Origin of the sequence: Streptomyces sp. CA-179760, from assembly GCF_050937045.1 — a bacterium.
In the GTDB taxonomy this organism is placed as follows: domain Bacteria; phylum Actinomycetota; class Actinomycetes; order Streptomycetales; family Streptomycetaceae; genus Streptomyces.
This window is the reverse complement of record NZ_JBNJLZ010000001.1, coordinates 681605-796947: the sequence shown is the minus strand read 5'-3', so window position 1 is coordinate 796947 and position 115343 is coordinate 681605. Positions and strand designations below refer to the sequence as shown.

General features: G+C 69.7%; 59 protein-coding genes and 9 pseudogenes (2 of these 68 running past the window's edge). 47 read left to right on the top strand and 21 right to left on the bottom strand.

Translation table 11 applies throughout. The annotated features are described in order from the left end of the window. The 3 genes from ACQEV8_RS03390 to ACQEV8_RS03380 all read left to right on the top strand — a co-directional run. Nucleotides 1-434: the 3' portion of a hypothetical protein gene (locus ACQEV8_RS03390; protein WP_432957211.1), read on the top strand. Its footprint begins 28 nt before the window's first position; 434 of the gene's 462 nt are visible here — the last part of the coding sequence; its start codon lies beyond the left edge, outside the window; it ends in the stop codon at nt 432-434. Nucleotides 435-643: 209 nt separating this feature from the next. Beyond that, the gene (locus ACQEV8_RS03385) at nt 644-1237 is read left to right on the top strand and encodes a DUF5597 domain-containing protein (RefSeq protein WP_432957209.1); all 594 of its coding nucleotides are present in this window, start codon (nt 644-646) and stop codon (nt 1235-1237) included. A 12-nt stretch (nt 1238-1249) separates the two neighbouring features. Beyond that, nucleotides 1250-1405, top strand: a complete 156-nt coding sequence (locus ACQEV8_RS03380; RefSeq protein WP_432957207.1) for a hypothetical protein — start codon at nt 1250-1252, stop codon at nt 1403-1405. A gap of 485 nt (nt 1406-1890) precedes the next feature. On the opposite strand, the gene ACQEV8_RS03375 is transcribed toward ACQEV8_RS03380, so the two are convergent. Further along, entirely contained in the window at nt 1891-2106 is a 216-nt protein-coding gene (locus tag ACQEV8_RS03375; RefSeq protein ID WP_432957206.1) for a hypothetical protein, read from the bottom strand. Nucleotides 2107-2262: 156 nt separating this feature from the next. Here ACQEV8_RS03375 and ACQEV8_RS03370 point away from each other — a divergent pair. Continuing rightward, a pseudogene (locus ACQEV8_RS03370) lies at nt 2263-2708 on the top strand (transposase family protein); the annotation flags it as partial. A gap of 125 nt (nt 2709-2833) precedes the next feature. Continuing rightward, the gene (locus ACQEV8_RS03365) at nt 2834-3106 is read left to right on the top strand and encodes a hypothetical protein (RefSeq protein WP_432957204.1); all 273 of its coding nucleotides are present in this window, start codon (nt 2834-2836) and stop codon (nt 3104-3106) included. Between the two features lie 34 nt (nt 3107-3140). Here the strand turns inward: ACQEV8_RS03365 and ACQEV8_RS03360 are convergent. Then, nucleotides 3141-3481, bottom strand: a pseudogene (locus ACQEV8_RS03360) (metallophosphoesterase); the annotation flags it as partial. 237 nt (nt 3482-3718) lie between these two features. On the opposite strand from ACQEV8_RS03360, the gene ACQEV8_RS03355 reads away from it, so the two are divergent. Continuing rightward, the gene (locus ACQEV8_RS03355; RefSeq protein ID WP_432957202.1) at nt 3719-3997 is read left to right on the top strand and encodes an alcohol dehydrogenase catalytic domain-containing protein; all 279 of its coding nucleotides are present in this window, start codon (nt 3719-3721) and stop codon (nt 3995-3997) included. 96 nt (nt 3998-4093) lie between these two features. Here ACQEV8_RS03355 and ACQEV8_RS03350 read toward each other — a convergent pair whose 3' ends face one another. Continuing rightward, nucleotides 4094-4861 carry a glucose 1-dehydrogenase gene (locus ACQEV8_RS03350; protein WP_432957200.1) on the bottom strand — a complete coding sequence of 256 codons (768 nt, stop codon included), beginning with the start codon at nt 4859-4861 and terminating at the stop codon, nt 4094-4096. A 237-nt stretch (nt 4862-5098) separates the two neighbouring features. Beyond that, complete coding sequence (locus ACQEV8_RS03345) at nt 5099-5503, bottom strand: hypothetical protein (RefSeq protein ID WP_432957198.1); 405 nt, start codon at nt 5501-5503, stop codon at nt 5099-5101. 119 nt (nt 5504-5622) lie between these two features. Here ACQEV8_RS03345 and ACQEV8_RS03340 point away from each other — a divergent pair. Next, nucleotides 5623-6386, top strand: a protein-coding gene (locus tag ACQEV8_RS03340) for an IS5 family transposase (protein WP_432972395.1) whose coding sequence is annotated in 2 segments (ribosomal slippage) — nt 5623-5898 and nt 5901-6386 — 762 coding nt in all. Because the reading frame shifts where the segments join, the coding sequence is not laid out codon by codon here. Nucleotides 6387-6661: 275 nt separating this feature from the next. On the opposite strand, the gene ACQEV8_RS03335 is transcribed toward ACQEV8_RS03340, so the two are convergent. Continuing rightward, nucleotides 6662-7396, bottom strand: coding sequence for a helix-turn-helix transcriptional regulator (locus ACQEV8_RS03335; protein WP_432972392.1), 735 nt, complete (start codon nt 7394-7396; stop codon nt 6662-6664). On the opposite strand from ACQEV8_RS03335, the gene ACQEV8_RS03330 reads away from it, so the two are divergent. The 9 genes from ACQEV8_RS03330 (at nt 7283) to ACQEV8_RS03290 (ending at nt 14088) form a co-directional block, all read left to right on the top strand. Then, the gene (locus ACQEV8_RS03330) at nt 7283-7558 is read left to right on the top strand and encodes a hypothetical protein (RefSeq protein ID WP_432957196.1); all 276 of its coding nucleotides are present in this window, start codon (nt 7283-7285) and stop codon (nt 7556-7558) included. The genes ACQEV8_RS03335 and ACQEV8_RS03330 overlap by 114 nt on opposite strands. Before the next feature lie 145 nt (nt 7559-7703). After that, nucleotides 7704-9101: an MFS transporter gene (locus ACQEV8_RS03325; protein ID WP_432957194.1), complete on the top strand. Its 1398-nt coding sequence runs from the start codon at nt 7704-7706 to the stop codon at nt 9099-9101. A 70-nt stretch (nt 9102-9171) separates the two neighbouring features. Next, nucleotides 9172-9939 carry a glucose 1-dehydrogenase gene (locus ACQEV8_RS03320; protein ID WP_432972389.1) on the top strand — a complete coding sequence of 256 codons (768 nt, stop codon included), beginning with the start codon at nt 9172-9174 and terminating at the stop codon, nt 9937-9939. 85 nt (nt 9940-10024) lie between these two features. After that, nucleotides 10025-10249 carry a carboxymuconolactone decarboxylase family protein gene (locus ACQEV8_RS03315; protein WP_432957192.1) on the top strand — a complete coding sequence of 75 codons (225 nt, stop codon included), beginning with the start codon at nt 10025-10027 and terminating at the stop codon, nt 10247-10249. A gap of 70 nt (nt 10250-10319) precedes the next feature. After that, a complete protein-coding gene (locus ACQEV8_RS03310) occupies nt 10320-10760 on the top strand; it encodes a (R)-mandelonitrile lyase (protein WP_432957191.1) in 441 nt (146 codons plus the stop codon). A 44-nt stretch (nt 10761-10804) separates the two neighbouring features. After that, nucleotides 10805-11821 carry a zinc-dependent alcohol dehydrogenase family protein gene (locus ACQEV8_RS03305; RefSeq protein ID WP_432957190.1) on the top strand — a complete coding sequence of 339 codons (1017 nt, stop codon included), beginning with the start codon at nt 10805-10807 and terminating at the stop codon, nt 11819-11821. Nucleotides 11822-12148: 327 nt separating this feature from the next. After that, nucleotides 12149-12415, top strand: a complete 267-nt coding sequence (locus tag ACQEV8_RS03300; RefSeq protein WP_432957189.1) for a hypothetical protein — start codon at nt 12149-12151, stop codon at nt 12413-12415. Between the two features lie 325 nt (nt 12416-12740). After that, nucleotides 12741-13598: a helix-turn-helix domain-containing protein gene (locus ACQEV8_RS03295; RefSeq protein WP_432957187.1), complete on the top strand. Its 858-nt coding sequence runs from the start codon at nt 12741-12743 to the stop codon at nt 13596-13598. Nucleotides 13599-13710: 112 nt separating this feature from the next. Continuing rightward, the gene (locus ACQEV8_RS03290; RefSeq protein WP_432957186.1) at nt 13711-14088 is read left to right on the top strand and encodes a DUF2255 family protein; all 378 of its coding nucleotides are present in this window, start codon (nt 13711-13713) and stop codon (nt 14086-14088) included. Between the two features lie 23 nt (nt 14089-14111). On the opposite strand, the gene ACQEV8_RS03285 is transcribed toward ACQEV8_RS03290, so the two are convergent. The 5 genes and pseudogenes from ACQEV8_RS03285 to ACQEV8_RS03265 all read right to left on the bottom strand — a co-directional run bounded on the left by ACQEV8_RS03285 (nt 14112) and on the right by ACQEV8_RS03265 (nt 19118). Then, nucleotides 14112-14255, bottom strand: a complete 144-nt coding sequence (locus ACQEV8_RS03285) for a hypothetical protein (protein ID WP_432973412.1) — start codon at nt 14253-14255, stop codon at nt 14112-14114. 9 nt (nt 14256-14264) lie between these two features. Then, nucleotides 14265-15178: pseudogene (locus ACQEV8_RS03280) on the bottom strand (XdhC family protein); the annotation flags it as partial. 136 nt (nt 15179-15314) lie between these two features. After that, nucleotides 15315-17510 (bottom strand): xanthine dehydrogenase family protein molybdopterin-binding subunit, encoded by a 2196-nt coding sequence (locus ACQEV8_RS03275; RefSeq protein ID WP_432957185.1) that lies wholly within the window; start codon nt 17508-17510, stop codon nt 15315-15317. After that, nucleotides 17507-18486, bottom strand: a pseudogene (locus ACQEV8_RS03270) (FAD binding domain-containing protein). The gene ACQEV8_RS03275 and the pseudogene ACQEV8_RS03270 overlap by 4 nt, the downstream one beginning before the upstream one ends. A 14-nt stretch (nt 18487-18500) precedes the next feature. Then, nucleotides 18501-19118, bottom strand: coding sequence for a (2Fe-2S)-binding protein (locus ACQEV8_RS03265; protein ID WP_432957183.1), 618 nt, complete (start codon nt 19116-19118; stop codon nt 18501-18503). Nucleotides 19119-19497: 379 nt separating this feature from the next. On the opposite strand from ACQEV8_RS03265, the gene ACQEV8_RS03260 reads away from it, so the two are divergent. Further along, nucleotides 19498-20079, top strand: a complete 582-nt coding sequence (locus ACQEV8_RS03260; protein ID WP_432957182.1) for a (R)-mandelonitrile lyase — start codon at nt 19498-19500, stop codon at nt 20077-20079. After that, nucleotides 20076-20861: a carboxymuconolactone decarboxylase family protein gene (locus ACQEV8_RS03255; RefSeq protein ID WP_432957180.1), complete on the top strand. Its 786-nt coding sequence runs from the start codon at nt 20076-20078 to the stop codon at nt 20859-20861. Before ACQEV8_RS03260 ends, ACQEV8_RS03255 begins: the two co-directional genes overlap by 4 nt. Nucleotides 20862-20983: 122 nt before the next feature. Here ACQEV8_RS03255 and ACQEV8_RS03250 read toward each other — a convergent pair whose 3' ends face one another. The 5 genes from ACQEV8_RS03250 to ACQEV8_RS03230 all read right to left on the bottom strand — a co-directional run bounded on the left by ACQEV8_RS03250 (nt 20984) and on the right by ACQEV8_RS03230 (nt 26397). Beyond that, nucleotides 20984-23401, bottom strand: coding sequence for a beta-glucosidase family protein (locus ACQEV8_RS03250; protein ID WP_432957178.1), 2418 nt, complete (start codon nt 23399-23401; stop codon nt 20984-20986). Between the two features lie 215 nt (nt 23402-23616). Further along, nucleotides 23617-24099: a DUF6644 family protein gene (locus tag ACQEV8_RS03245; RefSeq protein ID WP_432957176.1), complete on the bottom strand. Its 483-nt coding sequence runs from the start codon at nt 24097-24099 to the stop codon at nt 23617-23619. A 3-nt stretch (nt 24100-24102) separates the two neighbouring features. Continuing rightward, on the bottom strand, nt 24103-24732 hold the full coding sequence (locus ACQEV8_RS03240) for a DUF6152 family protein (RefSeq protein ID WP_432957174.1): 630 nt from the start codon (nt 24730-24732) through the stop codon (nt 24103-24105). 479 nt (nt 24733-25211) lie between these two features. Then, entirely contained in the window at nt 25212-25766 is a 555-nt protein-coding gene (locus ACQEV8_RS03235; protein ID WP_432957173.1) for a hypothetical protein, read from the bottom strand. Further along, the gene (locus tag ACQEV8_RS03230) at nt 25756-26397 is read right to left on the bottom strand and encodes a hypothetical protein (RefSeq protein ID WP_432957171.1); all 642 of its coding nucleotides are present in this window, start codon (nt 26395-26397) and stop codon (nt 25756-25758) included. Before ACQEV8_RS03230 ends, ACQEV8_RS03235 begins: the two co-directional genes overlap by 11 nt. A gap of 124 nt (nt 26398-26521) precedes the next feature. Between ACQEV8_RS03230 and ACQEV8_RS03225 the strand changes: the two genes are divergently transcribed. The 14 genes and pseudogenes from ACQEV8_RS03225 (at nt 26522) to ACQEV8_RS03160 (ending at nt 41300) form a co-directional block, all read left to right on the top strand. Continuing rightward, nucleotides 26522-26875 carry a DUF317 domain-containing protein gene (locus tag ACQEV8_RS03225; RefSeq protein WP_432957169.1) on the top strand — a complete coding sequence of 118 codons (354 nt, stop codon included), beginning with the start codon at nt 26522-26524 and terminating at the stop codon, nt 26873-26875. Nucleotides 26876-26978: 103 nt separating this feature from the next. After that, on the top strand, nt 26979-27269 hold the full coding sequence (locus tag ACQEV8_RS03220; protein ID WP_432957167.1) for a hypothetical protein: 291 nt from the start codon (nt 26979-26981) through the stop codon (nt 27267-27269). A 15-nt stretch (nt 27270-27284) separates the two neighbouring features. Beyond that, nucleotides 27285-28094, top strand: coding sequence for a DUF317 domain-containing protein (locus tag ACQEV8_RS03215; RefSeq protein WP_432957165.1), 810 nt, complete (start codon nt 27285-27287; stop codon nt 28092-28094). A gap of 327 nt (nt 28095-28421) precedes the next feature. Next, nucleotides 28422-28856 (top strand): annotated as a pseudogene (locus tag ACQEV8_RS03210) (integrase); the annotation flags it as partial. 249 nt (nt 28857-29105) lie between these two features. Then, entirely contained in the window at nt 29106-29927 is an 822-nt protein-coding gene (locus tag ACQEV8_RS03205; RefSeq protein ID WP_432973409.1) for a hypothetical protein, read from the top strand. Further along, complete coding sequence (locus ACQEV8_RS03200; RefSeq protein ID WP_432957163.1) at nt 29878-31515, top strand: hypothetical protein; 1638 nt, start codon at nt 29878-29880, stop codon at nt 31513-31515. Before ACQEV8_RS03205 ends, ACQEV8_RS03200 begins: the two co-directional genes overlap by 50 nt. Next, nucleotides 31512-33656, top strand: a complete 2145-nt coding sequence (locus ACQEV8_RS03195; protein ID WP_432957161.1) for an integrase — start codon at nt 31512-31514, stop codon at nt 33654-33656. The genes ACQEV8_RS03200 and ACQEV8_RS03195 overlap by 4 nt, the downstream gene beginning before the upstream one ends. Continuing rightward, a complete protein-coding gene (locus tag ACQEV8_RS03190) occupies nt 33653-34057 on the top strand; it encodes a hypothetical protein (protein WP_432957159.1) in 405 nt (134 codons plus the stop codon). Before ACQEV8_RS03195 ends, ACQEV8_RS03190 begins: the two co-directional genes overlap by 4 nt. 214 nt (nt 34058-34271) lie before the next feature. Next, nucleotides 34272-35627, top strand: coding sequence for a hypothetical protein (locus ACQEV8_RS03185; protein ID WP_432957157.1), 1356 nt, complete (start codon nt 34272-34274; stop codon nt 35625-35627). Then, nucleotides 35624-37099, top strand: coding sequence for a hypothetical protein (locus ACQEV8_RS03180; protein WP_432957156.1), 1476 nt, complete (start codon nt 35624-35626; stop codon nt 37097-37099). Before ACQEV8_RS03185 ends, ACQEV8_RS03180 begins: the two co-directional genes overlap by 4 nt. A 457-nt stretch (nt 37100-37556) precedes the next feature. After that, nucleotides 37557-38186 (top strand): class I SAM-dependent methyltransferase, encoded by a 630-nt coding sequence (locus tag ACQEV8_RS03175; RefSeq protein ID WP_432957154.1) that lies wholly within the window; start codon nt 37557-37559, stop codon nt 38184-38186. A gap of 461 nt (nt 38187-38647) precedes the next feature. Then, nucleotides 38648-38848 (top strand): annotated as a pseudogene (locus tag ACQEV8_RS03170) (hypothetical protein); the annotation flags it as partial. 312 nt (nt 38849-39160) lie between these two features. Further along, nucleotides 39161-39853, top strand: coding sequence for a response regulator transcription factor (locus ACQEV8_RS03165; protein WP_432972386.1), 693 nt, complete (start codon nt 39161-39163; stop codon nt 39851-39853). Beyond that, a pseudogene (locus ACQEV8_RS03160) lies at nt 39850-41300 on the top strand (HAMP domain-containing sensor histidine kinase). Before ACQEV8_RS03165 ends, ACQEV8_RS03160 begins: the two are co-directional and overlap by 4 nt. Nucleotides 41301-41505: 205 nt before the next feature. Here the strand turns inward: ACQEV8_RS03160 and ACQEV8_RS03155 are convergent. From ACQEV8_RS03155 to dpgD, 6 genes are all read right to left on the bottom strand, one after another. Next, entirely contained in the window at nt 41506-43656 is a 2151-nt protein-coding gene (locus ACQEV8_RS03155; protein WP_432957152.1) for an MMPL family transporter, read from the bottom strand. 86 nt (nt 43657-43742) lie between these two features. Next, entirely contained in the window at nt 43743-44192 is a 450-nt protein-coding gene (locus ACQEV8_RS03150) for a hypothetical protein (RefSeq protein ID WP_432957150.1), read from the bottom strand. A 1259-nt stretch (nt 44193-45451) separates the two neighbouring features. Next, the gene (locus tag ACQEV8_RS03145) at nt 45452-45994 is read right to left on the bottom strand and encodes a GNAT family N-acetyltransferase (RefSeq protein WP_432957148.1); all 543 of its coding nucleotides are present in this window, start codon (nt 45992-45994) and stop codon (nt 45452-45454) included. 44 nt (nt 45995-46038) lie between these two features. Next, nucleotides 46039-46428: a cold-shock protein gene (locus ACQEV8_RS03140; protein WP_432957146.1), complete on the bottom strand. Its 390-nt coding sequence runs from the start codon at nt 46426-46428 to the stop codon at nt 46039-46041. A gap of 122 nt (nt 46429-46550) precedes the next feature. Further along, entirely contained in the window at nt 46551-48659 is a 2109-nt protein-coding gene (locus ACQEV8_RS03135) for an ArnT family glycosyltransferase (protein WP_432957144.1), read from the bottom strand. Nucleotides 48660-48766: 107 nt separating this feature from the next. Further along, a complete protein-coding gene (gene dpgD, locus ACQEV8_RS03130; protein ID WP_432957142.1) occupies nt 48767-49486 on the bottom strand; it encodes an enoyl-CoA-hydratase DpgD in 720 nt (239 codons plus the stop codon). Nucleotides 49487-49747: 261 nt separating this feature from the next. Between dpgD and ACQEV8_RS03125 the strand changes: the two genes are divergently transcribed. From ACQEV8_RS03125 to ACQEV8_RS03055, 15 genes and pseudogenes are all read left to right on the top strand, one after another. After that, nucleotides 49748-50788 (top strand): ornithine cyclodeaminase family protein, encoded by a 1041-nt coding sequence (locus ACQEV8_RS03125; protein ID WP_432957140.1) that lies wholly within the window; start codon nt 49748-49750, stop codon nt 50786-50788. Nucleotides 50789-51048: 260 nt separating this feature from the next. Then, entirely contained in the window at nt 51049-52050 is a 1002-nt protein-coding gene (gntD, locus tag ACQEV8_RS03120; RefSeq protein WP_432957138.1) for a guanitoxin biosynthesis L-enduracididine beta-hydroxylase GntD, read from the top strand. 1 nt (nt 52051) lies between these two features. Beyond that, on the top strand, nt 52052-53167 hold the full coding sequence (vioD, locus tag ACQEV8_RS03115; protein ID WP_432957136.1) for a capreomycidine synthase: 1116 nt from the start codon (nt 52052-52054) through the stop codon (nt 53165-53167). Between the two features lie 114 nt (nt 53168-53281). Beyond that, nucleotides 53282-54538 carry a sensor histidine kinase gene (locus ACQEV8_RS03110; protein ID WP_432957134.1) on the top strand — a complete coding sequence of 419 codons (1257 nt, stop codon included), beginning with the start codon at nt 53282-53284 and terminating at the stop codon, nt 54536-54538. Beyond that, nucleotides 54535-55242 (top strand): response regulator transcription factor, encoded by a 708-nt coding sequence (locus ACQEV8_RS03105; RefSeq protein ID WP_432957132.1) that lies wholly within the window; start codon nt 54535-54537, stop codon nt 55240-55242. The genes ACQEV8_RS03110 and ACQEV8_RS03105 overlap by 4 nt, the downstream gene beginning before the upstream one ends. Nucleotides 55243-55515: 273 nt before the next feature. Then, nucleotides 55516-57477 carry an ABC transporter ATP-binding protein gene (locus ACQEV8_RS03100; protein ID WP_432957130.1) on the top strand — a complete coding sequence of 654 codons (1962 nt, stop codon included), beginning with the start codon at nt 55516-55518 and terminating at the stop codon, nt 57475-57477. Nucleotides 57478-57567: 90 nt separating this feature from the next. Then, a complete protein-coding gene (locus ACQEV8_RS03095; RefSeq protein ID WP_432957128.1) occupies nt 57568-57789 on the top strand; it encodes an MbtH family protein in 222 nt (73 codons plus the stop codon). A gap of 14 nt (nt 57790-57803) precedes the next feature. Continuing rightward, nucleotides 57804-58601, top strand: a complete 798-nt coding sequence (locus ACQEV8_RS03090) for an alpha/beta fold hydrolase (RefSeq protein ID WP_432957126.1) — start codon at nt 57804-57806, stop codon at nt 58599-58601. A gap of 22 nt (nt 58602-58623) precedes the next feature. Continuing rightward, a complete protein-coding gene (locus ACQEV8_RS03085; RefSeq protein ID WP_432957124.1) occupies nt 58624-78549 on the top strand; it encodes a non-ribosomal peptide synthase/polyketide synthase in 19926 nt (6641 codons plus the stop codon). Then, the gene (locus tag ACQEV8_RS03080; RefSeq protein WP_432957122.1) at nt 78549-80681 is read left to right on the top strand and encodes a condensation domain-containing protein; all 2133 of its coding nucleotides are present in this window, start codon (nt 78549-78551) and stop codon (nt 80679-80681) included. Before ACQEV8_RS03085 ends, ACQEV8_RS03080 begins: the two co-directional genes overlap by 1 nt. After that, nucleotides 80651-85033, top strand: coding sequence for an amino acid adenylation domain-containing protein (locus tag ACQEV8_RS03075; RefSeq protein WP_432957120.1), 4383 nt, complete (start codon nt 80651-80653; stop codon nt 85031-85033). Before ACQEV8_RS03080 ends, ACQEV8_RS03075 begins: the two co-directional genes overlap by 31 nt. Further along, a pseudogene (locus ACQEV8_RS03070) lies at nt 85034-99202 on the top strand (amino acid adenylation domain-containing protein); the annotation flags it as partial. Between the two features lie 113 nt (nt 99203-99315). After that, nucleotides 99316-109839 carry an amino acid adenylation domain-containing protein gene (locus ACQEV8_RS03065; protein ID WP_432957118.1) on the top strand — a complete coding sequence of 3508 codons (10524 nt, stop codon included), beginning with the start codon at nt 99316-99318 and terminating at the stop codon, nt 109837-109839. Beyond that, nucleotides 109836-110609, top strand: coding sequence for an FkbM family methyltransferase (locus ACQEV8_RS03060; RefSeq protein ID WP_432957116.1), 774 nt, complete (start codon nt 109836-109838; stop codon nt 110607-110609). The genes ACQEV8_RS03065 and ACQEV8_RS03060 overlap by 4 nt, the downstream gene beginning before the upstream one ends. A gap of 252 nt (nt 110610-110861) precedes the next feature. After that, nucleotides 110862-115343, top strand: a pseudogene (locus ACQEV8_RS03055) (amino acid adenylation domain-containing protein); its annotated part runs 1641 nt beyond the window's last position; the annotation flags it as partial.

Genomic DNA, 115343 nt, shown 5'->3' with positions numbered 1-115343 from the left:
ACGACGAGCACGGCGAGCTGTACGACAACCTCAGTCCCTTCTCCGCGGACAACCGCGACGCCGACGCCACCGCGTTCGCCGCCTTCATGAAGCACCTGGCACGCGTGGACGGCCGCGAGAAGACCGTGATCATGGTGCAGGTGGAGAACGAGGTCGGTCTCCTCGGCGCCGCACGCTCCCACGGAGCGGACGCGACAGCCGCCTGGGAGGCCCCCGTGCCGCCCGCCCTGGTGGAGGCGTTGCGCGCCGAGGCCTTTCCGTACGTCAGCGCACCCGCCGAGTCGCCCGCCCCGACGTGGGACAGTCTGAAGGTGGACGCCGACCGCACGGCGGAGCTGTTCATGGCCTGGCACTACGCGGCCTACATCGAGCACGTGGCCGCCGCGGGCCGGGAGCACCACGACGGTCCCGCTGTTCGTCAACGCGTGGCTTGACTCCATCATCCCGGACGCCTCGGGGTCCGAGGACGCCGCCTTCGCCGGCGGCCAGGTGCCTGGCGTCTTCCCCAGCGGGGGACCGCTCCCGCACGTCAGCACGGCCTGGAGCTGGCCGCACCCTCGATCGCCTTCCTCGCGCCGGACGTGTACTTCGGCGACTTCGAGATCCCCTTCAAGAGCTACGCCGACCCAACACCACCTTGTTTGTGCCCGAGACGCGGGCGGACAGCCACGGCATCTCATACAGCTTCCTGGCCATCGGCACGTACGGCGCCATCGGCACCGCACCGTTCGGTGCCGACTCCCTCACCGATGAGGACACCGCCGAACTGCGCCGCACCTATGCCCAGCTCGGGGCGCTGGACAAGGACATCCTCCTCGCGCAGACGCAGGACCGGCTGCGCGGCTTCCGGGTGGCGGGGACCGAGGAGGAGACGCTCACCCTCGGCAGCCATCGATTCCTGGTCAAAAGGCACACGGAACGAGGCCACGGCAAGGACCACGGCTACGGGCTCCTGCTGCAGAGCGACGAGCACACCTACATCGCCGTCGGCCACAACTACACGCTGACCCTCCTGCCCCGCGACGGTCGGCCGGGCGCCGTGCTGCAGGCGGACGAACTCGCGATCACGAACGGCGGGCTCGTGCCCCGCAGGAGGAGACTCAACGGCGACGAGACCGGCGTCGGCACCCACATCAGGATCGCGGCCGACCCGGCCCGCATACACGGCTTCATGCCCGCCAGTGGCAACCCGTCCGGCGTGGTGCGCTTCTCGGTGCACTCCCTGATGGGGCAATGAAAATCCGTCTGCGTGGCTGAACTTGTTGCCGTCGTGGTCAGCGACGACACCAGGCCCCGGCACGTAGACACTCTCGAACTCGGTGCGGAGCGGTGCTCCGCGCCCACCGGCCACCGCCCGAACGAGTTGCCGTCACCGATGAGTTCGACCTTGTCGGCGGCGCTGTAGATCTCGCCGGTGGCCGGCTTGCCCCCCCAGTGCCACGCTGCGCACGGCCGGCTGGCAGGGCTGGCTGTCCAGCGAGTAGGAGGGCCGCCGCGAGCCCTACCGGGGCCGCGACCAGGTCCGCCGCCTGCACGCCCTGCTCCGGACCCTGAGCGCGGACCTCGACTGACGACCGGGGCCGGACACCTCTTCTTCCTGGATGTCGGCGCCAGCGAAGACCCGGGGGTCTACCCAGCCGTCGACGCGCAGCGGCGGCACCTGGGGCGGCGTCCACACCGGCTGACCTGCGTTGGGCAGGGCGGCCATGATCTCGTCCCACACCCGCAGTTTCGCCCGTTTGCGGGCCAGTGCTGGCGCTCCCCGGGGCCACCCGCTGCTGCGTCCTGGTGTCTCGCCGGCCTCCGGCGGTACCCCGTGGCCTCTGGGGCGTCCCGGGGCCCTCGTGCCGCCGGGTCGCTCTCGTGCCCTCGGAGATACCGTCCCGGGCCTCAGTACTGCCGATAGCCCAAGGCGCGCACCGACTCCGGCGAGGGCTCCATCAATTCGATGCAGTCAGTGCGCCACATCAGCACCTGAGTGGAGCCGATGCCGTACCAGCCCTGGCCGCCGATGACGACCGTCAGCCGGGGGTCTTCGGCAACCCACCATTCGAATCGGGCCCGGTACTTGTCGGAGATGCCGTAGGGGGCCGACGTCAGGGCCACAGGCTGCCCGTCGAGGACCCAGCCGATCCCGTGCTCCAGCCACTCATGGTCGGTTGCACCGCTGCCGAACGCGGTGCAACGGTCATGGAGCCGCAGAACCTCCAGGAGGACGACGAATTGGGACTCGTCGGGTGCTGATCAACAGGGTGCCCAGCTCTCTGTGAGTGCGACCGCGTCTGCGACAGCCGGGCGGACTACTCGGCCAAGCACCGCCGACACGAAGTGAATGCCCAAGTCGTCACCGACCAGGCCGGCGACATGCTGTGGATCTCGCCCCCGCTGCCGGGCCGCACCCACGACCTGACCGCGGCCCGCCCCCACCGCATCATCCAGATCTGCGAACGCAGAGCGTTCCCGTCCTCGCCGACCGCGCCTACACCGGCGCCGGTCCCTGGGTCACGACCGGCCTGAAACGGCCACCCGGCGGAGAACTCACCGCCACCCAGCGGACCGTCAACCGCGCACTCGCCCGGGCCCGGGCCCTCGTCGAGCGCGGCATGGCGCGGCTGAAGTCCTGGCAGATCATTCGCAGATCCCGCATCAGCCCCAACCGCATGACCGTCATCGCCAAAGCAGTCCTCGCCCTGGAGAAGCAACGCTGAAAACGCTCACTGCAGGGAGCTATCCAGGGAGGAATTCATCCCCCCCTTGCTCGACTGTTGTAGCCACGCCCCTCAGATACTCTGAGCCTTCGAATCAGGCCGGGCAGGCCGCGAGCGTCTACGGAGTGGAAAACCAGACGCCACCTGGAAATGGATCCGACCAGACGCCTCCGGTGAGTGAAGGCCCTCAGGGGGCCTCGGAAGGTGACGATATCGGAAGGTTTGCCATCGGGGTGGTCCTTCTGACGTCAATGTTCATGACCCTGTTGGCTGAGCTTGCGCTCGCCATCGTCGGTGCAGGGCTAAAGGTAACGGCTATGGCTGGCGTGATCGCGTTCGGCGGTACCTTCGGTCTCGGCTGCCTTGTTATCAAATGGCTGGGGCGTCGTGTGTTTTAGCGAGAATGCTCTCGCGGACGTAGCGCGTCCGGCCTCAGGCCTGCTTCGAAGCGAGTTCGATGACGGTGATGTCGAACGGGGCTGCCACGCGGACGGGTGGGCCCCAGGCTCCGGCGCCGCGGCTGACGTACAGCTGGGTGTCGCTGTAGCGCTCGAGGCCCTCGACGGTCGGGTTGGCGAGTTCGGTGATGTAGTTGACAGGCCAGAGTTGGCCGCCGTGGGTGTGGCCGAAGAACTGGAGGTCCACACCCGCAGCGGGGCGTCGTCGATGACGATGGGCTGGTGGGCTAGGAGGACGGAGGCGCCACCGGGCCAAGGTGCATGTCGCTGACGACGGCGATCCGGTAACCGTACGCGGAGCGAGGGGGGTTGACCAGCGGGACGGTGAGCCGCTTGACCCTCGGTCCGCTGAGCATGCTACGAGGGCCGTAGACGACGGTACTTCCGTGACGTCGTCCCGGCACCGGACGGCTCGTTGTGGGTGCTCACCAACAACACCGACGGCCGCGGCGAGCCGGGCCCGGACGACGACCGGGTACTGAGCGTCCGTTTCGACGACTAACTCGGCAACGAACCGGCGCCCGTACCAGGCCTCTTCATGAAAGGAACTCCATGTCACTCGCACATGCCTACGTCGCCACTTCCGCGACAGGACCGCTCGTTCCCGGAACGGTCGAGCGGCGCCAGGTCGGCCCGAAAGACGTGCTCATCGACATCGCATGGGCGGGCATCTGCCACTCCGACATTCACACCGTCCGCGGGGACTGGGGGGAAGTCCCGTATCCGCTGACCGTCGGGTACGAGATCGCCGGGGTCGTCAGGGAGGTCGGCTCCGAGGTCACCCGTCACGTCTGTCGGCGAGTCCTCGGCGTTCGCGCCGTGGAGTGGTGACTGGAGCAGGCGGTGTATCCGCTCGTGGTCGGGCAGGAGGATGCCTGAACTGTCATCACGGAGAGTGGGTCCGAGCAGCTGGTTCCTGCCGGAACTTCAGACGGTTTGGCCGCCGTCGACGACAAGGGCGGTGCCGGTGGTGAAGGCGCCACCGTCGGAGCACAGCCACAGGACGGCGGAGGCGATCTCCTCGGGCTTACCGAGGCGGCCGATGGGCTCGTCGGCGATGAGTCCTTCGCGGCCTCCGGGGCGGGTGTCGCCGAAGCGGCGGATCATCTCGGTGTCGATGATGCCGGGACAGACGGCGTTGATACGGACGTTGTCGGCGGCGTAGTCGAGCGCGGCGGACTTGGTCAGGCCGATGACGCCGTGCTTGGCGGCCGCGTAGGCGGCTTGGCCCTGGAAGCCCTTGACGCCGGCTCCGGAGGAGACGTTGACGATGGCGCCGCCGCCCTGTCGGACCATGTGGGGGATCTGGGCTTTCATGCAGAGGAAGGCGCCGGTGAGGCTGACGCCGACGACGCTGTCCCATTCGTCCTTGGAGATGTCGGTAGTGGGCTTGACGGGTTGTTCGATTCCGGCGTTGTTGAAGACGGCGTCGAGGCGGCCGAAGGCTTCGACGGTCTTGTCCACGGCTGCCTGTACGTCCTGTTCGTTGGTGACGTCGCAGGTAAGGGTTAGTGCGTGGCCTCCGTCGGCGTCGATGACGCGGGCGGTTTCATTGAGGCTGTCTGCGGAGAGATCGACCAAAGCCACTTGCGCGCCGGCGCGGGCGAAGGCGACGGCGGTGGCGCGCCCGATGCCACCGCCTGCGCCGGTGACGAAGGCCACTTTGCCGTTGTAACCCTCGGGGATCGCGTTCATGTCTTCAGTCCTTCCTTAGCGGTTGCTGCCGGGCTTGGAACGTGGAACGACGTGATCTGCGGGGTGGTCGTCGGTGTGAGCCGGGCCTGTTCTTCTGTCACGCGGGGCGCGCGGTCCGCTGCGGACCTGTTACGGGTGCCGTGCGCCGAGTCGGTCGAAACCAGAGAGAGAATCGAACCTGTGTACCTATATGGGTCGGCGGTGGCGTCCTGTCCCGATCTGAGTGTCGGGGCGTCGTCAGTCGAGTAAAACGCCGGTGTGGCTCTCCAGGGCTTGAAGCACGTGGGCCTGGAACCCTTCGTCCCGCGCTGCAGGGGGCGGTGTCTGAGTCTTCAGGTGATACCAGTAACCGCCGGTTCCAGGGGTCACGTCGGAATGGGTGGCGAGCCACGCTTGTGTCTGTGAGCCGGCGGGCAGGTCGTCCGGCGCTGCGGACCCGCCCATACGAGTGGGAACCCACCCGGGATCGACCGCATGGCTCGAGACCCCTTCCCAGCGTGACGCGAGTGCTAGCGCGAGGCTGGTGACCCACAGTTTGGTGTCGTCGTAGGAACCGGTGCCGTCGGTCAACCGGCGCAGGTCGGTGGAGCCGGTTCGGTGCATTGAGCTGCTGAGGTAGATGAGTCTTGCGGGTTTGGCCATTGGAGCTCGTAACACGATCTTGTTGAGGTGCGCTGGTTGGGCGTGACCGGTCTGTTGGTTCGGCCGTTTGTGATGCTGTGAGTACTCGGCCGTGGATCGTGGATGACGACTTGTGGGCGATGATCGAACCGTTGTTGCCGCCCTGGCCGGAGCGGTCACCAGGCCCGCGGCCGGTGGCGGATCGGCTCTGTCTCCAGGGCATCCTCTACGTCCTCTACAACGACATAGCCTGGCAACTCCTGCCGCTGGAGCTGGGGTTCGGCTCGGGACAGACCTGCTGGCGCCGCCTGGAGCGGTGGCAGCAGGCAGGAGTCTTCGACCAGCTGCACCGCATCCTGCTCGCGGAGCTGAACGCGGCCGGCCAACTCGACTGGTCGCGGGCCTGCGTGGACGGCTCCCATGTCCGCGCGAAAAAGGGGGTGCCGACACCGGTCCGTCGCCGGTCGACCGACGCAAGACGGGCAGCAAACACCATCTGATCTGCGACGGACGTGGCACTCCGCTCAAGGTCATCACGACTGCGGCGAACGTCAACGATGTCACCCAAACCCTCGCCCTGGTCGACGGCATCCCACCTGTCGCCGGCCGCCCCGGCCCTCCTCGCAAGCGTCCAGAAGCCCTGCTCGGAGACAAGGGCTACGACTCCAACCCGAACCGCGAAGAGCTCCGCAATCGGCGGATCCTGCCTGTCATCTCCCGCAAGGGCGCCCCGAACATCAAGGGCATGGGCAAACTCCGTTACGTCGTGGAGCAGACCTTCGCCCTGCTCCACCACTTCAAACGACTCGCCGTCCGCTGGGAACGCCGCACCGAACTCCACGATGCCTTCGTCTCCCTCGCCTGCAGTCTGATCTGCTGGCGACGCCTCAAGAAGGCCCGCTAATGATCGTGTTACGAGCTCTTACAGGCCGCCCCCTTCACGGGACTTGTCCTGCCGAACTCGGACATGCGGGCTTGACAGTCAACGCAGTCGTCGCAGGTCAGGAACTTTCGACCGGACTAAGTTGGTGTGGGATCTCGGGTCTCGTGGCATCGGTGTCTGCCTTGACCTGCAGTTACTCGATCTGTCTCACCGTGGCCGCAGGGCTTGTGTCTCACGGATGGGGCCACATCCTCTCGAGGACTGGCCGCCCAGGCGGTGAGCGTGGGGCTGCGGGATCAGACAGGCCGTTCGGCGGCGGGAGGGGATGGGGTAGTTGCCGCGGCGTGTGCTTGCAAGCGCCCCAGAACGTCCGCAGATGTGGCAGGGAGGGTGTAGGTGACGATGGTCAGGCCGGGGTCGGCGGGGATTTCGAGGGCGTCGTAGTCGAGGTCGAGGTCGCCGATGGCGGGGTGGTGGAAGCGTTGTTGTCCGCTGCGGTAGTACTCGACCTCGTGGGCGTCCCAGCGCAGGGCGAACTCGGTACTGTGGGTGGCGAGTTCGTCGATGAGGTCGGCGAGGTCTGTGTTGCCCGGTGTGCGGGCGGCTTCGGTGCGCAGGCTGCCAACGGCGTTGTGGGCGATGCCGCCCCAGTCGCGGTAGAAGCGGCGGGCTCGTGGGTCGAGGAAGACGAAGCGGGCCAGGTTCGGTGGCTGGTCTTCGGTGTCGAGTGCCTCTTCGTACAGTGCGCGGGCGAGCTGGTTGGTGGCGAGGACGTCGAGGTGGGCATTGCGGACGAACGCGGCGGCGCCGGTCATGGCGTCGAGGATCTGCTGGAGGCTGTCGCGCACGTGTGAGACGCCGCCGTCGCGGTCGGGGGCGCGGTGCGGGGCGTTGGCGGCGCGGATGAGGGCGGCCAGGTGGGCGCGTTCGACGTCGTCGAGTTGGAGGGCCCGGGCGAGGCTGTCGAGGATTTCCTCGGAGACGCTGCCGACGTTGCCGCGCTCCAGGCGGGTGTAGTACTCGACGCTGATCGCGGCGAGCTGGGCTACCTCGGAGCGGCGCAGGCCGCTGACCTGGCGTCGTCCGCCGAAGTCGGGCAGGCCGGCCTGCTGGGGGTGAGGCGGGCCCGGCGGCTGGTGAGGAAGTGGCGGATGTCTTCGCGAACGGTGTCGGCTGGCACGTCCTCAGCGTAGGACACGGGACGGTCGGGAGGGGTACTGGCAGGACCCCTCCAGAGAAGGACTCCCAGGTCAGAGGGGGCGAGTGGTTCTGTGGATGAGTGACCGGCCCTGTCGGGCCGGCACCTTTCCTCTTTTCTCGGAAGGACCTCTGACCGTCATGCCTCTCACTGCTTCGCTGCGCAGGTCGTCGCAGGCGGGCTCGCCCGGATCGGACCGGCACGCCACGGCGACGCTGGCCGCTGCTGTCCTCGGCTTCTTCATGATCACCCTGGACGCGACGATCGTGAACGTCGCCCTGCCCTCGATCCATGACGCGCTGGGCGGCGGCATCACCGGCCTGGAGTGGGTGGTCGACGCCTACACGCTGATGTTCGCGGCGCTGCTGCTGTCCGCCGGATCGCTCTCCGACCGGATCGGGGCGCGCCGCGCATTCGGTGCCGGTCTTGGCCTGTTCATCGTCGCCTCCCTTGCGTGCGGGATCGCCCCCACGCTGCCTGTGCTCATCGCCGCTCGTGTGGTGCAGGGCATCGGCGCAGCGGTGGCCATGCCGACGTCGATGGCGCTGGTGCGCCAGGCGTTCCCGGACCCGTCCCGCCGCGGGCGCGCGGTGGGCGTGTGGGCGATGGGCGGGGCCGTGGCCGCCGCCGCGGGCCCGGTGCTCGGCGGTGTGCTGAGCCTGGCCTCCTGGCGGATGATCTTCTGGATCAACCTGCCCGTCGGCCTCCTCACCCTTGCCCTGCTGTCCCGGACCCCGCACTCGCCGACCCGGTCGGCCCCGTTCGACTGGATCGGGCAGATCACCGCGATCCTCGCCATGGGCGGCCTGACCTTCGGGGCGATCGAGGCGGGCGAGGCGGGCCTGACCGCACCCCAGGTGCTGATCTCGCTCGCCGTCGCGGTCCTCGCACTGGCCGCGTTCGTCTTCGCGCAGGCCAAGGTGGCGCACCCGATGGTGCCGCTCACCCTGTTCCGCTCCCGGACGGTGGTCGTCGCGACCGGCATCGGCTTCGCGTTCATGGTCGGCTTCTACGGACTGCCGTTTGTGTTCTCCCTCGACTTCCAGCAGCAGCACGGCCTGTCCGCGCTCGGCGCCGGCGTCGCGTTCCTGCCGATGATGCTGCTCAGCGCCTTCCTGACGCCGTTCTCCGCCCGGATCGCCGAACGCACCGGCCCGAAGGTGCCCATCATCGCCGGCCTGGTGCTGATGGCGGCCGGATCCCTCGCACTGGCGCTGGTGCCCGCCTCAGCGCCGGTGTGGGTGACCGCGCTGCTGCTGATCCCGATCGGCATGGCGGGACCGCTGGTCATGCCCCCGACCACCGCCCTGCTCCTGGAGCACGTTCCGGCCGAGCAGACCGGCACCGCCAGCGGCGTGTTCAACACCAGCCGCCAGATCGGCGGCGCCCTGGCCGTCGCCGTCTTCGGCGCCCTGATCTCCGGTACGGCCGGCTTCCAGCACGGCTTGGTCATCAGCCTGGTCCTGGTCGCCGCCATCGCCCTGGTCGCAGCCCTGGCCACGACCCGTGTGGGGGCGCTCCGCCACGCCGACGCGTGAGCAGCAGCCGCTGACCGAGCACCGCCATCTGCCATCACCGCACAAACAACGAAGCCTGTGGCGAAGGAGTATTTCGATGAGTGAGACGTTCACGGACAAGGTGGCGCTGGTGACCGGCGCCGGAGCAGGAATGGGCCTGGCTACCGCCCGCGCCTTCGCTGCCGAGGGCGCCGCCGTGGTCCTGGCCGACACCAACGAAGATGCCATCCGCCGAGCCGCTGACGACCTGTCCGCACAGGGCCACCGGGCCCTGGCGGTCGTGTGCGACGTGGCCGTGGAGAGCGAGGTCGCCGACCTCGTCACGCAGACCGTCGACACCTTCGGCCGCCTGGACGCCGCCTACAACAACGCCGGCGTCCAGACCCCCAACGTGGAGACCGCCGACGCCGACGGCGCCGAGTTCGACCGCGTGCAGGCCATCAATCTGCGCGGCGTGTGGAACTGCATGAAGTACGAACTGCGGCAGATGCGCGCACAGGGCAGCGGCGCGATCATCAACTGCGCCTCCATCGGCGGCCTGATCGGCATCGCCGGCCTGGCCTCCTACCACGCCTCCAAGCACGGGGTCCTCGGCATGACCAAGAGCGCCGCGCTGGAGTACGCCGCCCGCGGCGTCCGCATCAACGCCGTGTGCCCCGGCATCATCGCCACCCCCATGGTCGAGCGCATGACCACCACCGACCCCGAGGCCATGGACGCCCTGCTGGCCCAGCAGCCCATCGGCCGCCTCGGCCGCCCCGAGGAAGTCGCCGAGGCCGTCCTGTGGCTGGCCAGCGACAAGTCCAGCTTCGTCATCGGCCACGCCCTGGCCGTCGACGGCGGCTACACCATCCAGTAACGCCCTGCCCCGGCAGGGCCGACCGCAAGAGAGCACCCTGTCCCGCCCCGAGCAGCCCTCCGGCGCCGCCCGCATGTACGGCGACTTGGCCCCACAGCTCGTGCACTTCACCGACGACGCCCTCTTCGGCGAGGTGTGGAAACGCCCCGGCCTCAGTCTCCGTGACCGCTCGCTGATCACTGTGGCGAGCCTGGTCACCAGCGGCAGCACCGAACAGCTGCGCCACTACCTGGGCCGAGCCAAGGACAACGGCGCCACCGAGGCCGAGCTGATCGAGGCCATCACCCACCTGGCCTTCTACACCGGCTGACCCCGCGCCATGTCCGCGATGGCCGTCGCCAAGGACCTTTTCCAGGGCTGACCGCCCCCCGATACACACGATGACCCCGGCCGTGCAGCGGCGCGGCCCCATGCAAGGAGCGATCTCATGGAACTGCTCGAGCGTCCCGCCTCCCGGAAGCTGCCGGAGGCCAACCGGTGACGCCTGGGCCGATGCCATCTACCGCGGCGCCAAACCGTCCCGGGCACGGGCGAACGCCGTGCACTTCGCCCCCGGCGCCCGCACCGCCTGGCACTCCCACGGCATCGGCCAGACCCTCTACATCGTCGAGGGCATCGCCCTGATCCGGTCCCGCGGCGGTAAGGTCCTCGAGGCCCACCCCGGCCAGGTCATCTGGACCCTGCCGGACGAGGAGCACTGGCACGGCGCCGCCCCCGATCACTTCATGACCCACATCGCGCTGTGGGAAGGCGACGACGTCACCTGGCTCGACCACGTCACCGACGCCGAATACGCCGGCCCCCGCACCCGCGACCTGTGAACCGCCCCTCCCACTTCCTCCCCACGTCAGCAAAGGGAACCGCCATGCGTGGAGCCGTCCTCCACCGTCCCGGCGACGTCCGCGTGGAAGAGCGCGACGCCCCGACGATCCTCAAGCCCACCGACGCCGTGATCCGCACCTTCGCCACCTGCGTGTGCGGCTCCGATCTGTGGGACTACCGCGGCATCAACCCCGCCAAGGACCCCGCGCCCATCGGGCACGAGTACGTCGGCATCGTCGAAGAAGTCGGCGACCAGGTCACGACCGTCCGGGCGGGCCAGTTCGTCGTCGGTTCCTTCTTCGCCAGCGACGGCACGTGCCCCAACTGCGTCAACGGCTACCCGAGCAACTGCCTGAACCGGGAGTTCGTCGGCGGCTGCCAGGCCGAGTACGTCCGCATCCCGTGGGCGGACGGCACCCTGGTGGCCACCTCCGAACTGCCCACCGAAGCACAGGTGCCCGACCTGCTGGCCTGCTCCGACGTGATGGGCACCGGCTGGTGGGCCGCCGTCGCCGCCGGCGTGCAAAAGGGCGACACCGTCGCCGTCGTCGGCGACGGAGCCGTCGGCCTCTGCGCCGTCCTGGCCGCCCGCGAACTCGGCGCCGAACGCATCATCGCCATGTCCCGCCACGAACCCCGCCAGCAGATCGCCCGCGCGTTCGGGGCCACCGACATCGTGGCCGAGCGCGGCGACGAGGGAGTGACCCGGATCAAGGACCTGACCGGCGGCATCGGCGCCGACCGCGTCCTGGAATGCGTCGGCACGCAGCAGTCCACCCAGCAGGCCCTCAGCTCCACCCGCCCCGGCGGCGGTGTCGGCATCGCCGGCGTTCCCCACGGTGTCCGGATCGACGGTGCCGCACTGTTCTACCCCCACGTCGCCGTCCAGGGCGGCCCGGCGCCCGTACGCCGCTTCCTGCCGAACCTCATCGACCGCGTCATGACCGGCCGCATCAACCCCGGCCGCGTCTTCGACCTGGCCCTGCCCCTCGACCGCGCCGCCGAGGGCTACCAGGCCATGGATGAGCGCCGCGCCATCAAGGTCCTGCTGCGTCCTTGACCCGACCTCACCGCGGCGCTTGTGGGGTGGAGCCGGGCCCCGGCCAGTGCCACCCCACAAGCCCGTCCGCGCCACCCCTCACCACCCGGCGGCCAATCAAGCCCCGATACAAGGAGCGAACAGATGAAGACGACGCGCGTCGCATCGCGCTCCGCCACCCTGGCGGCCGTGGCGCCGTTGATCGCAACCTTGGTGTCCTGCAGGTCCCATACCTCAACCGACGCAGACGCGGTCCCCAGCGGCAGGTCCTCTCCTTCGAGGACGGCATCCGCTCCCGCCACCGGGGAGGCGGGCAGAGGAATCGACAGGCCCATCACCGAACGGGACGTGGGCGGCGTGTGGAACAACCACCGGGACACCGAACTCCATCAGCAGATCCGTTTCACCCGCGACCACGAATGGCACGAGGACCAGCACGGCACCCGGAACATCTACCACGGGACGTGGGAGATCACCGGGAAGCGGACGGTCCTGCTGCACGACTGGGACGAGGAGATCCGCTTCTCCCCGGACAACTACAACGAGTTCACCGTGGTCTCCTTCGACCACGTCCTCACCAAGGACAAGGACGCCGACCCGGCTGCGGCCCGGTAGATCCGCAGCGTGTCCGACGCCTCCCCGACGGTGACCATGAACAAGTCAAAGAACCTTCAGCCGATGGCAAAAATGCCAGCTTATGAGAAGTCGTCGCGACGGGGGAGGTCCTGCCAGTACCCCGCCCGACAGGCTCTCCCCAGCGTTCGCCGCTCCCTGTTGCATAGCTGTGAGCACACCGTGAGCGCGCGGCACGACTCGGAGGCGAGAGCGTGCAGAGGCCGCTCGCCCTGTGAACGAAAGGCACTGGACAGATGGCACTCTCCGGCAGCACAACCGGGCAACGCGTACCCCGGCGTACACGGCGTACCAAGGGCGGCCTGTGATGCTGAGGGGACGCGGCAGGGAACTCGGCGCCTTCCTCAGGGCCCGGCGCAACGAGTTGCGCCCCGAAGCGGTGGGCCTCACGGTCTGGGACGAGCCGCGCCGCGTGCCGGGACTGCGGCGCGAAGAAGTCGCGGAGCTGGCCGCCATCAGCACGGACTACTACACCCGCATCGAGCAGGCACGCATCGCCGTCACCCCCAGTGTCCTTGCCGCCGTGGCGTCCGCGCTGCGACTGGACGACGCCCAGCGCCACTACGTCTTCGGCCTGCTCGGCCAGCACAGCCGCCAGGAGAGGCGGGCCCGGGCGCAGAGCGTGCAGCCCCAGCTGCAGCAGCTGCTGGACGGCCTGACCACCATCCCGGCACTCGTGCTCGGGCGCTACATGGACGTACTGGCCTGGAATCAGCTCGCGGCGCTCCTGGTCACCGACTTCGCGAGGATTCCGCAGCGCGAACGCAACTGGGTGCGGCTGATCTTCCTCGACCCGCGGATGCGGGAGGTCCACGCCGACTGGGAGGACGTGGCGCAACAGGCGGTGGCCCAGCTGCGCATGGAAGCGTCGGCGAACGTCGGCAGTGCACGCCTGCAGGCCCTGGTCGGTGAACTCGCCGAGCGTGATGCGGCGTTCCGGGCATGGTGGTCGTCGTACCAGGTGGCGATAGAGGTCCGCGGCACCACCATCGAGCACCCGGTGGTGGGAACCCTGCAACTGGAGAGCAGCACCCTGGCCAGCACGGTAGATCCCGACCAGCGGCTGGTCACCTGGACCGCCCCGCCGGGCAGCGGCGCCGACCGCCGGCTGCAGGAGCTCTCACAGCTGCCGGCCGAGGCCGCATGGACTGCCGTCGCCGTCTGACCGCGCCGGCCTGCCGCCCAGGGGGCGCAGCCCGACGCGCAGCGTCCACGGCACCGCTTCACTGAACATACGGGGCCCTTGTGCGCTCCGAGACCCCGGGAGGAATACGAAGGTGACTGGCTGGAGCCCCCAGGAGCTGTCGCGCATCGGCGACGCCGAGGAACTGGAGATCGCGCCGCTGCACGCAGACGGCTCGCACCGGCGCCCGACGCCGATCTGGGTCGTCCGGATCGGCGACGACCTGTACGTCCGGGCCCACCGGGGCCGGCGAGGGGTCTGGTTCAGCGCCACACAAGAACAGCACCAGGGGCACATCTCCTCGGGTGGGGTGAGCAGGGACGTGGCGTTCGTCGACGAGCCGGATGCGGCACGCAATGATGAGATCGACGCTGCCTACCGCAGCAAGTACGGCCGCTACGGGGCCCGTTACGTGGACCCGATGGTCGCCGATGCCGCGCGGGCGGCCACCTTGAAGCTCATCCCGCAGTAGCGCCACGCCGCAGGGAGCCCCGGTCAGGACGTGGGCGCGGCGGACAGGGCGCGCGGGTGGATCGGACCGCTGGTGTCCGCGAGCGGTGTGCCCGGACGACCGCGGGTGCGGGCAAGGATCTCGGCTGTGATCGAGATGGCCGTCTCCTGCGGGGTCGCAGCTCCCACGTCCAGACCGATCGGCGAGTTCAGCCGCTTCAGGGCGTCGGAGCTGACGCCTTCGGCGCGCAGCAGTTCCGGGCGGCGTTCATGGGTACGGCGTGAACCCATGGCCCCGATGTATCCGACATCCCGCTGCAGGACGTCGCGCAGCAGCGGATGTCGAACTTGGTGTCGTGCGTCAGCACGCAGACGGCCGTGCGTTCGTCGGTGGCCGTGGCGGCGAGGAAGCGGTGCGGCCAGTCGGTGACCACGCGGTGGGCGTGCGGGAAGCGGTCTTTCGTGGCGAAGACGGGGCGGACATCGCACTCGGTGACGCGGTAGCCCAGGAAGCGGCCGCCCTGGCTGAGGGCGTCGGCGAATTCCACTGCTCCGAAGATCAGCATGTCCGGTGCGGGGCGGCGGGTGTGCACCAGGGCACTGACGGACGCGCAGCCGGGCCTGGCCGGGCTGCGCACAAGGGTGCTGACACCGCCCCGCTGGGCGGCTGCGGCGGGCGCTGCCAGGCGGGCAGGAACAGGAACGGGCGGGCAGGGGAGGGGAGTTCCGGGCTCGAGCAGCGGCAGAACCCGGCCCGCCATATGCGGGTCGGCGGCTTCGATGATCTGCACGAGAGTGACGGGCTGTTCGTCGACTGCGGAGGCCAGGGCGATGGCCAGATGTTCCTGGTCGTCCGGGTGGATGCGCTGCACGTACACGGTGATGCTGCCGCCGCACATCAGTCCCGCGGCCCAGGCGTCGTCGTCGGAGGAGTCGAAGCGGGCGTGCTCGGGTGTGCCGTTCTCGGCCAGCGGGCGCCGGCACAGGTCATGGACGGCGGCGTCCACGCAGCCGCCGGAGATGCTGCCCGCCACCTGGCCGTCGGCGTCGACGGCCATGGAGGTTCCCACGGGCAGCGGGGTGCTGCCGGTGGTGGTGGTGACGGTGGCCACGGCGAAGGGGCGGCGCTTACGGCACCAGTGGGCGAGGGCGGCGGCGATGTTCAGCACGTCGGGCTCATCTCGTGCGTGGGGCCTTCCGCCGCCCCGGCTTCGGGGCGCGGCCAAGGCGGCGGGAGGCGGTCAGGGGTTACAGGAGTGCGTCGAGGGTGATGGGCAGTTGCCGGATGCGGCGTCCGGTGGCGTTGAAGACGGCATTGGCGATGGCGGGGGCGACCCCGACGTGCACGACTTCTCCCAGGCCCTTGACGCCGATGGGGTCGGCGACGGTGTCGCTGCCGTCGAGGAAGATCGCTTGCAGGTCGCCGATGTCGGCGTTGACGGGGACGAGGTAGTCGGCGAGGTTGGCGTTGGTGATGCGGCCGTCGCGGTGGTCGGTGACGGAGTGTTCGAGCAGGGCGGTGCCGATGCCGCCGATCATGCCGCCGATGGCCTGGCTGTCGGCGAGGGTGGGGCTGATGATGCGGCCGGCGTCGTACACGCCGAGCAGGCGCCGCACCCGCACCAGGCCGAGGCGGGCGTCGACGGCGACTTCGGCGAAGGTGGCGGCGTAGGCGTACATGGAGTGCCGTTTGGCGCCGGTGGGCGGGGCGAAGGTGCCCGTGGTCTCCAGGTGGGTGCGCCGGTTGCGTTCCATCAGCTGCTGGTAGGTCTCGCCGCGGGCGGGCCTGTCGGTCAGGTGCAGGCGCCCGGAGCGTACGACGACCTGCTTCGGGGCGGCGTTATGGAGCGGGGAGTCGGGGTCGCCCACGGCGAGGTCGATGGCGGTGCGGCGGACGGTGTCGCAGCCGGCCTGGACGGCGGATCCGACGCTGGCCATGGTCTGGGAGCCGCCGTGCGGTGGGGTGGGCGGCATGGTGGAGTCGCCGATGCGGGTGGTGATGCGCTTGAGCGGCAGTCCGAGGGCGTCGGCGGCGACCTGGGACAGGGAGGTGTAGGTGCCCGGCCCCATGTCGCTGGCTGCGGCCTCGACGCGGGCGGTGCCGTCGGCGTCGAGCCGGATGTGGGCCTGGGCCTTGTTGCGCAGCGTGTCGTAGGCGCCGGCGGCCATGCCCATGCCGATCAGCCAGTTGCCCTCGCGGCGCGAGCCCGGCTTCGTGCTGCGCCGCTGCCAGCCGAACTCCTTTGCGCCGGTGGTGTAGCAGTCGGCGAGCCGCCGGGTGGAGAACGGCAGGTCATTGGACTGGTCGGCGTCGGGTTCGTTGCGGCGTCGCAGTTCGAGGGGGTCGATGCCGAGCTCGTGGGCGAGGTCGTCGACGCCGGATTCGAGGGCGAACGCAGCGGTGGCGTAGCCGGGGCCGCGCATGTAGAGCGGGGTGCTCACGTCGAGCGGCACCTTGCGGTAGCTCTGGCGCACGTGCGGGGTGGTGTAGAGCATCTGGCCGCTGCTGAGTACGGCTTCGGTGAAGTCCTCGTAGCGGGAGGTCTCGGCCAGGACGCTGTGGTCGGCGGCGAGCAGGCGGCCGCGGCGGGTGGCGCCCAGCTGCAGCCGGTAGCGGTAGGCGGGCCGGTAGCCGGTGTCGAAGGCCATCTGCTTGCGGGTGAGGACGACCTTGACCGGCCGCTTCACGGCGCGGGCGGCCACAGCGGCGATCACCACGTGCGGCCAGGCGCGCAGTGCACTGCCGAAGCCGCCCCCGACGAACGGGGAGATGACGTGGACCTGGTCGAGTTCGAGGCCGAAGACGGCGGCGAGCTCGGTCTGGGCGCCCACCACCCACTGCGTCTTGTCCCGCACGGTCAGCTCGTCGCCCTTCCAGGACGCGATCGTGGCGTGCGGCTCCATCGGATGGTGGTGATTGCGGGCCAGCTGGTAGGTGGCCTCGATCCGCACCGGCGCGTCGGCGAGCGCGTCGGCGGCGTTGCCCCGCTCATACGTCGTGGCCTTGGCCGGCTTGGCCCGCTCCAGGTCGGTTTCGGTGGACCGGTCGTCGTAGGAGACCCGCGCCAGGCGGGCGGCGTGCTGGGCCTGCTCCAGGGTGGTGGCCACGGCGACGGCCACGGGCTGTCCGTGGAAATGGACGGTGTCGTCCTGGAAGGCGCGCAGGCGGCGGCCGCCGGACGGGTTGTTGCTGCTCTCGTTGTCCCGGTAGGGCAGGCGGGGCGCGTTGAGATGGCTGATGACGGTCAGCACTCCGTCCAGGGCGAGCGCCGCATCGGTGTCGATGCCGGTGATGCGGCCTCGGCCCACGGTCGCGTCGACGATGACCGCGTGCACCACGCCGTCGACGTCGTGTTCGGCGCTGTAGGTGGCGGTGCCGGTGACTTTCGCGCGGCCCTCCACGCGGGAGACGCGGGCGCCGACGGCGGCGGACGGCTGGCTCACAGCGAATCTCCGATCTCGGTCAGCTGCCGCTCCACGGTGCGGGTGAGCAGCGGCAGTTTGAAGCGGTTGTGCTCGAGCGGGCGGGCGCCGCGGGTGGCGTGCTGGGCGGCCTGGGACCACAGCTTGGGGTGGGGGCGCTGCCCGATCAGGGCGTTCTCGACGGCCTCGAGTCGCCAGGGCACGGTGCCCACACCGCCCGCGGTGACGCGGGCGGTGGTGATCCGCCCGCCGGTGGTGTGCAGGGCGACGGCCGCCGAGGTCAGGGCGAACTCGTAGCTCTGCCGGTCGCGGACCTTGAGATAGCCGGACGCCAGCCCCTCGGGGTGCTCGGGCACGTCCACCCGCGTGATGAGCTCTCCCGGCTTAAGCGCATGCTCGAGGTGCGGCGTGCTGCCGGGCTTGAGCATCAACCCGGCCAGCGGCAGGCGGCGTTCCCCGGCCGGCCCGCGCAGCTGGACCGCGGCGTCGAGCGCGACGAGGGCGACCGCCAGGTCGGAGGGGTGCGTCGCCACACAGGATGCGGACGTCCCCAAGATGGCGTGCATGCGGTTGGCGCCGCTGCGGGCGGCACAGCCCGATCCGGGACGGCGCTTGTTGCAGCCGGCACTGACGTCCCGGAAATAGGAGCAGCGGGTGCGCTGCAGCAGGTTCCCGCCGATCGTGGCCATGTTGCGCAGCTGTGCGGAGGCGCTGGCCTGAAGCGCCTGACTGATCACCGGATAGCGGCCGCGCACTGCCCGGTGCGCGGCCGCCTCGGTCATGGTGACCAGGGACCCGATGCGCAGGACGCCGGCGTCGGCGGCATGGATCTGCTTCAGGGGCAGTGTGCTGATGTCGACGACGGCGTCGGGACGTTCCACGGTTTCGCGCATCAGGTCGACCAGGGTGGTGCCGCCGGCGATGTACCGGGCGCCCTTGGCCGCGGCGGCCACGGCCTCGGGAAGCTGCTCGCGGAGCGGTAGGTGAAGGGATACATGCAGTGGTCCTCGTTCAGGAGTGGCGGGCGGCCTGCTCGACCGCGCGGACGATCTTCGGGTAGCAGCCGCAGCGGCAGATGTTGCCGCTCATCGCCTCGCGGATGTCGTCGGCGGACGTGGCCCGGCCCTCCCTCAGACACCCCAGACCGGACATGATCTGTCCTGGAGTGCAGTAGCCGCACTGGAAGGCGTCCTGGTCGATGAACGCTTGCTGCAGCGGATGCAGCCGCTCGCCATCGGCGACCCCCTCGATGGTCGTGACCTCGCGTCCATCGACGCGGACGGCCAGCGTGAGACAGCCGTTGACGCGCCGACCGTCGACCAGGACGGTGCACGCGCCGCACGCTCCCGCGTCGCACCCCTTCTTGGTGCCGGTCAACTGCAGGTGCTCGCGCAGCAGATCCAGAAGAGACGTCCGGTTGTCCACCGTGAGCGTGTGCTGCGTGCCGTTGACGGTCACCGCCACCTCCGTGGTGGGGGCCTGCTCGCCGGCCTGCGCCGTGCCGGCACTCAGCTGGGGGAGGCCAGCCACGGTCAGTGCGCCGCCGACGGCCGCGCTGGTGGCCAGCACCGTGCGCCGTGTCGGGCGGCGCCGGACGGTGTCGGGTGGGGTGGCGGGCTCGGAGCTCATGGAATCTCCCATGGACAAGACGTCGGGGTGCCCGGGCGCGGGGCACGAAGCAAGGTGACAGGCGTGGACGCGACGGCGCGTCGGGCATCAAGGCGGGCTGCCGCGCGTCGGCGCAGCCTCGTGCAGCATGTCTGCTGCCGTGGGCGACTCTGCCCGAACGCGCCAGAGGCAGACAGGGAGAGTTTCTCCCTGGGAGAACCTCTCCCTTACGGGCCCCCGAGGACGCTGACAGCGTGTCAGGCACCGTCTGGCAGCTGCGGCTTGCGGCCCGCCAGGCACGCCACAGGCGGCGGCTTGTTGTCGACTCCGGCCCCGGCCGGGACGACCGTGCGAGCACGCCGCCCGGCTCCCCGAAACCCAGCAGAGAATGGACGCATCGATGGTCAAGACGTTCCGGCGAACCGGGGCGGCGGTGCTCGCCAGTGCCGCGGGCTCCGCCATGCTGCTCACCGGTTGTTCCACGGAATCCGACTCCGAGCCGACGTCGCGCGGCGCCGCCACGCGATCCGTGACGGCCGATCCCGTGGGTGCGGCCTCAAGTCCGGGGATCGTCGTGTCACGGGACGCGGACCGCGAGATCACGGAGGGGGCCGCGGACAACTTCACCGGCACGGTGTCGATCCAGCCGCAGTACCGCGGCGACGACAACGCCGAGCGCATCTCCGACGTACGGTTCGAGCCAGGCGCCCGGACCGCCTGGCACACCCACCCCGCCGGCCAGCGACTGATCGTCACCGAGGGCACCGGCTGGGTGCAGGAGTGGGGCAAGAAGCGCATCACCGTCCGCGAGGGGGATGTCGTCTGGTTCGCGCCGGGCGTCAAGCACTGGCACGGCGCGACCGTCGGCAGCGCGATGGCCCATCTCGCCGTCACCTACGCCGTGGACGGGGCCACCGCGGACTGGATGGAGCACGTCAACGACGACCAGTACCTGGGCCGGAAGCAAGGGGGCCGGGCGTGACCAAGTCCAGGACACTCGCGCTCGTAGGAACGCTCGCCGCGGGCACCCTGCTGGTGGGCTACACCGCTCAGGCCCAGCCAGGCTCGGATGCCGCTCCACCCTCGCGCGCGCAGCAGATCGAGTCCGTCTCGCCGGCGCTGGCCAAGTACGACGAAGAGCGCGTGCAGAACCTCTGGAACGACGACAGCCTCTCGCGCCGCGACCGCGGGCTGATCACCCTCGCGGTGCTCATCTCCAGCGGCCAGACCTCGGAGCTCGGCCGCTACACGGACCGCGCCCTGGACGACGGGCTGACCGCCGCGGAGATTTCGGAGACGGTCACCCAGCTTGCCCTCTACTCCGGCTGGCAGAACGCCAAGGCTGCCATGCCGGCGATCTCCAAGGTGTTCGCCGTGCACAGGATCAAGGCCGACCAACTGCCCGAGCGTGACCCGAAACTGCTTCCGCAGGACCAAGAGGCCGAACAGGCCCGTGAAAAGCGCGTCCAGGAGCAGTACGGCAGCGTGTCCCAGGGCGTCGTGGACGACACCGACGACGTGCTCTTCGACGACCTGTGGCTGCGCCCGGACCTCAAACCGCGCGATCGCAGCCTGGTCACCGTCGTCGCCCTCATCGCGACTGGCCAGAGCGGCCAGATCGCCGTACACCTCAACAAGGCGATGGACGCCGGGCTCACAGACGACCAGGTCGACGCGATGCTGCACCATGCCGCCTACTTCACCGGCTGGCCGAAGGTGTTCACGGCCATGCCGGCGATCCGAGACGTCCTGAAGTCCCGCTGACCCGGACGGCGGCGCAGCGCTCGAGCAGAGCGCGCAGAGCCGATACGGCCCCGGGTGGTGGCGAAGGCGGAAACCTTCCCCACCACCCGGGGCCCAGTGCGTTGCACCCACGCGCCTACCGGTCAGCGCAGGTCGACGCGGGAGTGCAGGGGCAGCTGCGTGGCCGAGGAGCCGGCCCATACGGTGCGGGCACCGCGGCTGGTGTCCCACTGGTGCGTGCTGGCATTCCAGTGCCGCAGGCTGTCCTGGTCGACATGGATGCGGACCGTGCGCTGCTGGCCCGGCTTGAGCGTCACCTTGGTGTAGCCCGCCAGCGCCTTGGACGGCTGCTGGCCCGGCCACGAGGAGTCAGGGCCGAGATAGACCTGCGGCGTGTCCGATCCGATGCGCTCGCCGGTGTTGCTGACGCGCAGCGTCACGTCCAGCCCCTTCCTGGCGGGCTGCACGGTCAGGTGGCTATAGGCGAACGACGTGTAGGACAGGCCGTACCCGAAGGGGAACAGCGGCCGTGTGCCGGTCTTGTCGTACCAGCGATAGCCGACATCGACCCCCTCGCGGTAGCTGACCACACCGTCGCGCCCGGGGTAGGCGGAAGAGTCGCCCGCGACCGGGTGTGCTCTTCGGAGGGTCGGGAAGGTCTGGGTGAGCCGCCCGCTGGGACTGACCTGCCCGTACAGCAGCCGTGCGGTGGCCCGCCCTCCCATGCCGCCGGGGTAGTACATGTTCAGCACGGCCTTCACACGGTTCAGCCATGGCATGGTGACGGCCGAGCCGGTGTTGAGCACGACAACGGTGTTGGGGTTGGCGCGGGTGACCGCGTCGATCAGCTTGTCCTGCTCGAAGGGCAGAGACAGGCTCGTGCGGTCGAAGCCCTCGGTGCCCTCGTCGAAGGCGAACACGACTGCCGTCTTCGCCTTGCGGGCCGCCTCGACCGCCTTGGCGCGGTCGGCTGCGACGGCTTCCGGCGTAACCCACGACATCTGCACATGGTCGGTCGAACGGATGGCGCGCAGCTGCAGCTTGACCTCGTGGGTGCCGGGCTTGAGCTGCAGGGCGCCGCGCGCGGCCTTGTTGCGGGAGCCGCGCAGGACGTCGGTTCCGTCGATGGTGAGCAGCGACACCGACTGCGGGGCACTGACGTTGAACGTGTACAGGCCGCCCGTCTTGACGGTCAGCTTGGAGGTGAAGGTCTTCTCCTCGCCGTAGCCGAGGTCGATGCCGTCGGCGGGGAACGCCGGATCGAGGGCGCCTTCGGGAATCCGGGTGCCGGTCAGGTCGAGGCCCGGCTGGTAGGCGACGGCCCCGGTGGCCCGCTTGCGGATCTCGTCGAGCGGGGCGGTGACGGTGTTCGGGTTGACCTCGGAGCTGCCCCCTCCGCCGATCACCGGCTTCTGGGCCGGCTGACCGATCACGGCGAGGCTGCCCGAGCGGGCGTTCAGCGGCAGCGTGTCGTGCTCGTTCTTCAACAGCACCGCACCCTGCTCGGCGACCCGTTGAGCGATCCGGTCGCCCATGTTCCCGGCCGGCTTCGGCCGCTCGGGCAGCGTGCATCCCGCTTGCGGCCCGTCGGGAGTGGCACAGGCCAGCAGGCCGTAGTGGTTCATCTGCGTGAGGATGCGGGTGACGGACGCATCGAGGTCGTGCTGCGGGATGCTGCCGTCCGTGATGGCCTTCTTCAAGGGCGCGTCCAGGTAGTTGCCCAGCGGCATCTCCTGATCCAGACCCTTGGTCAGGGACTTGGTGGAGTGGGTGGCGCTCCAGTCCGACATCACCCACCCCTCAAAGCCCCACTGTTCGCGCAGCACGTGGTTGAGGAGTTCGTCGTTCTCGCAGGCGTGGACGCTGTTGACCTTGTTGTAGGCGCACATGAACGCGCTCGCGCCCGAGGCGAGGGCGGCCTTGAAGGGCGGCATCTCCACCTCGCGCAGCATCTGCTCGCCCACCCGCGCATCCAGCGTCTGCCGGTCGCGTTCCTGGTTGTTGGCCGCGAAGTGCTTGACCGTGGCCATCAGCCCTTCGCCCTGGATCCCGGAGATCTCCTGCGAGACCATGCGCGAGGAGATGAGCGGATCCTCGGCGAACGTCTCGAAGTTCCGGCCGCCGTACGGCACGCGGATGATGTTGGTCATCGGCGACAGCAGCACGTCCTGGCCCAGCGCCCTGCCGTCCCGCCCGATCACCTTGCCGAAGTCGCGGGCCAGGCGGTCATTGAAGCTGGACGCCAGCGCCACGGGGGCGGGCATGGCCGTGGCCTTCTCCTTCAGGTGGATCCCTGCGGGCCCGTCCGTCAGCCGCAGGGGCGGGACGCCGAGCCGCTTCACCCCGGGGATGAAGCCGGCCTGGCCGCGGCTCTCGGGGTCGTTCGACCCGTGCACGAACGAGATCTTCTCGTCCAGGGTCATGGCCCGCACCAGGTCGTGCACCGGCTCGTCGATGCGACTGCGCACGTCCGAAGACGCCGCACTCGCCGGCCACAGCGCATATCCGCCCAGCACCGCGAGAGCGGTCGCGGCACCTGCCAGCACTCTTTTCGATTTCATGGCGGCTCCCGGCCGCAGCAGTGCGGCCGTTACTCGGAATCAGATGGGAAACAAGCCGCTGCCGCAGCCTTCGAGGAACCCCTCGGCAGAGCCACGGCAGCACACAGTCCCGGGCACGGCGCGCCCGGCGACGTCTGGGGGCTGGGTCTGTTGGCTGTGCGGGCGGCTCGACAGCCGTGCGCACAGCGGCCGGCTGCGTCCGACAGCCGGCCAGGTCAGGTGTAGGCGAGCAGCCGCCCGCAGACGGTCACCCCGGTCCAAGACACCAGGGAGACCACGGCCGCAGCACGCGCACGGCCCGGAGGAAGAACGTCCCTGTCCCACCCCCGCACACCGCGGTAGGTGCCCCGGTGGAAGACGGCAATGTTGATGCCCGCGACCAGGAGCAGCGCCAGCTTGAATGGCGCGGCACCACTGCCCGCGATCGACACCGCACCGGAGACGAACATCAAGACACCGCTCACGGCAGCCACGACGAAACCGACCTGGGCCAGCGGCAGTAGATGACGGGCGGCCACCGTCACCGGCAGCACACGCCGCCCCAGGCCCAGTAGCCGCAGATCGAACGCCACAGCCGGCCCCACCATCACCGCCAGCCCGAGCACGTGGATGCACTCCAGCACCGCATACAGATACGGAGTGGTGCGCACCGCCTCGGCCAGCCCCAACTGCTCGAGCCAGCCGAAGAACTCCGACACGGCCTACGCTCCCGAGCTGCGGCGCTTGATGTACACGGCGCCACCGGCGACCAGCAGCATCACGACGGCACCGGTCACCGTCCACACCAACGCATTGGACGAAACCGAATCGTCCCCTTGCTCGGCCGCGCTGGAAGAAGCCTCATCACGACCATCGGAGTCAGCGGAGGAATCGGCGGACTGGCCCGGCGGCACAGGCTTGTCCGGCAGCGACAACAGCCGCTGCCGTACGGCCTGCCCGTCCTCCAGATAGATCAACTCCGGGCGCAACTCGTCATCGTGTTCGCGGTTGAGGAACCCGACCGCCTCGATGCTCTCCCCGGTCTCCAGGCGACGGTCCAGCCCCCAGTCGCGAAGCGTCTCCGGCGGCGCCAGCACCAGGTTCAGCTCCTTGAGGCCACCGTCGTAGGGTCGCGTCGCCTTCATGGTGTCGCGGGTGCCCATCTCCTCCACGTCCGCGGGGAGATCACGACCCGCCCAGCCCTCGGGAACAGCCGTCTTCTCGACCCGCATGGTCACCTCGACATGCGGGCTGCCCCACCGCACGTTTGTCAGCTCACCCGACAGGTAGTAGGCCCGAGTGGTGTCGAACTCGGCCCACCCGTGGTGCGCAGAGGCTTGCTGCACCGCCACGACTGACAGGGCCGTCCCGCACGCTGCTGCCACCAGCCCTACCCGGGTCAGAATCCGTCGTGCACCCACGCGCAGCCACCAACTCTCAAAGGTTCTTGATCACTTACTGCGCAGCGGACCGGGTATGTGTCCCGGCGCGACGCCCGGGCGTGCACTTCCCGTGGCGCAGTCAGGACGCCTCAGGCACGCGTAGTGAGTCTCGGCTGAAAAGCGCCGGCACCGGGAGGGAAGGATCCTCTCCCCCTCCGAGCGTCCGGTGCCTGAGCCGGCCCGTGTGGGCCTCTGCCGAGCGGAGCCGAATAGCGCTCGCCAGCAGAGTAGGACGCACCGTGGCCAGAGATAGGCGCCGAGTTGTGCCGCCCGGCCTCTCGTCGATTCCGCGCTTGTGACCTCTGGGTGACCGGCACGCCTCGGCACGACGGCCTTGGGACAGATGGGCGGGGCTGGCCAGGTAGGGGTTGTCGTGCGCTGGCGTCTGTTCACGGCCGGCGTCGGAAGGTCCCGGGTGGGCGGATCGGGACGTTGTTCTTGAGGAAGGCGAGGCCCACGGTGGCTAGGCTCGTTCCCTCGCGGTCGGCGATGTCCTGAAGGGACAGGTGGTCGTGTTCGTACCAGGTGCGCCATTGCCCGATGCGTGAGGCGGTGTGCTGGGTGCGCCGGAACCGGGGCGGGCTCCAGTCGACCGGGTGCCGGGACAGCAAGTAGATGACGTGCGCTTTGGTGGTGTTGAGCCTCCGGGCGACCTGGGCGATGGAGAAGTCGCCGAGAGGCACGGCCTGGCGGAGTTGCGCCGCGGTGACGCTGTCCGGGTCGGGGCCCGGCAACGTCAGTGAGTGAAGGGTGGCAGGGTCGAGGCGCGGGGCCCATTGGACGGGTTCGTCGATGCCGGTCAGGTCGCTGAAGGCGGCGTGGTTGAGGATCAGGCCGCCCAGACAGCGCGCATCGCGCAGTACTACGAGCAACGATGCGCCGGCCGTCCCGTACAGAGGCCAGTGCACCGTCTGCTCCGGTGCCGCGAGAAGGTCATCGAACACCGCCCAACGGGGCAGCATGGGGCTGGCCAGGGCCACATCCCGCATGGGCAGCCCCAGGGAGTGCAGCACGTCGACGAAGTGGCAATGCAGGCGTGCGGCGAGGAACTCCAGCCATGAATCGAGCGCCTTGCCCGCGATGGGCGCGTACCGGATCGGCAGGATCCGAGGTCCGGTGCTCACCGGGAGGCTCGTACACGGGTCGGTCGGCTGGTGGCCTTGCCTGCTTGGAGGCGTGCTCGAGCTCGGCACGGGCCTGCTCGGCGGCCGCATCGATGCGGACCTGGTCCAGGAGATCGCGGGTGAGGCGTTCGGCCCCGCTGCGGACGGCGCGCTGGCAGCCGCGGTTGATGAAGGTCATGAGTGCACCGATGTGCCCGGTGCTGCGGGCGAAGAGGTAGTCGGACAGTTCGTCGGCGAGCATGCCGGGATGGGCGTCGGCCAGGACGATGCGCTGTTCGAGGGCGAGCAGGAGTTGGCGCCAGCGGCGGCGGCCCTGCTCGGTGTCGATGGTGAACGGAGGCATGTCGAGGCGGGTGGTGCGCCGGCCGGTCTGTGCCAGCGCCGTGTCTCCGGCGGCTTCGCCTTCGCTGAACAGGCCCTTGTCCGTGAGGCCCACGCCGACCTTGAGCAAGGTGACGGGGACAAGTACGCCGGGGGCAGACACGAAAGGTCGCGGAAAGACTGGCCAACGAGTGCAAGGGCATGTCAACGTAGACGACCTTGCAAGAAACACCAGGTCAGAGAGGTGATTGCCTGTGACCGTCGCCCCTTTGGGCCCCGGTTTCTCCACCACCGTCGAAGCCTTGCGCCTGCGGGAGTGGCAGCTCGGCCCTGGCCAGCCGACTCTGGTCCTGGACCAGTTCTGCACCGAGGACTTCCACGTGGTCGTCGATGATCGCGGGGACGTGCACGTCGGCTCCAAGGACGGCCGGTTTTACCTCGGCTGGTTCCCGCTCGGCCGCCCCGGCACTGACGGCGAGGGATGGAAGATCGCCGTCACCGGCACCGCCAAGGTCCGTGGCTACCAGATGTCATTCGATACCGAGACGCCGGCCGACATCGTCGCCGCCGCCGTAGCGCGCGTGCTGGAGACCTCACGCCGCCTCTGACAGCGGCCACCGACAGGTAATGCCCCTCCTGTGAGCGGCCGGCTGTATCGACCGCCGGCCCGTTCTCATCGCTCCTTGTTTCCCCGCCCCCAGGAGGCTGTTCGTGACGTCCCCGGAGATGTCCGTCGGCGATCTCATCGACCTGCTGTCCGCCTGCGACCGGAGTGCTCCGGTCCGCCAGGCCATGAATCCGTTCTTCCCGATGGCCCACCGCTTGGCGCAGGTCGTGCAGTTGGTGGACGCGACCGGCCGGACCGTCGTCTATCTCGCCGAAGGGCGGGACGAGGACGCACAGCTCGGCCACCTGCCGCCAGAGGTCGCCATCGCCCTGACGTGGCAGGGCCCTGTCCAGGCGCCCCCGCGCCGTCCCCGTCGCCGTGCCGGCGGCAACTAGATACGCATCGAGCCCTTGGAGGCGCCCCTGTACCCCGATGTTCCGACCGACCCGTTCACCCCGCGTGGCGGTCAGCCCGCGTTCTGGGTCGGTCCCCGGCATCTTGCCGGTGATGATGGGTGCCTCTACGACGTCGTCGCCGACAGGCTCGCCGGTCTGGGCTGGACGAGCCTGACGATCGTCCGCGGACGGCACGAGCCGGACGAGGTGCCGGAGGACCGCCAAGTCTTGCGCAGCACCGTCCTGCACATCAGCCCCGACACGCTTCGGTGGGCCCAGTGGGTTCTGGCGGACGAGCCGTTCCACCTGGGCGACTTGCCGATCGCCTGGCAGATCTCGGCCCGCGCGGACACGAGCAGCCCGTTCGCTCAGTGGTCGGCCTACTTCACCCCCGATGTCCCCGGCGAGGCCGTGGCCGACCTTCTCGTCGCGCTCGACGCCCGCGATCAGCCTGCCATGCCGCTAGCCGGACCCGAGCTGGTCCTCGACGCTGTCGCCGCCCACGGATGGATCCGTGACATCGACCAGCCCCAGGCGGCAGCGACGGACCCGACGTTCACCTCGCACATCAGCCTCGGCGAGGTACCGCCCCTCATCCAGGACGCCGACCCACGCGCCCTGACCACCGAGGCCGACGAGACGGGAACGGCCGGATGGCAAGCATGGGCCGAGCCCGCGCTCGGCGCACGCTGCCTGTGGGCGGCCAGCTTCGGGGGCAGCGTTCCACACGACCTCGTCGCCGCCTTCGCCGCCTCCCTCAGCACGACCGCACCGGTGCTGCCCGAGGCCACCCGAGAGCGCCTCCTGCGCGCCCCAGCCGACTGAAGAAGCTGGGCCGCTATGGCTGCCCGACCTGTGTGAAGCCGGCCACCCCGCCTTCGGGGCGGCCGGCTCGGTCCGTTCTGGACTGCTGGTTCACCGGTCGGGATGAACCTGCTTCCTCGTAAGGGGCACGAACTCCCGAACATCAGCGCGGCCGGACTCGCGGGAAGCACACTGACTCCGTGACTGGTCGGTCGTGAAGGAGAGGTCGAAATGCTCGAATCGACCACCGCCCCGAAGCTGCGGACGGGCCGGTGCAAATGCGGTGACATTGCCTATGAGGTGGCGGGTGCTCCGTACGATCCGCACGTGTGCTTCCCTGATGATTGAGTGAGTTCAAGGGACTCACAGGGGTGGAAGTTGGACGAGTGGTGGTTGGTGTTCGTACCGGATCCGGAACGATGGGGGCCGCTGCCGACGGAGGGGGTGCTGGGGGTCCGCGACCTACCAGCTGCCGTCGACGAGGTGGGGCTTGAGCCGGGCGATCCGGTCTTCGTGCGGCCAGACTTCTCCGTTGACGCAGAATTGCTGCAGTTCGTTCTCTCACCTGAATTCCAGGGCTTGGAACGGGAATCACGTCGGAATTATGCGACGGATATCCGGCTGCTCCTGTCGTGGCTCTGGCGACGGGGCGTGCCCTGGAGAGCGGCGACAAGAAGGGACTTGCAGGCGTACAAGAAATGGCGCCTCGATTCACCGCTGAATCCGCAACGGATCGGCGGTACGAAGTGGAACCGCGAGGCAGCTGCGCTGACCCGGCTCTACAGATGGGCGAAGGTCAACCCTCTCCCGCTGGACGTGGGGCGCCGCGAGGACCGGTCGGCAAGCGCGCGAAGCTCTCGGGTGTCGTGGCTGACTCCGCGGACCTGGGGTGTGTGGCAGGACCTGGGCCTTCGAGGACTCGGTCGTGATGGAGCGCCGTTGCCTGGCTGGGATGGACGAACTGAGCTGCGGAACACCGCGTACGTGGGGCTGACGCTGAGCTCGGGGCAACGGCGCCAGGAGGCCGGCGCGATGCTGACGTTCGAAGTGCCGACACGGCGTCTCCGGTCCGGGCGCTACTGCCACGGCCAGGTGGCCCGCGCGTTGTCCCGGTCGAAGCGCGACCGGACTTGTTACGCGTCGATCGAGTCCGTACGGCAGGTCGGCGCCTACTCCGAGTCCGAGCGGGCCTGGGCGGTACAGCGCGCCCAGGAGCAGGGTCGCTACGACAAGCTGCCCCTGATGCGGCTGATCACGAAGGTGACGCGAGGCCCGGTCCCGGTCGTACACTGGGCAGACCGCAACGGGGTCGCCGGGAGGCGGGAGTTGAGCCTGCTGAACTGGCGCGAACGGCAGTGGCTGTTCGTCGAAGGGCCAGAGGGACCGGAGCCGGCATGGCTGTGGTTGACCGAGCAGGGCATGCCGATGCTGCCGGACCGGTGGAACACGGTGTTCCGGCAGGCCAACCAGCGCTGCGAGGAAGCTCTGCTGACGCCGGAGGAACGAGAGGTGCCGCGGCTGGTCAGACTGGCCGAGGTACGGGGGAAGATCCCATACGCGACTCCGCACTCCGCGCGGCACTCGATGGCGCTCTACATGCTGATCGTGCTCAACGAGCTCATGGACAAGAAGTACGGGCTGACCGCCGCAGATCGGCGTGACTTCGCGCAGCTCTACGGCGACCCGTGGTGGCTGGTGAAGACCCTGTTGGGGCACCGGGACGTTGAGACAACGAAGGAGCACTACCTCAACCCGGTGATGCATCTGCAGCTGGAGTCGATCCTCGCCTTCGACACCGAGGGCGATGGAAGGCTTCGAGCGCGTCTTCGACTTCGCCGCCCTCGCCGTGCCTGAGCCGATGCGCCGCTCGCTCGCGCGAGCCTTCGCCGAACAGTCCATGGGGTGGAACAGCCACGCGAGTGGCGAGTCGTACTGGCGGTCGTTGGAAGTCTTCGCCCGGTTCCTCAAGGCCCAGGGGCAGCCGGCCGACGACCTGGGAGACCTCACCTCGGCCACGCTCCGGCTCTGGCGCAACAACCACAAGGACACCCCCGGTGGGCGCGAGGCCCTGGGCAAGATGCGGACGCTGCTGAACCGCGAGCCGCGTCTGTCCCAGGGACTTCCTGCCGAAGAACTGGCCCGCCCCGTCCCGAAGAAGGGCAAGCGTTCCAAGCAGTCCTACCGGCCGTCGGAGCGCGACCAGGTGCTGCTGGCCGCCGAACGGCAGTTCCGGGCCGCGCTCCTCCGGATCCGGGAGAACACCAAACTGCTGGCCCGCTATCGGGCCGGCGCGCTCGACACGGACAGCCGGGACTGGAGGATCGGGGAGGTCCTCGATCACATCGCCGCCACGGGCGAGCTTCCCGGGGCCGAAGAGCCCAAGGGGAAGGTCTGCACCCGGGCCGAGTGGCTGCTGCGCGGCCGGCACGGCGGGAAGACGACGGGCCGGCTGTTCCTGACGCGGCAGGAACTGACCTCGCTCGCGGTGATGATGACCGACCGCTACGGCTGGAACCTGTCGGTCTACGACCGCCTGCATGTCCCCGTCATCACCCCTTCCGCAGGAGAGACGGCCACGGTCACCTACGAGGTCTTGGTCGAGAAGCGCCGCTCCGGCGAGGGGCAGTGGTTCGACACGGAGAACTACACAGATTCCGGCGCCGACTCGCCCGGCAGGCTCATCACCCAGGCCCTGGAAGCCACGAGGAACGCGCGGGCCCTGGCCGCTGCGTTGGCCCCGGGACATGACCTGCTGATGGCCGCCCGCAACCGGCGTCCGACCGACGTGGACTCCAACCTCGACCGGCCCCGGCCCCTCGGCCCGCTGGTCTTCGGTGTCTCCAAGGCAGATGCGAAGAACTGGGCGACGTCTCACCAGCTCGGCTCGCCCTTCCAGCGCGCACGCAGAACCACCATCACCACCACGGGCAAGCCCCTGCAGCACAAGCCCGGCACGAACCAGAGCATTTACGTCCTGCCCGATGAGAACGTGCAGCGAGCCGCCGTGGACGTGATCGTGGCCGGCGCCGAAGAGGCCCTCGAACAGGCCCGCGACTACACCTTCAAGGGCCGGCTCACGGACGCGGCCGACGCGGCTCACCAGGAGACAGCGACCGCGGACTGCGCCGACGAGGAGACCAGCCCGTGGCCCGACCCCGGCGGGGGCTGCGGCGCCGACTTCCTGCTCTGCCTGTCCTGCGAGAATTCCCGGGTCCACACAGGTCACCACCCCCGCCTCGCGCTTCTGCACCGGCAGTTGAAGTCGCTCCGGTCCACCTGGCCCGAGAAGCTCTGGCACAAGCGATGGGACGAACCCTTCCAGCGACTTGCCGACCTGCGCACGAAGGTCAACGAGAGCACCTGGGACTCCTCGCTGGCCCGGGTCACCGACCGGGATCGGATGATCATCGACCATCTGCTCAAGGGAGACCTCGCCCCGTGACGACAGCGCTGGCCATCGAGTCCGATCCCTACATCCTTCCTCCGCCGGGTCCTGACAGTCTGGTGGTCCAGGACCGGTGGATCAGTGCCACCAACACCCACCCCAACTCCCGCTATGGCGACGACATCTGGTCGATGGGGCCGCTGACCGACAAACCGGGGGACAGCATCCACAAGATCCACTGGAGAAGATGCCCCGCAGCGCTGAGGAGCGAGTTCCAGCGCCTCATCTGGGTCCTGATCAACGGCGAACTGCGCCCCACCTACGTACGGGAACGCGGCTTTCAGAACCGGGGACGCGACGGCGTTCTCAGCATGCGCGACAACATCCTGCAGTGGCTGAAGTTCGCGCGCTGGCTCGACCGGCAGGGTGTTTCCCAGCTCAGTGACTGCACCGTGGAGCACTGGAAAGCGTATGCCGCCAAGTGCACCGGCAGCGGCTGCACGCGCGATCATGCTCTGACCGTGCTGCGCTGGCTGTCGGACCTCTGGGCCTTCGACCAGCTGTCGATCAGTCCCTGCGGCATCACGCGTCCTCCCTGGGAGGACGAGGGCGTCGACGACTACCTGCCGGCCGAGACGGGCGAGGCGCGCGGGGAGAACACGACCGAGCCACTGGACCCGACAGTGATCGGCCCCTTGCTGACCTGGTCGGTCCACATGGTCGAGGACTTCTCCGACGACATTCTGGCGGCCTGGGCCGAGCGCCGCCGCATGCACGCTTCCGTGAAGGCCACTGCGAGCACCCGAGAGGGCCTGGCAGCCGTCAAGGAGTATCTGACGCCACTGATCGACTCCGGCGGTCTGCTGCCCGCCACCGTGAGCCGCAAGCACGGCATCACCCTGGCCCACCACTACGTCGCCGCAGTCACGGGGGCCAGTTGGAACCAGGTCCACCACTTCGTCGCCCGGCGCGGACTCGTCCGGCTCACCGCCCAGCGGCCCGGCCCCAGCCCGATACAGGTGCCGGTGGCGGGCCGGGTCGATGGGCGACCCTGGCGGGAGTTCATGGACTATGAGGAGACACCGATCCTGGTTCGTCATCTGGCCACAGCCGCCGCAATCGTGATCTTGTATTTGACCGGGATGCGCCCCCAGGAGACCCAGTCGCTGCGGTCCGGCTGCTGTCCGGATCCGGAGCCCAACGCCGACGGCTCCACGCCGAGGCACCTGATCCGATCCCACCACTACAAGAACGTCCGCGACTCCGACGGCCACCACATATCTGCCGGTGAGGAGCGAGATGTTCCCTGGGTCGCGATCACACCGGTGGTGAACGCCATCCGCGTTCTGGAACGGATCGTCCCCGAAGGCGAGCTCTTGTTCAGCTCCACCCACCACGACATCGTCGGCCAGCGACAGCACCACGGTGCGCTGAAGCGGGCGAGTCTGGATCGCCGGGTCGAGGATCTCGTCGCGTGGATCAACCAGGAGGCCGCCGCCCAGGGCCTGCCGGATCAGAAGGTGCCGGCGGACCCGCACGGGAACCTGGGGTTGAGCCGCCTTCGCAGAACACTTGCTTGGCACATAGCCCGCCGCCCCGGCGGCCTGGTCGCCCTCGCCATCCAGTACGGACACATGCGCACCGCTCTGGACGCCCGCACTTCCGCCGGCTACGGCAACCGCGGGCGCCGGGGGTTCCACGGAGAGCTCGACGTCGAGACCGCCCTTGCCGCCGCACAGACCGCGGCGCGACTGCGCGACGCTGCCGCCGCTGGGGAGAAGATCTCCGGTCCCGCCGCTCGACGGGCGATCGTCGGAGCAGCTTCGATGCCTCGTTTCGAAGGGGCCCTGACCACCCCGAAGGCGGCAGCCAAGTTCCTCTCGCGCGACGGACTTGTGCTCTTCGACAACCCGGACTCGTTCCTGATCTGTGCGTTCAAGCGCGACACGGCCCTTTGCGACCCGGATCCTGGGGCGACGTCACCCAACCAGTTCGCGTGCCAGCTCGGTTGCGGCAACGCGGTCCGAACGGACAGCCATGCGCGGGCGGCCAGGGAGCACGCTGATCGGCTCGAGACGAAGGCAGCCCTTCTGCCTCAGCCTCTGGGTGATCGGCTCCGCCTGACCGCCGACCGCTTCCGAGGTCTCGCCGACGCCCACGCCGCCGCCGCGCTGGACGCCGAGGAGGCCATCGCATGAACCAGCACATGGATGAACGCGCCCGCATCCGCGAGGCCATGGACCGGCTCCTGGCCGACAAGCCCACCTGCTCCAACGGCAGCCTCACGGCGGTCGCGCTCGCCGCAGAAGCCGGTGTTCACCGCATGGCCCTGCAGAAGCGCCACGCCGACCTCAAGGAGGAGTTCTACGCGCGAGTTCGCGCAGAAACCCACCAGACACCGGAGGTCGAAGCCCGTCTGCGCAAAGAGGTAGTCCGCCTGAAGCAAGCGCTCAAGGACTCCCGGACGGCCGAGGCAAAGTCCCGGCATAGAGCCGAGCAGGTCGCCCTCGCAGCTGCCGTCCTCATCCTCCGCAAGCCCGCCGACGAGGATCAACCCGACCCTGGAAACGTCGTCCCGCTCCGCCCGTCCGGCGCATAAAAGACCAGGAGTTCCTGAACCACCGCCGATGGCCACCAGGCCGCAGCCTCGCCGACCCGCTTCCCTCCTGCGCAGTCGGTATCCGCGACCAATTGTGAGGCCGTTGTGAAGAGTTGAGCGCAGTCGAGGTGAATCCGGATACTGGGGTGGTTGAAATCGGAGGTTTCTTTTGTCTCCTGAGGAGGGGTCAGGGGCGGTCCTCGTCGATCAGACCATGATCGCCGATGCCGCACGCCTGCTGCAGAACGTTCCGTACGGCCGAGCCTTCGCTGGCTACTTGGCGGACACCGGGTTCGACCCGGCACTGGCGGCGCAATTGGAAAACCGACTCCAACGCGCGCCGGAAACGAATGCCGAGCGACTTGCCGATCTATCCGCTCTCTGCGACGCACTGCTGCTGTACGACAAGTTGTATGTCCTTCGATCCGAGGTACCGCCAGACGCCGAGGACCTGGAACTCCGCAGCACACTGATCGACCTGGGCATCGTCGAGGAGATCGACGTCGCCGCGCACGGCCCGGCCATCGCGGGCGAACTCGTGCAATTCCTGGGTGCGATGGACAGTCAAGCCGCGTCACCGCTGCTGGATGACATCGCGGCGGTCGTGCGCGGTGGCCTCGCCACCGAGGAAGAACTTGCGACGTACAGCAGGGCAACAAGCATGATCGACACGTTTCGTGACGGCGTAGAGGCTCGCCGCACCCGTCCTCCCGTTGATCCTTCCGAGGGAGATCCCCTGGCAGCGGTCCTGCGCCCGATCGTCGCCGACGTCCAGGACTTCAGCAGCGGCTCCGTGTTCAGCGCGGTGTCGACCATCCGCACGTTCGTCTACTGGCGCCTAGCCGCACGGCTCGGCCTGCCCATGTACCCGTCGAGCCGCAGGCTCCCCTTCTACCGGTCGATCACCCAGTACGTTGACCGTTCCCTGCGGGAGCAGGCGTACAGCGCGGTCGCGGAGGCATTCCTGACCACCGTGTCCGAGGTGTACGAGACCGAGGCCGTCGTGCCGATCTACCTGCCGCCCGGCGTTGCGATCTTCCTGGACACGATGCGCGAACTCCGGTCCGTTCCGGAAAGTCTTCTCGTGGTCCGCAAGCGCTACGAGCCACTACGTGCCGCGTTCCGCAGGCTGCAGGAGGACTCCGCCGCCTCACAAACCCTCCGGGATCTGCACCGGAACAGGCAGCGGTTCTCGGCAGTGCTGGACGAACTCCGGACGCCGGATGGTTCCACCCAGGCCGTCCTGGAAACCTCGATCGACCTCTTGCCCGAGGTCGTCAAGGCCGCAGCGAATCCACTCGATCTGTCAGGATACGGCGAGAACCTGCTCAGAAGGCCCGCGACCTGGATCCAAAACTGGTGGCGCAGGCGTCCCTATCGGCTCACCTTTCAACTCCGGGATCATCTGTTCGAGATTGCGAACTACCACGATCTCCTGCACGACGCCACACGTATCCGCATCACGGAAGCAGAGATCCGGGCGTACGCACGTCTCCTCGAGGACGACGTTCAGTACTCCTCGGCACGTCGTCCGGGCCCCATCTCGCAGGTCGGAGGAGCGAGTTCATGACGGAGCGTCCGAATGCTGGGTCCACTCGGCGGCCGCGCCGGAACCGTACCCTCTTCGCACCCGAAGAGGCGGTTCACCTCAGCGAGCTGAGTCTGCCGGCGGGGGGCTACAAGGCGTTCAGTGCGGGCCAGCGAATCGCCATGGTGCACTGGGCCGGAGTGACGCACGGAGACCTGCATGAACAGCACATGTTGTTCAATCCATTCACCGGTACGACATTCGTCCACGACTTCGGCGCGGGGCGCCTGGGCGATGTCGAACCGGATCGCATGTTCCAAGATCTCGTCACCGTCCGCCTGACGATGAGCGAATCGTGGACGCGCGGCTTCCTGGCCGGATACGTGAAGAGCAGCTGTATGGTGATCGATCCGAAATATCCGGGGTACACCGACGCCCTTCTGGCTCGGGCCGGGGGGCGAATCATGTCTGTGGCTAAACCGGCCGAACCGGTCTTGACAGATGCCGACTGCACAGCGCTGCTCGCCCCGGCTCTTGACCTGAGCAGTGGGTTTCCCCGGCTCACGACGGACCTTCCCGACGACGTGGTGTCCCCGGACGACCTAGCCATCGTCCGATGCGCGCTGCTCATGGCCGGGGTCGGGGGTTCGGCACGGATGCTTCCCGAAAGTCCACTCCCTGGCACCGTCGGCCTGTTGCTGGACACGCTCGCGACGTACAAACGCGACGAGCACGAACCGGATCTACTGTTCCCAGGGCTTGCTGCCTGGCGGTGGATCCACCCGTACATGGACGAACCGGCGGTTCTTCGATGCATGGCCGGGATGATCGACGTCTGCGACTGGCTAGCGCTGCGGCTGGACTGCCTGGGCACACCGTCCCGGCCTGCCCTTATCAACAGCGTCCGCGCTGCTCAGCTCTCCCTGATGCTGCTCCAGCACCCGTCCTGGCCCGTGAGCGAACTCGAGGCCCAGGAACTGAAGATCACCTCACGGCATCGGCATCTGAGTTGGTATGCGCCAATGCTGAAGACGGACCCTGGCGACGAGCGTTATACCCAGACGGTGACCTATCTGATGTCCCGGCTGACCCTCTACCGCAAGATGTTCAGCGAGCCGTCGCCCGCGACGGGAAAGACGAGCGGCCGCCTGTGGTCGGCCAACTGGCGTGGGCTGAGCCTTTCGAGGACCGCCCTGCGCAACGTCCTCTCCGCCCTGCGTTCCGGCACTTTCGCGCGGGAGCCCAAGATGGGTGCCGCTCAGGACGTCTACATGTTGTCAACCCACTACACGCGGGCAGCACATGACAACCTCACAGCGGCAATGGCAATGCAAGAACCGTCGGACATCTCCGTCGCTTTGGTCGAGGACATGGAGGTTGCCGCGGAGATCAGCGAGATGAGCAGCATCGAGAGCACCGACCTCGTCGGGTTGGCTTGGAGCAAGCGGATTTCCGACAAGTCCGGTGATGACTTCGACAAGATGGTGGTCCGGGGTATCAACCCTGACTACTGACGGCCCACGGCAGGCTGTCTCTGCAGCACCGCATAGTCCGCGAAGCCTGCCGATCCTCGAAGCGCCTACATCGGCGCCGGTGAACGAGGCACAGTCGACCTGACAGGAACGGCTCGTCCGAACCGTTGGGTGGCCGTCCCACTCCTTCGACGGCTACCACTGCACGCCATCACACAGAGGAGCACAAAAGCTGAACACGTGGACTTGACAGGGAACTGTGCTCATGCCGTCACGAGAAGCGTCTCTCCGGCGGTCCCGCTGTGTTGTGGGTGGGTTTCCCGAAGTCCACGCTGGCCTGGACCGGCTCGGGCGGCGAGCCCACCTGGTACGCGACCTGGCTTCTCCGAACTACCGGGGCGTCCCGTGGTCAGGTGACAGGACGATCAGTCCTGCGGGGAAGGGGCCGGTATGGGGCCGGAGAACTGCTGTGAACGACGAGGGTGTTAGCTTCCCTCCCGTGTTAAAACACCAGGACGAGACCAGGGCGGCCTACGACGGGGTCGTCGAACTGTATGCGTCGATGTTCGCTAATCGGTTGGAGACGCAGCCGTTCGCGCGGAACATGATCGGCACCTTCGCCGAGCTCGTGCGTGGCACGGGGAACCTGCGGGCAGCCGACGTCGGGTGCGGGCCCGGCCATTTGACCGCCATGCTGCGCGACTTGGGGTTGGACGCCTTCGGGCTCGACCTCTCCCCGGCTATGGTCGCCCACGCCCGGCGGGCCCATCCGGCGCTGCGGTTCGACGAAGCACGAATGGAGGCCCTGCCGGTCGAGGACGGCGCGCTCGGCGGAGTGCTGGCCCACTACTCGATGATCCATACCCCACCTGAAGAATTGCCCGCGCTGCTCGCTGAGCAGGTGCGTGTCCTGGCACCAGGGGGCCTGCTCCTGGCGTCCTTCTTCGGAACCGAGGGGCCGGAGCCTGTCCGCTTCGACCACAAGGTGGCGCCTGCCTATAGCTGGCCGGCGGAGCAGTTTGCCGAGTTGCTGGCCGGGGCCGGACTCGTCACGGTGGCTCGGTTGCTCCACGACCCAGCGTCCGAGCGGGGCTTCCTCGACACCCACCTGCTGGCCCGCCGCCCGTAGAACGTGGCCCGTGGCCGGGGTCGGGGTGGTGTAGATCATCCGCGTGGACGAAGCTCGTCCAAGCGCCGCGTTCTGTGGCGGTGTCCGCTGAGCACGCCGGATTGACAGCCGTTCAGTCACGCAGGTCCCGGCGGGGTGGCCGCCGCAGCTCCGCCTTCGCCTGGCCCCGCGGGGCCGCCTTCTTCGCCTTGTAGATTTCCGTCAAAGGTCGACGGCAGCGTCCTGGGTCGCGAACCCGGACTCCTCCAACTGCCTCCCGGCCGCCGATTGATACCGGACCTTGTAAGAGTGAGGGCACTTCGACCACCGCGACCGCGGATGCTCACACTCCTTGAAAAACGACCCCATCCCACGAACCAGGACAGCGGAACCCATGGGTTGCTGACTCCTCCACGACCGATGCTGGCAGCTTGCTGACCCTCACCGGTTCGGAACATCGCTGACCTGCACTGATGCGCGCAGAGTCCGCTATGTTCTGGAACTGGATCGGACGGTCGCAGGAGGAGCTCGTACAGGCCCGTCAGGACTGGATGGAAGGCTCGCGATTCGGGGAGGCGAAGAGGTGCGACGGGGCGCCGCTGCCCGCACCGGAACTGCCGCCGGTGGCGTTGAAACCGCGGGGAGGGTGCACAGCGTGGCCATGGCGCCGTCGTCGCCGGTGAGCGAAGCGGCCAGCAGCACGGTCACCAGGAGCACCGGGATCAATGGCAGCAGCCGCAGGATGGTGAGGGTTGGGCGCGGGAGCCATCTGGGGACGCCGAGCGCCCGTGACCGGCGCGGAGGATCTGAGGATCTACTGTCTGGTTGCCGGGTGCGATGCTGGTCATCTGGTCCTCCCCTGCTCATGAGCCGACGGTAGGTTCCATTTCTCAGGTATCCGCAAGAGCGCGGTCCCCAGCGACGCTCTAATGCTGGCCTCAGGTTGATCGGGGACAATGAGCGGCAAAAACATCGACTGGAAGGGGCGGGCCGGCGTGCGGATCATGATCGCGGATGATGAAGTGGCCATCCGTGAGTCGCTGGAGCGGGTGCTCCAGGTCGAGGGTTACGACACCAGCACCGTCGCCAACGGTCTCGCCGTTCTTGACGGCGTCGGTGGGGCCGACGGCGACACGCTGGATCTGCTGATCCTCGACGTGATGATGCCCCGCCTCGGCGGGTTGGAGACCTGCCGGCGGTTGCGGGCCGCGGGTCGGGATCTGCCGGTGCTGATGCTGACCGCCCGTGACCAGGTCTCCGACCGGGTCACGGGCCTGGACGCGGGCGCCGACGACTACCTGCCCAAGCCGTTCGCCACCGAGGAGTTACTGGCCCGGGTGCGGGCCCTGCTGCGCCGGCGCACGCCGACCGACGAGGAGTCGCAGATCCTGTCGTTCGCCGACGTCCGGCTCGATCCCGACAGGTTCGAGGCGTGGCGGGGCGCGCGGCCGATGCGCCTGACCCGGACCGAGTTCTCCCTCCTGCAGGTCCTCGTGCGCAATGCGACCCGGGTACTGACCCGCGACGCGCTGTTCGAGGCGATCTGGGGCTTCGACATGAGCGCCACCGCCAACAACCTCCAGGTATACGTGAGCTACCTGCGCCGCAAGATGGAGGCCGAGGGCGAGCCGCGATTGATCTACACGCTGCGCGGCCTGGGATACACGTTGCGGGAGACTCCTCCGTGAGCAGGCCCGCCGGCCGGGAACCGCGCCGGCTGACCCGATGGTGGCGCCGGCGGTCCCTGCGGACCAGGCTGACGGTGATCGCGGCGACAGCCATCGCGGTCAGCGTGTTCGTGGCCTTCCAGGTGGCCAGCGAGCTACTGGACTGGGAGCTGCAGGACACCGCCGAGAATCAGCTGCGCGCCGACTCCCGCATCCTGGCGACGACCGCGGAGCGCGCCGGTCTGGCGCAGGTCCAGCTACCGCCGTATCCCGGATCCGGTCGGCTGGTGCGGGTCATCCTGCCCGACGGCTCGACCCGGACGCCGGCCGGCCAACCCTCGCTGCCTCCGGTCAGCGAGCACGCCGAGCGCGTGGCGCAGGGCGCGTCGGCCGACCTGATGGAGTCGAACGACAGCGACGACGACGGCTACCGCATCTACACGCTGCGGGCGGGCGACGGCGCGGTCCAGGTGGCCCACGTCGTCGACGACGGCCCTATCAACCGGTTCGGGGCGGGCATGCTGCTGATCGGGCTGCTCTGCGCGGTCGGCGGCGCCCTTGTCGGGCGGACCGTGGCGCGGACCGGGCTGGCACCGATCGACCGGCTGACCGCCGCCGCGGTACGTGTCGCGCGCACCCGGGATCTCGACGCCGACATCCCGGATGAAGGCGGCGGGGAGATCCGGCGGCTGATCCAGTCGATCAACGACATGCTCGCCGCGCTCCGCGACTCCCGGCGGGCCCAGCGGCTGCTCGCCGAGGACGCCGCCCACGAGCTCAAGACCCCGCTCACCAGCCTGCGCCTCAACGCCGAGCTGCTGATCCGGCTCGATCGGCGCGGCACCCTGGACAGCGCACTGCCGGCGGAGAGCCGGACCCGGCTGCTCAACGATCTCGGCGCCCAGGTGGCCGAGTTGAGCACCCTTGCCGCCGAGCTGACCGACCTGGCGCGCGGTGACGTCAGCGACGAGAGCACCGAGGTGCTCGACCTCGCCGACGTGGTGGTGGCCGCCGCGACCCGGGCGCGTTCCCGCGTACCCGACGTCGAGGTCGCGCTCGACGTGACATCTGTGTGGGTGAGCGGGCGTCCCGCCGCGCTCGAGCGGGCGGTGCTCAACCTCATCGACAACGCCGGCAAGTGGTCCCCGCGGACCAGCCGGTCCAGGTCCGGCTCCGTGCCGAGGGCGCGTCGGTGGTGCTGGAGGTCGACGACGCCGGGCCGGGCATCGACGCCGCCGACGTACCGCGGGTGTTCGACCGGTTCTACCGTGCCGACAGCGCCCGGGCGTTGCCGGGATCCGGTCTGGGGCTGTCGATCGTGCAGCGGGTCGTCGACGCCCACGGCGGCCGCGCCACCGTCGCCCGCTCCGCACGCGGTGGCGCGCTGCTTCGGGTCGACCTCCCGGCCGCGGCCCCGCCCGCCCCGATCGCGCGGCTCACCGCCGGGGAGGACACCGCGGCGTGCTGACCCGCCCCGGCGGCGCGGCGCAGGACAAGGGACGGCGGCCCTCGGGCATGGCCCCGCGCGGCTCACCGCCGGGGCAGGACACCGCGATGTGCCGACCCCAGCCCCGGCGTGTGGCGCAGGACCAAAGGGCGGCGACCGTGGGCCCATGAAAAGAATCCGGGACGGGCCTGGGTCCCCGTCCCGGATCTCGTTTGTGCCGCCGCGCTCACCGTTGCAGCGCGGGCTCCTCGTCGTCGGCGAGCGGCTGTTGACCGTCCGGCAGCTCCGCCGCTGGACGGGACAGCCGGCTCGGCCACCAGATCCGGCGGCCGATCAGCAAGGTGAGGGCGGGCACCAGAACCGACCGCACCAGCAGGGCGTCGAGCAGCACGCCGAAGGCGACCAGGAACCCGACCTCGACCAGCATCACCAGTGGAAGTGTGGCGAGGACCGCGAACGTGGCCGCCAGGACCAGGCCTGCCGAGGTGATGACGCCACCGGTGGCCGAGAGGGCTTTGAGCATGCCCTCTCTGGTGCCGAGACGCACGGTCTCCTCCCGGGCCCGGCTGGCCAGGAAGATGTTGTAGTCGACGCCGAGCGCCACCAGGAACAGGAATGCCAGCAGCGGCACCGAATAGTCGATGCCCTTGAACCCGAGGATCGTGTCGAAGACGAACACGCTGCCGCCGAAGGCTGCGGCGAACGAGACGATCACGGTGGCCATCAGGACCAGCGGGGCCAGGATCGCGCGCAGCAGCAGCCCGAGGACGATCAGGACGACGGCGAGCACCAGCGGGATCACCAACCTCTCGTCGCGCTTGGTGGTCACCTCGGTGTCGAGGTTCTCCGCACTCGGCCCGCCGACGATCGCCTCCGCCCCGCTCACCGCGTGCACGGCGGTGCGCACCCGCTTGATCGTGTCGTACTCCGCGACGGTGTCCGGCGCGTCCTTCGGGAACACGGAGATGTTGGCCCAGCCACCGCTGGTCTGCTCCGGGATGGCCAGGGCCACACCGCGAGTGTCCTTGACGATGCCGAGCACCCGCTCCTGGTGCGCCGGCCGCGTGAAGATCGTCATCGGCTGCCCGCCGAGCTCCGGGAAATGCTGGCGGAGAACGGTGAAGCCGGTGACCGACTCCGGCGCGGACAGGAACTGGTCCTGCTCCCGCAGGGCGCCGGTGTTGCCCGCCAGCCCGAGGGCGAGCACGCCGAGGACTCCGAACGAGCCGAGCGTCGCCACCCACCGGCGGCGGCTGATGGCGGCGCCGAGCCGTCCCCACAGCCCCGGCTTCTCCTCCACGGCCGTGCTGAACCGCGGGACGGCCGGCCAGAAGATCCGCCTGCCGAGCACCACGAGCACCGCCGGGAACAGCGTCAGCATGGCCACCAGCGCGCACAGGATGCCGGCCGCACCGATCGGACCCAACCCGCTGGTGCTGTTCAGGTCCGCGACGAGCAGGCAGAGCAGGCCGGCGACCACGGTGGCCGCGGACGCGACGACGGCCGGCGCCGCGCCGCGTAGCGCGTGGACCATCGCGACCCGGACGTTCTGATGGTGGTGCAGTGCCTCCCGATATCGAGCGATGAGCAACAGCGCGTAGTCCGTGCCGACGCCGAACACCAGGATCGTCAGCAGCGCCGAGTTCTGGTCGTTGACCACGATGCCGAAGCCCTTGACGAGCAGGTAGACGGTCCCCATCGCGGTCAGTGCGGCCGCGCCGACGGCCACCAGCGGGATGATCCACAACACCGGGCTGCGGTAGGTGAGGATGAGCAGGAGCGTGACAACGGCGATGGTGGTGAGGAGGACCTGCTCGTCGATGCCGTCGAAGACGGCATCCATGTCGCCGTCGATCGCGCCCGGGCCGGTCACGTCGAGTTCCAGGCCGGCGGGGCGGTCCTTCGCGGCGTCACGCAACGGGCCGACGATCTCCTCCGGTGGGCCGTAGGCCGTGCTCACCTCGAGGGTGAACGTCATCGCCTTGCGGTCGGTGGAGAGGCTCGTCGGTGAGCCCTCGTCGTCCTCGCCGGCCGTCTCCGTTTCCTTCGGCGGGTACCGCTTGGCAAGGGTGTCGTAGTGGCGCTCGACCGCCGCGCGGTCGGCGTCGGTCATGCCGTCGGCCCGGTGGTACACGAAGACGAACGTGCTGTCCTCACCTCCGGGGAGACTGTCGTCCAGCGCCGCCACCTTGGTGGACTCGGCACCGGCCGGCAGGGTGTCCACGGCGCTGTCGGTGGTGACCGAGCTCAACTTCCCGCTCAGCGGCACCATGCCCGCCGCCAGCACCAGCCACAAGCCAATCACCAACCATGGCACCCACCGGCCTGCCAACCGACCGGCCGGCGCTTCCCCGGACGGCGCTGCGTCGACTGCCATCACTAGCCTCCTACATACGGGTTGCATCGCTTATCTGGATGCCTACTTCCTATTGAGCGAACCTGAGACGACTGTTAATGCGGTGCTCAGGCCGGTTGGCCGAACCATGTGCCCAGCGCACGCACCAGCGTGGTGGCGTCGGGGTCCTGCCCGGTGGGCAAGGCCCGGGCGACACAGCCGTCGGGCCGGATGAGCAACGCGTCGACGTCCACCCGGTCCGTGCGGGCGGTGACGGTGTTGACCCGTCCGGTCCACGCGGCCGCGGCGTCGCGGGCCTCCGCGCGGTAGACGAGGTCGAGCAGGAGCCCACGACCCTCACGCAGCAGGTCCGCCGACCGGGTCACCGCGGTGACGAAGTCCGGGTCGGGCCGCTCCAGCGTCAACTTCATGTCCGGGCACAGGGTGCCGACGAGCCGGTGGTCGTCGCCCAGGTCGTACCGGACGTCCATGCCGGCGACGTACCGGTGGGCGTCGTCGAGGTCCATCAGGTCGGAGAACATCTCCCACAGCGCCCTCGTCTGCGGGTCGGGTCGCATCAGGGCGATCTGGGCCCAGGTGTTCTGCAGCAGGCGGGCCGCGACCGGATGCCGTTCGGTGGGGTACGTGTCGAGGATGGGCGGCTCGACCTGCCGCGGCGGGTCGTCGAACCACTGTGGACAGTCGACTCACCCCGAGCCCGGGGTTGAGATCGGTACAGCGGTCAGCAGTTCAAATGATCTTGACGGTGCGTCTGCCGTGGCGGGTCGGCCAGGTAGTCGTCGCCGATTTGGTGGTAACCCAGCAGTCAGGGGTCGTTGCGTGATCGGGGTTCGTCCGGATCGCCGGGACGTTGCGGTTCGGCCAGGGGGACGGAGTACAGGCACGGTCCCGGTGATCATGTGAGTGTCGAAGTCCCGCGAACCCTTGATGAGTCCGGCATCTTCCCCTATGCCCACCGCGCTGGACCAGCTGGCCCAGGCTTCCGTGCCGGCCCCGCTGACGGACGCGGTTGCCCTGTCCGGCTTCTTGGGCCCGGTGTCCGGTCCGAGAGGTGTTCGCGGGCGTCGATACCCGCTGCAACATCGCCGCCGCCCTCCGCCACACCGCCCGCGACTGCCGCAGATCTCTGACCGCCTTCGGCCTCACCGGATGAATCCGGACAGAGCCGGGAACGCGGCGGTGCGCAGTCTGACGTAGGCGTCGGCCGAGCGGGCCACGCGGGAGGCGACGACTCGGCTGCACCTGGCGGAGGAGTTGCTGGCCCGCGCCAGCGGCGAAACGCGACCGCGGTCCACGTCGGCAGCGCCGAGGAGGGACGTATGCCCGCGTCCGTCAGGTGGCGGGTGGTGAGAGCGGAGACGAACCTCTCGCCGGAGAATGCGACTTCGCCGATCAGGTCGGCGTCGCCGGTTTCGAAGACCGCCCGATCCCCGACGCGGCCGCCAGGCGAGGTCGAGGCCGTCGGCGGGCAGCGCGTGGCCGCTCGGAGGGTCGTGGTCCACGGTGCTGCCGATCAGTGTGGCGTCGTGGAGGGGCTGTGAGAGGGGTCGGAGTGGTGCTCTGGGTGGTGCTCTGGGTGGGGGCGTCGCTCTTGTCGGGGGCCTTTTCCTTGTCGTTGGTGCCGCATGCGGTGAGGGCGGTCGCGAGGGCGAGTGCCGTCACGCCGGCCCTGAGGGCGCGTCGACGCGAAGTTCCGTGAGTGCGGAACATCTTGGTCATGAGTCACTTCCTTTGCCGAATGGAGTCCGGTGCACTCCAGTCTACAGATCAGGAACGACAACCTTTCGAATTCGGCCATTCTTCGGCGGCGCCCTGCTCACTGCTGTTTCAGCGTCGCCCATCGCTCTGCGGGGAGAATGAACTGGTTGATTTCCACGTGTGTTTGTCTCTGCCGGTCGAAGAATCCGTGCTGTCGCGTGTACGTGAAGCCGAGGTGCTCCAGCAGGCGCGCGGAGCGCGTGTTGCGTGCGTCGCACTCGGCCACGGCCACCCGCAGCCCCTGGCCGAACAGCGTGGCAAGTACGCCGCGGACGGCCTCGGACGCGTAGCCCTGGCATTGCCGGGCGCGGGCGATGCTGAAACCCAGCTCGGCTTGCGCGCCGCCCGGATGCCGGTTCACGGCGATGTCGCCGATGAGGTGCTCGTCCTGCTTCAGCTCGATCGCGTAGGGAAACCAGCCCGGCCGGGCGGGATCGCGGCGGGAGTATTCGTCCACTAAGCGACGTGCCGCCGGGAGGGGCAAAGGGAAATCCCAGTTCTGGTAGCGGGCGACTTCGCGATCCGAGCGGTAGGCCGCGAAATTCGGGACGTCGCTGGGAAGGAAACGTCTGAGGCGGAGCCGGGAGGTTTCGATCTGCATCCCGGAAGAATCCAAGGGTTGTGCGGCCCTGGACAGGGCGTGTATCAGCCATCCGTCCAGCTGTGTCCCTTCGCGAGCCGGGCCAGTCCGGCGCGCGCCTGCAGGATCTGCTCGCCCGTGAGCGACGGGACCGACGTCAGGAGGACCTCGGTGACCTCCCGGAGGAACTCCTCGGCGCTGAGGACGTCGCACAGGGAGTCGTCGAACGGGACCGCCGGCCTGCTCTCCGTGCCAGGGGCGAGGCGGACCGCGGACGCCTTCGGTCCGCGATCGCCGTTCTCGATCTCGAACTCCACCTTCACGCCGGGGCGCACGTATTCCTCGGCCACGTGCATGTCGTTCACGTGCAGGAACACGTCGTCCCCGCCGCTCTCCGGCGAGATGAATCCATAACCCCGCACACTGTCAAAACGCACCACACGACCAGCAACCATGACATCTCCCGCCGGAATAGGTCCCCTTACCCGTAAGAGCTCCTTGCCCGAGGATTCCGGTGGGAAAGGGTAGTGGCGACCGTGCCGTCGAGGCGAGGCCGCCGATTGAACGGCTCGCCGCGTCAGTCGCCGCAGCGGTAGAGGGTGCCTTGGACGTCCTCGTCGTTGCCGCCGAAGGTGATGGCCGGTACGGCAGTGCAGTCGGCTCTCACCCACGCGCGTACCGCGTCGACGGCCGTGTTCCTGTGGCCCTGGCTCTGCGCGTAGCCCTGCCAGCCGTCGGCGCTGAGCAGGACGAAGCGCAACTCCCCTCCGGAAACGAGTCTCTTGACCTCGTCCGGTGCGGGCGTCGGCGAACCGCCGCTGAATCCGCCCATCGGCAGCACGGGGGCGCCGGTGGCGAGAATGTAGTTCCAGGACATGACGGCGGAGTCGTTGGTGAACACGAACTTCGCGCCGTCGCCGTGCCGTCGGGCGTACGCGAGCAACTGGTGCTGGCTGTCGGTGAGGACGTCCGACTCGTTGAGCGACGCCGAGGCGGTGGCCGTGCCGCTCGGCGCGTTGCCCACTCCCACGACGTTGGCCGCCCGTCGCACCGCGCTGCCGCCCGTGGCGAACGGGCCGGCTGACGCGTCCATCGCGCTGCCGGTGTACATCGGGTCGAGCACCGACAGGGACCAGGCCGCGGGTCCGGCGAACATGGTGACCATTCCGGCCGCCAGCCCGACCAGGGCCAGTCTGCCCGTCCGCCGGTCCTTGCGGTGGGCGACGACGAGCGAGGGCACGGCGACCAGGCCGGCCAGAATGAGCAGCCACGGCAGCCACGGCAAGAAGTCCGGATACAGGAAGCAGAGGAAGGCGCTCCACACCAGTTCCACCGCGATCACCGCGGGCAGCACCCGCACGCTCCGGCCTTCCAGGTACGCCTTCCAGAAAGCCGCGAGACCGGCCCCCGACAGTGCCGCGAGGGCGGGCGCGAGCATGGCGACATAGGCGGTGTGCGGCACTTCGATGGCGCTCAGCACCAGGGCGCTGATGGCCAGCCAGCCTCCCCACAGCACGAATCCCCCGCGCAGCCGGTCGGTGCGCGGGACTTTGCGCCGCCAGCCGGCGCAGAGCACCAGACTCGTCAGCGCCAGCGGGTACAGCCAGCCCACCTGCGGGGCGAAGCGGCTGCCGAGGAGCTTGCCGGGGACCGACCCGCCGCCGGAGGGGTGGGTGTCCGGCGATGAGCCGAGTGCGCCGGCCGGGTTCGTCGCGCCCGCCTGGTCCGGTACGCCCGCCGGGTCCGGCGCGCGCTCGCCCTGCGGCGGGCCGACCGTGTCGTTCATCTGACTGACGGAGCCGGAGATCAGGTCGCGGGAGAACCGGTTGAGGCCGTTGTAGCCGAAGACCATGCTGAACGCCCTGTTGTCGGTGGTCCCGTCCACGTAAGGCCGTTCCGAGGCCGGGACGAATGTCAGGACCGCGACCCAGGACAGGGAGACCGCGAGGGTGACCGCGCCCGCGGTCAGCACGTGGACCACCCTGCGGCGCAGCGCTGCGGGTGCGACCACGAGATAGCCGACGGCGAGAGCCGGCAGGATCAGCCAGGCCTGCAGCATCTTGGCCTGGAAGCCAAGGCCGATCCACACCCCGGCGAGCAGGAGCGGGCGCAACCGGGCGCTGAACATGGCACGTTGGCAGGCGTCGGCGGCCAGGACGAGACACATGGTCATCGCCCCGTCGCCCATGGAGTGCCCGAACATGGATGCGACCGCGGGGGTCAGCGTCATGATGCCGGCCGCCAGCAGGCCCGGTACGACGCCCGCCCAGAGGCGTACGACCCGATACAGCACGAGGACGCTGATCACGCCTTCGACGGCCTGGGGGAGCGTCAGTGACCAGGCGTGGAACCCGAAGAGGCGCGCGGAGAGGGCCTGCGGCCAGAGGAAGCCGCCGAGTTTGTCGAGGGTGAGGGTGGCGCCCGGGTCGAGGGCGCCGAAGAAGAAGGCCCGCCAGCTCTCCGACATGCTGCGGGCCGCGACCGCGTAGAAGGGGGCGTAGCCGCTCGTGGTGATGTTCCAGGAGTAGAGCAGGGCCGCGAGGGCGGCGATGCCCAGCAGCGCGGGTCTCGCCCAGCGGGGCTGATCCGCGGGGGACTTCCACACCTCCCAGCGTCTGTGCCGGCCGGGCGGGGCCGGTTCGCGCTCCGGCGAGGGGGCGTCGGTGGTGAGCGGCGCGGCACTCATCGTCGGCCGCATCCGCGGCAATAGACTGTGTTCATGACAAAAAGCTAGGGTGTTCGTCACGCCGAGCACCACGCCGAGCGGGATCCGGGGGGTACCGATTCGGCCGATCAGCGTCCCTGCCACTTCGGTTCGCGTTTTTCGGCGAACGCGCGGGAGCCCTCGACCGCGTCCGCGCTGTGCATGCGCCGCTGCTCCCACGGATATCCGGCCGCGAAAGCCTCCTCCAGGGACATACCGACCGACCGGGTCGCCGCCTCCTTGATGGCGCGGACCGACAGAGGGGCGCTGCGCACCAGGTCGGCCACCCACGTCTCGGCGCAGCCGTCCAGATCCCCTGGCGGTACAACCTCGTTGACGAGGCCGAGTTCGTACGCCCGCACCGCGCCCATCGGGCGTCCGGTCAGCAGATGACCCATGGCCGTCCTCCACGGCAGCTGCCGCGTCAGCCGGAACACGCCGCCGGCCCCCGCGATCAGCCCGAGAGCGGCCTCGGGCAGAGCGAACCGCGCGTCCTCGGAGGCCACCACGATGTCGCAGGCCAGCGCGAGTTCGAAACCACCGCCCAGCGCGTGACCGCGTACCTTCGCGACCACCGGCTTGGTCAGGTCGAAGCGCTCTGTGAGCCGAGGCCAGCCGGGCTTGCCCCGGCTTCCGAACGTCGAGGGCGCGGCGAGGCCGGCCCGTTCCCGGGCGGCCAGCTCCTTCAGATCCTGCCCCACGGAGAAGGCGCGGGTGCCCTCGCCGGCGAGCAGGGCCACCCGCATGTCGTCGTCAGCCTCGAAGTCGTCCCATATCTCGCCGAGTTCCTCGTGCATACGAAGATCCATCGCATTGAGGACCTCGGGCCTGTTCAACGTAATTCGAGCGACGTGATCAGCCTTTTCGTAGAGCACCCGCGACAGATTCATCATGGCGTGCACTGTAGATATCCATGTTCAACCGGAGCGCGGCCGCAGTTGAACGTACCTGTCGCCACCCGGGCCGAAGATTGATGTCCGGCGCACGGCCGGGCCATAGTGCAACGGCGAGCGCGATTCGCGCTTTCGGTTCCTGTCCCCGTGTGACGCGAAGAATGTGCAGGAGGGGCCGTGCTTCAGCTCACCGATGGTGACGTGGAGAAGCTCATCGAGACGGTCGATGTCGTGGATGCCGTACGTGAGGTGTTCCTCGCCCGCGCCGCACAGCGCACGGTGCTCCCGGAGGAGAGCTGCCTGCGGTGGACCAACGACCATGGTGAGTCCTGCCGCAGTCTCAACATGCCCGGTCTCGTCGAGATCGGCGGCAGACGATTCGCCGGCACGAAGATCATCAACGCGAGCCTGGGCAACCCGGACCGCGGACTGGCGCGTGCCGACGGCCTCGTCCTCCTCCTCGACCTCACCACCGCCCGGCCGGTCTGCCTCCTGCCGGCGGCCCGCGTGTCGGCCGCCCGTACCGCGGCGGTGAGCGTGCTCGCGACCGAGCTCAGCTGGGCCCACCCCGCCCGCTCCGTCGCGGTCGTGGGCGCCGGAGCGCTCGCCGACGCCCATCTCGGGCTGGCGCTGCGCCGATGGCCGTCCCTGCGGACCGTACGGCTCCACGACCGGGTCCCCGAGCGGGCGGCGCTCCTCGCCGAACGCCTGGGAGTCGCCCACCCCGAGGTCGCCTTCGACGTCACCGATACGGCCGAGGAAGCCGTACGCGGGGCGGAGCTGGTCATCCCGGCCACGACGACGACCACCGGGTACATCCCCGAGGAATGGATCGCGGAGGGAGCCGTCGTCGTCAACGTGTCGCTGGACGACCTGCTGCCCGACGTGTTCACGAGCGCCGACCAGGTGATCGTGGACGACTGGAGCCTCGTCGCCGCCGACACCACACGGCTGCTCGGCAGGATGTACCGCGCCGGCGACGTCCTGCCGCCGCCGCGCGCACGTGCCGCTGACGCCGACGGGCCCCACGGTGTGGAGGTGGGCGCCGAACTCTGCGACATCATCAGCGGCACCGCCTCGCCCCGCACGTCCGCCACCGACCGCGTCGTGCTCAACCCGTTCGGGATGTCACTGCACGACGTGGCGGTCGCGGGCCGGATCCACACAGCACACCTCGGCACGACGCCGTCTCCCCTCGCGGGAGCCGCCGTGACGTGACCCAGCCAACTCCTGCTTTGACGGCGATCACTGCGCAGACGCGCCCATCGCCCGGTGAGGAGTGCGAACCAGCGTTCGCTGCGGCAGCGCAGAGCACACAGCAGCAATCCCATGTGCGGATGTCGATGTCGAAGGATCGCGACCAGCGCTGCCCTTGAGGCACCGCTCGGCCAGCACCTTCTCAACGGGCCGGAGAGAACTCCTCGATGGCGTATCCGAAATGCAGTCATCCCCTGAAAGTACGGAGAGGGAGTTCCACCGTGGAAAGACTGACACTCGACGCGGCCGAAATCGGCGCGGTCGACGAGATCCTCGACACGTTCGAGGGAGAGTTCGAGACCCTCGATTCCGAGGACGCTTTACACCGCGCCACCCTGCTCGCCCACGAACTACCCCGCCGGATCAGGCACCACCTCAACGCCTTCCGGATGGAACAGCTCTCCGGAGTGCTCTGCATATCCGGCTACCGGGTGGACGAGAAGCGACTCGGGCGCACCCCCGCGCACTGGCGCGGACAGGCGCAGCCGTCGCCCAGCCACCGTGAGGAACTCCTCCTCATGATGTACAGCTCCCTGATCGGCGACCCCTTCTGCTGGGCGACCCAGCAGGACGGACGGCTCATCCACGACATCATCCCGATCCAGGGCCACGAGCACGAGCAGCTCGGCTCCAGCAGCGAGGCACTCCTGACCTGGCACACCGAGGACGCCTTCCACCCGCTCCGGGGTGACTTCCTCTCCTTCGCCTGCCTCAGGAACCCCTACCAGGCGGCGACGACCGTCGGATACGCCGACGACCTGCGCCTGCCCGACGACGTCAGGGACGTGCTCTTCGAGCGGCGGTTCACCATCTGCCCCGACGAGTCCCACTTGAGCAAGAACAACTCCGTCACCGATGCCGAGGCGTTCGAGGACATAGAGAAGATGCAGACCAACCCCGAGCCGGTGGCCGTCCTCTTCGGCGTCCCGGACCGGCCCTATGTCCGGGCCGACCCGTACTTCATGGACGTCCCCGAGGACGACGACCAGGCGCGCTTCGCCCTCGACGCGCTGTGCAAGGCGATGGACGAGGCCATGTTCGACCTCGTCCTCGAAAGCGGCGACTTCTGCTTCCTCGACAACTTCCGGGTCGTCCACGGCCGCAAGCCCTTCACCGCACGCCACGACGGCACGGACCGCTGGCTCAAGCGGATCAACGTAACCGGCGACCTGCGCAAGTCCCGTGGCGCCAGGGACGCCAGGGCGATCCGAGCGGGGGCCTGAAATGAGGCTCCGACCCGCACCCCTGGAGGACTGGCTCCGCGAGTCCTACTTCACCGCGGACATCGACATCAGCTCCAGCGGAGTCCACTCGTACTCCATGGCCGAGCTCCGCGCGCTGACCGCGCTCCGCCACGACGACCTCGACCGGCTCGTGCTCGACGACGGCTACTCCCTCGGTGCCCCCGCCGTACGGGCCGCCGTCGCCCGGCACTCCGGCGACGTCGACCCGGACCGGGTCATGACGACGAGCGGCTCCGGCGAAGCACTGGCCCTGGTGATGTCCGCACTGCTCGAAGCCGGCGACGAGGTCGTCGTCGTCCGGCCCGGGTACCACCTGCTCGTCGAGTACGTGACCGCCCTCGGCTGCACCATCAAGGACTGGCACCTCGACCCCGAGCGGGACTGGCACCCCGACGTCGACGAGCTGGCCGGCTTGATCACCGAGCGGACCAAGGCGATCATCGTCAACTTCCCGCAGAATCCCACCGGTACCACCGTCACCGAGGACGAACTGCGCCGCATCGTCGCCCTCGCGGGCGAGGCCGGCGCGTGGCTCCTGTGGGACGGCGCGTTCCGCGACCTCACCTACGGGACGCCGCCGCTGCCCGAGGTCACCACGCTCTATGAGCGGGCCGTCAGTTTCGGCAGCTTCTCCAAGGCGTTCGGACTGCCCGGACTCCGCTTCGGCTGGTGCGTCGCGCCCACCGAGCTGCTGACGGACTGCGTCCACATCCGCGACTACACCACGCTCCACGTGTCGCCGCTCAACGAACTGCTCGCCCAGGCCGTACTGGAGAACGCCCCAGCCTTCGTCCAGCCGCGCCTCGACCAGGCCCGCCACAACCGCGAGCTCCTGCTCGACTGGGCCGCCGCACACTCCGACCTGGTGTCGCTCGCCGCGCCGGCCGGCGGTGTCTGCGCGTTCCCCCGGCTCGTCGACGTCCCCGACGTCGACGCGTTCTGCGACGTGCTGTTCAAGAAGAGCGGAGTGCTCGTCATCCCCGGCTCGTGCTTCGACAGCCCGCAGCACATCAGGGTGGGCTTCGGCGGCCGTACGGACCAGCTGACCCAGGGCCTCGAACGACTCGCGAACGCCCTCAAGGAGACGCGTCGCTGACCGTGCACCACCCTCTCCCTCGTGCGAGCGACACCCCGTCCCTCGCACGAGGGAGCACCTGATCACCGCGTGGAGGGACGGCCGCGCACCGGGCCGACCACCATAATGACTGGTGTGAACCGTGCGAGTGCCTGGCGTGACAGCTGGACCGGAGTGCTGCGGCGGGCCTCGGTCCTCCCCCGCAACGCCGTGTTCGTCGCCACGCTGTGCGGGCTCGCAATCGTCGAATCGCTCGCCGAACTGGTCGCCGAGCGCGGATCGATCCCCCGGATGTTCGCGACTTCCGCGCAGAACGCCACCGAGAACGGCGGCAGCATCCAACTCGCCATGGTCATCGGCATGTTATGCCTCTGCACCGCACTGCCACTGGCCCTCCTGCGCCCCGTCCTCGCCGGATTCACGGTCACCGCGGCGAGCTTCGGCTCCCTCACGATCTTCCACACACTGACGCTGGCGGGCTTCGCCGCGCAGCTGCTCGCCCAGTACCGGCTCGGCCGCCGCGGACACCTCCTCGCGGCGATGCTGTTCAGCGTGCCGTTCCTCGCCCTCGCGCTCCAGGTCGCAGGAACCGGATCCGCGGACACCGCCGACTACCGAGTGCGCGCCGTCCTTCTCGCCGCGCTGGCCCCCATGGCCGCTTTCGCCGGACTCGCCCGCCGCGCACGACGGGGCGACCGGGAACACGACGCCACCCGCGAGGTCATGGCCGGCAGCCAGTGGGAGAACGCCGCCCGCGAGGAGCGCGCCCGCATCGTCCGCGAACTTCACGACGTCGTCGGCCACCACGTCTCCATGATCGCCGTGCAGGCCGAGACCGCCCGCGTAGCCACCCCCGGCATGCCCGCCGCGGGCAGCGAACGGCTCCTCAGCATTGGCGACACCGCCCGCGCCGCCCTCACGGAGATGCGCCGCCTGCTCGGCGTACTGCGCGACGACGACGAGCCCCCCACCGGCGCCGAGCGCCGGCCGCAGCCCGACCTCACCCAGCTCGACGACCTGCTCGACGAGGCCCGCAAGGCCGGCACCGCCACCATCCGGCTCATCCTCAGCGGCAGCCCGCGCCCCATGGGACCCGGCATCGAGCTGGCCGCGTACCGCATCGTCCAGGAGTCCCTCACCAACGCCCGCAAACACGCGATGGGCGCCCCCGTCGACGTGGAACTGCACTACGCCCACGACGCCCTGCACGTCAGCATCCGCGACAACGGCCCCGGAGCGCCGCCCGCGCCGCCCGCCAGCGGCGGCTACGGCCTGCTCGGCATGCGGGAACGGGTCGCCGCCGTCGGCGGGCAGATCAGCACAGGTCCGGCGGACGCCGGTGGTTTCCTCGTCAAAGCCAGTTTCCCCGCCAAGCCGGAACGGACCCCATGACCACCCCGCCGACCCCGATCCGCGTCGTCGTCGCGGACGACCACCTCGTCGTCCGCACCGGATTCGCCGCGCTCCTCGACTCCCAGCCGGAATTCACCATCGTCGAGACCGCCACCAACGGTGCCGACGCGGTCCGGGTCTGCCGCGAGGTGTCCCCGGACGTCGTCCTCATGGACATCCGCATGCCCGAGATGGACGGCATAGCGGCCACCCGGCAGCTCCTCGGCGACGCGCCCGACGGAGCGGACGTCCCCCGCGTCCTCATCCTGACGACCTTCGACCTCGACGAGTACGTCTACGACGCGCTGCGCGCCGGCGCCAGCGGCTTCCTGCTCAAGGACGCCACCGCCGAGCGGCTCTTCGACGCCGTCCGCGTCGTCGCCGCCGGAGAGGCCCTGCTCGATCCCGGGGTCACCCGCCGACTGATCAGCGAGTTCACGAAGCTGCCCGCCGGCACTCCGGCCGCCAAGCCCGCGTCGTCGGTCCTCGACACGCTCACGGCCCGAGAGACCGAGGTCCTGCTGCTCGTCGCCGACGGCATGTCCAACGTGGAGATCGCCGCCCGCCTCCACGTCACGGAGGAGACGGTCAAGTCACACGTCAGCCGGACCCTGACGAAACTCGGCCTGCGGGACCGCACCCAGGCCGTCATCACGGCGTACGAAACCGGCCTCGTCGTCCCGGGACTGCGCCGCACCGACTGAGCCCCAGAGGCCGAACGAATCCGGTACCCCTCTGGTGGTCAGCGCCGTCGCTGAAGTATAAGCGGCGGCGCTATTCACGCGTTCTTCCCCAGGGGGTGTTCCGGGGGCGTTCAACTGCGGCATCGCGGCAGTTGAAAACCCCCTCTCCCGCCCGTCCTGGCACCACCGTCGGACACCATTGCCACTTCAGGGCGCTCTCATGGATGCTTGCGGCCGAGCGAAGCTGTGCCGCGTAGAACACCGTGCGGCAATTTCCGTGAGGAGAAGAGCGCTGTGAGAGTGACGGTGCGGGCGCCGGACGACGGAGAGTTCCCTGACCCGTCGGAGGAAGGTATTCGAGGCGGCGGTCCGGAAGGGCACGAAGGAATTCGTCCCGGTACCATCCAGAGAATTTTCCCGTACGCAAAGCGGTATCGCTTACGGCTTTCCTTTCTCGTAGGTGCCTCCGCGCTCAGCGCACTCGTCACCGCGGCAAGCCCGCTGCTGTTCGGCATTGTCATCGACAAGGGCATCGTGCCCGGCAAGATGGACGTCGTCGTCTGGGTCGCCGCCGCGCTGCTCGCCCTCGCACTGGTCGACGCCCTGACGCAGTACTTCCAGGCGAAACTCTCCGCCCAGATCGGCGAAGGCCTCGTCTACGACCTGCGCACCCAGGTCTTCCGGCACGTCCAGGCGCAGCCGATCGGCTTCTTCACCCGCGCCCAGACCGGGTCCCTCGTCAGCCGGCTGAACACCGACGTCATCGGCGCTCAGCAGGCCATCACCGTGCTGATGGCCGAGACGGTCAACACCGTGCTGACCCTGGTCCTGGTGCTCGGCGCGATGTTCTACCTGTCCTGGCAGCTCAGCCTGGTGGCCCTGCTGATCGTCCCGATCTTCCTGATCCCGGGTAAGGCCATCGGCCGGCGCATGCAGCACCTCGCCCGCGGGAGCATGCAACTCAACGCAGAGATGGGCTCGTTGATGAACGAGCGCTTCAACGTCGCGGGCGCCATGCTCAACAAGCTGTTCGGAAACCCGGCCCGTGAGACCGATTACTTCGCTGAACGAGCGGGCGCCGTACGGGACATCGGTGTGAAGACCAACGTCACCGCCCAGATGCTCGGCATCATCATGGGAGTCACCGCCTCCGTGACGCTCGCCCTGCTCTTCGGGTTCGGCGGAGCCCTGGTCATCAACGACGTCATCGCCGTCGGCACCCTCGTCTCCCTGGTCACGCTCGTCGGCCGGCTCTACACGCCGATCCAGCAGCTGTCCAGCATCCAGGCCAACGCCATGACCGCCCTCGTCAGCTTCGACCGGGTCTTCGAGATCCTCGACCTCGACCCGCTCGTCAAAGAACGGCCCGGCGCGGTCGACCTGCCGTCCGACCCCGCCGACGCGGCACCGGACGTGCACTTCGACGGCGTCTCCTTCCGCTACCCCTCCGCCGGCGAAGTCGCCCTGGCCTCCCTGGAGTCCACAGACCACGCCCGCGGGCCGGAGCGCAACGACGAGGGATGGGTCCTCGACGGCATCAACTTCCTCGCACCCGCAGGGAAACTGACCGCTCTCGTCGGCCGGTCGGGCGCGGGCAAGACGACCATCACGAACCTGATGCCCCGGTTCTACGACCCCGTCTCCGGAAGTGTGCGCATCGGCGGCCACGACCTCCGCGACCTCACCATGCAGTCCCTCCAGGACACGGTCGGCGTGGTCACTCAGGACGCCCACCTGTTCCACGACACCATTCGGGCCAACCTCCTGTACGCCCGCACCGACGCCACCGAGCCGGACCTCGTCGAGGCCTGCCGGGCCGCGCAGGTCTGGGACGTCGTCGAAGCCCTCCCCAACGGCCTGGACACGATCGTCGGCGACCGCGGATTCCGGCTGTCCGGCGGAGAGAAGCAGCGCATCGCCCTGGCCAGGCTGCTCCTGAAGGCGCCCCCCGTGGTCGTCCTCGACGAGGCCACCGCGCACCTGGACGCCGAGTCCGAGGTCGCCATTCAGCAGGCCCTCAGGGCCGCGCTCAAGGGCCGTACGTCCGTGGCGATCGCCCACAGGCTCTCCACCATCCGAGAAGCCGACCAGATCCTCGTCATAGACGACGGCCGGGTCCGCGAACGCGGCACGCACGAGCAGCTGCTGGCGGCCGGCGACCTCTACGCCGACCTGTACTACACGCAGTTCGCCCGGCAGGCCGTGGGGGAGAGCGGCGACGACGTGGTGCTCGGCGCCGCCGGGCCGACCAACTGACCCTCGGCGCCGCTGCCACTGCCATTCCGACCCTCTGTTCGCCCTGACTTTTTCCATTCCTTCCCGGAAACGCCTGAAGAGGAGACAGCCATGCGTACCGTCACCTTCGACTTCGAGAACGATGAAGCCCGGTTCAAGGTGCTCGTCAACGACGAGGAGCAGTACTCGATCTGGCCGGCCGACCTGGCCGTCCCCGGCGGCTGGACCGAGACGGGCGTCAACGCCTCGAAGGCCGAGTGCGACGCCTACCTGGAGGAGACCTGGACCGACATGCGGCCCAAGAGCCTCCGCCTCGCGCTCGACGGTGAGTAAGGGGCCACACGGACATGCCGCACGTATTCACCAACGGCATTCGGCTTTCCTACGAACGGTCGGGCCGCGGTGAACGGGTCCTCATGGTCATGGGGTCCTCGGCCGCAGGACGGGTCTGGACGCTGCACCAGACCCCCGCGCTGAATGCGGCCGGCTACCAGACCATCACGGTCGACAACCGGGGAATCGCACCCTCGGACATCCCCCCGGGGAAGTACACCCTCGACGACATGGTCGCGGACACCCAGGGCCTCATCGAGGCCCTGGACGCGGCGCCCTGCCGCATCGTGGGTGTCTCCCTGGGGGCGATGATCGCGCAGGAACTGGCGATCCGCGCGCCGCACCTCGTCAGGTGCGCGGTACTGATCGCCACGAAATCGCGTTCCGATGTCACCCGTGCCGCGCTGGGATCCGCCGAACGAGCCCTGCTGCAGAACGGGACAAAGCTGCCCGCCGACCACCAAGCGGCCGTGTCGGCGCTGCAATGGCTCTCGCCTTCCACCCTCAACGACGACAAGGCCGTCTCGCTGTGGTTGGAAACCTTCCGGCTCTCCGGCGGCGAAAGCTCCGTCGGGCAGTCGTGGATCAACACGGACGCCGACCGCAGAGAAGCACTGCGAGAAGTGTCCGCACCTTGTCGTGTCATCGCTTTCAGCGACGACTTCATCACCCCGCCACATCTCGCGGCCGAGGTCGCCGGAGCGATCCCGGACTGTGATTACGTGGAAATTCCCAAGAGCGGTCACTTCGGATACCTGGAACGTCCTGACGAGGTGAACGCGGCAATCATCGAATTCCTGGACAAGAACTAGCGGAACCGCGTGGGGGGGCGTCATGAACGGTGAACTGGACAACAGGCGTGACCGATCGACCGATCTGCCGGCACTGAAATTGCCTACGGACCGGCCGTACACGCCGAACCGGCTCACCGAGGTGGCAACCGTCGGATTCGGAGTGCCGGCGCCGACCGTTGACCGGTCGCGCGCACTGGCCGACGAACACGGCGCGACGCTTCCTCAGACACTGCTCGCTGCGCTCATGGTGCTGATCGGGCGGTACAGCGGATCGGACGATGTGGCAGTGGCGCTGGAGGGATCCGGCACGACGGTCCACCACACGGACCTGTCCGGCGATCCGTCGTACGCGGAGCTGCTCGAGCAGGTACGACGAGGCGAATCGGATCGGGCCCCAGGCCAGGACGTGGACCTGTCGTCCGATGAAGCGCCGGCCATGGTGGCGGTCAGGGTCGGGGACACCGGTGTGGGTCTGGCGGGTGAGGTCCAGTACAGCACCGCGCTGTTCGACGCGGCGACCATGGAGCGCCTGGCGGGTCACCTGGTGTCGGTGCTGGAGGCGGTGGCCGTCGATGCGGGGCAGCGGGTGGGTGACCTGTCGGTGCTGGGTGTGGGTGAGCGTGGGGAGTTGGTGGCGGGTGGTGATGGTGGGTGTGTGGTGTTGCCGTTGGTGGGTGGGGTGCATGAGCTGATCGCGGAGCGGGCGGTTGCGGCTCCGGATGTGGTGGCTGTGGTGGCGGGCGGGGAGTCGGTGACGTATGGCGGGTTGATGGTTCGGGCGAATCGTCTGGCGCATCTCCTGCGCGGTATGGGTGTGGGTGCGGAGTCGGTGGTGGGGCTGAGTCTGCCGCGTGGGGCGGACATGGTTGTTGCGGTGCTCGCGGTGTGGCAGGCGGGTGGCGCGTATCTGCCGCTCGACCCCGAATACCCTGCCGAGCGCCTGGAGTTCATGCTCGCCGACAGTGGCACCAAGGTGCTCGTCTGCGTGGGCGCGACGGCCGAGGGTCTCGGGGCGGAGACCGTGATCAGGCTGGACGATCCGGTGGTGGTGGGTGAGCTGGCTGAACTGCCTTCGGCGGCGCCTGAGGTGAGGACGGTGCCGGATCAGCTGGCGTATGTGATTTATACGTCGGGTTCGACGGGGCGTCCGAAGGGTGTGCAGGTCGGGCACGGTGGTGTGGTGAATCTGGCGCTTGCGTTGCGGTCGGCGCTGGGTGTCGGGCCGGGTGTGCGGGTGTTGCAGTTCGCGTCGCAGAGTTTTGATGCGGCTGTGCTGGATGTGGTGGTGACGTTGGCTGGTGGTGGGGTGCTGGTGGTGGCCTCGTCCGAGGAGCGTCGGGTGCCTGTGGAGCTGCAGGGTCTGGTCCGGGCTGAGGGTGTGGTGTCGGCGAGTGTCTCGCCGTCGCTGCTCGGGGTGCTGGACGAGACGGATCTTCCAGGTGTGAGCAGCCTCTTCGTCGGCTCAGAGCGAGTCGGTGAGGCGGTCGTGCGGGAGTGGGCTCCCGGCCGCAGGTTCTTCGTCGGATACGGGCCGACCGAGATCACGGTCATCGCCTGTGCCGGCCTTGCCGACCCTGATGCTGAGGGTGCGCCGACGATCGGCAGGCCGCTGGCGAACACGCAGGTGTATGTCCTCGACGCGCAACTGCGTCCTGTTCCGGTGGGTGTGGCGGGTGAGCTGTTCATCGCGGGCGCCGGTGTCGCCCGTGGCTATGGGGGTCGTCCCGGGCTGACGGGTGCGCGGTTCGTTGCTGATCCGTTCGCCGCGGACGGCAGCAGGATGTACCGGTCCGGTGATGTGGTCCGGTGGCTGGCGGATGGGCGGCTCGACTTCGTGGGCCGTGCGGACGAGCAGGTGAAGGTGCGTGGTTTCCGGATCGAGCCGGGTGAGATCGAGGCGGTGCTGGCCGGTCACCCGCAGGTGCGCACGGCTGTGGTGGCGGCGTTCGGCGAGGGTACGGATCGTCGTCTTGCGGCCTACGTGGTCCCGGCCGATGGCGTGGTCGGCATGCCGCCGCCCGGTGAGCTGCGGGAGTTTGTGAGTGGGCGGTTGCCGGAGTTCATGGTCCCGTCCGTTTTCGTCGAGCTGGCCGGGCTGCCGCTGACGGCGAACGGCAAGCTGGACCGTTCGGCTCTTCCCGCCCCTGAGGTGCGGCAGTCCTCGGGCGAGGGCTTCGTTGCTCCGGCCGGGACGACGCAAGAGCTCGTCGCCGGCATCTGGGCCGGCGTGCTGGGGCTCGACCGGGTCGGTGCCACCGACAGCTTCTTCGAACTCGGCGGCCACTCACTCCTCGCGACGCAGGTGATCTCCCGGATCCGCGAGGTCCTGGGCGTCGACGTTCCCGTCGCGGCCATGTTCGATCAGCCGACCGTACGAGGCCTGGCCCAGGCCGTCGCCCAGGCGTCGGGAACGGTCGCGCCGCCCATGACGGTTGCCGACCGCGCCCAGCCGCTGCCGCTGTCGTTCGCGCAGCAGCGCCTGTGGTTCCTCGACCAGCTCGACCCAGGATCCACCGGATACAACCTGCCCATGCCGATCCGGCTGGACGGCGCGCTGGACCTGGCCGCGCTGACTGCCGCGCTGGAGGCGATGGTCGCGCGCCACGAAGTGCTGCGTACGCGTCTGGTGGCGGACGGGGACGGCGTACCGCATCAAGTGATCGACCCGCCGGCCGCCTTCCCGCTCGCGGTGGTCGACGCGTCCGGCGAGGCGGACCCCGACACGTACGCGGCGGAGCTGCTGCGTGCCGATGCGACAGAGCCGTTCGACCTGGCGGACGGCCCGCTGGTCCGAGCCACCCTGATCAAGGTGGCCGACGAGAAGTGCGTCCTGCTGCTGACGGCGCACCATGTGATCTTCGACGAGTGGTCGGACCACCTGTTCCAGCGTGAGCTGTCGGCCCTCTACGAGGCCTTCCGCGCGGGTGAGCCGAATCCGCTGCCTGCTCTGCCCGTGCAGTACGCCGACTTCTCCGTGTGGCAGCGCGCATGGATGTCCGGTGACGTCCTGGACGACCAGCTCGACTACTGGCGCGACGAGTTGGCCCATGCGCCGGTACTCGACCTGCCTACCGACCGGCCGCGTCCGGCGGTTCGTTCCTCAGCGGGTGCGGTGCAGGCGTTCAGCGTGCCGGTGCGGACGGCTGAGGCGCTGCACGACCTGTCGCGTGAGTGCGGCGCGTCGATGTTCATGACGCTCCTCGCCGCCTTCGACGTCCTCCTCGGCCGCTACGCGGGGTCGGAGGACGTGGTGGTGGGCACGCCGGTCGCGAACCGGAACCGTACGGAGACGGAGGGCCTGATCGGGTTCTTCGTGAACACGCTGGTGCTGCGGACGGACCTGTCCGGCGACCCGTCGTTCCGCGAGGTGCTGGCGCGCGTGCGGGAGACGGCTCTGGGCGCGTACGCGCATCAGGATGTGCCGTTCGAGCAGCTCGTGGACGAGCTGGTCACGGAGCGGGACCGGTCGCGCACCCCGCTGTTCCAGGTCCTGTTCAGCTATGTCGCCGACGGCGGCTCGTACACCAACCCGGACGGCGTCCTGCCGTCGAAGTTCGATCTGTCGGTCCGGATCGAGGGCAGCGACGGCACCCTGTCGGGGCAGATCGAGTACAGCACCGCGCTGTTCGACGCGGCGACCATGGAGCGCCTGGCGGGTCATCTGGTCACTCTGCTGGACGCCGTTGTTCTCGACCCGGGGCAGCGGGTGGGTGAGCTGCCGGTGCTGTCGGCGGGTGAGCGTGAGCTGGTGGTGGAGGGGTGGAACGCGTCGTCGGTGGAGCTGCCGGCGTTGGCTGTGCACGAGCTGATCGCGGAGCGGGCGGTTGCGGCTCCGGATGTGGTGGCTGTGGTGGCGGGCGGGGAGTCGGTCACGTATGGCGGGTTGATGGCGCGGGCGAATCGTCTGGCGCATCTCCTGCGCGGTATGGGTGTGGGTGCGGAGTCGGTGGTGGGGCTGTGTCTGCGGCGTGGTGTGGACATGGTGGCGGCCATGGTCGGTGTCTGGCAGGCCGGTGGGGCGTATCTGCCGTTGGATCCGGAGTATCCGGCTGACCGTCTTGGGTTCATGCTCGCGGATGCGGGTGTGCAGGTCGTGGTGGGCGAGCGGTCCCTGGTGGAGGGTCTGCCGGTCGGGCAGGGTGTGTGGCTGGATGATCCGGCTGTACGGGACACCCTTGCGTCTCTGTCGCCGGAGGCATCTGAAACGACCGTGTCTGCCGAGCAGCTGGCGTATGTGATCTATACGTCGGGTTCGACGGGTCGGCCGAAGGGTGTGCAGGTCGCGCACGGCAGCGTGGTGGGCATGGTGTCGGCTCTGGCTCCGGTCCTCGACGCTGGTCCGGGGGTGCGGATGCTGCAGTTCGCGTCGTTCAGTTTCGACGCGGCCGTCCTGGATGTGGCGGTGACGCTCGTCTCGGGTGGTGTCCTGGTGGTGGCGACGTCGGAGGAGCGCGCTGAAGCGGCGCTCCTCACGTCGATGCTTCAGGCCGAGGCTGTGCGTGCGGCGAGTGTCGTCCCGTCTCTGCTGGGTGTCCTGGACCCGGGGGCGGTGTCCGGTGTCGAGACGCTGCTGCTGGGTGCGGAGCGGTTGACCGAGCCGGTGGCCCGTGCCTGGTCGGCCGGTCGTCGGCTGGTGAACACGTACGGGCCGACGGAGTCGACGGTCATGGTGACCACGGGCGTGGTGGAGCCCGGGGGCTTGACGGGTGCTCCCGCGATCGGTGCGCCGGTGGCCAACGCCCGTCTCTACGTGCTCGACGACCGGCTGAACCCCGTGCCGGTGGGTGTGGCCGGTGAGGTGTTCATCGCCGGTCCGCAGGTCGCCCGTGGTTATCGAGGTCAGCCTGGTCTGACGGGCGAGCGGTTCGTCGCCGATCCGTTCGCCGCGGACGGCACGTGCATGTACCGGTCGGGTGACCGGGCGCGCTGGCTGCCGGACGGGCAGCTCGACTTCGTCGGGCGGGCCGACAGTCAGGTCAAGGTGCGCGGCTTCCGGATCGAGCCGGGTGAGATCGAGGCGGTCCTGGCCGGCCACCCGCAGGTCCGCACCGCCGTCGTCGCCGCCTTCGGCGACGAAGAGGACCGACGCCTCGCCGCATACCTTGTCCCAGCCGACCAGACGGCCGGTATCCCCTCGGTTGCCGACCTCCGCGCGTACGCGGGCAGTCGGCTGCCGGCGTTCATGATCCCGTCGGCGTTCGTGGAGCTTGCGGCGTTGCCGTTGACTCCGAACGGGAAGCTGGACCGTGCTTCCCTCCCCGAGCTGGGAGGCGCGCGGCCCGAGCTGGACGCGTTCGTGGCCCCGGGCACGGCCACCGAGGAACTGCTCGCCGGTGTCTGGGCACAGCTGCTCGGGTTGGACCGCGTCGGCGCGACGGACAATTTCTTCGAGCTGGGCGGGCACTCGTTGCTGGCCACGCGCGTCAGGTCGCGCGTTCGGGAGCTGATCGGGGTGGAGATCCCGCTGCAGCTGCTCTTCGACCGGCCGACCGTGTGCGGTCTGGCCGCCGCCGTGGAGAGCGCCGACCGGGCGAACGCCCTGCCCCCCGTCGGCGTGGCGGACCGTACACAGCCGCTGCCGTTGTCGTTCGCGCAGCAGCGCCTCTGGTTCCTGGAGCAGATGGACCCGGAGGCCGCCGAGTACAACGTCGCTCTGCCTGTCTGGCTGCGCGGCGAGAAGCCCGACGTGGGCGCCCTGGCCGCCGCTCTCGGCGCCGTCGTGACGCGGCACGAGGTACTGCGCACCCGGCTCGTCGCCGGTGCGGACGGCATCCCGTACCAGGTGATCGACCAGCCGGCGGAGACCTTCCCGCTCGTGCTCGTCGACGTCTCCGCGGAGCGCGACCCGGTGGCCGCCGCCCGCGAACTGATCGTTGCCGACGCGGTGCTGCCCTTCGCCCTGGCGGCCGACTCGCCGATCCGCGCCATGCTGATCCGGGTGGCTCCCGACGAGCACGTTCTGATGGTGTCGGTGCACCACATCGTCTTCGACGAGTGGTCGGATCAGGTGTTCCGCCGTGAACTCGCCGCGCTGTACGAGGCGTTCCGCGAGGGTGCGCCGAATCCGCTCCAGCCGCCGGCCGTGCAGTACGCCGACTTCGCGGCATGGCAGCGGCAGTGGCTCTCCGGTGACGTACTGGAGTCGCAACTCGCTTATTGGTCGCGGCACTTGGCGGGCGCACCGACGCTGGAGCTGCCCACCGACCGGCCCCGGCCGCTCGTACGGTCCACCCAGGGTGCGGCACTCCGGTTCACCGTGCCCGCGCGTACGGCCGACGCGTTGCGCGTCGTCTCGCGCCAGCACGGCACGACGATGTTCATGACGCTCCTCGCCGCCTTCGACGTCCTGCTGAGCCGCTACGCGGGCGCGGAGGACGTGGTGGTGGGTACGCCGGTCGCCAACCGGAACCGCGCCGAGACGGAGGACCTGATCGGTTTCTTCGTCAACACGCTCGTCATGCGCACCGACCTGTCCGGAGACCCTTCTTTCGCCGAACTCCTCGGCCGCGTGCGCGAGACCTCTCTCGCGGCCTTCGCGCACCAGGACCTGCCGTTCGAGCAACTCGTGGACGAGCTGGTCGGTGAGCGGGACCGGTCCCGGACGCCGCTGTTCCAGGTCATGTTCACGTACGAGTCCCGGGAGCCGGGAGTCCTCCCGGGCCGCGGTGACCTCTTCGGCCCGGACGCTCTCGCGACCGACTTCCTCGCTGACAGTCTCCGGGCGAAGTTCGACCTGCTTCTGACGCTGGGCGACGGCGACGGCGACGGTTCCGGCGCCAGCCACGGTGGTCTCGTCGGCGAGCTGCAGTACAGCACCGCGCTCTTCGACACAGCCACGGTCGAGCGGATGATCGGGCACTTCGGCGGCCTCCTGGAGACGGTGGCCGCCGACGACACGCGACCGCTGTCGCAGGTGTCCGTGCTATCGGGGGACGAACACGATCGCCTGGTAGCGGAGTGGGACGACTCCGCGGCGCCGGCGCCCGTGGCCGGGGGCATCCCGGCGCTCATCGCGCAGAGGGCCGCGGAGACCCCCGACGCGGTGGCCCTCGTCAGCGGCGGGCAGCAGCTCACCTACGCGGAGCTGATGGCAGGAGCGAACCGTCTCGCGCACCGGCTGCGCGATGCCGGCGTGGCCCCGGAGACCGTCGTCGGACTGTGCCTGGACCGCGGTGCCGACATGGTCACGGCCATGCTCGCCGTCTGGCAGGCCGGCGGCGGCTACCTCTCCCTCGACCCGGCGCACCCGTCCGAGCGGCTCGCCTTCATGCTGGCAGACAGCGGCGCGAAGGTGGTGGTGACGCAGCAGCATCACGCGGCGACGCTGACCGACGTACTCACCGATGTGATGACCGGCGTACAGGCGGATGCCCGGGTCGCGCCCTTGCTCGTCGTCGACGACCCCGGCACGGCCGCCGAGATCGGCCGGCGTCCGGCCACCGCACCCGTCACCGTCACCGAGCCCGGACAGCTCGCATATGTGATCTACACGTCGGGCTCGACCGGCCGCCCCAAGGGCGTCTACGTCCCGCACGCGAACGTCCAGGGCCTCTTCGCGGCCGTGGACCGCACGGAGACCTTCGACCTCGGGCCCGCCGACGTGTGGAGCGTGATCCACTCCTCGGCGTTCGACTTCTCCGTCTGGGAGATCTGGGGAGCGCTGGCCCACGGAGCCCGGTGCCTCGTCGTACCGACCGAGACCGTGCGGCAGCCGTGGCTGCTCCGCGACGTCCTGGCCGGCGAGGGCGTGACCGTACTGAGCGCCACGCCGGAACTGTTCCGTCAGCTGGCCGAGGCCGCCGGGCCGGGTCGCGCGCCCACCGACCTGCGGTTCGTCGTCTTCGGCGGCGACGCGCTGCAGCGGGTCCACGTCGAGCGGTGGTCCGACGCGTGGGGCCTGGACACCCCCGCCCTGGTCAACATGTACGGCATCACGGAGACGACCGTCCACGTCACCCACCACCGGATCGACGCCACCGACATGGAGGCCGATCCGAAGCTGCCGGTCGGGCGTGCGCTCCCCGGCTGGCGGGCCCTCGTGCTGGACGAGCACCTCATGCCCGTACCCACCGGTGTGCCCGGCGAGCTGTACATCGGCGGCGCCGGTGTCGCGCGCGGATACGGCGGCCGGCCGGCGCTCACGGCTGAGCGTTTTGTCGCCGACCCGTACGCGGCGGACGGCTCCCGGCTCTACCGCTCCGGCGACCGCGCCCGCCTCCTGCCCAACGGGACCCTGGAGTACCTGGGCCGGGCCGACAAGCAGATCAAGGTCCGTGGCTTCCGGATCGAACCGGGTGAGATCGAGGCACTGCTCGCCGCCCACCCGGCCGTCCTGTCCGCCGTGGTGACGGCCTCCGGCGACGGTACGGACCGGCGCCTCGTGGCCTACCTCGTCCCCGCCGCCCACACCGCGGGCGTCCCGGACGCCGGCGAGCTCCGCGCCCACCTGCGCCGCGAGCTGCCCGACTACATGGTCCCGTCCGCCTTCGTCGAGCTCGCGGCACTGCCCCTGACCGCGAACGGAAAGCTGGACCGGGCGGCACTGCCGCAGCCGGAACCGGCACACGCCACCTCCGCCGACTTCGCCGCCCCGGCCGGCGCCACGGAGGAACGGCTCGCGCGCATCTGGTCCGAGGTGCTCGGCGTGGACCGGTTCGGCGCCGACGACAACTTCTTCGAGGCGGGCGGGCACTCGCTGCTCGCCACCCAGGTCGTCTCCCGCATCCGGGAGGCGTTCCGCGCCGATGTGCCCCTCTCTGCCCTGTTCGACCGGCCCACGGTGCGCGAGCTGGCACCGGTCCTGGACAACTCGGGCACCGGCACCGTCGTGCATCCCCTGACGCCGGCCGACCGCGCCCAGCCGCTGCCGCTGTCTTTCGCACAGCAGCGCCTGTGGTTCCTGGACCAGCTGGCGCCCGGGGCGGTGGAGTACGCCCTGCTGTCACCCGTGGCATGGAACGGGCCCCTGGACGTGGCCGCTCTGAGCGCGGCGTTGGGCGGGGTCGTCGCGCGGCACGAGGTGCTGCGGACGCGCCTTGTGGCCGGTGCGGACGGTGTGCCGCATCAGGTGATCGACGAGCCGGCGCCGTTCCCACTGCCGGTCGTCGACGTGTCCGACTGCCTCGACCCCGCGGAGTCCGTACGGGAGCTGGCGGCCGTGGACGCGGCCGTGCCGTTCGACCTGGCGACGGGACCCCTGGTCCGGGCCACTCTGTTCCGGCTCGGCGCGGAGGAGCACGTACTGGCGCTGGCGATCCACCACGTCGTCTTCGACGAGTGGTCGGACCGGATCTTCCACCGCGAACTCGGGACCCTGTACGAGGCGTTCCACGCCGGCGAGCCCGACCCGCTGCCGCCGCTCGAGGTGCAGTACGCGGACTTCGCCGTGTGGCAGCGGCAGTGGCTCGACGGCGAGCTACTCGAACGCCAACTCGGCTACTGGTCCCGACGGTTGGACGGCGCTCCCACCCTGGACCTGCCCACCGACCGGCCCCGGCCGCCGATCCGGTCGACGGTCGGTGCGGTGACCAGGTTCGAGATTCCGCAGGAGACGGTCGAGTCGCTGCGTGAGCTGTCGCGCGAGTGCGGTGTCTCGATGTTCATGACGTTGTTGTCGGCGTACGCGGTGCTGCTGGGCCGGTATGCGGGGTCGGACGACGTGGTGGTCGGCACGCCGGTGGCGAACCGGAATCGTGCGGAGACGGAGGGCCTGATCGGGTTCTTCGTGAACACGTTGGTGATGCGTACGGATCTGTCGGGTGATCCGTCGTTCCGTGAGGTGTTGGGGCGGGTGCGGGAGACGGCTCTGGGTGCGTATGCGCATCAGGATGTGCCGTTCGAGCAGGTGGTGGAGGCGTTGGTGTCGGAGCGGGATCGCTCGCGGACGCCGTTGTTCCAGGCACTGTTCAACTACGACTTCGTGGAGAGCGAGAGCGAGAGCGAGGGCGGTGGCGACGCGGCCGGCGGTCCGGTGGATCGGTCGGTGGACCGTACGGGCAGCGCTGCGGAGCGGGTTGTCGCGAAGTTCGATCTGCGTCTCGTGCTGAGTGACGGCGGCGCCGGGTTGGGTGCGGAGTTCGAGTACAGCACCGCGTTGTTCGATGCGGCGACGGTGGAGCGGCTGGGTGGGCATCTTGTCACGCTGTTGTCGGCGGTGGCGGCGGATGCCGGTCAGCGGGTGGGTGCGCTGCCGGTGTTGTCGGCCGGTGAGCGTGAACTGCTGGTGGCCGGTTCGGGTGTGGAGGGCCTGGATGTGCCGGCTGTGGGTGGGGTGCATGAGCTGATCGCTGAGTGGGCTGGTGTGGCTCCGGATGCGCTGGCGGTTGTTGCGGGCGGGGAGGCGTTGTCGTATGGCGGGTTGATGGGTCGGGCGAATCGTCTGGCGCATTACCTGCGGTCGGTGGGTGTGGGGTCGGAGTCGGTGGTGGCGTTGTGTCTGCCGCGGGGGATCGACATGATCGTGGCCATCCTCGCGGTCTGGCAGGCGGGTGGGGCGTATTTGCCGTTGGATCCGGAGTATCCGGTGGAGCGGCTCGGGTTCATGCTGCGTGACAGCCGGGCGACGGTGTTGGTCGGTACCGAGGAATTGGTGGACGAGCTGCCTGTCGGGCGGCTGAGGACGGTCGTTGTCGATGACGCGGTGGTTTCCGCTGTGCTGGCGGGGCTTTCCTCTTCCGCTCCCGATGTGAAAACGAATTCCGGGCAGTTGGCGTATGTGGTTTATACGTCGGGTTCGACGGGGCGGCCGAAGGGTGTTCAGGTCACTCATGGTGGTCTGGCGCATTACGTGGTTGCGGTGGGGGAGCGTTTCGGGTGGGGCGCTGCGGGCGGCCGGTTCGGGTTGTTGCAGCCGGTGGTGACGGACCTGGGCAACACGGTGGTGTTCGGGTGTCTGGTGTCGGGTGGTGTGCTGCATGTGGTGGATGCGGACGTCGCGGTGGACGGGCGCGGGGTGGCGGACTTCGTTCGGGAGTGGGGCATCGATTTCGTGAAGGTGGTGCCGTCGCATCTGGCGGCGCTGGTGGCGGGGTGTGGTGGCGTATTCGGTCCGCTGGTTCCTCGTCGGGGTCTGGTGCTGGGTGGTGAGGGCGCGTCCGCGGCGTGGTTGCGTGGCCTGGTGGAGGCGGCTGGGGAGCGGGTGGTGGTGAATCATTACGGGCCGACGGAGACGACGGTCGGTGTGATCGCCGGTGAGCTGGTCGAGGGTTCGGGTGGTCTCGCGGAGGGTGTGGTGGGTCTGGGTCGGCCGCTGGGGAATGCGCGGGTGTATGTGCTGGACGGGTTCTTGAACCTGGTTCCGGTGGGTGTGGTCGGTGAGTTGTTCGTTGCGGGGCCGCAGGTGGCGCGGGGTTATGCCGGTCGGGCTGGTCTGACCGGTGAGCGGTTTGTCGCTGATCCGTTCGCCGCGGATGGTGGGCGGATGTATCGGACGGGTGACCGGGTCCGGCGGCTGGCTGATGGCCGGCTGGAGTTCGTGGGTCGTGCGGACGGTCAGATCAAGGTGCGGGGATATCGGATCGAGCCGGGCGAGATCGAGGCCGCGCTGCTCGGTCACGCGCTGATCGCTTCCGCGGTGGTGACCGCCAGTGGCGTGGGTGCGGAACGTCGGCTTGTGGCGTATCTCGTCCCGGGTGATGGGGAAACCGGAGTTCCCGCGGTCGGAGAATTGCGCGGATTCCTTGGTGACCGGCTGCCGGAGTACATGGTCCCGTCCGTTTTCGTGGAACTGAGCGAACTGCCGCTCACCGCGAACGGCAAACTCAACCACGCCGCACTACCCGAACCGCAGGCTCATCAGTCCGACGTGGAGGAATTCGCGGCCCCGGTCACCACCACCGAGGAACTCCTGGCCGACGTCTGGGCCGAGATCCTCGGTGTTGAACGGGTCGGCGTGGAGGGCAACTTCTTCGACCTGGGCGGGCATTCGCTGGTCGCCACGCAGGCGGTCTCCCGTATTCGCGAGGTGTTCGGCGTCAGGGTTCCGCTGTCTGCACTCTTCAACGAGCCGACGCTGCGGGGCTTCGCCGCGGTCGTCGAGGGCGCAGCGCGTGACACTGCTCCGCCGGTGACGCGGATCGATCGGGAGCAGCCGGTCCCGGCGTCCTTCGCGCAGCAACGCCTGTGGTTCCTCGACCAGTTCGATCCGGGATCGACCGAGTTCATCTCCCCGCTGCACCTGCGCCTGCGAGGCGCCCTGGACGTGGCGGCGTTGCGTGCGGCGCTGGGTGGTGTGGCCGCGCGGCACGAGGTGTTGCGGACGCGCCTGGTGGCCGGTGACGGCGGCGGGGTGCATCAGGTGATCGACGAGCCGGCGCCGTTCGACCTGCGGGTCGTGGAGGTGCCGGCCGGGGCGGACCCGGTGGTCGCCGTACGGGCCGTGGTGGCCTCGGACGCGCAGGTGCCGTTCGACCTGGCTCAGGGGCCGCTGCTGCGCGCGACGCTGGTGAGGGTGGCGGCGCAGGAGCATGTGCTCGCGCTGTCGATGCACCACGTGGTGTCGGACGAGTGGTCAGGGCGGGTCCTGCGGCGTGAGCTGATGGCGCTGTACGACGCCTTTCGGACTGGTGGCCCGGACCCGCTGCCGCCGCTGGCCGTGCAGTACGCGGACTTCGCGGTGTGGCAGAGGCAGTGGCTGACGGGCGATGTGCTCGACGCCCAGCTCGCGTACTGGCGCGACCGGCTCGGCGGCCTGCCGACCCTCGAGCTGCCCACCGACCGCGCGAGGCCCGCGGTCCGCTCGGCGGACGGCGGAGTGGTGAATTTCGCCGTGCCGGCGCAGACGGCGGGGCGGTTGCGCGCCATCGCCCGCGCGCATGGCGTGACGATGTCCATGATGTCGCTGGCGGTCTTCAGCGTGCTGCTGGGTCGCTACGCCGGCACGGACGACGTGGTCGTGGGCACCCCGATCGCGAACCGCAACCGGGCCGAGACCGAGGGCCTCATCGGCTTCTTCGTCAACACCCTCGTCATGCGCACCGACTTGTCCGGCGACCCGACGTTCGCCGAACTCCTCGGCCGCGTACGGGAAACCGCACTCGGCGCGTACGCACACCAGGACCTGCCGTTCGAGCAGCTCGTGGACGACCTTGTCGTGGAGCGCGACCGCTCGCGGAGCCCCCTCTTCCAGGTCCTCTTCAACTACGACACGGCGGACACCGCGGCCGGCACGGCCCAGCGGAACGCCGACCTCCTGTGGGAGAGCGGAGCCGAGCTCACCGCGGACTTCTCGGCCGACCGGCCGATGCTCATAGGCGTCGATCTGGCGGTCAGGGTCGGGGACACCGGTGTGGGTCTGGCGGGTGAGGTCCAGTACAGCACCGCGCTGTTCGACGCGGCGACCATGGAGCGCCTGGCGGGTCACCTGGTGTCGGTGCTGGAGGCGGTGGCCGTCGATGCGGGGCAGCGGGTGGGTGACCTGTCGGTGCTGGGTGTGGGTGAGCGCGAGGAGTTGGTGGCGGGTGGTGATGGTGGGTGTGTGGTGTTGCCGTCGGTGGGTGGGGTGCATGAGCTGATCGCGGAGCGGGCGGTTGCGGCTCCGGATGTGGTGGCTGTGGTGGCGGGCGGGGAGTCGGTGACGTATGGCGGGTTGATGGTTCGGGCGAATCGTCTGGCGCATCTCCTGCGCGGTATGGGTGTGGGTGCGGAGTCGGTGGTGGGGCTGTGTCTGCCGCGTGGGGTGGACATGGTTGTTGCGGTGCTCGCGGTGTGGCAGGTGGGTGGCGCGTATCTGCCGCTCGACCCCGAATACCCTGCCGAGCGCCTGGAGTTCATGCTCGCCGACAGTGGCGCCAAGGTGCTCGTCTGCGTGGGCGCGACGGCCGAGGGTCTCGGGGCGGAGACCGTGATCAGGCTGGACGATCCGGTGGTGGTGGGTGCGCTGGCTGAACTGCCTTCGGCGGCGCCTGAGGTGATGACGGTGCCGGATCAGCTGGCGTATGTGATTTATACGTCGGGTTCGACGGGTCGTCCGAAGGGTGTGCAGGTCGGGCACGGTGGTGTGGTGAATCTGGCGCTTGCGTTGCGGTCGGCGCTGGGTGTCGGGCCGGGTGTGCGGGTGTTGCAGTTCGCGTCGCAGAGTTTCGATGCGGCTGTGCTGGATGTGGTGGTGACGTTGGCCGGTGGTGGGGTGCTGGTGGTGGCCTCGTCCGAGGAGCGTCGCCTGCCGGCGGAGCTGCAGGGTCTGGTCCGGGCTGAGGGTGTGGTGTCGGCGAGTGTCTCGCCGTCGCTGCTCGGGGTGCTGGACGAGACGGATCTTCCAGGTGTGAGCAGCCTCTTCGTCGGCTCAGAGCGAGTCGGTGAGGCGGTCGTGCGGGAGTGGGCTCCCGGCCGCAGGTTCTTCGTCGGATACGGGCCGACCGAGATCACGGTGATCGCCTGTGCCGGTCTTGCCGATCCTGATGCTGAGGGTGCGCCGACGATCGGCAGGCCGCTGGCGAACACGCAGGTGTATGTCCTCGACGCGCAACTGCGTCCTGTTCCGGTGGGTGTGGCGGGTGAGCTGTTCATCGCGGGCGCGGGTGTCGCCCGTGGTTACGGGGGTCGTCCCGGGCTGACGGGTGCGCGGTTCGTTGCTGATCCGTTTGCTGCGGACGGCAGCAGGATGTACCGGTCCGGTGATGTGGTCCGGTGGCTGGGGGACGGGCGGCTCGACTTCGTGGGCCGTGCGGACGAGCAGGTGAAGGTGCGTGGTTTCCGGATCGAGCCGGGTGAGATCGAGGCGGTGCTGGCCGGTCACCCGCAGGTGCGCACGGCTGTGGTGGCGGCGTTCGGCGAGGGTACGGATCGTCGTCTTGCGGCCTTTGTGGTCCCGGCCGATGGGGTGGTCGGTATGCCGGGGGCGGGTGAGCTGCGGGAGTTTGTGGGTGGGCGGTTGCCGGAGTTCATGGTCCCGTCCGTTTTCGTCGAGCTGGCCGGGCTGCCGCTGACGGCGAACGGCAAGCTGGACCGTTCGGCTCTTCCCGCCCCTGAGGTGCGGCAGTCCTCGGGCGAGGGCTTCGTCGCTCCGGCCGGGACGACGCAAGAGCTCGTGGCCGGCATCTGGGCCGGCGTGCTGGGGCTCGACCGGGTCGGTGCCACGGACAGCTTCTTCGAGCTCGGCGGCCACTCGCTCCTCGCGACGCAGGTGATCTCCCGGATCCGCGAGGTCCTGGGCGTCGACGTTCCCGTCGCGGCCATGTTCGATCAGCCGACCGTACGAGGCCTGGCCGCGGTGGTCGAGGACACGGTGCGGGGGCCCCTCCTGGAGCCGGTCAGGCCGATCGACCGTACCCAGCCGCTGCCGCTGTCGTTCGCGCAGCAGCGTCTGTGGTTCCTCGACCAGCTCGAGCCCGGGGCCACCGAGTACAACCTGCCCATGCCCATCCGCCTCGACGGCGACCTGGACGTGGACGCACTGCGTGCCGCGCTGGACGCGGTCATGGCTCGCCATGAGGTGCTGCGTACGCGCCTGGTGGCGGACGTGGACGGCGTGGCCCACCAGGTGATCGACCCGCCCGCCGAGTTCCCGCTGTCGATGGTCGACGTGTCCGGCAGCGAAGATCCGCTGCGAGCGACGGAACAGCTGGTCGCGAAGGACGCCATGGTGCCCTTCGATCTCGCGACCGGCCCGCTCGTCCGGGCCTGCCTGATCCGGCTCGCCGCTGACGAACACGTCCTGGCGCTGTCGATGCAGCACGTGGTGTTCGACGAGTGGTCGGGACGCGTCCTGCGACGTGAACTCACCGCCCTGTACGAGGCGTTCCGCGCCGGCAGACCCAACCCGCTGCCGCCCCTGCCCGTCCAGTACGCCGACTTCGCGGTCTGGCAGCGGACGTGGCTGGACGGCACGGAACTGGAACGGCAACTCGACTACTGGCGCGCCCACCTGGCCCGGCTTCCGCAGCTGGAACTGCCGACAGACCGGCCCCGTCCGGCCGTGCGCCAGTCCGAGGGCGCGGCAACGCGCTTCACGGTGTCGGCGGAGACCGCGGACGCGCTGCGCGCGGTGGCCCGCGAGTCCGGCGCCACGATGTTCATGACGCTCCTCGCCGCCTTCGATGTACTTCTCAGCCGATACGCGGGCGCGGAGGACGTGGTCGTGGGCACGCCGGTGGCCAACCGGAACCGTGCCGAGACGGAGGACCTGATCGGGCTCTTCGTCAACACGCTCGTCATGCGCACCGACCTGTCCGGCGCCCCGACGTTCGCCGAACTCCTCGGCCGGGTCCGGAACACGGCCCTGGGCGCCTACGCTCACCAGGACCTGCCGTTCGAGCAGCTCGTGGGCGACCTCGTCACCGAGCGGGACCGGACCCTCAGCCCGCTCTTCCAGGTGTTCTTCACCTACGCCGCGGAGGAGGCCCGCGACAGCGCGAGCCTGCTCGCGCAGGGCGCGAGTGAGGCCGAGGGCGAGAGCCGGCCGAGGGAGGACATACGGATCAAGGGGACGGAGGCCGGAACGCGGACCGCCCTCTTCGACCTGACCCTCAGGTTCGGCGACAACGGCGAGGGCGGCCTGTCCGGCGAGCTCGAGTACAGCACCGCGCTGTTCGACAGGGCGACGGTCGAGGCTATGGGCCGCCACCTGGTCACGGTGCTGGACGGCGTCGCCCGCGGTGCCGACGTGCGGGTGGGTGAGCTGCCGGTTCTGTCGGCGGGTGAGCGTGAGTGCTTGGTGGCCGATGGCGACGGCGGCGAGGTGGCGCTGCCGGCGGTGGGTGGTGTGCACGAGCTGATAGCCCGGCACGCGGTGGTGTCTCCGGACATGGTGGCTGTGGTGGCCGACGAGGAGTCGCTGACGTACGGCGGGCTGATGGCTCGGGCGAGCCGTCTGGCGGGGCACCTGCAATCGGTGGGCGTGGGTGCGGAGTCGGTGGTAGGGCTGTGCGTGTACCGGGGCGTGGATTCGGTGGTGGCGATTCTCGCAGTGTGGCTGGCGGGTGGAGCGTATCTGCCGCTGGATCCGGCGTATCCGGTGGAGCGGCTGGAATTCATGTCGGCGGACAGCGGGGTTGAGGTTCTGGTCGGGGAACGGAGGGTCGTCGGGGATCTCGGTCTGGACCGTTCCGTGGGTTCTGTGGTGTGGCTGGAGAACGTTTTCGGTGAGGGCACAGAGCAGCACCCGCTGGTTTCCCCCTCGGTCGATTCCGGTCAGTTGGCGGGTGTCATCTATACATCGGGTTCGACGGGGCGTCCTAAGGGGACGTTGGTTTCTCACGGCTCTTTGGTGGCGTTGTTCGCGGGTTGGGAGGTCGCCCACTTCGGTGGGGAAGGAATGAGGTGGCTGTCGGTCGCGAGCGCCAGTTTCGACGTGTTCACCGGCGATGTGGTGCGGTCGCTGTGTTCGGGTGGAGCACTGGTGTTGGGCCGCGTGGGCCTGCAGGTCGACGTGGACGAGTGGGTGGACGTCCTGGCCGGCGCCGGGGTGAACGCGCTGGAGTGTGCGCCGCGGTACGTGGACGAGCTGGTGGGGTTCGTCGAGGGGGGCGGTTCGGCGGCGGGGCTGGGCCTGAGTGGTCTGCGTCTGGTCGTGGTGACGACGGACGTGTGGCGGTGGGGCTCGGTCGCGCGGGCTCGGGGTGTGCTCGGTGACGGCGTGCGGTTGTTGTCGGCGTACGGCGTGACAGAAGCGTCGGTCGACTCGACGTTCGGTGTGTTGACCCCCGTGCCTGACGGCGTCGGTGAGGGCGCGGTGCCCATCGGCGGCCCGCTGCCGAACACGCGGCTCTATGTGCTGGACGGATTCCTGAATCCGGTACCGGTCGGTGTGGTGGGCGAGTTGTTCATCGCGGGTCCGCAGGTCGCTCGCGGTTATGGGGGCCGGCCCGGTCTGACGGCGGAGCGGTTCGTTGCGGATCCGTTCGCCGCCGACGGCAGCCGCATGTACCGGTCGGGCGACCGCGTGCGGTGGCTGACCGACGGCCGGCTGGAGTTCCTGGGCCGTGGCGACCAGCAGGTCAATGTCCGGGGCTTCCGGATCGAGCCGGGTGAGATCGAGGCGGTCCTGGCCGACCACCCGCAGATCCGTACCGTCGTCGTGACGACCTTCGGCGACGGTTCGGATTGTCGACTGGTGGCCCACGCGGTGCCGGCCGAGCCTGGTGCGGGCATTCCGCCGGTGAGTGAGCTGCGGGAGTACGCGGGCCGGAGTCTTCCCGGCTTCATGGTTCCTTCCGTGTTCGTCGAGTTGGCGGGCCTCCCGTTGACGCCGAACGGCAAGGTCGACCGCGACGCGCTGCCCGTTCCGGACGGTGTGCGCCCCGAGCTGGAGGAGTTCGTCGCGCCGGCGAACGCGACCGAGGAACTCCTCGCGGGGGTCTGGGCGCAGGTCCTGGGTGTAGACCGGGTCGGAGTGCACGACAACTTCTTCGAACTCGGCGGCGACTCCGTCATCAGCATCCAGGTCGTGGCCCGGGCGCGGGAGCACGGCATCCATGTCACCGTCGCGCAGCTCTTCGACCACCAGACGGTGGCCGGCCTCGCCTCGGTGGCCAAGGCGCAGAGCGCAGCCCAGGCCGAACAGGGCCTGGTGACCGGTGACTTCGAGCTGTCCCCGATCCAGCGGTGGTTCTTCGCGCAGGGTCTGGACCGGCCGGATCACTTCAACCAGTCGATGCTCCTCGACGTCACCCAGCCGGTGGACCCCGACCTGATGCGCGCCGCCGTGGCGGCCGTGCTCGAACAGCACGACGCGCTGAGGTCCCGGTTCGTCCGGGAGATCGAAGGGGACGGCGAGGAGAGCGGCACCTGGGTCGGCCGGATGACGGCCGCCGAGCGGGCCGACCGCGTCCAGGTCATCCGGAGCTCCGGCCTGGACGACGAGGAGGAGTGGGCGTTCCTGAACGCCCGCGGCAACGAGGCGCAGGCCGGCCTCGACCTGGCGGACGGCCCGCTCCTGCGCATCGTGGTGTTCGACCGCGGTGACTGCGGACAGCTGCTGTTCCTCGTGGCCCACCACCTGGTCGTGGACGCCGTGTCCCTGGCCGTGATCCTCGAGGACCTGGCATCCGCCTACGGTCAGATCGAGCGCGGGCTCCCCGTGAAGCTGCCGGCGAAGACGACCTCGTACATGAGCTGGACCCAGCGCCTGACGGAGCTGGCGGCGTCCGCCGAACTCGCCGCGGAAGCCCCGTACTGGCGGGCCGCGGAGGCGGAGGGCGGCACGATGCCGCGCGACCGCGACGGCGCGAACACCCTCGCGTCCGTCCAGGAGCTGTCGGTCACGCTCGGCCCCGAGCAGACCGAGCGCCTGCTGCGCGAGGTGCCGAGCGCGTACGGGACGCAGATCAACGACGTGCTCCTGAGCGTGCTTGGCACCGTGCTCACACAATGGTGCCAGGCTCCGTCGGTGGTCGTGGACCTGGAGGGCCACGGCCGCGAGGACGTCGGAAGCGACATCGACATCTCGCGGACCGTCGGCTGGTTCACCAGCGTGTACCCCGTGGTCCTCGGCGGTACTTCCGGCGGATCCCTCGGGGACGGACTTCGCCGCACGAAGGAGTACCTGCGGGAGATTCCACGCAGGGGTCAGGGCTATGGCCTCCTGCGCCACATGACTGACTGGTCCCCGGGGGCGGGCGCGGAGCTCGCCTTCAACTACCTCGGCCAGACGGGCCAGGCGGTCGGCCGGGCCGACGGCTCCGGCGGACGGTTCGCACCGACCGGCCGGGCGCTCGGCGACTCGCAGCCGGCGCAGGGTCTCCGCACCCACCTCATCGAGATCAACAGCCAGATCGCGCTGGGCCGACTCGAGCTGGTCTGGATGTACAGCGATCAGGTGCACGACCGTGCGACGGTGCTCCGCCTCGCGCAGCGCTACCTCAAGGTCCTCGAGGACCTCATCGAGTACTGCTGCCGCCCCGAGGCCGGCGGATACACGCCGTCCGACTTCCCCCTGGCCGACGTCGACCAGGACCTGCTCGACCTCATACGACAGCGCTTCGACTCACCCGACCACACTGGTGAGATCGCCGATTCCGGAGGTGCGTGATGACGGCGTTCGACGCGGCTGCAGGCCGAAGAGGTCGGGCGATCGAGAACATCTACCCGCTGACCGCACTGCAGCAGGGCATGCTCTTCCACACCGAGCTGGCCGACGAGCCCGGCATGTACTGGGTGCAGGACGGCATGCTCCTGGAGGGCGAGCTCGACCAGGACGCCCTGCGCCGGGCGTGGGAGCTCATGTTCACGCGGCACGAGGTGCTCCGGACCACCGTCGTACGCGAGGGCGCGGCGACGCCGCTCGCGGTGGTGTCCCGGTCGGTCCCGCTGCCGCTCCGGTTCATCGACGTGTCCCACCTGGACGAGGCCGACCGCCAGGAGGCGGTCGACTCCTACCTCACCTCCGACTGGGAGAGCGGCGCCGACTTCGCCGCCCCGACCCTGGTACGGATCGCCGTCATCGCCCTCGCCGCGGACCGCCACCAGCTGGTATGGAGCTACCACCACATGCTCCTCGACGGCTGGAGCGCCCCCATCGTGGCAGCCGAACTGATGGACGCCTACCGGGCGTTCCGCACGGGCGGCGAGCCGCGGCTCCCGACGCGCAGGCCCTTCCGGGACTTCGTGGGCTGGGTGTCCCGCCAGGACCTCGACGCCGCCCGCGCGTACTGGCGCGAGCGCCTCGCCGGCATCACCGAGGCGACGTCCCTGGGCATCGAGCACGCCACCGGCGACCAGGGACCCGGCGAGGCCCTCATACCGCTGTCCGCCGAGGTGGCCGGCATCGGACTCACCGAGTTCGCGCGCCGCCACCGACTCACACCGAACACTGTCGTGCAGGCCGCCTGGGCCATCGTCATGTCCCTGTACTCGGGCGGCGACGACGTCATGTTCGGCGTCACCACTTCGGGTCGCGACGGCCAGCTCGACGGCATGGAGTCGATGGTCGGCATGCTGCTCAACACCACACCCGTCCGGATCCGCGTCGACCGCGACGAGCTGCTCACGACCTGGCTGACCCGCCTGCAGGACGAGCAGGTGCGGGCCCGGCAGTACGAGCACACCCCACTGGTGACGATCGCGTCCTGCAGCGAACTCCCTGCCGGCAAGCCCCTGTTCAACAGCCTCTTCGTCTTCGAGAACTTCCCGGTCCAGGACCTGGAGGAGGAAGAGCGGAACGCGGCGGCGAGCGGCCTGCGCGCCGGGATGAACTACGGCCGAGAGCAGGCCAACTACCCGCTGAGCGTGACCGCGAGCTCCGGCCGTGAGCTGCAGATCAAGCTGTCCTACGACCGCTCCCAGGTCGACGCCGACGCGATCGACCGGATGGTCGGCCACATCGCGCGCGTCCTGGAGTCGATCGTCGCCGACGCGGGTGTGCGGGTGGGTGAACTGTCGGTTCTGTCTGCGGCCGAGCGTGAGCTGGTGCTGGAAGGGTGGAACGCGTCGTCTTCGGTCGAGCTGCCGGCGGTGGGTGGTGTGCACGAGCTGATCGCCCGGCATGCGGTGGTGTCTCCGGATGCGGTGGCGGTGGTGGCGGGTGAGGAGTCGCTGACGTACGGCGGGCTGATGGCGCGGGCGAATCGTCTGGCGGGTCATCTGCGGTCGGTGGGTGTGGGTGCGGAGTCGGTGGTGGGTCTGTGCGTGTCGCGCGGCGCGGATCTGGTGGTGGCGCTGCTTGGGGTGTGGCAGGCGGGTGGGGCGTATGTGCCGCTGGATCCGGAGTATCCGGTGGAGCGGTTGGAGTTCATGTTGGCGGACAGCGGGGTTGAGGTTCTGGTGGGGGAGCGGGGGGTTGTCGGGACTCTTGGTCTGGGCGATGTGGTGAATTCGGTGGTGTGGCTTGAGGACGTGGCAGGGGAACTCCCGGTGGATTCCGCTGCGGTGGAGGTTGTGTCCGGTGGCCAGTTGGCGGGTGTGATTTATACGTCGGGTTCGACGGGGCGTCCCAAGGGGACGCTGGTTTCTCATAGTTCGTTGGTGGCGTTGTTCGCCGGTTGGGAGGTGGCTCATTTCGGTGGGGAGGCGTTGAGGTGGTTGTCGGTGGCGAGTGCGAGTTTCGATGTGTTCACCGGCGATGTGGTGCGGTCGCTGTGTTCGGGTGGGGCGCTGGTGTTGGGTCGGGTGGGCCTGCAGGTGGATGTGGACGAGTGGGTGGGGTGCTGGCGGGCGCCGGGGTGAACGCGCTGGAGTGTGCGCCGCGGTATGTGGACGAGTTGGTGGGGTTCGTCGAGGGTGGCGGTTCGGCGGAGGGGCTGGGGCTGAGTGGGCTGCGCTTGGTCGTCGTGACGACCGACGTGTGGCGGTGGGGCTCGGTCGCGCGGGCTCGGGGTGTACTCGGCGACGGCGTGCGGTTGTTGTCGGCGTACGGGGTGACCGAGGCGTCGGTCGACTCGACGTATGGCGTGCTGACCCCTGCCGCAGGCATGGGCGAGGGTGCGGTGCCTATTGGTGGGCCGCTGCCGAATACGCGGCTTTATGTGCTGGACGGATTGATGCATCCGGTTCCGGTCGGTGTCGTGGGTGAGTTGTTCATAGCCGGGCCGCAGGTCGCTCGGGGTTTTGGGGGTCGTCCCGGTTTGACGGCGGAGCGCTTTGTTGCTGATCCGTTCATGGGCGACGGGTCGCGGATGTATCGGTCGGGTGACCGGGTGCGGTGGCAAGCGGATGGCCGGCTGGAGTTCCTGGGCCGGGCGGATGAGCAGGTCAAGGTGCGTGGCTTCCGGATCGAACCGGGTGAGATCGAGGCGGTCCTGACCGACCACCCGCAGATCCGTACCGCAGTCGTTTCGACCTTCGGGGAGAGCGCGGATTGCCGGTTGGTGGCATATGTGGTGCCGGCCGACGCGGCTGAGGGTGTTCCGTCGGTGGGTGTGCTGCGGGAGTACGCGGGCCGGAGTCTTCCCGGCTTCATGGTTCCTTCCGTGTTCGTCGAGTTGGCGGGCCTCCCGTTGACGCCGAACGGCAAGGTCGACCGCGACGCGCTGCCGGTTCCGGAGGGCGTACGGCCCGAGCTGGAGGGATTCGTCGCGCCGGCGAACGCGACCGAGGAACTCCTGGCCGGGGTGTGGGCTCAGGTCCTGGGTGTCGACCGGGTCGGGGTCCACGACACGTTCTTCGAACTCGGCGGACATTCACTGCTCGCCACCCAGGTCGTCTCGCGCATCCGGTCCGTGTTCGCGACCGAGGTCCCCCTCTCGGCGCTGTTCGACCACCCCACGGTCCGCGAGCTGTCCGACGTCGTCGTCAGCTCGGACGAAGCGGTCACCGCACCGCCCATCACCGCGACGAGCCGGGACCACGAGCTCCCGCTCTCCTTCGCGCAGCAGCGCCTGTGGTTCCTGGCCCAGCTGGATCCCGGATCCACCGAGTACAACGTGCCCCTGCTGGTGCGCCGGCCCGGCGGCCTCGACATCGAGGCACTGACTGCTGCACTGGACGCGGTCGTGAAGCGGCACGAGATCCTGCGGACCAGGCTGGTCCCGAACACCAACGGCGTCGCGCAACAGGTGATCGACGAGCCGACCCCCTTCGTCCTCCCGCTCGCCGACGTCTCGGGGCACGACGACCCGGCCGCGGCCGCCCGGAAACTCGTGAACGCGGAGGTGATGGCACCCTTCGACCTGGCCCGCGGACCGCTGGTCCGGGGCACCCTGATCCGGATGTCCGCCGACGAGCACGTCCTGGCTCTGGCCGTGCACCACGTGGCCTTCGACGAGTGGTCGGTACGCATCCTCCGCGAGGAACTCGCCGCCCTGTACGAGGCGTTCCGGGCCGGCGAGTCGGACCCGCTGCCGCCGCTGACCGTGCAGTACGCGGACTTCGCGGTGTGGCAGCGGCAGTGGCTGACCGGCGACGTGGTGGACGCCCACACGGAGTACTGGCGCGACCAGCTGGCCGACCTGCCGACGCTGGAACTGCCGACGGACAGGATGCGCCCGCCGGTACGGTCCACTGACGGCGCGGCGGTCGACTTCTCCGTCCCCGCACCGGCCGCGGACGCCTTGCGGGCGCTGTCCCGCAAGAACGGCGTGACGATGTCCATGACGCTACTCGCCGCGCTCGACGTGCTCCTCGGGTGGTACACGGGGTCGGACGACGTCGTGGTCGGCACCCCGGTCGCCAACCGGAACCGCGCCGAGACGGAGGACCTGATCGGGTTCTTCGTGAACACGCTGGTCATGCGGACCGACCTGTCCGGCGACCCGACCTTCACCGAGCTCCTCAGCCGGGTGCGGAAGACGGCCCTGGCCGCGTACGCGCACCAGGATCTGCCGTTCGAGCAGCTGGTGGACGAGCTGGTGACGGAGCGGGACCGGTCCCGGACCCCCCTGTTCCAGGTGTTCTTCACCTACACGCCCGAGGGAAACCCCGGTCAGGGCTACGGTCAGGAGCGGCCCGACGCGCACGAGGGCGACGCCGATGCGTCGTCGGTCGACGTCCTGGCGGCGAACTCCGTCAACTTCGACCTGGCCGTCGCGCTGGCGGACCACGACGGCGCCCTGGCGGGGCAGATCGAGTACAGCACCGCGCTGTTCGACGCCGCGACCGTGGAGCGGATGGCCGGCCACCTGGTCGCGTTACTCGAAGCCGTCGCCGCGGACGCCAAGCAGCGGGTGGGTGAGCTGCCGGCTCTTTCGGCGGGCGAGCGTGAGCTGGTCGTGGAGGGCTGGAACGCGTCGTCGGTGGAGCCGCCGGCGGTGCGTGGGGCGCAGGAGCTGATCGCCGAGCGTGCGGTGGCGACCCCGGATGCCGTGGCTGTCGTCGCAGGCGGGGAGTCTTTGACGTACGGCGGGCTGATAACGCGGGCGAATCGTCTGGCCCATCACCTGCGGTCGGTGGGTGTGGGTGCCGAATCGGTGGTCGGTCTTTGCCTGCCGCGTGGGCTGGACATGGTGGCGGCAATGGTCGGCGTGTGGCAGGCCGGTGGTGCTTACCTGCCGCTCGATCCGGAGTACCCCGCCGATCGGCTGGAGTTCATGCTGGCGGACGCGGGTGTGCAGGTCGTGGTGGGGCAGCGGGCCATCGTGGACGGTCTGCCGGTCGGCCAGGCCGTGTGGCTGGATGATCCGGCCGTACGGGAGGTCCTGTCCGGGCTGCCGTCGGAGGCGCCCGAGGCGACTCCGGTTGCTGACCAACTCGCCTACGTGATCTACACCTCCGGTTCCACCGGCCGCCCGAAGGGCGTCCAAGTCGCGCACGGCAGCGTCGTGGGCATGGTGTCGGCCCTGGCTCCGGTCCTCGACGCCGGTCCGGGCGTACGGATGCTGCAGTTCGCCTCCTTCAGCTTCGACGCTGCCGTCCTCGACGTGGCGGTGACGCTCGCTTCCGGCGGCGTCCTGGTGGTGGCGACGTCCGCCGAGCGGGCCGAGGCGGCCCAGCTCACGTCGATGCTGCGGGCCGAGGCTGTGCGCGCGGCGAGCGTCGTCCCGTCCCTTCTGGGCGTCCTGGACCCGGAGGAAGTGGCAGGGCTCCAGACCCTGCTGCTCGGCGCGGAGCGCCTGACCCAGCCGGTCGCCCGTGCCTGGTCGTCCGGCAGGCGCCTCGTGAACACGTACGGCCCGACCGAGTCGACCGTCATGGTGACCGCCGGCGCCGTCGCCCCGGATCTCCAGCGTATGCCGGCGATCGGTTCCCCGGTCGCCAACGCCCGGCTCTACGTCCTGGACGGGTCGATGAGGCCCGTGCCCGTCGGTGTCCCCGGCGAGGTGTTCATCGCCGGTCCGCAGGTCGCTCGTGGCTACCGCGGGCGTCCCGGTCTGACGGGCGAGCGGTTCGTCGCCGACCCGTTCGCCGCCGACGGCACGCGCATGTACCGGTCGGGCGACCGTGCCCGCTGGCTGCCGGACGGACAGCTCGGCTTCGTCGGGCGTGCCGACGCCCAGGTCAAGGTGCGTGGCTTCCGGATCGAGCCGGGCGAGATCGAGGCGGTCCTGACCGACCACCCGCAGATCCATTCCGCCGTCGTCGCCGCCTTCGGTGATATCGAGGACCGGCGCCTCGTCGCGTACCTCGTCCCCGCCGACCAGACCGCCGGCATCCCGTCCGTCGGCGAGCTGCGGGAGTACGCGGCGAGGTGGCTGCCGGCCTTCATGATTCCGTCGGCGTTCGTGGAGCTCGCGGCCCTGCCGCTGAGCCCCAACGGCAAGCTCGACCGTGCGGCCCTGCCCGAACCGGGCGGGGAGAGGCCGGAACTCGAGGAGTTCGTGGCTCCGTCGGGTGACGCGGAGGAGGCGCTGGCCCGGCTCTGGGGCGAGGTGCTCGGGGTGGACCGGGTCGGCGCCACGGACAACTTCTTCGAGCTGGGCGGGCACTCGCTGCTCGCCACGCAGGTGACCTCGCGCATCCGGGAAGCCTTCGAGCTCGAGATCCCACTGTCGGCCCTCTTCGACCACCCGACGGTGCGGGGCTTGGCCGCCGTGGTCGAACAGCTCATCTGGTACGAGATCGACCACATGCCGGAAGACGAAGCCGTCCAGAGCCTGGACAGCTACGCGCAGGGTGCAGAGTCCGACGAGAACGGGGTTCTCTGAATGTCCATCTCCCCCGCGGGGCTGCTGCAGAAGCTTGAGAACATCGGCGTCCGCTTCAATGTCGTCGACGGAAGGCTGCGGATCTTCGCGCCCAAGGGCGTGCTCACCGAGGAACTCCGGACCCAGCTCCAGGCCTGCCGCGACGAGGTCGTCGCGCTGCTCGTCGACCGCAACGCGGAGTCGACGGCCGCGGCCGACCAGGCGCCGCCGATGACCGTCGCCGACCGCAACGAGCGGCTGCCGCTGTCCTTCGCGCAGCAGCGTCTGTGGTTCCTCGACCAGCTCGACCCCGGATCGGTCGAGTACAACGTACCCATGCCGATCCGGCTCGGCGGGGTGCTGGACATGCCCGCGCTCGGGGCCGCCCTGAACACGATCGTCGCCCGGCACGAGGTGCTGCGTACGCGACTCGTGGCCGGCGACGACGGTGTGCCGCACCAGGTGATCGACCCGGCGGCACCGCTGCCGCTGCCGGTGGCCGACATGTCGGGCGCGGAGGACCGCGGTTCGGCTGTGTGGGCGCTGATGGCCGCGGACGCGGCGCAGCCCTTCGACCTCGCGGGCGGCCCGCTGATCAGGGCCCTGCTGATCAGGCTGGCTCCCGACGAGCACGTCCTGGCCCTGTCGATGCACCACGTCTCCTTCGACGAGTGGTCGAAGCGGATCTTCCACGACGAACTCCTGCTCTCCTACGAGGCGTTCCAGGCCGGGCGCCCGAACCCGCTGCCGCCGCTCGACGTGCAGTACGCGGACTTCGCGGTGTGGCAGAGGCAGTGGCTGGACGGCGAGGTCCTGGACAGGCAACTCGCTTACTGGCGCCGACAGTTGGGCGGAGTGTCGGCTCTCGACGTGCCCACCGACCGGCTACGGCCGGCGGTCTGGTCGCCGGCCGGCGCCATGGTGCGGTTCACCGTGCCCGCGCGGACGGCCGACGGCCTGCGCGAGCTGAGCCGGCGCAGCGGCACGACGATGTTCATGACCCTGCTGGCGGCCTACGACGTCCTCCTCGCCCGTTACGCGGGCACGGACGACGTGGCCGTGGGAACGCCGGTCGCCAACCGGAACCGTGCCGAGACCGAGAAGCTGATCGGCTTCTTCATCAACACCCTCGTCATGCGCACCGACGTGTCCGGCGACCCGACGTTCGAGGAACTCCTCGCCCGCGTACGGGAGATGGCCCTCAACGCCTACGCGCACCAGGACCTGCCCTTCGAGCAGCTCGTCGACGAGCTCGTCACGGAGCGGGACCGGTCGCGCAGCCCGCTGTTCCAGGTGCTGTTCAACTACTTCACCGAGGAGGGCCGGCAGAGCGGGGGCCGTGACTCGCGCGACCCGTCCCACGACCGCCCGCGCGACGCGGGAGAGGACGGCACGGACGACGGCCTGGCCCTGGTTGCGGGCGACGTCGTCGCCAAGTACGACCTCCGGCTGATGCTGACGGACGGTGGTGGCGCGCTGTCGGGCGTGATCGAGTACAGCACCGCTCTGTTCGACGCCGTGACGGTTGAGCGGATGGCCCGACACCTTGTGTCCGTGCTGAACGCGGTGGTCGACGACGCGGGACAGCGAGTGGGCGAGCTGCCCGTGCTCACCGCCGGCGAGTGCGACGTCCTGGTGGACGAATGGAACGCGACGGTTGAGCGGCTGCCTGCGGTGGGTGGCGTGCATGAGCTGATCGCCGAGCGTGCTGCGCGGACGCCGGACGCGGTGGCTGTGGTGTGTGGTGAAGATGCCGTTGTCTACGTGGAGTTGATGGGCCGGGCGAATCGTCTGGCGCATTACCTGCGGTCGGTGGGTGTCGGCTCGGAGTCGGTGGTGGCGCTGTGCCTGCCCCGTGGGATCGACATGGTGGTGGCCGTCCTCGCGGTGTGGCAGGCGGGCGGGGCGTATCTGCCGCTGGACCCGGAGTACCCGGCGGAGCGGCTGGGCTTCATGCTGCGCGACAGCCGGGCGGCGGTGCTGGTGGGCACCGAGGAGCTGGTCGACGAACTGCCGGTGGGGCGCCTGCGGACGGTGCTCGTGGACGACCCGATGGTGCGGGCGGCGCTCGTGGAGCTTCCGGCGAGTGCCCCCGAGGTGACGACGTCTCCCGACCAGCTGGCGTATGTGATCTATACGTCGGGTTCGACGGGCCGTCCGAAGGGCGTGCAGGTCGCGCATCGTGGTGTGGTGAACCTGGCGCAGGCGCAGGGGCGTGTGTTCGGGGTCGGTGAGGGCGAGGGGGTGTTGCAGTTCGCGCCGTTCGGTTTCGATGCTGCTGTGTCCGAGGTCGTGGTGACGTTGGCGGCGGGTGGCCGGCTGGTGGTGGCGACGGCGGAGGAGCGGGGCGAGCCGCGTGCGCTGGCCGGGCTGGTGCGGGAGAGGGATGTGCGGGTGGCGACGCTGCCGCCGTCGCTGCTGGCCGTGCTTGAGCCGGCCGATCTTGCCGGTCTGAGGACTCTGGTCACCGCCGGTGAGCGGCTGGAGGAGGCGGCGGCCGCGCGTTGGCGTGGCGAGTACCGGCTGCTGAACGCGTACGGTCCGACCGAGGCGACGGTCTGCGCGAGCATCGCCGTCCTCGAGGCCGACGGTGAGGGGGAGGGGGCTCCGTCCATCGGTGCGCCGATGGCCAACACCCGCGCTTATGTCCTCGACGGTCAGCTGCGTCCGGTGCCGGTCGGCGTGCTGGGCGAGCTGTTCATCGCCGGTGTGGGTGTGGCTCGGGGGTACGGGCGCCGGGCGGACCTGACGGGTGAGCGCTTCGTCGCCGACCCGTTCGCCGGGGACGGGTCGCGCATGTACCGCTCCGGTGACCAGGTGCGATGGCTGGCGGACGGACGGCTGGAATTCGTCGGCCGGGTGGACGATCAGGTCAAGATCCGAGGGTTCCGCGTCGAGCTGGGCGAGATCGAGACGGTCCTGGCCGGGCACGCCGCGGTGCGGGCGGCGGTGGTCACGGTCGAGGGTCTGGAGGGGGATCGCAGGCTGGTGGCGCATGTGGTGCCGGCGGATCAGGAGGAGGGGATGCCGGCCGTCGGTGAGCTGCGGGCCTTCGTGGGCGAGCGGCTGCCCGGGTTCATGGTTCCCTCGGTGTTCGTCGAGCTGGCCGCGCTGCCCCTCACGCCGAACGGCAAGGTCGACCGAGCCGCGCTTCCGGCTCCGGACGCCGTCCGTCAGGGCATGACCGGCTTTGTCGCGCCCGCGAGCGTGACGGAGCATCTGCTGGTCGAGGTCTGGGCCGCGGTGCTGGGCGTGGACGAGATCGGCGCGGCCGACGACTTCTTCGAGCTGGGCGGGCACTCGCTGCTCGCCACCCAGGTCGTCTCCCGCATCAGGGAGGTGTTCGCGGCCGAGATCCCGCTGGCCGTGCTGTTCGACCACCCGACGGTACGAGAGCTGGCCGCGGTGGTCGACCGGGCCGGCAACCAGGCGGTCGCCGCCGTGCCGCCCATGACGGTGGCCGACAGGGACGAGTCGCTGGCGCTGTCGTTCGCGCAGCAGCGCCTGTGGTTCCTCGACCAGATGGAGCCCGGCTCTGCCGAGTACAACGTGCCCCAGTCGATCGTCTGGGCCGGCGACCTGGACGTCGCCGCCATGAGCGAGGCGCTGACCGCGGTGGTGACCCGGCACGAGGTGCTGCGGACGCGCCTGGTGGCCGGTGCGGACGGCGTGCCGCACCAGGTGATCGACGAGCCGAAGCCGTTCCCGCTCGTGCTCACGGACGTGTCCGGCGACGCCGATCCGCTCGCCTCGGCCCGCGAGGTGATGCTCGCGGACGCCGTAACCCCGTTCGACCTGGCCGTCGGGCCGCTGATCCGCGCCACGCTGATCCGTGTACGGCCCGACGAGCACGTCCTCGCGCTGGCCATGCACCATGTCGTCTCCGACGAGTGGTCGGGCCAGATCCTGCGACGAGAGCTGGCCGCCCTGTACGACGCCTTCCGCGCGGGAGAGCCGGACCCGCTGCCGCCGCTGACCGTGCAGTACGCGGACTTCGCGGCGTGGCAACGGGAGTGGCTGACGGGCGATGTTCTCGAAGCCCAGCTCTCCTACTGGCGCGCCGCGTTGGCCGACGTGCCCGAGCTCGAGCTGCCCGCCGACCGGCCGCGTCCGGCGGTTCGTTCCTCCGCGGGTGCGGTGCGGCGGTTCAGTGTGTCGGCGGGGACGGCCGAGGCGCTGCGGGAGCTGTCGCGTGAGTGCGGCGCGTCGATGTTCATGACGCTGCTGGCGGCCTTCGACGTGCTGCTGGGCCGGTACACGGGGTCGGACGATGTGGTGGTCGGCACGCCGGTGGCGAACCGGAACCGTGCCGAGACGGAGGGCCTGATCGGGTTCTTCGTGAACACGCTCGTGCTGCGGGCGGATCTGTCGGGTGATCCGTCGTTCCGTGAGGTGTTGGGGCGGGTGCGGGAGACGGCTCTGGGTGCGTACGCGCATCAGGACGTGCCGTTCGAGCAGCTGGTGGACGAGCTGGTCACGGAGCGGGACCGGTCCCGGACCCCGCTGTTCCAGGCCTTGTTCAGCTACGTGGCCGGGGAGTCGGACGGCACCGCCGAGGACGCGGCGGGCGAGGGCCCCGGCGGTCGGGCCGACGCCGCGGACGACCTGGGCGCGAGCGAGCTGCCGGTCAAGTTCGACCTGGCGCTGACGATGAGCGACGCCGACGGAAGCCTGACGGGCACGATCGAGTACAGCACTGCGCTGTTCGACGGCACGACGGTGGATCGGTTGGCCGGTCACTTGGTCACGCTGCTGGAGGCCGTGGCTGAGGAAGCGGACTGCCGGGTGGGTGAGCTGCCGGTGCTGTCGGCGGGTGAGCGTGAGCTGGTGGTGGAGGGGTGGAACGCGTCGTCGGTGGAGCTGCCGGCGGTGGCCGGTGTGCATGAGCTGATCGCGGAGCGGGCGGTTGCCGCTCCGGATGCGGTGGCTGTGGTGGCGGGCGGGGAGTCGGTCACGTATGGCGGGTTGATGGCGCGGGCGAATCGTCTGGCGCATCTCCTGCGCGGTATGGGTGTGGGTGCGGAGTCGGTGGTGGGGCTGTGTCTGCCGCGTGGGGTGGACATGGTCGTGGCGATGGTCGCGGTGTGGCAGGCCGGTGGTGCGTATGTGCCGTTGGATCCGGAGTATCCGGCTGACCGGCTTGGGTTCATGCTGGCGGATGCGGGTGTGCAGGTCGTGGTGGGTCAGCGGTCCCTGGTGGAGGGGCCGGCGGTCGGGCAGGGTGTGTGGCTGGATGATCCGGCCGTACGGGAGGTCCTGGCCGGGCTGCCGTCGGAAGCGCCTGAGGTGGAGCGTTCCGCCGAGCAGTTGGCGTATGTGATCTATACGTCGGGTTCGACGGGTCGGCCGAAGGGTGTGCAGGTCGCGCACGGCAGCGTGGTGGGCATGGTGTCGGCGCTGGCTCCGGTCCTCGATGCTGGTCCGGGGGTGCGGATGCTGCAGTTCGCGTCGTTCAGTTTCGACGCGGCCGTCCTGGATGTGGCGGTGACGCTCGCCTCGGGTGGTGTCCTGGTGGTGGCGACGTCGGAGGAGCGGGCCGAGGCGGCTCTTTTGACGTCGATGCTGCGGGCCGAGGGGGTGCGCGCGGCGAGCGTGGTTCCGTCCCTGCTGGGCGTGCTGGACCCGGGGGCGGTGTTCGGTGTCGAGACGCTGCTGCTGGGTGCGGAGCGGCTGACCGAGCCGGTGGCCCGTGCCTGGTCGGCCGGTCGTCGGCTGGTGAACACGTACGGGCCGACCGAGTCGACCGTCATGGTGACCACCGGTGTCGTGGACCGGGACCTCCTCACCGGTGCGCCCGCGATCGGTGCGCCGGTGGCCAACGCCCGTCTCTACGTCCTGGACGACCGGCTGAACCCGGTCCCTGTGGGCGTCGCCGGTGAGGTGTACATCGCCGGTCCCCAGGTCGCCCGTGGTTATCGCGGTCGCCCGGACCTGACCGCCGAGCGGTTCGTCGCCGACCCCATCACCGCCGACGGCACGCGCATGTACCGCTCCGGCGACCGGGCGCGCTGGCTGCCGGACGGGCAGCTCGACTTCGTCGGGCGGGCCGACAGCCAGGTCAAGGTCCGCGGATTCCGGATCGAGCCGGGCGAGATCGAGGCGGTCCTGGCCGGCCACCCCCAGATCCGCACCGCCGTCGTCGCCGCCTGCGGCGACGAAGAGGACCGACGCCTCGCCGCATACCTTGTCCCAGCCGACCAGACCGCCGGTATCCCCTCCGTTGCCGACCTCCGCGCGTACGCGGGCAGCCGGCTGCCGGCCTTCATGATCCCGTCGGCGTTCGTGGAGCTTGCGGCGTTGCCGTTGACTCCGAACGGGAAGCTGGACCGTGCCGCCCTGCCCGACCCCGACAGCGCGTGGGCGGGTGTGGCGGGGGTGTTCGTCGGGCCGCGTTCCGGGGTGGAGCGGGTTTTGGCGGAGGTGTGGGCTGAGGTTCTGGGTGTGGAGCGGGTCGGGGTCGAGGACAACTTCTTCGAGCTCGGTGGCGACTCGATCGTGAGTATTCGTGTGGTGGCTCGGGCGCGTGAGCTGGGTGTTCATGTGACGGTGGCGCAGTTGTTCGATCATCAGACGGTGGCGGGGCTGGCGTCGGTGGCGTCGTCCGGGAGTGGGGTTGTTGCCGAGCAGGGTTTGGTGGTGGGTGGGTTCCCGCTCACTCCGATTCAGCGGTGGTTTTTGGAGCGGGGGTTGCCGCGGGCCGGGCATTTCAATCAGTCGACGGTTGTGGAGGTCGACGGGTGGGTTGATGTCGAGTTGTTGCGGTCGGCGGTGGGTGTGCTGGTCGAGCAGCATGATGCGTTGCGTTCGCGGTTCGTGCGGCGGGGCGGGGCGTGGGTCGGGCATGTGGTGGCCGCTGAGACGTCGGATCTGGTCACGGTCGTCGACGCGACGGGCGTGGGGGGTGAGGTTGAGGCGGAGTTCCTTGAGGCGCGAGCCACCGAGATCCAGGCCGGCCTCGACCTGGAGCAGGGACCACTCTTCAGGGTGGCGCTCTTCGACCTCGGCGATCGGGGGCAGATAGTCCTGGTCGTCGCTCATCACCTGGTCGTGGACGCGGTGTCCTGGCCGGTGTTGCTTGAGGATCTGGCGTCGGCGTATGCGCAGGTCGAACAGGGTGTCGGTGGTGTGGAGCTGGTGGCGAAGACGTCGTCGTTCGTGGCGTGGGCGCAGCGTCTGGAGGAGCTGTCGGGTTCGCCGGAGGTGGTGGCGGAGGCGGAGTTCTGGCGGGCCGTCGAGGCGGCGGCGGAGCCTTTGCCGCGGGTCTTCGAGGGCGGGGCGAACCTGGTGTCGGGGGCGCGGCGGGTGTCCGTGGTCCTGGATGCCGTGCTGACGGAGCGACTGCTGCGTGAGGTGCCGGCGGCGTTCCGGACGCAGATCAATGATGTGCTGCTGAGCGTGCTGGGTGCGGTGTTCACCGAGTGGAGCGGGTCGCGGTCTGTCGTGGTGGATGTGGAAGGTCACGGCCGTGAGGACGTCGGTGCGGACGTGGACGTGTCCCGTACGGTGGGCTGGTTCACCAGCGTCCACCCGGTGGAGCTCACCGCCCTGGTCGAGGGTGACCTGGGTGCGCTCCTGCGCCGTACGAAGGAGTACTTGCGGGGTGTCCCTCGCAAGGGTCTGGGTTACGGTCTCCTGCGCCACCTCACCGACTGGGTCCCGCAGGGGCATGCCGAGGTCGGCTTCAACTACCTCGGACAGTCCGGCCGCCGACCGGACGACACCGAAAAGGCCTCCGAGGCCGGACACACGCAGGAAGGGCGGGGCGGTCGCTTCCGGCCGCTGCCCGGCTCCCTCGGCGCGGGGGAGTCATCGCAGAACGAGCGCTCGTACCTGATCGACGTCAACAGCCAGGTGGCCGACGGTCGCCTGGAGATGGTGTGGACGTATGGCGCCGAGGTGCACGACGAGGCCACGGTCACCGGGCTCGCGGAGCGGTACGTCGAGGTGCTGGCCGAGCTGATCGAGTACTGCTGCCGCCCCGACACCGGCGGGTACACGCCCTCCGACTTCCCGCTCGCGGCGCCGATCGACCAGGCCGTGATCGACCGTGTCGCGCAGAGCCTGCCGACCGAGATCGAGGACATCTACCCGCTCACGCCCCTCCAGCAGGGCATGCTCTTCCACACGCGCCTCTCGGCCGACCCCGGCATGTACTGGGCGCAGAACGGCCTGATGCTGGAAGGCGGTCTGGACCTCGACGCCCTGAAGCGGGCGTGGGAGCTGGCGTTCTCCCGGCACGAGGTGCTGCGCACCGCGGTCGTCTCGGACGGCGTGCCGCAGCCGCTCGCGGTCGTCTCCCGCTCCGTACCCCTGCCCCTGGAAGTGATCGATCTCGCCCACCTCGACGAGGAGGAGCAGCGCGACGCGATCTCCGCGCACCTGGAGGCCGACTGGGCGCGTGGTGCGGACTTCTCCGCGTCGACGTTGGTTCGTCTGGCGTTGGTGCGTCTGGGCGAGGGCCGGCATCAGCTGGTGTGGAGTTATCACCACCTGCTGTTGGACGGGTGGAGTGTGCCCATCGTGCTGGGCGAGGTCCTGGAGGCCTATCACGCTTTCCGCGCCGGCCGGCGGCCCGAGTTGGGTGCGCGGGCGCCGTTCCGTGCGTTCGCGGCGTGGGTGGCGGGTCAGGACGAGGAGGCTGCGCGGGAGTACTGGGCCGGGCGGCTGGCCGGGTTCGGCGAGGTGACGTCGCTGGGCGTGGAACGGGCGACCGGCGAGGAAGGCCTGGAGGAGCTGCACCTGCGGCTGCCGGCGACGGTGGCGGGTGAGGGGCTCACGGGGTTCGCGCGGCGTCATCGGCTGACGTTGAACACGGTGGTGCAGGGCGCCTGGGCGTTGGTGCTGGCGTTGTACGCGGGTTCGGACGATGTCGTGTTCGGTGTGACGTCGTCGGGTCGTGGCGGTCAGATCGACGGCATGGACGAGATGGTGGGCCTGCTGCTGAACACCACCCCGGTACGGGTGCGGGTGGAGCGTGACCGGCCGGTCGCACAGTGGCTGGCGGGGCTGCAGGACGAGCAGGTTCGGGCGCGGCGCTTCGAGCACACGCCGCTGGTCACTATCGCCGACTGCAGCGAACTCCCGGCTGGGCAGGCGCTGTTCAACACCCTCTTCGTCTTCGAGAACTACCCGGTCGAGGAGCTGGAAGCGGGTCAGGCGGACTCTGCGGAAAGCGGCCTGCGCACGGGCTTCAACCACATGCGCGAACAGGCCAATTACCCCCTGACCGTGGCCGCCAGTTCGGCGCACCACCTCGCACTCCGACTCTCCTACGACCGTGCCCAGTTCGATGCGGCGACCATGGAGCGCCTCGGTGCGCATCTGGTGTCGGTTCTGGAGGCGGTGGCCGTCGATGCGGGGCAGCGGGTGGGTGACCTGTCGGTGCTGGGTGTGGGTGAGCGGGGGGAGTTGGTGGCGGGTGGTGATGGTGGGTGTGTGGTGTTGCCGTTGGTGGGTGGGGTGCATGAGCTGATCGCGGAGCGGGTGGTTGCGGCTCCGGATGTGGTGGCTGTGGTGGCGGGCGGGGAGTCGGTGACGTATGGCGGGTTGATGGTTCGGGCGAATCGTCTGGCGCATCACCTGCGGTCGGCGGGTGTGGGTGCGGAGTCGGTGGTGGGGCTGTGTCTGCCGCGTGGGGTGGACATGGTTGTTGCGGTGCTCGCGGTGTGGCAGGCGGGTGGCGCGTATCTGCCGCTCGACCCCGAATACCCTGCCGAGCGCCTGGAGTTCATGCTCGCCGACAGTGGCACCAAGGTGCTCGTCTGCGCGGGCGCGACGGCCGAGGGTCTCGGGGCGGAGACCGTGATCAGGCTGGACGATCCGGTGGTGGTGGGTGAGCTGGCCGGGCTTCCGGCGAGTGTGCCTGAGGTGAGGACGGTGCCGGACCAGTTGGCGTATGTGATTTATACGTCGGGTTCGACGGGGCGTCCGAAGGGTGTGCAGGTCGGGCACGGTGGTGTGGTGAATCTGGCGCTTGCGTTGCGGTCGGCGCTGGGTGTCGGGCCGGGTGTGCGGGTGTTGCAGTTCGCGTCGCAGAGTTTTGATGCGGCTGTGCTGGATGTGGTGGTGACGTTGGCCGGTGGTGGGGTGCTGGTGGTGGCCTCGTCCGAGCAGCGTCGCCTGCCGGCGGAGCTGCAGGGTCTGGTCCGCGCTGAGGGTGTGGTGTCGGCGAGTGTCTCGCCGTCGCTGCTGGGTGTGCTGGACGAGGTGGCGTTGTCGGGTGTGGGCAGCTTGTTCGTGGGTTCGGAGCGGGTTGGTGAGCAGGTTGTGCGGGAGTGGGCTGCCGGGCGCAGGTTTTTCGTCGGGTACGGGCCGACCGAGATCACGGTCATCGCCTGTGCCGGCCTTGCCGATCCTGATGCTGAGGGTGCGCCGACGATCGGCAGGCCGCTGGCGAACACGCAGGTGTATGTCCTCGATGAGCAACTGCGTCCCGTCCCCGTGGGTGTGGCGGGTGAGCTGTTCATCGCGGGCGCCGGTGTCGCCCGTGGCTATGGGGGTCGTCCCGGGCTGACGGGTGCGCGGTTCGTTGCTGATCCGTTTGCTGCGGACGGCAGCAGGATGTACCGGTCCGGTGATGTGGTGCGCTGGCTGGCGGATGGGCGGCTCGACTTCGTGGGCCGTGCGGACGAGCAGGTGAAGGTGCGGGGGTTCCGGATCGAGCCGGGTGAGATCGAGGCGGTGCTGGCCGGTCACCCGCAGGTGCGTACGGCTGTGGTGGCGGCGTTCGGCGAGGGTACGGATCGTCGTCTTGTGGCCTACGTGGTCCCGGCCGATGGCGTGGTCGGCATGCCGCCGCCCGGTGAGCTGCGGGAGTTTGTGGGTGGGCGGTTGCCGGAGTTCATGGTCCCGTCCGTTTTCGTCGAGCTGGCCGGGCTGCCGCTGACGGCGAACGGCAAGCTGGACCGTTCGGCTCTTCCCGCCCCTGAGGTGCGGCAGTCCTCGGGCGAGGGCTTCGTTGCTCCGGCCGGGACGACGCAAGAGCTCGTGGCCGGCATCTGGGCCGGCGTGCTGGGGCTCGACCGGGTCGGTGCCACGGACAGCTTCTTCGAGCTCGGCGGCCACTCGCTCCTCGCGACGCAGGTGATCTCCCGGATCCGCGAGGTCCTGGGCGTCGAGCTCGCCATGTCGGTGCTGTTCGACCAGCCGACCGTACGAGGCCTGGCCCAGGCCGTCGCGGAGGCGTCGGGAACGGCCGTGCCGCCCATGACGGTTGCCGACCGCGCCCAGCCGCTGCCGCTGTCGTTCGCGCAGCAGCGTCTGTGGTTCCTCGACCAGCTCGACCCCGGATCCACCGAGTACAACGTCGCACTCCCCGTCCTCCTCGACGGCGTGCTGGACATCGCGGCCCTGGGCGCTGCCCTGGGAGCGCTCGTCGCGCGCCACGAAGTGCTGCGTACCCGACTCGTCGCGGACGCGGACGGCGTGGCCCACCAGGTGATCGACCCGCCGGCCGCCTTCCCGCTCCTGGTGATCGACGTGTCCGGCAGCGACGACCCGCTCGGCCTCGCCGAGCAGATGGTCGCCCAGGGCATGACCGAGCCGTTCGACTTCGCGGCCGGGCCCCTGTTCCGCCGCACCCTGATCCGGCTCGGAATCGGCGAGCACGTCCTGTCGCTCGCCATGCCCCACGTCGTCTCCGACGAGTGGTCGGCGCGGATCATCCACCGGGAGGTCGCGGCGCTCTACGAGGCCTTCCGCGCCGGTGAGCCGGACCCGCTGCCGCCGCTGCCCCTGCAGTACGCCGACTTCGCGGTCTGGCAGCGCGACTGGCTCAGCGGCGGCGTCATCGAGGGGCAACTCGACTACTGGCGTGGCCAGTTGGAAGGTGTGACCGAGCTGGAGCTGCCGCTCGACCGGACCCGCCCGCCCGTCCGGTCGTCGGTGGGGTCGAGCACGCAGTTCACCGTGCCCGCCGAGACGGCGGAGGCGCTGCGCGGGCTGTCCCGCGAGAGCGGCACGACCATGTTCATGACGCTCCTCGCCGCCTTCGACGTCCTCCTCGGCCGTTACTGCGACACGGAGGACGTCGCGGTCGGCACGGCCGTCGCCAACCGGAACCGTGCCGAGACCGAGAGCCTCATCGGCTTCTTCGTCAACACGCTCGTCATGCGCACCGACCTCTCCGGCGACCCGACGTTCGCCGAACTCCTCCACCGGGTCCGGCAGACCGCGCTCGGCGCCTACGCCCACCAGGACCTGCCGTTCGAGCAACTCGTGGACGACCTCGTCACCGAGCGGGACTGGTCCCGGACGTCCCTGTTCCAGGTCTACTTCAACTACGTACGCGCCGGAGCCGGAGCGGCGGACGCCCCCGAAGCCGACGGACAGGACCAGGGCCTGGACGAGCTGCAGGGCCATGACCAGCACCGGACCCAGGACGCAGCGCCCGCCGACGCCACCGCCCCCGCCGACGCAGGTTCCGCCGTCCCCGGTCCCGCCATGACGCGCGACCTCACCCTCTCCGACCTGTCCCTGACCTTCCGGGACAGCGGCGACGGCGCCCTGTCCGGCGAGATCGAGTACAGCACCGCGCTGTTCGACGCCACGACGATCCAGCGCATGGCCGGCCACCTGGTCGCCCTCCTGCAGGGCGTCCTCGATCCGGAGCGCCGCATCGGCGCACTGGACCTGCTCGGCGACTCTGAGCGCTCGACGCTGCGGCAGCTCGGCACCGGCACCGAGACGGACACGGAAGGACGCCCCGTCCACCTGCTCGTCCAGGAGCAGGCGCACCGCACACCGGACGCCGTCGCCGTCGTGGAGGGGGACCGCCACCTCACGTACGGCGCGCTGAACGCGCAGGCCAACCGGCTCGCCCACCGGCTCGTCGCGGAGGGCGCCGGCCGCGAGGACGTTGTCGGTGTGTGCCTCGCCCGCAGCCTCAGGACGGTCGTGGCCCTGCTCGCCGTCCTCAAGGCCGGCGCCGCCTACCTGCCCTTCGACCCGGACCAGCCCGTCCAGCGGCTGGAGCACATGACCGAGTCCTCCGGCGCGGCGCTGGTCCTCACCGAAGCCGCACTGGACGAGCGACTGTCGACCGTGTCCGCGCCCCGCCTCCTCATCGACGCGGAGCGTCCGGACGTCGCCGTAGGCGCCACCACGACCGAGGCCGTCGCCACCGACGCCCCCCAGGTCGACGTCACGCCGCAGAACCTCGCGTACGTCATCTTCACCTCCGGCTCGACCGGCCTGCCCAAGGGCGTGCTCGTCCAGCACCACTCGTGGAGCCTGCAGCTGCAGGAGATGGGCCGGCGGTACGGCCTGACCTCGTCCGACGCGACCCTCCAGATGGCCTCCCTCACCTTCGACGCCGCGCAGGAGCAGCTCTTCGCGACCCTGCTGCTCGGCGGACGTCTCGTCCTGCGCGGAGCGGAGCAGTGGGCACCGGAGCGCGTGCTGCGCGAGATCCGGGAACAGGCCGTGACCTCCGTGGAGATCACCCCCGCACTCTGGGAGATGATCATTCCGGGCCTGGCGGCCGGCGCCAACCACGGCCCGGACTTCCGCTGGCTGATCCTGGGCGGCGAAGCGGTGTCGCCGCAGGCACTCGACCAGTGGTTCGCGCAGACGTCCGTGCCCATCTACAACACGTACGGGCCGACCGAGACGACCATCACCTGTGTCGCCTCCGAACTGCGGGGGCCGGTGCCGTTCGTGCCGATCGGGCTCCCGATCGCGGACACGAGGGTGTACGTCCTCGACGCCCGGTTCAAGCCGGTGCCCGTCGGCATCCCCGGCGAGCTGTACATCGGCGGCGCGGGCGTGGCGCGCGGCTACGGCGGCCGCCCCGCGCTGACGGCCGAACGGTTCGTCGCCGACCCGTTCGCCGGTGACGGAGCGCGCATGTACCGCTCCGGTGACCAGGTGCGATGGCTGGCGGACGGGCAGCTGGAGTTCCTCGGCCGCGCCGACCACCAGATCAAGGTGCGCGGCGTCCGCATCGAGCCGGGTGAGATCGAAGCCGTCCTCGCCACCCACGCCGGCGTCCGGTCGGCGGTCGTGACCGCCTTCGGCGACGGCATGGCCCGCCGCCTCGTGGCGTACGTGGTCCCGGCCGACCTCGGCGCCGGCATCCCGCCGGTGGCTGAGCTCCGTGACCACCTGCGCCAGAGCCTGCCCGAGTTCATGACCCCCGCGGTGTTCGTCGAGATCACCGAGCTGCCCCTGACGCAGAACGGCAAGCTCAACCGCGCCGCGCTCCCGCAGCCCGACCCCGCCGCCCATGCGGACACCCACCAGTACGTGGCCCCGCGGGTGCCACCGCGCAACTGCTCGCCGGGATCTGGGAGCAGGTCCTCGGAGTGGACAGGATCGGCGCCGACGACGACTTCTTCGGGATCGGCGGCCACTCGCTGCTCGCCACGCAGGTCATCTCCCGCGTGCGCGAGGTCTTCGGGACCGAGGTGCCGCTGTCCGCGATGTTCGACCGGCCCACGGTACGCGGCCTGGCCGAGGCGATCGACGCGTCCGGCACGGGCGTGACGGTGCCGCCGGTGACCCCGGCAGACCGCGACGAACCGCTGCCGCTGTCGTTCGCGCAGCAGCGCCTGTGGTTCCTGGACCGGCTGGAGCCCGGTGCGCTCGGCCACGTACTGCCGACCCCGATGCCCTGGACCGGCGACCTGGACGTGGCCGTCCTGGGCGCGGCACTGAGCGGCGTGGCCGCCCGGCACGAAGTGCTGCGCACCCGCCTCGCCCCCGATGCGGACGGAGTGCCGCGGCAGGTCATCGACCCGCCGGCGCCCTTCCCGCTGCCGGTCGTGGACGTGTCCGGGGCGGCGGACCCGGTGGGCGCAGCCCGCGCCCTCGTGGCCGCGGACGCGGCCACCCCGTTCGACCTGACGAACGGCCCCCTCGTCCGTGCCGCCCTCATCCGCATGGCCTCGGACGAGCACGTCCTGGCGCTCACCATGCACCACGTCGTGACCGACGAATGGTCGGAGCGCATCTTCCAGCGCGAACTGACCGCCCTGTACGAGGCGTTCCGGGTCGGCGAGCCGGACCCGCTGCCGCCGCCGGCCCTCCAGTACGCGGACTTCGCCGTCTGGCAGCGACAGTGGCTGTCCGGCGACGTCCTGGACGAGCAGCTCGCCTACTGGCGCGACCGGTTGGGCGACGCCCCGGCGCTGCAGCTGCCGACGGACCGGCCGCGTCCGGCCGTACGGTCCTCGGCGGGCGCGCAGACCGCGTTCACCGTGCCGGCGTCGGCGGCGGAGGCGCTGCGAGCACTGTCGCGGCAGAGCGGCGCGACGATGTTCATGACGCTGCTGGCGGCCTTCGACGTGCTGCTGGGCCGGTACACGGGGTCGGACGATGTGGTGGTCGGCACGCCGGTGGCGAACCGGAACCGTGCCGAGACGGAGGGCCTGATCGGGTTCTTCGTGAACACGCTCGTGCTGCGGGCGGATCTGTCGGGTGATCCGTCGTTCCGTGAGGTGTTGGGGCGGGTGCGGGAGACGGCTCTGGGTGCGTACGCGCATCAGGACGTGCCGTTCGAGCAGCTGGTGGACGAGCTGGTCACGGAGCGGGACCGGTCCCGGACCCCGCTGTTCCAGGTCTTCTTCAGCTATGACACCGAGGGCGCTCCGGAGGCGCCGGGACAGGGCGCCGGCGAGTCGTCCGCCCATGCCGATCGCACGGTGCAGTTCGACTTGGCGCTGCGGCTCGGCGACAGCGAGAATGGCGGGCTGTCCGGCCAGATCGAGTACAGCACTGCGCTGTTCGACGGCACGACGGTGGATCGGTTGGCCGGTCACTTGGTCACGCTGCTGGAGGCCGTGGCTGAGGAAGCGGACTGCCGGGTGGGTGAGCTGCCGGTGCTGTCGGCGGGTGAGCGTGAGCTGGTGGTGGAGGGCTGGAACGCGTCGTCGGTGGAGCTTCCGTCGGTGGCCGGTGTGCATGAGCTGATCGCGGAGCGGGCGGTTGCCGCTCCGGATGCGGTGGCTGTGGTGGCCGGCGGGGAGTCGCTGACGTACGGCGGGTTGATGGCGCGGGCGAATCGTCTGGCGCATCTTCTCCGTGACGGTGGTGTGGGTGCGGAGTCGGTGGTGGGGCTGTGTCTGCCGCGTGGGGTGGACATGGTCGTGGCGATGGTCGCGGTGTGGCAGGCCGGTGGTGCGTATGTGCCGTTGGATCCGGAGTATCCGGCTGACCGGCTTGGGTTCATGCTGGCGGATGCGGGTGTGCAGGTCGTGGTGGGTCAGCGGTCCCTGGTGGAGGGGCCGGCGGTCGGGCAGGGTGTGTGGCTGGATGATCCGGCCGTACGGGAGGTCCTGGCCGGGCTGCCGTCGGAAGCGCCTGAGGTGGAGCGTTCCGCCGAGCAGTTGGCGTATGTGATCTATACGTCGGGTTCGACGGGTCGGCCGAAGGGTGTGCAGGTCGCGCACGGCAGCGTGGTGGGCATGGTGTCGGCGCTGGCTCCGGTCCTCGATGCTGGTCCGGGGGTGCGGATGCTGCAGTTCGCGTCGTTCAGTTTCGACGCGGCCGTCCTGGATGTGGCGGTGACGCTCGCCTCGGGTGGTGTCCTGGTGGTGGCGACGTCGGAGGAGCGGGCCGAGGCGGCTCTTTTGACGTCGATGCTGCGGGCCGAGGGGGTGCGCGCGGCGAGCGTGGTTCCGTCCCTGCTGGGCGTGCTGGACCCGGGGGCGGTGTTCGGTGTCGAGACGCTGCTGCTGGGTGCGGAGCGGCTGACCGAGCCGGTGGCCCGTGCCTGGTCGGCCGGTCGTCGGCTGGTGAACACGTACGGGCCGACCGAGTCGACCGTCATGGTGACCACCGGTGTCGTGGACCGGGACCTCCTCACCGGTGCGCCCGCGATCGGTGCGCCGGTGGCCAACGCCCGTCTCTACGTCCTGGACGACCGGCTGAACCCGGTCCCTGTGGGCGTCGCCGGTGAGGTGTACATCGCCGGTCCCCAGGTCGCCCGTGGTTATCGCGGTCGCCCGGACCTGACCGCCGAGCGGTTCGTCGCCGACCCCATCACCGCCGACGGCACGCGCATGTACCGCTCCGGCGACCGGGCGCGCTGGCTGCCAGACGGGCAGCTCGACTTCGTCGGGCGGGCCGACAGCCAGGTCAAGGTCCGCGGATTCCGGATCGAGCCGGGCGAGATCGAGGCGGTCCTGGCCGGCCACCCCCAGATCCGCACCGCCGTCGTCGCCGCCTGCGGCGACGAAGAGGACCGACGCCTCGCCGCATACCTTGTCCCAGCCGACCAGACCGCCGGTATCCCCTCCGTTGCCGACCTCCGCACGTACGCGGGCAGTCGGCTGCCGGCGTTCATGATCCCGTCCGGGTTCCTTGAGCTCGCGGCCCTGCCGCTGAGCCCCAACGGCAAGCTCGACCGCGCGGCCCTGCCCGACCCGGTGCAGAACGCGCGTACCGAGGGCGACTTCGTGGCGCCGGGCACGGCCATCGAGGTACTGCTCGCCGACATCTGGGCCCAGCTCCTGGGCCTGGAGCGCGTCGGCGCGACGGACAACTTCTTCGAGCTGGGCGGGCATTCGCTCCTCGCGACCCAAATCGTGTCCCGCGTCCGGGACGTGTTCGGCACCGACATCCCCGTAGCGGCGATGTTCGACCACCCGACGGTCGCGGGCCTGGCCGATGTCCTCGCCGCCGCCACGCCCGGTGCGACCGCCCCGGCATGGACGGTCGTCAGCAGGGACGACGCGCTGCCGCTGTCGTTCGCGCAGCAGCGCCTGTGGTTCCTGGACCAGCTCGAGCCCGGATCGGTCGAGTACAACCTCCCGATGTACCTCCCCTGGGACGGCGACCTGGACGTCGCGATCCTCGGCAAGGCGCTCACCGAGGTCGTGACGCGACACGAGGTGCTGCGGACCCGTCTGGTGGCGGACGCGGACGGCGTGCCTCACCAGGTGATCGATCCGCCCACCGAGTTCGTGCTGCCCGTGGTGGACCTCTCCGGATGCGCGGAGCCGGTGCGCGAGGCCGAGCGGCTGGCGTTCCTGGACACGATGGCACCGTTCCGTCTCGCCGACGGCCCCCTGGTCCGGGCCACCCTGATACGGCTCGGCGAGGGGCAGCATCTGCTGGCGCTGATGATGCACCACGTCGTGTCCGACGAGTGGTCGGCGCGGATCCTGCGACGTGAACTCGTCGCGCTGTACGAGGCGTTCCGCGCCGACCGGCCGAACCCGCTGCCGCCGCTGGCCGTCCAGTACGCGGACTTCGCGGCCTGGCAGCGCGAATGGCTCGGCGGCGAGGTCCTCGAAGGACAACTGGCCTACTGGACCGAGCAACTGGCCGACGCACCCGTACTCGACCTGCCCACCGATCGTCCGCGCCCGCCGGTGCGGTCGACCGAGGGAGCGATGGCCCCGTTCACCGTCTCGGCCGAGACGGCGGAGGCGCTGCGCGCGCTGTCCCGGTCCAACGGCACCACGATGTTCATGACGCTGTTGGCGGCCTTCAACGTCCTGCTGGGACGGTACGCGGAGGCGGACGACGTGGTCGTGGGCACGCCGGTGGCGAACCGGAACCGGGCCGAGACCGAGGGCCTGATCGGCTTCTTCGTCAACACCCTGGTGCTGCGCGGCGACTTGTCGGGCAACCTGTCGTTCACAGAGCTGCTCGGTCGGGTGCGCCAAACCGCCCTGGGCGCGTACGCACATCAGGACGTGCCGTTCGAGCAGCTGGTGGACGAACTCGTCACGGAGCGGGACCGGTCCCGCACACCGCTCTTCCAGGTCTTCTTCAGCTACGGGACCGGCGAGGGCGAGGAGGTCCGCGGTACGGCCGACGCCGGGGAGCACCTCGGCAGCGCTCCTGGTCAGGTGGCCGCAGTCTTCGACCTGTGGCTGATGCTGGAGGAGTCCGGCGACGGCACGCTCAAGGCAGGCATTCAGTACAGCACCGCGTTGTTCGACGCGGCGACGGTGGAGCGGATGGCAGGGCACTTGGTCACGCTGCTGGACGCTGTCGTGGCGGACGCGGATCGGGAGATCAATGAGCTTCCGGTGCTGACGGCGGGTGAGCGGGATGTGGTCGTGCGGGGCTGGAACGACACGGGCGTGGAGGTGTCCGGGGTCGGCGGTGTTCATGGCCTGATTGCCGCGCGGGCCGCTACGGCTGCGGATGCGGTGGCTGTGGTGGTCGGCGGGGAGTCGGTGACGTACGGCGGGTTGATGGCCCGGGCGAACCGTTTGGCGCGTCACCTGCGGTCGGTGGGCGTGGGCGCGGAGTCCGTGGTCGCGGTGTGTGTGGAGCGCGGCGTGGACATGATGGTGGCGGGCCTTGCGGTGTGGCTGGCGGGGGGTGCGTACCTGCCGCTGGATCCGGAGTTCCCTTCGGACCGGCTGGAGTTCATGCTCGCGGACAGTGGCACGGGGGTGCTGGTGGGTCATCGGTCGGTGGCTGGCGGGTTGCCGGTGGAGTCGGTGGGTTCGGTGGTCTGGCTGGACGACGCGGAGACGCGGTCGATGCTGGAGAGTCTCTCGTCCACCTCCCTCGATGTGATCTGCGCTGCCGATCAGCTGGCGTATGTGCTGTACACGTCTGGTTCGACCGGTCGGCCGAAGGGCGTGCTGGTGGGCCAGGCGAGTTTGGTGAACTTCCTTTCCGGTATGGCGACGCGTCCGGGGCTCGACTCGGACGATGCGCTGCTGGCGGTCACGACGTTCGGCTTCGACATCGCGGGGCTGGAGTTGTGGCTGCCGCTGGTGGTGGGTGGCCGTGTCGTGGTCGCTGATCGTGAGGTGGTGGGCGATCCGGGCGTGCTGGCGGGTGAGCTGGAGCGCTGGGGTGTCTCGGTGATGCAGGCGACGCCGGTGACGTGGCAGATGCTGGTCGCCGACGGCTGGACCGGACGGCCTGGGCTGCGGGCGCTGTGCGGTGGCGAGGCGCTCCCGGACGGCTTGGCACGTGCCTTGGTGGAGCGCGTCGAGGGCCTCTGGAACATGTACGGGCCGACGGAGACGACGATCTGGTCGACGTGTGAGCAGGTGACGCCGGATCGGGCGCCGGGGATCGGGTCGCCGGTGGCGAACACTCAGGTGTACGTGCTGGACGGCCGGCTGGAGCCGGTGCCGGTGGGTGTGGCGGGTGAGCTGTTCATCGGCGGTGCCGGGGTGACCCGCGGGTACCTGGGTCGTCCGGACCTGACCGCGGAGCGGTTCGCGGCTGATCCGTTCGCTGCGGACGGTTCGCGGATGTACCGGACGGGCGACCGCGTGCGGTGGATGCCCGACGGCCGCCTGGAGTTCATGGGCCGCGCCGATGAGCAACTGAAGGTGCGCGGTTTCCGTATCGAGCCGGGCGAGATCGAGGCGGCTCTGGTCGGGCATCAGGCGGTCGGCTCGGCGGTCGTCGTCGGCCGCGGGCAGGGCGTGGAGCGCCGGTTGGTGGCGTACGTCGTTCCCGCCGACCAGGCGGAGGGTGCTCCGTCGGCGGGCGAGCTACGGGAGTGGCTGCGCGTCGGCCTGCCGGAGTACATGGTGCCGTCGGTGTTCGTCGAGCTGGCCGCGCTGCCGCTCACCCCGAACGGCAAGATCGACCGCAAGGCACTCCCCGAGCCGGACGAACGGAGTCTCGACTCGGAATCCCGATTCGTCGCGCCCGTCACCGCCTCGGAGGAGCTGCTGGCAGGCATCTGGTCGCAGGTGCTGGGCCTGGAGCGGGTCGGTGTCACCGATGGCTTCTTCGACCTGGGTGGTCACTCGCTGCTCGCGACGCAGGTGATCTCCCGGATCCGGGAGGCGTTCGGGGCCGAGGTGCCGCTGTCGGCGCTGTTCGACCGGCCGACGGTGCGTGGCCTGGCGGCCGCGATCGAGAGCGCTGCGGGTGATTCGGCGCCGCCGGTGGTGCCGGCGGACCGTACGCAGCCGCTTCCGCTGTCGTTCGCTCAGCAGCGCCTGTGGTTCCTGGACCAGCTGGAGCCGGGCTCGACGGAGTACAACATGTCGACCCGTCTCCGTCTCAACGGCGACGTCGACCTCGAGGCCCTGGGCGCGGCGCTGAACGCGGTAGTCGCCCGGCACGAGGTACTTCGCACCCGCCTGGTGGCAGGCGCCGACGGCGTGGCGTACCAGGTCATCGACCCGCCGGCTCCCATGCCCCTCCCCGTCCTCGACGTCTCCGGGAGCGTGGATCCGCAGGGCGCAGCGAACGACGTGGTCACGAAGGATGCCCTGACGCCGTTCGATCTGGCGAACGGCCCCCTGCTGCGGGGCATGCTCGTACGGATCGCTCCGGACGAGCACGTCCTGTCCCTCGTCATCCATCACGTCGTCTTCGACGAGTGGTCGGACAGGGTCTTCCAGCGCGAGCTGGCAGCCCTCTACGAGGCGTTCCGCGCGGGCGAGGCGAACCCGCTGCCGCCGCTGGAGTTCCAGTACGCGGACGTCGTCGCCTGGCAGCGGCAGTGGCTGACCGGCGACGTGCTCGAAGGGCAACTAGCGTATTGGCGCGACAAGTTGAGCGGCGCGTCGGAACTGGAGCTGCCCACCGACCGGCCGCGGCCTGCGGTGCGTTCCACCGAGGGGGCAGTGGTCCGGTTCGAGGCGCCCGCGGGTACGGTGGAGGCGCTGAAGGCGCTGTCGCGTGAGCACGGCACGACGATGTTCATGACGCTGCTCGCCGCCTTTGACGTCCTCATGGGCCGCTACGTCGACTCCGACGACATCGTCGTGAGCACGCCGGTCGCGAACCGGAACCGTGCCGAGACCGAGGGCCTGATCGGCTTCTTCGTCAATACCCTTGTGATGCGCACGGACCTCTCCGGCGCCCCGACGTTCGCCGAACTCCTCGGCCGGGTACGCGAGACCGCCCTCGGTGCGTACGCGCACCAGGACCTGCCGTTCGAGCAGGTGGTGGACGCCATCGCCGATGTACGGGACCGTACCCGTGGCCCCCTCACCCGCGTCTCCTTCAACTACGCGGCCGAGGCGGCCGGAACCTCGCCCTCCGACCGGAGGAGGGCCGACGGGGCCGGCATGGGCATCGAAACCGGCACGGGTCTGCTGCCGGTTCAGTTCGACATGGTCGTGGCGCTGGGGGAGGACGACGGTGCCCTGACCGGAGAAATCCAGTACAGCACCGCGTTGTTCGACGCGGTGACGGTCGAGCGGATGGCGGGGCGCATCGTGACGTTGCTGGGAGCTGTCGGCGCGGATGCCGAGCGGCCGGTGAGTGAGCTGCCGCTACTGACGGCGGCCGAGCATGACCAGGTCGTACGCGAATGGAACGCGACGGCGGAGTCGTTGCCGTCGGTGGGTGGGGTGCACGAGTTGATCGCCGAGCGGGCGGCGCGGACGCCGGACGCGGTGGCGGTGGTGTGCGGTGAAGTCTCCGTCGAATACGCGAAGTTGATGGGCCGGGCGAGCCGTTTGGCGCACTACCTGCGGTCTGCCGGCGTGGGCTCGGAGTCCGTGGTGGCGCTGTGCCTCCCCCGTGGGGTGGACATGGTCGTGGCGATGCTCGCGGTCTGGCAGGCCGGTGGCGCGTACCTGCCGCTGGACCCGGAGTACCCCGCCGACCGGCTCGGCTTCATGCTGAGCGACAGCCGGGCCACGGTGCTCGTGGGCACCGAGGAGCTGGTCGACGAGCTGCCGGTCGGACGTCTGCGGACGGTGGTCGTCGATGCTCCGGCGGTCGTGGCCGCGCTGGCGGAGCTGCCGACGAGTGCGCCCGAGGTGACGACGACGCCCGACCAGCTGGCGTACGTGATCTACACGTCGGGTTCGACGGGCCGTCCGAAGGGCGTCCAGATCGCGCACCGGGGTGTGGTGAACCTGGCGCAGGCGCAGGCCCGTGCGTTCGGTGTCGGCGAAGGCGACGGGGTGCTGCAGTTCGCCCCGTTCGGCTTCGACGCTGCGGTGTCCGAGGTCGTGGTGACGCTGGCGGCCGGTGGCCGGCTGGTCGTGGCCACCGGGCAGGAGCGCGGCGAGCCGCGCGCCCTGGCCGCGCTCGTACGGGAGAAGGACGTACGGGCGGCGACGCTGCCGCCGTCGCTCCTGTCCGTGCTTGAGCCCGACGACCTGGCCGGTCTGCGGACCCTCATCACGGCCGGCGAGCGACTGGAGGAGGCCGCAGCGGCACGCTGGCGCCGCGAGTACCGCCTCCTGAACGCCTACGGTCCGACCGAGGCGACGGTCTGCGCGAGCATCGCCGTCCTCGACCCCGACGGTGACGGCGTGCCTCCGATCGGCGCACCGATGGCCAACACCCGCGCCTACGTCCTGGACGACCAGCTGCGCCCCGTCCCCGTCGGGATGACGGGCGAGCTGTACATCGTCGGCACCGGCGTCGCGCGCGGCTACCTGGGCCACCCCGACCTGACCGCCGAACGCTTCGCGGCCGACCCCTTCGCCGCCGACGGCACCCGCATGTACCGCTCGGGTGACCAGGCCCGCTGGATGCCCGACGGCCGGCTGGCGTTCGTCGGCCGGGCGGACGACCAGGTCAAGATCCGCGGCTTCCGGGTCGAGCCCGGCGAGATCGAGGCGGCGCTCGCCGCGCACGCCGCCGTACGCACGGCTGTCGTGACCGCGTACGGGGAGGCCGCCGACCGCAAGCTGGCCGCCTACCTGGTGCCCACCGACCACGAGGAAGGCATACCGGACTCCGCCGACCTGCGGGAGCTGCTGCTTGGGACCCTGCCGGAGTACATGGTCCCGGCGGCCTTCACTGAGATGTCGAGGCTGCCGCTCACCACGAACGGCAAGGTGGACAAGGCGGCGCTGCCGGAGCCCAAGACGGTTCGCTCCGCCGGCACGGAGTACATCGCGCCGTCCGGTGAGGCGGAGGAGCTTCTCGCGGAGATCTGGTCCGAGGTCCTCGGGATCGAGCGGATCGGCGCCCACGACAACTTCTTCGAGCTGGGCGGCAACTCGCTCCTCGTCACCCAGATCGTCGGCCGTATCCGCGGCGCGGGCCACGACATCAGCGTCGGGGACCTCTTCGACCACCCGACCCTCGCGTCCGCCGCGCCGCTGATCCAGATCCAGGCGGAGGACCCCGAGCTCCGCTCGGTGGTGACCATCCGCGCGGGCCGGACCAGCCCCGCGATCTTCGCCGTGCACACCCTGACCGGCGAGGTCGCCGCGTTCGCCGAGGTCGCCGGGCACCTGGCCGAGGGGCAGCGGTTCTACGGGCTGCAGGAACGCGGCCTGACCGGCGAGGACGCGCCGCCGTCGTCCGTCGAGGAGATGGCGACCACGTACATCGGCGAGATGCTGCGGGTGCAGAAGGAGGGCCCGTACCTGCTGACCGCACAGTCCGGGAGTTCCTACGTCGCGCTGGAGATGGCGCGCCAGCTCACCGCCATGGGCAAGCAGGTCGGCGGCGTCTTCCTCATGGCGCCGGCCCGCCAGCCCTTCGCCTGGCGCATGCCGACCCAGGCGTTCGGCCGGTCCGACAAGAAGCTGCTGGCCGCGATCGAGGCAGCCCTCGACGGAGCCGAGGGGACGAAACTCCCCCGAGCCGCCGAGAAGAAGCTGCTGAAGCTCGGAGCGCCGGACGACGAGATCGCCAAGGGCGTCCGCGAGGGCGACAAGCATGCCCTGCGGATCATGCGCGCCCTCGTCATCAACCACCTCGCCTACTCGTACTACGGCGAACTCATGCACCGCGGCATGCGGAACTACGACGGCCGGGTCGTGCTCCTCATGCCGCGCGACGACAAGCCCAAGCCGTACAAGTGGACCCTCGAGCAGTGGCAGATCCCCGTCACGCGCGGTCCCGAGCTCGTGGACGTGCCGGGCGAGCACTCGACCGTCTTCTACGGCGAGAGCGCCGAGGCCGTGGGCGCGTACCTGAGCGCCGAGATCACCCGCAGCGGCCGGCAGGACGGAGGGGTGTCCGCATGACGGGGCAGAACAGCACGTATGAACTCCCCAATGGGCGCAGGATCACCTGCGTCAGCCCGGCCGAGGCCAAGGTCCTGTGGGCGGAGGCCGTGGATGCGGGGCTCTACAACTCGGCCGCGGACGCGCTGCGGCCCGGGGACACCGTCCTCGACATCGGGGCGAACATCGGAATCGTCTCGCTGATGTTCGGCTGGAAAGCGCCCGATCTCAGGATCGTGTCTGTGGAACCCGCGCCGACCACGTTCTCCTGTCTGGAGGCGAATCTGCGCAGCCATCTGCCGGGCGCCGTCGCCGTACGCAGTGCGGTGGCCGACCGGGCCGGCGAGGCGACATTCACCTATTACCCGAGGTCGACCGGAAACTCCGGGCTGTTCGCCGACCAGGAGGCGGACGACGAGAACACCCGCGTATTTCTGCGCAACACCGGAATCCCGGAGGAATACATCGGCGAGATAGTCAAGGATCTGCACCGCGGTATCGACATGTCCGTGCCCACGCTCACCGTCTCCGATCTGATCAGGGCCCACGACCTGCCGGAGGTCAGCCTGTTGAAGATCGACGTCGAGCGCGCGGAACACCTGGTCCTGGCGGGAGTCGAGGACGACCACTGGCCGCTGATCGGCCACATCGTCGCCGAGGTCCACGACGAGGCCGGCAGGCTCCGGACCCTCACCGACCTCCTTGAACGGCACGGCTTCACCGTCGCGGTGAACCAGCAGCCCAAGCTCGCCGGAACGGATCTGTACGAACTCGCCGCCACGCGGCCGTAAGGCGGGACAAGGCGCGAGAGGCCGCCGCGGTCCGCTGCGGACAGCGCCCCGGGAGCGCGCGACAGGGCGTTCAAACGCCGCCGCGCAGCAGTTGAACACGGTGCCGGAATAATTGCCGGTGACCGCACACCACGTACGCCATGACGCCGCTGGATCAATGATCCAGCGGTGTGCCATGGTGAGGCGGGGGATTCTCCCGACGATGCAGGGGCATGCACACATTCAGCTTTTCTCATTTGCAGGGGACAACTGATGCTTTCTGACGCCAAGCGGGAATTGCTGAAGCGACGCCTCCGGGGAGAGCAGGTATCGCGCCGTACATGGGAGCCGCGTCCCGACGGGCCCCTTCCGCTGTCCTTTGCCCAGCAGCGCCTTTGGTTCCTCAGCCAGTTGGAACCCGGTTCGACCGAGTACAACCTGTCGATGCGCGTGCGGTGGGACGGCACGCCCGATGTGGCGGCGCTGGGCGCGGCGTTGAGCGGCGTGGTGGCGCGGCACGAGGTGCTGCGGACGCGCCTGGTGGCCGGTGCGGACGGTGTGCCGCATCAGGTGATCGACGAGCCGGCGCCGTTCCCGCTGCCGGTCGTCGACGTCTCCTACAGCACTGACCCGGCCCAGGCCGTACGGGAGTTGGCGGCGGCCGACGCGCAGGTGCCGTTCGACCTGTCGACGGGACCGCTGATCCGCGCGACGCTGCTGCGCGCGGGCCAGGCCGAGCACGTCCTCGTGGTCGCCCTGCACCACGTGGTCTTCGACGAGTGGTCGGACTCCGTCTTCCACCGTGAGCTGATGGCCCTGTACGAGGCGGTCCGCACAGGCGAGTCCGACCCGCTGCCGCCGCTCGAGGTGCAGTACGCGGACTACGCGGTGTGGCAACGGCAGTGGCTGCAGGGCGACGCCCTGGAACGGCAGCTCTCCTACTGGCGCGACCGACTCTCCGGCGCGGCGGAACTGGACCTCCCCCTCGACCGCCCGCGCCCGCCCGTGCGTTCCTCGGCCGGCGCGACCATGGGCATCCACATCCCGGACGACATCGCCGACGGCCTGCGTGAGCTGTCGCGCGAGTGCGGTGTCTCGATGTTCATGACGTTGTTGTCGGCGTACGCGGTGCTGCTGGGCCGGTATGCGGGGTCGGACGACGTGGTGGTCGGCACGCCGGTGGCGAACCGGAATCGTGCGGAGACGGAGGGCCTGATCGGGTTCTTCGTGAACACGTTGGTGATGCGTACGGATCTGTCGGGTGATCCGTCGTTCCGTGAGGTGCTGGGGCGGGTGCGGGAGACGGCTCTGGGTGCGTATGCGCATCAGGATGTGCCGTTCGAGCAGGTGGTGGAGGCGTTGGTGTCGGAGCGGGATCGCTCGCGGACGCCGTTGTTCCAGGCACTGTTCAACTACGACTTCGTCGAGGGCGGCTCGTTCGAGATCGGCAGCGGTGACGACGAGGTCGATGCGAAGTTCGATCTGCGGTTGGTGCTGAGTGACGGCGGCGCCGGGTTGGGTGCGGAGTTCGAGTACAGCACCGCGTTGTTCGATGCGGCGACGGTGGAGCGGCTGGGTGGGCATCTTGTCACGCTGTTGTCGGCGGTGGCGGCGGATGCCGGTCAGCGGGTGGGTGAGCTGCCGGTGTTGTCGGCCGGTGAGCGTGAGGTCTTGGTCCAGGGGTGGAATGCGCCTTCGGTGGATGTGCCGGCTGTGGGTGGGGTGCATGAGCTGATCGCTGAGTGGGCTGGTGTGGCTCCGGATGCGCTGGCGGTTGTTGCGGGCGGGGAGGCGTTGTCGTATGGCGGGTTGATGGGTCGGGCGAATCGTCTGGCGCATTACCTGCGGTCGGTGGGTGTGGAGTCGGAGTCGGTGGTGGCGTTGTGTCTGCCGCGGGGGATCGACATGATCGTGGCCATCCTCGCGGTCTGGCAGGCGGGTGGGGCGTATTTGCCGTTGGATCCGGAGTATCCGGTGGAGCGGCTCGGGTTCATGCTGCGTGACAGCCGGGCGACGGTGTTGGTCGGTACCGAGGAATTGGTGGACGAGCTGCCTGTCGGGCGGCTGAGGACGGTCGTTGTCGATGACGCGGTGGTTTCCGCTGTGCTGGCGGGGCTTTCCTCTTCCGCTCCCGATGTGAAAACGAATTCCGGGCAGTTGGCGTATGTGGTTTATACGTCGGGTTCGACGGGGCGGCCGAAGGGTGTTCAGGTCACTCATGGTGGTCTGGCGCATTACGTGGTTGCGGTGGGGGAGCGTTTCGGGTGGGGCGCTGCGGGCGGCCGGTTCGGGTTGTTGCAGCCGGTGGTGACGGACCTGGGCAACACGGTGGTGTTCGGGTGTCTGGTGTCGGGTGGTGTGCTGCATGTGGTGGATGCGGACGTCGCGGTGGACGGGCGCGGAGTGGCGGACTTCGTTCGGGAGTGGGGCATCGATTTCGTGAAGGTGGTGCCGTCGCATCTGGCGGCGCTGGTGGCGGGGTGTGGTGGCGTATTCGGTCCGCTGGTTCCTCGTCGGGGTCTGGTGCTGGGTGGTGAGGGCGCGTCCGCGGCGTGGTTGCGTGGCCTGGTGGAGGCGGCTGGGGAGCGGGTGGTGGTGAATCATTACGGGCCGACGGAGACGACGGTCGGTGTGATCGCCGGTGAGCTGGTCGAGGGTTCGGGTGGTCTCGCGGAGGGTGTGGTGGGTCTGGGTCGGCCGCTGGGGAATGCGCGGGTGTATGTGCTGGACGGGTTCTTGAACCTGGTTCCGGTGGGTGTGGTCGGTGAGTTGTTCGTTGCGGGGCCGCAGGTGGCGCGGGGTTATGCCGGTCGGGCTGGTCTGACCGGTGAGCGGTTTGTCGCTGATCCGTTCGCCGCGGATGGTGGGCGGATGTATCGGACGGGTGACCGGGTCCGGCGGCTGGCTGATGGCCGGCTGGAGTTCGTGGGTCGTGCGGACGGTCAGATCAAGGTGCGGGGATATCGGATCGAGCCGGGCGAGATCGAGGCCGCGCTGCTCGGTCACGCGCTGATCGCTTCCGCGGTGGTGACCGCCAGTGGCGTGGGTGCGGAACGTCGGCTTGTGGCGTATCTCGTCCCGGGTGATGGGGAAACCGGAGTTCCCGCGGTCGGAGAATTGCGCGGATTCCTTGGTGACCGGCTGCCGGAGTACATGGTCCCGTCCGTTTTCGTGGAACTGAGCGAACTGCCGCTCACCGCGAACGGCAAACTCAACCACGCCGCACTACCGGCTCCGGACAGCGTGCTCCAGAACCAGACGGGCTTTGTCGCGCCCCGGACCGAGGTGGAGCAGATCCTGGCCGAGGTGTGGGCCGAGGTCCTGGGCATCGATGAGATAGGCGCGGAGGGCAACTTCTTCGAGCTGGGCGGCCACTCCCTCCTCGCCACCCAGGTGATCTCCCGCATTCGCGAGGTGTTCGACGTCGAGGTGCTGCTGTCGGCGCTCTTCGACGAGCCGACCGTGCGCCAGTTCGCCGCCGTGATCGAAGGCGCCGGCACCGCCGCCGTGGCCCCTCCGGTCGTGGCCGTGGGCCGCGACCAGACCCTGCCGCTCTCCTTCGGCCAGCAGCGCCTGTGGTTCCTCGACCAGCTGGAACCGGGTTCGTCCGAGTACAACCTGGCGACGTCCGTCCGCTGGGACGGCGACGTCGACAGGGAGGCGCTGCGCGCGGCTCTGGGTGGCGTGGTCGCGCGGCACGAGGTGCTGCGCACGCGTCTGGTCGCGGACGCGGACGGTGTCGCGCACCAGGTCATCGACGAGCCCGCGCCGTTCGACCTCCGGATCGTGGAGGTGCCGGCGGGAGAGGACCCGGTCGTCGCCGTACGGGCTGTCGTCGCCGCGGAGGCACAGACCCCGTTCGACCTGGCGCGCGGGCCGCTGCTGCGCGCGACGCTGGTGAAGGTGTCGGCGCAGGAACACATCTTGGCGCTGTCGATGCACCACGTGGTGTCGGACGAGTGGTCGGGCCGCATCCTGCGCCGCGAACTCCTGGCGCTGTACGAGGCCTTCCACGCGGGCGCCCCGGACCCGCTGCCGCCCCTGGCCGTCCAGTACGCGGACTTCGCGGTCTGGCAGAGGCAGTGGCTGTCCGGCGATGTGCTCGACGCCCAGCTCGCGTACTGGCGCGACCGGCTCGGCGGCCTGCCGACCCTCGAGCTGCCCACCGACCGCCCGCGCCCCGCGATCCGCTCCACCGACGGCGGTTTCGCCGAATTCCGCGTGTCCGCGCAGACGGCGCAGCGGCTGCGGGCCATCTCCCGCGAAGCGGGCGCCACCATGTCGATGACCCTGCTCGCGGCCTTCAACGTGCTGCTGGGTCGCTACGCGGGCACCGACGACGTGGTCGTCGGCACGCCGATCGCGAACCGCAACCGGGCCGAGACCGAGGGCCTCATCGGCTTCTTCGTCAACACCCTCGTCATGCGTACGGACCTGTCCGGCGACCCGTCCTTCGCCGAACTCCTCGGCCGGGTACGCGAGACCGCCCTCGGTGCGTACGCGCACCAGGACGTGCCGTTCGAGCAGCTGGTCGACGAGCTCGTGACGGAGCGCGACCGCTCGCGCAGCCCGCTCTTCCAAGTCCTCTTCGACTACGACAACGGCCAGTCCGGCGACGCCGGCGAGCCCGCCGCAGCGCGCGAGCCCGAGAACGCCGCCGAGCCGCAGGAGCCGGCGCCGGACGCGCTGCCGGTGCGGTTCGACCTGGTGCTCACACTGGGAGCCTCGGGCGACGAGCTTTCGGGAGAGTTCCAG

Bases quoted from the DNA above. Each gene is read 5' to 3' on its own strand.
- ACQEV8_RS03355 (WP_432957202.1), top strand. From the start codon at position 3,719: ATGTCACTCGCACATGCCTACGTCGCCACTTCCGCGACAGGACCGCTC.
- ACQEV8_RS03350 (WP_432957200.1), bottom strand. From the start codon at position 4,861: ATGAACGCGATCCCCGAGGGTTACAACGGCAAAGTGGCCTTCGTCACC.
- ACQEV8_RS03345 (WP_432957198.1), bottom strand. From the start codon at position 5,503: ATGGCCAAACCCGCAAGACTCATCTACCTCAGCAGCTCAATGCACCGA.
- ACQEV8_RS03325 (WP_432957194.1), top strand. From the start codon at position 7,704: ATGCCTCTCACTGCTTCGCTGCGCAGGTCGTCGCAGGCGGGCTCGCCC.
- ACQEV8_RS03310 (WP_432957191.1), top strand. From the start codon at position 10,320: ATGACCCCGGCCGTGCAGCGGCGCGGCCCCATGCAAGGAGCGATCTCA.
- ACQEV8_RS03305 (WP_432957190.1), top strand. From the start codon at position 10,805: ATGCGTGGAGCCGTCCTCCACCGTCCCGGCGACGTCCGCGTGGAAGAG.
- ACQEV8_RS03295 (WP_432957187.1), top strand. From the start codon at position 12,741: ATGCTGAGGGGACGCGGCAGGGAACTCGGCGCCTTCCTCAGGGCCCGG.
- ACQEV8_RS03265 (WP_432957183.1), bottom strand. From the start codon at position 19,118: ATGAGCTCCGAGCCCGCCACCCCACCCGACACCGTCCGGCGCCGCCCG.
- ACQEV8_RS03260 (WP_432957182.1), top strand. From the start codon at position 19,498: ATGGTCAAGACGTTCCGGCGAACCGGGGCGGCGGTGCTCGCCAGTGCC.
- ACQEV8_RS03250 (WP_432957178.1), bottom strand. From the start codon at position 23,401: ATGAAATCGAAAAGAGTGCTGGCAGGTGCCGCGACCGCTCTCGCGGTG.
- ACQEV8_RS03205 (WP_432973409.1), top strand. From the start codon at position 29,106: ATGCTGACGTTCGAAGTGCCGACACGGCGTCTCCGGTCCGGGCGCTAC.
- ACQEV8_RS03200 (WP_432957163.1), top strand. From the start codon at position 29,878: ATGGAAGGCTTCGAGCGCGTCTTCGACTTCGCCGCCCTCGCCGTGCCT.
- ACQEV8_RS03190 (WP_432957159.1), top strand. From the start codon at position 33,653: ATGAACCAGCACATGGATGAACGCGCCCGCATCCGCGAGGCCATGGAC.
- ACQEV8_RS03185 (WP_432957157.1), top strand. From the start codon at position 34,272: ATGATCGCCGATGCCGCACGCCTGCTGCAGAACGTTCCGTACGGCCGA.
- ACQEV8_RS03180 (WP_432957156.1), top strand. From the start codon at position 35,624: ATGACGGAGCGTCCGAATGCTGGGTCCACTCGGCGGCCGCGCCGGAAC.
- ACQEV8_RS03155 (WP_432957152.1), bottom strand. From the start codon at position 43,656: ATGGCAGTCGACGCAGCGCCGTCCGGGGAAGCGCCGGCCGGTCGGTTG.
- ACQEV8_RS03150 (WP_432957150.1), bottom strand. From the start codon at position 44,192: ATGCGACCCGACCCGCAGACGAGGGCGCTGTGGGAGATGTTCTCCGAC.
- ACQEV8_RS03145 (WP_432957148.1), bottom strand. From the start codon at position 45,994: ATGCAGATCGAAACCTCCCGGCTCCGCCTCAGACGTTTCCTTCCCAGC.
- ACQEV8_RS03140 (WP_432957146.1), bottom strand. From the start codon at position 46,428: ATGGTTGCTGGTCGTGTGGTGCGTTTTGACAGTGTGCGGGGTTATGGA.
- ACQEV8_RS03135 (WP_432957144.1), bottom strand. From the start codon at position 48,659: ATGAGTGCCGCGCCGCTCACCACCGACGCCCCCTCGCCGGAGCGCGAA.
- dpgD (WP_432957142.1), bottom strand. From the start codon at position 49,486: ATGGATCTTCGTATGCACGAGGAACTCGGCGAGATATGGGACGACTTC.
- vioD (WP_432957136.1), top strand. From the start codon at position 52,052: ATGAGGCTCCGACCCGCACCCCTGGAGGACTGGCTCCGCGAGTCCTAC.
- ACQEV8_RS03105 (WP_432957132.1), top strand. From the start codon at position 54,535: ATGACCACCCCGCCGACCCCGATCCGCGTCGTCGTCGCGGACGACCAC.
- ACQEV8_RS03095 (WP_432957128.1), top strand. From the start codon at position 57,568: ATGCGTACCGTCACCTTCGACTTCGAGAACGATGAAGCCCGGTTCAAG.
- ACQEV8_RS03090 (WP_432957126.1), top strand. From the start codon at position 57,804: ATGCCGCACGTATTCACCAACGGCATTCGGCTTTCCTACGAACGGTCG.
- ACQEV8_RS03085 (WP_432957124.1), top strand. From the start codon at position 58,624: ATGAACGGTGAACTGGACAACAGGCGTGACCGATCGACCGATCTGCCG.
- ACQEV8_RS03080 (WP_432957122.1), top strand. From the start codon at position 78,549: ATGACGGCGTTCGACGCGGCTGCAGGCCGAAGAGGTCGGGCGATCGAG.
- ACQEV8_RS03060 (WP_432957116.1), top strand. From the start codon at position 109,836: ATGACGGGGCAGAACAGCACGTATGAACTCCCCAATGGGCGCAGGATC.